Annotated in this window: 96 protein-coding genes and 5 tRNA genes (1 of these 101 cut by a window edge); 36 read left to right on the forward strand and 65 right to left on the reverse strand. The window is 71.8% G+C overall.

Annotated features, from left to right (window positions below; all coding sequences use genetic code 11):
• The first annotated feature begins 144 nt into the window (after positions 1 to 144).
• Entirely contained in the window at positions 145 to 1,983 is a 1,839-nt protein-coding gene (locus ACH4G3_RS39130; RefSeq protein WP_397628935.1) for an HSP90 family protein, read from the forward strand.
• A complete protein-coding gene (locus tag ACH4G3_RS39135) occupies positions 1,980 to 4,961 on the forward strand; it encodes a tetratricopeptide repeat protein (RefSeq protein WP_397628936.1) in 2,982 nt (993 codons plus the stop codon). Before ACH4G3_RS39130 ends, ACH4G3_RS39135 begins: the two co-directional genes overlap by 4 nt.
• Positions 4,962 to 4,987: 26 nt before the next feature.
• Here ACH4G3_RS39135 and ACH4G3_RS39140 read toward each other — a convergent pair whose 3' ends face one another.
• On the reverse strand, positions 4,988 to 6,763 hold the full coding sequence (locus ACH4G3_RS39140) for a DAK2 domain-containing protein (protein ID WP_397628937.1): 1,776 nt from the start codon (positions 6,761 to 6,763) through the stop codon (positions 4,988 to 4,990).
• Between the two features lie 248 nt (positions 6,764 to 7,011).
• Between ACH4G3_RS39140 and rpmB the strand changes: the two genes are divergently transcribed.
• Positions 7,012 to 7,197, forward strand: a complete 186-nt coding sequence (rpmB, locus tag ACH4G3_RS39145) for a 50S ribosomal protein L28 (protein ID WP_003993230.1) — start codon at positions 7,012 to 7,014, stop codon at positions 7,195 to 7,197.
• A 96-nt stretch (positions 7,198 to 7,293) separates the two neighbouring features.
• On the opposite strand, the gene thiD is transcribed toward rpmB, so the two are convergent.
• Together thiD and ACH4G3_RS39155 are read right to left on the reverse strand one after the other, a co-directional pair.
• Positions 7,294 to 8,085, reverse strand: coding sequence for a bifunctional hydroxymethylpyrimidine kinase/phosphomethylpyrimidine kinase (gene thiD / locus ACH4G3_RS39150; protein WP_397628938.1), 792 nt, complete (start codon positions 8,083 to 8,085; stop codon positions 7,294 to 7,296).
• Positions 8,082 to 9,047: a thiamine-phosphate kinase gene (locus tag ACH4G3_RS39155; protein WP_397628939.1), complete on the reverse strand. Its 966-nt coding sequence runs from the start codon at positions 9,045 to 9,047 to the stop codon at positions 8,082 to 8,084. The genes thiD and ACH4G3_RS39155 overlap by 4 nt, the downstream gene beginning before the upstream one ends.
• A gap of 206 nt (positions 9,048 to 9,253) precedes the next feature.
• Between ACH4G3_RS39155 and ACH4G3_RS39160 the strand changes: the two genes are divergently transcribed.
• Both ACH4G3_RS39160 and ACH4G3_RS39165 read left to right on the forward strand, forming a co-directional pair.
• Complete coding sequence (locus ACH4G3_RS39160; protein WP_003997603.1) at positions 9,254 to 9,487, forward strand: Lrp/AsnC family transcriptional regulator; 234 nt, start codon at positions 9,254 to 9,256, stop codon at positions 9,485 to 9,487.
• 20 nt (positions 9,488 to 9,507) lie between these two features.
• The gene (locus tag ACH4G3_RS39165; RefSeq protein ID WP_397628940.1) at positions 9,508 to 10,026 is read left to right on the forward strand and encodes a DUF3515 domain-containing protein; all 519 of its coding nucleotides are present in this window, start codon (positions 9,508 to 9,510) and stop codon (positions 10,024 to 10,026) included.
• A gap of 27 nt (positions 10,027 to 10,053) precedes the next feature.
• On the opposite strand, the gene ACH4G3_RS39170 is transcribed toward ACH4G3_RS39165, so the two are convergent.
• From ACH4G3_RS39170 to ACH4G3_RS39180, 3 genes are read right to left on the reverse strand one after another with little or no spacing between them, the layout of a single operon-like run.
• Positions 10,054 to 11,211 carry a D-alanine--D-alanine ligase family protein gene (locus ACH4G3_RS39170; protein ID WP_397628941.1) on the reverse strand — a complete coding sequence of 386 codons (1,158 nt, stop codon included), beginning with the start codon at positions 11,209 to 11,211 and terminating at the stop codon, positions 10,054 to 10,056.
• A 59-nt stretch (positions 11,212 to 11,270) separates the two neighbouring features.
• Positions 11,271 to 12,281, reverse strand: a complete 1,011-nt coding sequence (locus ACH4G3_RS39175) for an NAD(P)H-dependent glycerol-3-phosphate dehydrogenase (RefSeq protein ID WP_397628942.1) — start codon at positions 12,279 to 12,281, stop codon at positions 11,271 to 11,273.
• Entirely contained in the window at positions 12,278 to 13,114 is an 837-nt protein-coding gene (locus ACH4G3_RS39180) for a lysophospholipid acyltransferase family protein (RefSeq protein WP_397628943.1), read from the reverse strand. Before ACH4G3_RS39180 ends, ACH4G3_RS39175 begins: the two co-directional genes overlap by 4 nt.
• A gap of 158 nt (positions 13,115 to 13,272) precedes the next feature.
• Here ACH4G3_RS39180 and cofC point away from each other — a divergent pair, with 158 nt between their 5' ends.
• Together cofC and ACH4G3_RS39190 are read left to right on the forward strand one after the other, a co-directional pair.
• Positions 13,273 to 13,911, forward strand: coding sequence for a 2-phospho-L-lactate guanylyltransferase (cofC, locus tag ACH4G3_RS39185; RefSeq protein ID WP_397628944.1), 639 nt, complete (start codon positions 13,273 to 13,275; stop codon positions 13,909 to 13,911).
• 9 nt (positions 13,912 to 13,920) lie between these two features.
• Entirely contained in the window at positions 13,921 to 14,124 is a 204-nt protein-coding gene (locus ACH4G3_RS39190; RefSeq protein ID WP_397628945.1) for a hypothetical protein, read from the forward strand.
• A gap of 79 nt (positions 14,125 to 14,203) precedes the next feature.
• Here ACH4G3_RS39190 and ACH4G3_RS39195 read toward each other — a convergent pair whose 3' ends face one another.
• The 4 genes from ACH4G3_RS39195 to leuC form a co-directional block, all read right to left on the reverse strand.
• Complete coding sequence (locus ACH4G3_RS39195) at positions 14,204 to 14,842, reverse strand: HU family DNA-binding protein (protein ID WP_020270055.1); 639 nt, start codon at positions 14,840 to 14,842, stop codon at positions 14,204 to 14,206.
• 136 nt (positions 14,843 to 14,978) lie between these two features.
• Positions 14,979 to 15,209, reverse strand: coding sequence for an SCO5555 family protein (locus ACH4G3_RS39200; protein ID WP_020270054.1), 231 nt, complete (start codon positions 15,207 to 15,209; stop codon positions 14,979 to 14,981).
• A 276-nt stretch (positions 15,210 to 15,485) separates the two neighbouring features.
• Positions 15,486 to 16,079: a 3-isopropylmalate dehydratase small subunit gene (gene leuD, locus ACH4G3_RS39205; RefSeq protein WP_354745470.1), complete on the reverse strand. Its 594-nt coding sequence runs from the start codon at positions 16,077 to 16,079 to the stop codon at positions 15,486 to 15,488.
• A 5-nt stretch (positions 16,080 to 16,084) separates the two neighbouring features.
• Positions 16,085 to 17,515 (reverse strand): 3-isopropylmalate dehydratase large subunit, encoded by a 1,431-nt coding sequence (gene leuC, locus ACH4G3_RS39210; RefSeq protein WP_397628946.1) that lies wholly within the window; start codon positions 17,513 to 17,515, stop codon positions 16,085 to 16,087.
• 197 nt (positions 17,516 to 17,712) lie between these two features.
• Here leuC and ndgR point away from each other — a divergent pair, with 197 nt between their 5' ends.
• A complete protein-coding gene (ndgR, locus tag ACH4G3_RS39215) occupies positions 17,713 to 18,429 on the forward strand; it encodes an IclR family transcriptional regulator NdgR (RefSeq protein WP_010044585.1) in 717 nt (238 codons plus the stop codon).
• A gap of 177 nt (positions 18,430 to 18,606) precedes the next feature.
• Here the strand turns inward: ndgR and ACH4G3_RS39220 are convergent.
• The 9 genes from ACH4G3_RS39220 to ACH4G3_RS39260 form a co-directional block, all read right to left on the reverse strand.
• Positions 18,607 to 18,679: transfer RNA gene (locus ACH4G3_RS39220), tRNA-Glu, on the reverse strand.
• Between the two features lie 28 nt (positions 18,680 to 18,707).
• Positions 18,708 to 18,779 (reverse strand) — tRNA-Gln (locus tag ACH4G3_RS39225).
• 20 nt (positions 18,780 to 18,799) lie between these two features.
• Positions 18,800 to 18,872, reverse strand: a tRNA-Glu gene (locus ACH4G3_RS39230).
• Between the two features lie 40 nt (positions 18,873 to 18,912).
• Positions 18,913 to 18,985: transfer RNA gene (locus tag ACH4G3_RS39235), tRNA-Glu, on the reverse strand.
• Positions 18,986 to 19,026: 41 nt separating this feature from the next.
• A tRNA-Gln gene (locus ACH4G3_RS39240) sits at positions 19,027 to 19,098 on the reverse strand.
• Between the two features lie 91 nt (positions 19,099 to 19,189).
• Positions 19,190 to 19,921, reverse strand: coding sequence for an HAD family hydrolase (locus ACH4G3_RS39245; protein WP_397628947.1), 732 nt, complete (start codon positions 19,919 to 19,921; stop codon positions 19,190 to 19,192).
• A gap of 124 nt (positions 19,922 to 20,045) precedes the next feature.
• Positions 20,046 to 21,530 carry a glutamate--tRNA ligase gene (gltX, locus tag ACH4G3_RS39250; protein WP_397628948.1) on the reverse strand — a complete coding sequence of 495 codons (1,485 nt, stop codon included), beginning with the start codon at positions 21,528 to 21,530 and terminating at the stop codon, positions 20,046 to 20,048.
• Positions 21,523 to 22,299, reverse strand: a complete 777-nt coding sequence (locus ACH4G3_RS39255) for a fumarylacetoacetate hydrolase family protein (RefSeq protein WP_397628949.1) — start codon at positions 22,297 to 22,299, stop codon at positions 21,523 to 21,525. Before ACH4G3_RS39255 ends, gltX begins: the two co-directional genes overlap by 8 nt.
• Positions 22,300 to 22,472: 173 nt before the next feature.
• The gene (locus tag ACH4G3_RS39260) at positions 22,473 to 22,664 is read right to left on the reverse strand and encodes a hypothetical protein (protein WP_020270047.1); all 192 of its coding nucleotides are present in this window, start codon (positions 22,662 to 22,664) and stop codon (positions 22,473 to 22,475) included.
• A gap of 600 nt (positions 22,665 to 23,264) precedes the next feature.
• On the opposite strand from ACH4G3_RS39260, the gene ACH4G3_RS39265 reads away from it, so the two are divergent.
• From ACH4G3_RS39265 to ACH4G3_RS39300, 8 genes are all read left to right on the forward strand, one after another.
• Complete coding sequence (locus tag ACH4G3_RS39265; RefSeq protein WP_397628950.1) at positions 23,265 to 27,113, forward strand: sensor histidine kinase; 3,849 nt, start codon at positions 23,265 to 23,267, stop codon at positions 27,111 to 27,113.
• A 9-nt stretch (positions 27,114 to 27,122) separates the two neighbouring features.
• Entirely contained in the window at positions 27,123 to 27,536 is a 414-nt protein-coding gene (locus tag ACH4G3_RS39270; RefSeq protein ID WP_020271453.1) for a roadblock/LC7 domain-containing protein, read from the forward strand.
• A 111-nt stretch (positions 27,537 to 27,647) separates the two neighbouring features.
• Positions 27,648 to 28,043 carry a DUF742 domain-containing protein gene (locus tag ACH4G3_RS39275; RefSeq protein ID WP_053668780.1) on the forward strand — a complete coding sequence of 132 codons (396 nt, stop codon included), beginning with the start codon at positions 27,648 to 27,650 and terminating at the stop codon, positions 28,041 to 28,043.
• The gene (locus tag ACH4G3_RS39280; protein ID WP_020271455.1) at positions 28,024 to 28,599 is read left to right on the forward strand and encodes a GTP-binding protein; all 576 of its coding nucleotides are present in this window, start codon (positions 28,024 to 28,026) and stop codon (positions 28,597 to 28,599) included. Before ACH4G3_RS39275 ends, ACH4G3_RS39280 begins: the two co-directional genes overlap by 20 nt.
• A 377-nt stretch (positions 28,600 to 28,976) precedes the next feature.
• The gene (locus tag ACH4G3_RS39285; RefSeq protein ID WP_397628951.1) at positions 28,977 to 32,324 is read left to right on the forward strand and encodes a sensor histidine kinase; all 3,348 of its coding nucleotides are present in this window, start codon (positions 28,977 to 28,979) and stop codon (positions 32,322 to 32,324) included.
• Positions 32,325 to 32,334: 10 nt separating this feature from the next.
• Entirely contained in the window at positions 32,335 to 32,748 is a 414-nt protein-coding gene (locus tag ACH4G3_RS39290; protein WP_004983065.1) for a roadblock/LC7 domain-containing protein, read from the forward strand.
• 94 nt (positions 32,749 to 32,842) lie between these two features.
• Complete coding sequence (locus ACH4G3_RS39295) at positions 32,843 to 33,421, forward strand: DUF742 domain-containing protein (RefSeq protein ID WP_020271458.1); 579 nt, start codon at positions 32,843 to 32,845, stop codon at positions 33,419 to 33,421.
• Positions 33,402 to 33,983, forward strand: coding sequence for a GTP-binding protein (locus tag ACH4G3_RS39300; RefSeq protein ID WP_014675207.1), 582 nt, complete (start codon positions 33,402 to 33,404; stop codon positions 33,981 to 33,983). Before ACH4G3_RS39295 ends, ACH4G3_RS39300 begins: the two co-directional genes overlap by 20 nt.
• Before the next feature lie 152 nt (positions 33,984 to 34,135).
• Here ACH4G3_RS39300 and ACH4G3_RS39305 read toward each other — a convergent pair whose 3' ends face one another.
• The 4 genes from ACH4G3_RS39305 to ACH4G3_RS39320 form a co-directional block, all read right to left on the reverse strand.
• Positions 34,136 to 34,330, reverse strand: a complete 195-nt coding sequence (locus tag ACH4G3_RS39305; RefSeq protein ID WP_397628952.1) for an acyl-CoA carboxylase epsilon subunit — start codon at positions 34,328 to 34,330, stop codon at positions 34,136 to 34,138.
• Positions 34,331 to 34,365: 35 nt separating this feature from the next.
• Positions 34,366 to 35,949 (reverse strand): acyl-CoA carboxylase subunit beta, encoded by a 1,584-nt coding sequence (locus ACH4G3_RS39310; RefSeq protein ID WP_020271461.1) that lies wholly within the window; start codon positions 35,947 to 35,949, stop codon positions 34,366 to 34,368.
• Positions 35,950 to 36,103: 154 nt separating this feature from the next.
• Positions 36,104 to 38,494, reverse strand: coding sequence for a polysaccharide lyase 8 family protein (locus tag ACH4G3_RS39315; RefSeq protein ID WP_397628953.1), 2,391 nt, complete (start codon positions 38,492 to 38,494; stop codon positions 36,104 to 36,106).
• A gap of 95 nt (positions 38,495 to 38,589) precedes the next feature.
• The gene (locus ACH4G3_RS39320; protein ID WP_397628954.1) at positions 38,590 to 39,441 is read right to left on the reverse strand and encodes an SDR family NAD(P)-dependent oxidoreductase; all 852 of its coding nucleotides are present in this window, start codon (positions 39,439 to 39,441) and stop codon (positions 38,590 to 38,592) included.
• A 364-nt stretch (positions 39,442 to 39,805) separates the two neighbouring features.
• Between ACH4G3_RS39320 and hpnR the strand changes: the two genes are divergently transcribed.
• Positions 39,806 to 41,305, forward strand: a complete 1,500-nt coding sequence (gene hpnR / locus ACH4G3_RS39325; protein ID WP_397629065.1) for a hopanoid C-3 methylase HpnR — start codon at positions 39,806 to 39,808, stop codon at positions 41,303 to 41,305.
• Between the two features lie 15 nt (positions 41,306 to 41,320).
• Positions 41,321 to 42,205 carry a DMT family transporter gene (locus ACH4G3_RS39330; RefSeq protein ID WP_397628955.1) on the forward strand — a complete coding sequence of 295 codons (885 nt, stop codon included), beginning with the start codon at positions 41,321 to 41,323 and terminating at the stop codon, positions 42,203 to 42,205.
• A 52-nt stretch (positions 42,206 to 42,257) separates the two neighbouring features.
• Here the strand turns inward: ACH4G3_RS39330 and ACH4G3_RS39335 are convergent, their stop codons facing one another.
• Positions 42,258 to 43,547, reverse strand: coding sequence for a glycosyltransferase (locus tag ACH4G3_RS39335; RefSeq protein WP_397628956.1), 1,290 nt, complete (start codon positions 43,545 to 43,547; stop codon positions 42,258 to 42,260).
• A 138-nt stretch (positions 43,548 to 43,685) separates the two neighbouring features.
• Between ACH4G3_RS39335 and ACH4G3_RS39340 the strand changes: the two genes are divergently transcribed.
• Positions 43,686 to 44,285 (forward strand): YceI family protein, encoded by a 600-nt coding sequence (locus ACH4G3_RS39340; RefSeq protein WP_307177667.1) that lies wholly within the window; start codon positions 43,686 to 43,688, stop codon positions 44,283 to 44,285.
• Between the two features lie 135 nt (positions 44,286 to 44,420).
• Positions 44,421 to 45,206 carry a S1 family peptidase gene (locus ACH4G3_RS39345; protein ID WP_397628957.1) on the forward strand — a complete coding sequence of 262 codons (786 nt, stop codon included), beginning with the start codon at positions 44,421 to 44,423 and terminating at the stop codon, positions 45,204 to 45,206.
• A 60-nt stretch (positions 45,207 to 45,266) separates the two neighbouring features.
• On the opposite strand, the gene ACH4G3_RS39350 is transcribed toward ACH4G3_RS39345, so the two are convergent.
• The gene (locus tag ACH4G3_RS39350) at positions 45,267 to 45,839 is read right to left on the reverse strand and encodes a YdeI/OmpD-associated family protein (RefSeq protein ID WP_397628958.1); all 573 of its coding nucleotides are present in this window, start codon (positions 45,837 to 45,839) and stop codon (positions 45,267 to 45,269) included.
• Positions 45,840 to 45,878: 39 nt separating this feature from the next.
• Positions 45,879 to 46,427 carry a TetR/AcrR family transcriptional regulator gene (locus ACH4G3_RS39355; RefSeq protein ID WP_397629066.1) on the reverse strand — a complete coding sequence of 183 codons (549 nt, stop codon included), beginning with the start codon at positions 46,425 to 46,427 and terminating at the stop codon, positions 45,879 to 45,881.
• Between the two features lie 127 nt (positions 46,428 to 46,554).
• Between ACH4G3_RS39355 and ACH4G3_RS39360 the strand changes: the two genes are divergently transcribed.
• Entirely contained in the window at positions 46,555 to 47,502 is a 948-nt protein-coding gene (locus ACH4G3_RS39360) for a DMT family transporter (protein WP_397629067.1), read from the forward strand.
• A 155-nt stretch (positions 47,503 to 47,657) separates the two neighbouring features.
• The gene (locus tag ACH4G3_RS39365) at positions 47,658 to 48,830 is read left to right on the forward strand and encodes a Cmx/CmrA family chloramphenicol efflux MFS transporter (protein ID WP_397628959.1); all 1,173 of its coding nucleotides are present in this window, start codon (positions 47,658 to 47,660) and stop codon (positions 48,828 to 48,830) included.
• A gap of 585 nt (positions 48,831 to 49,415) precedes the next feature.
• On the opposite strand, the gene ACH4G3_RS39370 is transcribed toward ACH4G3_RS39365, so the two are convergent.
• The 7 genes from ACH4G3_RS39370 to ureA form a co-directional block, all read right to left on the reverse strand.
• Positions 49,416 to 50,759: a hypothetical protein gene (locus ACH4G3_RS39370; protein WP_397628960.1), complete on the reverse strand. Its 1,344-nt coding sequence runs from the start codon at positions 50,757 to 50,759 to the stop codon at positions 49,416 to 49,418.
• Positions 50,760 to 50,912: 153 nt separating this feature from the next.
• Entirely contained in the window at positions 50,913 to 52,517 is a 1,605-nt protein-coding gene (cimA, locus tag ACH4G3_RS39375; protein ID WP_397628961.1) for a citramalate synthase, read from the reverse strand.
• A gap of 301 nt (positions 52,518 to 52,818) precedes the next feature.
• Positions 52,819 to 54,066, reverse strand: a complete 1,248-nt coding sequence (locus ACH4G3_RS39380; RefSeq protein ID WP_397628962.1) for a TolB family protein — start codon at positions 54,064 to 54,066, stop codon at positions 52,819 to 52,821.
• A 127-nt stretch (positions 54,067 to 54,193) separates the two neighbouring features.
• Positions 54,194 to 54,799: a TetR/AcrR family transcriptional regulator gene (locus ACH4G3_RS39385; protein WP_397628963.1), complete on the reverse strand. Its 606-nt coding sequence runs from the start codon at positions 54,797 to 54,799 to the stop codon at positions 54,194 to 54,196.
• Positions 54,800 to 54,814: 15 nt separating this feature from the next.
• The gene (locus tag ACH4G3_RS39390) at positions 54,815 to 55,852 is read right to left on the reverse strand and encodes an agmatine deiminase family protein (RefSeq protein ID WP_397628964.1); all 1,038 of its coding nucleotides are present in this window, start codon (positions 55,850 to 55,852) and stop codon (positions 54,815 to 54,817) included.
• Between the two features lie 8 nt (positions 55,853 to 55,860).
• Positions 55,861 to 57,573, reverse strand: coding sequence for an urease subunit alpha (locus ACH4G3_RS39395; RefSeq protein ID WP_397628965.1), 1,713 nt, complete (start codon positions 57,571 to 57,573; stop codon positions 55,861 to 55,863).
• Positions 57,570 to 58,274: an urease subunit gamma gene (ureA, locus tag ACH4G3_RS39400; RefSeq protein ID WP_397628966.1), complete on the reverse strand. Its 705-nt coding sequence runs from the start codon at positions 58,272 to 58,274 to the stop codon at positions 57,570 to 57,572. The genes ACH4G3_RS39395 and ureA overlap by 4 nt, the downstream gene beginning before the upstream one ends.
• Positions 58,275 to 58,389: 115 nt before the next feature.
• Here ureA and ACH4G3_RS39405 point away from each other — a divergent pair, with 115 nt between their 5' ends.
• On the forward strand, positions 58,390 to 59,841 hold the full coding sequence (locus tag ACH4G3_RS39405) for a cytosine permease (protein ID WP_397628967.1): 1,452 nt from the start codon (positions 58,390 to 58,392) through the stop codon (positions 59,839 to 59,841).
• A 36-nt stretch (positions 59,842 to 59,877) separates the two neighbouring features.
• Here the strand turns inward: ACH4G3_RS39405 and ACH4G3_RS39410 are convergent, their stop codons facing one another.
• On the reverse strand, positions 59,878 to 60,966 hold the full coding sequence (locus ACH4G3_RS39410; protein ID WP_397628968.1) for a branched-chain amino acid aminotransferase: 1,089 nt from the start codon (positions 60,964 to 60,966) through the stop codon (positions 59,878 to 59,880).
• Between the two features lie 241 nt (positions 60,967 to 61,207).
• Positions 61,208 to 62,251, reverse strand: a complete 1,044-nt coding sequence (locus tag ACH4G3_RS39415) for a 3-isopropylmalate dehydrogenase (RefSeq protein WP_059421987.1) — start codon at positions 62,249 to 62,251, stop codon at positions 61,208 to 61,210.
• A 155-nt stretch (positions 62,252 to 62,406) separates the two neighbouring features.
• Between ACH4G3_RS39415 and ACH4G3_RS39420 the strand changes: the two genes are divergently transcribed.
• Positions 62,407 to 63,975, forward strand: a complete 1,569-nt coding sequence (locus tag ACH4G3_RS39420) for a purple acid phosphatase family protein (protein ID WP_397628969.1) — start codon at positions 62,407 to 62,409, stop codon at positions 63,973 to 63,975.
• Between the two features lie 72 nt (positions 63,976 to 64,047).
• Here ACH4G3_RS39420 and ACH4G3_RS39425 read toward each other — a convergent pair whose 3' ends face one another.
• The 4 genes from ACH4G3_RS39425 to ACH4G3_RS39440 all read right to left on the reverse strand — a co-directional run bounded on the left by ACH4G3_RS39425 (position 64,048) and on the right by ACH4G3_RS39440 (position 67,687).
• The gene (locus ACH4G3_RS39425; protein WP_020271485.1) at positions 64,048 to 64,179 is read right to left on the reverse strand and encodes a hypothetical protein; all 132 of its coding nucleotides are present in this window, start codon (positions 64,177 to 64,179) and stop codon (positions 64,048 to 64,050) included.
• Positions 64,180 to 64,425: 246 nt separating this feature from the next.
• Positions 64,426 to 64,968, reverse strand: a complete 543-nt coding sequence (locus tag ACH4G3_RS39430; protein WP_397628970.1) for a GNAT family N-acetyltransferase — start codon at positions 64,966 to 64,968, stop codon at positions 64,426 to 64,428.
• A 72-nt stretch (positions 64,969 to 65,040) separates the two neighbouring features.
• The gene (gene pruA / locus ACH4G3_RS39435; protein WP_397628971.1) at positions 65,041 to 66,672 is read right to left on the reverse strand and encodes an L-glutamate gamma-semialdehyde dehydrogenase; all 1,632 of its coding nucleotides are present in this window, start codon (positions 66,670 to 66,672) and stop codon (positions 65,041 to 65,043) included.
• Positions 66,673 to 66,760: 88 nt separating this feature from the next.
• On the reverse strand, positions 66,761 to 67,687 hold the full coding sequence (locus ACH4G3_RS39440) for a proline dehydrogenase family protein (RefSeq protein ID WP_397628972.1): 927 nt from the start codon (positions 67,685 to 67,687) through the stop codon (positions 66,761 to 66,763).
• Positions 67,688 to 67,877: 190 nt separating this feature from the next.
• On the opposite strand from ACH4G3_RS39440, the gene ACH4G3_RS39445 reads away from it, so the two are divergent.
• The 5 genes from ACH4G3_RS39445 (at position 67,878) to ACH4G3_RS39465 (ending at position 74,357) form a co-directional block, all read left to right on the forward strand.
• Positions 67,878 to 69,263 carry a helix-turn-helix domain-containing protein gene (locus tag ACH4G3_RS39445; RefSeq protein WP_397628973.1) on the forward strand — a complete coding sequence of 462 codons (1,386 nt, stop codon included), beginning with the start codon at positions 67,878 to 67,880 and terminating at the stop codon, positions 69,261 to 69,263.
• A 169-nt stretch (positions 69,264 to 69,432) separates the two neighbouring features.
• On the forward strand, positions 69,433 to 70,926 hold the full coding sequence (locus ACH4G3_RS39450) for an ABC transporter substrate-binding protein (RefSeq protein ID WP_397628974.1): 1,494 nt from the start codon (positions 69,433 to 69,435) through the stop codon (positions 70,924 to 70,926).
• A complete protein-coding gene (locus tag ACH4G3_RS39455; protein WP_397628975.1) occupies positions 70,923 to 72,692 on the forward strand; it encodes an ABC transporter permease subunit in 1,770 nt (589 codons plus the stop codon). The genes ACH4G3_RS39450 and ACH4G3_RS39455 overlap by 4 nt, the downstream gene beginning before the upstream one ends.
• Positions 72,682 to 73,647: an ABC transporter ATP-binding protein gene (locus ACH4G3_RS39460; protein ID WP_397628976.1), complete on the forward strand. Its 966-nt coding sequence runs from the start codon at positions 72,682 to 72,684 to the stop codon at positions 73,645 to 73,647. The genes ACH4G3_RS39455 and ACH4G3_RS39460 overlap by 11 nt, the downstream gene beginning before the upstream one ends.
• Positions 73,644 to 74,357 carry an ATP-binding cassette domain-containing protein gene (locus ACH4G3_RS39465; RefSeq protein ID WP_397628977.1) on the forward strand — a complete coding sequence of 238 codons (714 nt, stop codon included), beginning with the start codon at positions 73,644 to 73,646 and terminating at the stop codon, positions 74,355 to 74,357. The genes ACH4G3_RS39460 and ACH4G3_RS39465 overlap by 4 nt, the downstream gene beginning before the upstream one ends.
• Here ACH4G3_RS39465 and ACH4G3_RS39470 read toward each other — a convergent pair.
• Positions 74,311 to 74,895, reverse strand: coding sequence for a TetR/AcrR family transcriptional regulator (locus tag ACH4G3_RS39470; RefSeq protein WP_397628978.1), 585 nt, complete (start codon positions 74,893 to 74,895; stop codon positions 74,311 to 74,313). The genes ACH4G3_RS39465 and ACH4G3_RS39470 overlap by 47 nt on opposite strands.
• A gap of 87 nt (positions 74,896 to 74,982) precedes the next feature.
• Between ACH4G3_RS39470 and ACH4G3_RS39475 the strand changes: the two genes are divergently transcribed.
• Positions 74,983 to 76,524 (forward strand): MFS transporter, encoded by a 1,542-nt coding sequence (locus tag ACH4G3_RS39475; RefSeq protein WP_397628979.1) that lies wholly within the window; start codon positions 74,983 to 74,985, stop codon positions 76,522 to 76,524.
• A 55-nt stretch (positions 76,525 to 76,579) separates the two neighbouring features.
• Here the strand turns inward: ACH4G3_RS39475 and serA are convergent, their stop codons facing one another.
• The 6 genes from serA to ACH4G3_RS39505 form a co-directional block, all read right to left on the reverse strand.
• A complete protein-coding gene (gene serA, locus ACH4G3_RS39480; RefSeq protein ID WP_086565230.1) occupies positions 76,580 to 78,169 on the reverse strand; it encodes a phosphoglycerate dehydrogenase in 1,590 nt (529 codons plus the stop codon).
• A gap of 268 nt (positions 78,170 to 78,437) precedes the next feature.
• Positions 78,438 to 79,436 carry a ketol-acid reductoisomerase gene (ilvC, locus tag ACH4G3_RS39485; protein ID WP_397628980.1) on the reverse strand — a complete coding sequence of 333 codons (999 nt, stop codon included), beginning with the start codon at positions 79,434 to 79,436 and terminating at the stop codon, positions 78,438 to 78,440.
• 121 nt (positions 79,437 to 79,557) lie between these two features.
• Positions 79,558 to 80,082 carry an acetolactate synthase small subunit gene (ilvN, locus tag ACH4G3_RS39490; RefSeq protein ID WP_010048631.1) on the reverse strand — a complete coding sequence of 175 codons (525 nt, stop codon included), beginning with the start codon at positions 80,080 to 80,082 and terminating at the stop codon, positions 79,558 to 79,560.
• 21 nt (positions 80,083 to 80,103) lie between these two features.
• Positions 80,104 to 81,951 carry an acetolactate synthase large subunit gene (locus ACH4G3_RS39495; protein WP_397628981.1) on the reverse strand — a complete coding sequence of 616 codons (1,848 nt, stop codon included), beginning with the start codon at positions 81,949 to 81,951 and terminating at the stop codon, positions 80,104 to 80,106.
• Positions 81,952 to 82,181: 230 nt separating this feature from the next.
• Positions 82,182 to 85,205 (reverse strand): putative bifunctional diguanylate cyclase/phosphodiesterase, encoded by a 3,024-nt coding sequence (locus ACH4G3_RS39500; RefSeq protein ID WP_397628982.1) that lies wholly within the window; start codon positions 85,203 to 85,205, stop codon positions 82,182 to 82,184.
• 424 nt (positions 85,206 to 85,629) lie between these two features.
• The gene (locus tag ACH4G3_RS39505) at positions 85,630 to 86,580 is read right to left on the reverse strand and encodes a 2-hydroxyacid dehydrogenase (RefSeq protein ID WP_397628983.1); all 951 of its coding nucleotides are present in this window, start codon (positions 86,578 to 86,580) and stop codon (positions 85,630 to 85,632) included.
• A 77-nt stretch (positions 86,581 to 86,657) separates the two neighbouring features.
• Here ACH4G3_RS39505 and ACH4G3_RS39510 point away from each other — a divergent pair, with 77 nt between their 5' ends.
• Both ACH4G3_RS39510 and ACH4G3_RS39515 read left to right on the forward strand, forming a co-directional pair.
• Positions 86,658 to 87,656 (forward strand): aldo/keto reductase, encoded by a 999-nt coding sequence (locus tag ACH4G3_RS39510; protein WP_397628984.1) that lies wholly within the window; start codon positions 86,658 to 86,660, stop codon positions 87,654 to 87,656.
• Positions 87,657 to 87,778: 122 nt separating this feature from the next.
• On the forward strand, positions 87,779 to 88,951 hold the full coding sequence (locus ACH4G3_RS39515; protein WP_397628985.1) for a PQQ-dependent sugar dehydrogenase: 1,173 nt from the start codon (positions 87,779 to 87,781) through the stop codon (positions 88,949 to 88,951).
• 31 nt (positions 88,952 to 88,982) lie between these two features.
• On the opposite strand, the gene ACH4G3_RS39520 is transcribed toward ACH4G3_RS39515, so the two are convergent.
• From ACH4G3_RS39520 to ACH4G3_RS39550, 7 genes are all read right to left on the reverse strand, one after another.
• On the reverse strand, positions 88,983 to 89,198 hold the full coding sequence (locus ACH4G3_RS39520) for a DUF6191 domain-containing protein (RefSeq protein WP_397628986.1): 216 nt from the start codon (positions 89,196 to 89,198) through the stop codon (positions 88,983 to 88,985).
• A gap of 49 nt (positions 89,199 to 89,247) precedes the next feature.
• On the reverse strand, positions 89,248 to 92,382 hold the full coding sequence (locus ACH4G3_RS39525; protein ID WP_397629068.1) for a helix-turn-helix transcriptional regulator: 3,135 nt from the start codon (positions 92,380 to 92,382) through the stop codon (positions 89,248 to 89,250).
• A gap of 134 nt (positions 92,383 to 92,516) precedes the next feature.
• The gene (locus ACH4G3_RS39530) at positions 92,517 to 92,702 is read right to left on the reverse strand and encodes a hypothetical protein (RefSeq protein WP_010041838.1); all 186 of its coding nucleotides are present in this window, start codon (positions 92,700 to 92,702) and stop codon (positions 92,517 to 92,519) included.
• 219 nt (positions 92,703 to 92,921) lie between these two features.
• A complete protein-coding gene (locus ACH4G3_RS39535) occupies positions 92,922 to 93,452 on the reverse strand; it encodes a hypothetical protein (protein ID WP_397628987.1) in 531 nt (176 codons plus the stop codon).
• Between the two features lie 35 nt (positions 93,453 to 93,487).
• Positions 93,488 to 94,063 (reverse strand): GNAT family N-acetyltransferase, encoded by a 576-nt coding sequence (locus tag ACH4G3_RS39540; RefSeq protein WP_397628988.1) that lies wholly within the window; start codon positions 94,061 to 94,063, stop codon positions 93,488 to 93,490.
• A complete protein-coding gene (locus ACH4G3_RS39545) occupies positions 94,041 to 96,287 on the reverse strand; it encodes an MMPL family transporter (protein ID WP_397628989.1) in 2,247 nt (748 codons plus the stop codon). The genes ACH4G3_RS39540 and ACH4G3_RS39545 overlap by 23 nt, the downstream gene beginning before the upstream one ends.
• Before the next feature lie 157 nt (positions 96,288 to 96,444).
• Positions 96,445 to 96,792 carry a hypothetical protein gene (locus ACH4G3_RS39550; RefSeq protein WP_397628990.1) on the reverse strand — a complete coding sequence of 116 codons (348 nt, stop codon included), beginning with the start codon at positions 96,790 to 96,792 and terminating at the stop codon, positions 96,445 to 96,447.
• Positions 96,793 to 96,982: 190 nt separating this feature from the next.
• Between ACH4G3_RS39550 and ACH4G3_RS39555 the strand changes: the two genes are divergently transcribed.
• The gene (locus ACH4G3_RS39555; protein WP_397628991.1) at positions 96,983 to 97,792 is read left to right on the forward strand and encodes a methyltransferase domain-containing protein; all 810 of its coding nucleotides are present in this window, start codon (positions 96,983 to 96,985) and stop codon (positions 97,790 to 97,792) included.
• A 70-nt stretch (positions 97,793 to 97,862) separates the two neighbouring features.
• Here the strand turns inward: ACH4G3_RS39555 and gatB are convergent, their stop codons facing one another.
• From gatB to ACH4G3_RS39605, 10 genes are all read right to left on the reverse strand, one after another.
• Positions 97,863 to 99,377, reverse strand: coding sequence for an Asp-tRNA(Asn)/Glu-tRNA(Gln) amidotransferase subunit GatB (gene gatB, locus ACH4G3_RS39560; protein ID WP_354746472.1), 1,515 nt, complete (start codon positions 99,375 to 99,377; stop codon positions 97,863 to 97,865).
• 15 nt (positions 99,378 to 99,392) lie between these two features.
• Positions 99,393 to 99,632 (reverse strand): hypothetical protein, encoded by a 240-nt coding sequence (locus ACH4G3_RS39565; protein WP_020269524.1) that lies wholly within the window; start codon positions 99,630 to 99,632, stop codon positions 99,393 to 99,395.
• The gene (gene gatA / locus ACH4G3_RS39570) at positions 99,629 to 101,128 is read right to left on the reverse strand and encodes an Asp-tRNA(Asn)/Glu-tRNA(Gln) amidotransferase subunit GatA (protein ID WP_397628992.1); all 1,500 of its coding nucleotides are present in this window, start codon (positions 101,126 to 101,128) and stop codon (positions 99,629 to 99,631) included. Before gatA ends, ACH4G3_RS39565 begins: the two co-directional genes overlap by 4 nt.
• 6 nt (positions 101,129 to 101,134) lie before the next feature.
• Positions 101,135 to 101,431, reverse strand: a complete 297-nt coding sequence (gene gatC, locus ACH4G3_RS39575) for an Asp-tRNA(Asn)/Glu-tRNA(Gln) amidotransferase subunit GatC (RefSeq protein WP_004925108.1) — start codon at positions 101,429 to 101,431, stop codon at positions 101,135 to 101,137.
• Positions 101,432 to 101,645: 214 nt separating this feature from the next.
• A complete protein-coding gene (locus ACH4G3_RS39580; protein ID WP_397628993.1) occupies positions 101,646 to 103,943 on the reverse strand; it encodes a putative bifunctional diguanylate cyclase/phosphodiesterase in 2,298 nt (765 codons plus the stop codon).
• A 257-nt stretch (positions 103,944 to 104,200) separates the two neighbouring features.
• Positions 104,201 to 106,396, reverse strand: coding sequence for an NAD-dependent DNA ligase LigA (ligA, locus tag ACH4G3_RS39585; protein ID WP_397628994.1), 2,196 nt, complete (start codon positions 106,394 to 106,396; stop codon positions 104,201 to 104,203).
• Positions 106,397 to 106,411: 15 nt separating this feature from the next.
• Positions 106,412 to 107,419, reverse strand: coding sequence for a methionine synthase (locus tag ACH4G3_RS39590; protein ID WP_397628995.1), 1,008 nt, complete (start codon positions 107,417 to 107,419; stop codon positions 106,412 to 106,414).
• 29 nt (positions 107,420 to 107,448) lie between these two features.
• Positions 107,449 to 108,147 (reverse strand): SDR family oxidoreductase, encoded by a 699-nt coding sequence (locus tag ACH4G3_RS39595; RefSeq protein ID WP_397628996.1) that lies wholly within the window; start codon positions 108,145 to 108,147, stop codon positions 107,449 to 107,451.
• Between the two features lie 41 nt (positions 108,148 to 108,188).
• Positions 108,189 to 108,728, reverse strand: a complete 540-nt coding sequence (locus ACH4G3_RS39600) for an LOG family protein (RefSeq protein WP_020269531.1) — start codon at positions 108,726 to 108,728, stop codon at positions 108,189 to 108,191.
• Positions 108,725 to 109,528: a class I SAM-dependent methyltransferase gene (locus tag ACH4G3_RS39605; RefSeq protein ID WP_397628997.1), complete on the reverse strand. Its 804-nt coding sequence runs from the start codon at positions 109,526 to 109,528 to the stop codon at positions 108,725 to 108,727. The genes ACH4G3_RS39600 and ACH4G3_RS39605 overlap by 4 nt, the downstream gene beginning before the upstream one ends.
• Positions 109,529 to 109,609: 81 nt before the next feature.
• Between ACH4G3_RS39605 and ACH4G3_RS39610 the strand changes: the two genes are divergently transcribed.
• Together ACH4G3_RS39610 and ACH4G3_RS39615 are read left to right on the forward strand one after the other, a co-directional pair.
• Positions 109,610 to 109,933: a DUF427 domain-containing protein gene (locus tag ACH4G3_RS39610; protein WP_397628998.1), complete on the forward strand. Its 324-nt coding sequence runs from the start codon at positions 109,610 to 109,612 to the stop codon at positions 109,931 to 109,933.
• A gap of 61 nt (positions 109,934 to 109,994) precedes the next feature.
• Positions 109,995 to 110,777, forward strand: coding sequence for an alpha/beta fold hydrolase (locus ACH4G3_RS39615; protein WP_397628999.1), 783 nt, complete (start codon positions 109,995 to 109,997; stop codon positions 110,775 to 110,777).
• Positions 110,778 to 110,834: 57 nt separating this feature from the next.
• On the opposite strand, the gene mnmA is transcribed toward ACH4G3_RS39615, so the two are convergent.
• Positions 110,835 to 111,965 carry a tRNA 2-thiouridine(34) synthase MnmA gene (mnmA, locus tag ACH4G3_RS39620; protein ID WP_397629000.1) on the reverse strand — a complete coding sequence of 377 codons (1,131 nt, stop codon included), beginning with the start codon at positions 111,963 to 111,965 and terminating at the stop codon, positions 110,835 to 110,837.
• Between the two features lie 60 nt (positions 111,966 to 112,025).
• Here mnmA and ACH4G3_RS39625 point away from each other — a divergent pair, with 60 nt between their 5' ends.
• Complete coding sequence (locus tag ACH4G3_RS39625; protein WP_397629001.1) at positions 112,026 to 112,691, forward strand: N-acetylmuramoyl-L-alanine amidase; 666 nt, start codon at positions 112,026 to 112,028, stop codon at positions 112,689 to 112,691.
• Between the two features lie 55 nt (positions 112,692 to 112,746).
• Here ACH4G3_RS39625 and ACH4G3_RS39630 read toward each other — a convergent pair whose 3' ends face one another.
• Positions 112,747 to 113,853, reverse strand: partial view of a cysteine desulfurase family protein gene (locus tag ACH4G3_RS39630; protein WP_397629002.1) — the 3' portion only. It continues 63 nt past the right edge of the window; 1,107 of the gene's 1,170 nt are visible here — the last part of the coding sequence; its start codon lies off the right edge, out of view; the stop codon is at positions 112,747 to 112,749.

The following is a 113,853-nucleotide window of genomic DNA, read 5'->3' on the forward strand; positions in this document are numbered from 1 at the left end:
TCGCCGTATACGTCCCGGAAATCCCTGGTCAGGCGGCTGGTTCGGGCCTTAGGATGACGCGCTCCCGGCCCTCTTTCGCGGTCACCGCCCCACCGGGACCGCCCGACCCCGCGCCGTCGCGAGTCCCCCACCGGCGCCGTGAAGATGGACTCCCAGACCTCACAGGCATCCCAGGCATCCCATTCGCCCCAGTCACCTCATACGTTCCAGGTCGACCTGCGTGGTCTGGTGGACCTGCTCTCCCACCACCTCTACTCCAGTCCGAAGGTGTATCTGCGCGAGCTGCTGCAGAACGCCGTGGACGCCATCACCGCCAGACGCACGGCGGAACCCGACGCTCCGGCCCGGGTTCGGTTGTCCGCGCAGGGCGGCACCCTGCGCGTCGAGGACACCGGGGTCGGGCTCACCGAGGCGGACGTGCACAGCCTGCTCGCCACGATCGGGCGCAGTTCCAAGCGCGCCGAGGGCCTTCAGGAGGCGCGTTCCGACTTCCTCGGGCAGTTCGGCATCGGGCTGCTGGCCTGTTTCGTCGTTGCCGAGCGGATCCGGGTGGTCAGCCGCAGCGCCCGTACGCCCGGGGCGCCGCCCGTGGAGTGGACGGCGTCCGACGACGGTTCGTACACCGTGCGGACGCTGCCGGACGCCGAGCGGCCTGAACCGGGCACCACCGTGCATCTGGTGGCCCGGGCGGGGGCCGCGGAGTGGCTCACGCCCGAGCGGGTCGGCGCGCTGGCGCGGGACTTCGGGTCGCTGCTGCCGTACGACGTCCGGGTGGACGACGAGCCGGTCACCGACCTCCCGGCGCCCTGGGACCGGTCGTATCCGAGCCCGGCCGCCCGCCGCGTCGCCCTCGCCCGGCACTGCCACGACCTGTTCGGCTTCACGCCGCTGGACACGGTCGACCTGTCCGTGCCGCTGGCGGGCATCCGCGGGGTGGCGTACGTGCTGCCGTCGGCGGTCAGCCCGGCCCAGCGCGCGGGTCACCGCGTCCATCTCAAGGGCATGTTGCTGACCGAGCGGGCCGAACAGCTGCTTCCCGACTGGGCGTTCTTCGTGCGCTGCGTGCTCGACACGGACAGCCTGCGGCCGACGGCCTCGCGCGAGGCGCTGTACGAGGACGAGACGCTGGCCGCCGTACGGGAGGCGCTGGGCGAGCGGATCCGGGCCTGGCTGACCGGTCTGGCCGCCGGTGATCCGGAGCGGCTGGCCGCGTTCCTGTCGGTGCACCACCTGGGCGTGAAGTCCCTGGCCCGGCACGACCGGGAGATGCTGCGCACGATGCTGCCGTGGCTGCCCTTCGAGACGACCGACGGGCGGCTGTCGCTGGAGGAGTTCACGCAGCGGCACCCGGTGGTGCACTTCACGCGGACGGTCGAGGAGTACCGGCAGGTCGCGCCGATCGCGTCCGCGCAGGGCATCGGCGTGATCAACGGCGGCTACACGTACGACAGCGAGCTGGTTCAGGCGCTGCCGTCGGTGCGGCCGGGGACCGTGGTGGCCGAGCTGGACGCGGAGACGGTGACCGCGCATCTGGACGCGGTCGACCCGGACGAGGAGCTGGCCCTGTCCGGCTTCCTGGCGGCGGCGCGGGCCCGGCTCGACCCGCTGGGCTGCGATGTGGTGCTGCGGGCCTTCCACCCGCTCTCCGTGCCCGCGCTGCACCTCGACGACCGGGACGCCCGGCACGAACAGGCCCGGGCGGACGCCGAGGCGCAGGCCGACGACCTCTGGGCGGGCATCCTCGGCTCCCTGCGCGGCAGCGCTCCCCGCGCGCGTCTGGTGCTCAACCACCTCAACCCGCTCGTCCGGCGGATCAGTTCGCTGCACGACCCGGAGCTGATCGGCACGGCCACGGAGTCGCTGTACGGGCAGGCGCTGCTGATGGCGCAGCGGCCGCTCAGGCCCGCCGACTCGGCGCTGCTCAACCGGGCGTTCATCGGCCTCCTGGAGTGGGCCACGCACAGCGAGGACGGTCAGGCATGAGCGAGATCACGGACTTCGACGCCCTGCGCCGGGCGATGGCGGAGAACTCCGGGCAGCCGGAGGGTCCGGCCCGCAACGCGCGCGCCGAGGAACTGCTGACCGCCGCCGAGAAGCTGAGCATCCCGCTCGCCGTGATCGAGGCGCTCGGACACCAGCTGAAGGTCTACAACTACAGCTCCGAGAAGGGGAAGATGTTCGTCCCCTTCGCGCGTCTGCTGCGCATGTGGGACGAGCGGCCCGAGGACTTCGACGAGTACGAGACCCACTCGCTGCACTGGGTCTTCAAGTGGGTGTCGTCCGGCATGCTCGACCAGCCGCACATCCCGCTCGCGTCGATCGAGAAGTGGCTCGGCGAGATGGAGCACCGCTACCGGCTCGCCGGGCACTCCGAGCGGGCCGTGCGCAGCTCCGAGCACAGCGTGGCCGCGCATGTCGGGGACCTGGCGCGGGCCGAGCGGGCGTACGCCGCGTGGCTGGCCGCCGACCGGGACGCCATGGCGGACTGTCACGCCTGCGAACTGCACGGGCAGGGCTGGTGGCAGGCGGAGCGGGGCCGGGACGCTCAGGCGCTGGAGCTGTGGCGGCCGGTGCTGGAGGGCGAGTACACGTGCGCCCACGAGCCGCATACGGCCCTCGCCTCCTCCCTGGTGCCACTGCTGCGGCTGGGCCGCCTCGACGAGGCCCGGGCGAACCACCTGCGGGGCTTCCGGCTCGTACGGGCCATGGAGAGCATGCGCGGCGCCTACGCGGAGCACGTGGAGTTCTGCGCGCTGACCGGCAACGAGGCCCGTGGTCTGGAACTGCTCGCGGAGCGGCCGGCGTACTTCACGGACGAGGGGCAGCCGCAGAGCAAGCTGGAGTTCATGAGCGTGGTGGCCCTGCTCATGGACCGCCTGACCGGGCTGGGGCTGGGTGACCGGCAGGTGCCCGGTCCGGCCGGCCGGACGTGGAGCGCCCGGGAACTGGCCACGCACGCGCGTGCGGAGGCCCTCGCCCTGGCGGTCCGCTTCGACGAGCGCAACGGCACGACGTACGTCAGCGAGCGGGCACGCGCGCGGATGGAGCAGCGCCCGCTGGTGGAGCGGCTGCCGCTGGGGGTGCGGTCGGTACGGCCGGTGCCGGTGCCCCCTCCCCCAGTGGTCACGGCCGCCGCGACCGGGCAGCCGGATATGCCCGCCCTGCTGGCCGAGGCGCGCCGGCTGTCGGACAACCTGCGGCCGGGCGCCGTGGAGGCGTGGGCTGCCGTCGCCGAGGCCGCGGAGGGCGTGGAGCTGGACCCGCGCGACCGCGCCGAGATCGCCGACCACGAGGCGATGGGCCGCGGCCCGGAGGGCGCCGCGCTCTTCGAACGGGCCGCGCGGCTGTACGCGGCGGCGGGCGACCCCGGTGAGGCCCTGGCGGCACGCGCGCGTGCGGCGTACGTAGGTGCCCTCGCGGGTGACGTGGACGCGGCGCTCGCGGCCGTGTCCGGGCCCTGTGACGAGATCCTCGCGCTGTACGCCGCCGGCGACACCGGGGTACGGCAGACGGCGTCCGTCCTGATGGCACGGGCCCGGATCCTGCTGCGCCGCGCGCACGAGGCCGGGGAAGGCCCCGCAGAGGGGCGCGACGGCCCGGAGGCGGTTCTCGGCGAGGCCGAAGCCGCTGTCCGGGAAGTCATCGCGCTCGTCGAAGGGCGGACCGGGGAGGACGTGCGGCTGGCCGCGCGGGGCGCCGAGGCGCAGGCCATGCTCGCCGAGCTGGCGGGGCTGGGCGGGGATCTGGAGACGGCCGCGGGGCTGTTCGCGCGGGGCGCGGCGGCGTTCGTCGCGGCGGGGCTGCCGTGGTTCGCGGTGGAGTACGAGGCCCGGCTGGCCTCACTCGCCCACCACCTCGGCGACATGGCGGAGGCGGAACGGGCGCTGCGGGCAGCCCTGGAGCACGGCGGGGCCCATCTGGAGGCGCCCGGACGGGCCCAGCTGCACCTGCAGCTCGCCGAGCTGGTCGGCGGCCGGGGCGAGGCCGCCGAGGCCGCCCGGCACGCCCTGGAGGCCGCGCACTGGGCCGACGAGGCGGGCGAGGGCGCGACGCTGGGCGCCTGGGCGCGGCAGCAGCTCGGCGGGTTCCTGCTGCGGCAGGGACGGTGGGCCGAGGCCGCGGAGGTCCTGGAGTCGGCGCTGCCCGACCTGACCGCCGAGACGCACGGCGACGGGGCGATCGTGCAGACGCAGTGGTGGCTCGGCGACTGCCTGAGCGAACTCGGCGAGCACCGCGCCGCCGCCGAACGGCGTCTCCAGGCCGCCGAGATCGCCCGGCACTGGCCCGAACAGCACGACCACGCGACCCTCGCCCACCTGGCAGGGGAGTCGCTCGGGCAGGCCGGACTGGCCGACGAGGCGGACCGGGCCTACGCACGCGCGGGCGACCTGTGGCGCGAACTCGGCAACGTCCACGGGCTGGTCCGGTCGCTGCGGGCCCGCGCCTGGCTGGCGTTGCGCACGGAGGACGGCCCCGCGGCGGCACGGCTGCTCATGGCGGACGCGGTCCGGCAGTGCGAGGCTGCGCGGGACGAGGCGGCCGACGAGGAGTCCCGGCAGGGGTTCGTCGCCGAACTCGGCCACACCCACCGCCAGTTCGGCGACCTGCTGGCCCGGGCCGCCGAGGGCGACGGGGAGGGTTCGGTCCCGGCCGTGTTCGAGGAGGCGCTGTCCCGGCTGCTGCGGTCGGCCGAGGTGTTCGCCTCCCTCGGGGACGGAGCCCTGCACAGCCGTACCGGCGCCGAACTCACCGCGGGGTGGCTGGAGATCGAGCTGGGCCGCCTCACCGACGCGAGGGCACGCGCGCGTGCGGTGCTGGCGGCGTACGACGGCTACGGCGGCACGGAATCCGGCGGCACGATCCCCGAGGGGATGAACGACGACGATGACGGCGAGGCGGTGCGGGCCCGGCGGGCAGAGGCCGAGCACATGCTCCGCGTCGCCACGGCGGACCCGGACTGAATCACCCGGCACCCGCCCTGTTCGGCCTACTCGACGCCGATGAGCAGCACGGCCCCCTGCCGCCCGCCCCGGTACACGACCGTGTCGACGGCGAGGTACCCCTCGCGGACCCGGCCCTCCAGGTGCTCGGCGATGGTGTCGGGAGCCTCGTCGCCGAGCACCAGGGTGACCATCTCGCCCCCCGCCGCGAGCATGCGGTCCAGGACGGTCCGGGCGGTGGCCGTGACGTCCGAGCCGATCACGGCCACGTCGCCGTCGATCAGGCCGAGGACGTCGCCGGCCTGGCAGATGCCGGCCATCGTCCAGGCCTGGCGCTCGGCGACGGTGACCTCGGCGTAGCGGGTCGCGCCGGCCGCCGAGGTCATCGACACCACGTCCTCGTCGAAACGGCGCTCCGGCTCGTGCACGGCCAGTGCCGCGATGCCCTGGACCGCCGAGCGGGTCGGGATGAGGGCCACGCGGATGCCCTCGGTACGGGCCTGCTCGGCCGCCGCGGCCGCGGTGTGGCGCAGCTCGGCGTCATTGGGCAGCAGCACGACCTCGCGCGCGTGGGCCCGCCGTACGGCCTGCACGAGCTCGCCGCTCGCGGGCGGCTCCCCGGGGCGTGCGAGCACGGTGGTCGCGCCTGCCTCGGCGTACAGCCCGGCCAGGCCCTCGCCGGGCACCACGGCCACGACGGCCCGCTGGGCGCGCTCGCGGGGAGGCCGCTCGGCGCCGGTGGTGTGCACGTCGCCGGCGCCGAAGTGCGTGATGCGGATCCGGTGGGGCCGCCCGGCCTCGATACCGGCCTCGACGGCGGCGCCCGCGTCGTCGACATGAACGTGGACGTTCCACAGCCCGTCGCCGCCGACCACGACGAGCGAGTCCCCGAGCGCGTCGAGCCGCTCCCGCAACCGCGCCACGGCCGTGTCCTCGGCCTCCAGGAGGTAGATCACCTCGAAGGCGGGGCCGTCCTGGCCGACCGCTGCGGCGGGGTCGGCGCACTCGCCGTGCGGGCTTCCGGCGGCCGGGGCGAGGCCTCCGCCGGCTGCCGCGCGCGCAGGCGCCCCCACAGGGCCCTGGTCGCCCTCATAAGCCCCATCGCCCTGACGTGCCTCGCCCGCCCGCGACGCACTCGCCCTCACCGTCGCCGCCCCGTCCCGCGGCCTCTCCCCCGTGAACGTCTCCACCAGCGCCCCGAGCACCGCCACCAGCCCTCGCCCACCGGCGTCGACCACCCCGGCGCGCTCCAGGACGGGCAGCTGGCCGGGGGTGGCGGCCAGGGCCGCGCGCGCTCCCTCGTAGGCCGCCCTGGCCACCCTCCCGCAATCGCCCTCGGCAGTGCAGGCTGCGTCGGCAGCGGCAGCGGCGACGGTGAGGACCGTGCCCTCGACGGGGTGGGCCACGGCCTGCCGGGCGGAGTCGGCCGCGTGCCGCAGGGCCAGCCGCAGGCCCTGGCCGTCGGCGTGCCCGGTCTCCTGGTCGGCCAGCACCTGGGACATGCCGCGCAGCAGCTGGGCGAGGATCGTCCCGGAGTTCCCACGGGCACCGATGAGCGCCCCGTGCGCCATCGCCCGGGCGGCGTCGGCCAGCGTCGGCCCCGCGGGGCCCGACCTCGCCGCATGCCCCGCGAACACGGCCTCGACCGCCGCGACGGCGGACTCCACGGTCAGATACAGATTCGTGCCGGTGTCCCCGTCCGCCACGGGATAGACGTTGATCGCGTCGATCTCCTCACGCGCCCGTCCCAGCGTCTCGAGTGCGAGACCGCACCAGGTGCGCACCGCGAGAGCATCGAAGAATGTCTGCGGCACCTGCGCCACCGCGCCTCCCTGAGCTGCTGGACGTGGCACGCAGCGTAGACCCCGGGGCCGTGTCCACCGGAAGTGGGCCGGGAGAGGGAGGCGGCCGACCATGGTAGTTTCATTGCACGGGCGCAGTCGTTGTATGCTGCTCCGGTTGCCCGATCCAAATCGGGCCATTCCCCTGGCAGCGCCACTCAGATCCTCTCATCCGGATCCCGGCATGCCGGGATCAACCGTAAGTGCATCTGAAGTCTTTGGAGTGACCCGTGGCTGCCAACTGCGACGTCTGCGGCAAGGGGCCGGGCTTCGGCAACAACATCTCGCACTCGCACCGCCGTACGTCCCGCCGCTGGAACCCGAACATCCAGCGTGTGCGTACCGTGGTGGGCGGGACGCCGAAGCGCGTGAACGCTTGCACCTCGTGCATCAAGGCCGGCAAGGTCTCGCGCTGACGCTCAGCTAGCGCGCGGCCACTGCTGGTTCGCTTACAGAGCCGGTCCACCTCAGGTGGACCGGCTCTTTGGCGTGTCCTGACGCTGTCATGACGCTCAGGACCCGGCCCGGAACCGCCAGCCATGATCCACCGGGCCGATCCCCCCGCCGAGCGCGAACCCGGCCGCGATCGCCCCGGTGACGTACTCCTTGGCCGCCGCCACTGCCTCCGGCACCGAGTGCCCCTTCGCGAGCTGTGACGCGATCGCGGAGGCGAGGGTGCAGCCCGTGCCGTGGGTGTGCCGGTTGTCGTGCCTCGGCGCCCGCAGCCAGTGCTCCTCGGAGCCGTCCGTGAGCAGGTCCACCGCGTCCCCGGACAGATGACCGCCCTTGATCAGCACCCACCGCGGCCCGTACCCGAGCACGGCCGCCGCGGCCCGCCGCAGCTGCTCCTCCGACTCGACACGGACACCCGTCAGCTGGGCCACCTCGTCGAGGTTCGGGGTGGCGACCGTGGCCACCGGCAGCAGCTTCGTACGGACGGAGTCCAGTGCGGACGCGGCGAGCAGGGGGTCGCCGTGCTTGGAGACGCCCACCGGGTCGACGACCGCCGGGGCGTCCGTGCCCGCGAGCAACTCGGCCACGGCCTCCACGAGTTCGGCGGCGGCCAGCATCCCGGTCTTGACCGCCTGGACGCCGATGTCGTCGACGACACTGCGGTACTGGGCCCGCACCGCCTCCACCGGCAGTTCCCAAGCCCCCTGCACGCCGAGGGAGTTCTGCGCGGTCACCGCCGTGAGGACGCTCATGCCGTGCACGCCGAGCGCGAGCATCGTCTTCAGGTCGGCCTGGATGCCGGCGCCGCCGCCGGAGTCGGAGCCCGCCACCGTGAGGACGTTGGGAATCATGACTCCAGGTCCCCGAAGTGGTCCCAGCCGCCCTTGCTGGTCCACGGCGCCCCGTCGACGGTCACCTGGGGCAGCGCCGAGGGGTTGAGGACCTCGCCGATGACCTTCCAGCGGGCGGGCAGTTTCACGTCGGGCGGGAAGGTCGCCACGATCGCGTGGTCCTCTCCCCCGGTCAGCACCCACTGCATCGGGTCGACGCCGACGGCCTGCCCGATGTCGTTCATCTGGGTCGGGATGTCGATCGCCCCGGAGCGGATGTCGATCCGCACCTTGCTGGCCTCGGCGATGTGCCCCAGGTCGGCGATCAGCCCGTCGCTCACGTCGCACATCGCGGTCGCCCCGAGCCCGGCGGCCGCCGGACCCGCGTGGTACGGCGGCTCGGGCCGCCGGTGCGCTTCCACGAACGCCCGCGGCGAACGGAACCCGCGCGACAGCACCGCGTACCCGGCCGCCGACCAGCCCAGCCAGCCGGTCACCGCGACGAGGTCGCCGGGCTGCGCGCCCGCCCGGGTCACCGGCTCCTGGTTGCGCAGATCGCCGAGCGCGGTGATCGACACCATGATCGAGTCGCCGCGTACGACGTCACCGCCGACCACGGCGGCACCGGCCACCTGGCATTCGTCGCGCAGGCCGTCCATCAGCTCGCTCGCCCACGTCACCGGCAGCTCGGCCGGGACGACCAGACCGAGCAGCAGCGCGGTCGGTACGGCGCCCATGGCGGCGATGTCGGCGAGGTTCTGCGCCGCCGCCTTGCGGCCGACGTCGTAGGCCGTCGACCAGTCCCGGCGGAAGTGCCGGCCCTCGACCAGGATGTCCGTGCTGGCCACGACCCTGCGGTCGGGCGCGGCCACCACGGCGGCGTCGTCGCCGGGGCCGACCCGGACCGCCGGGGTGGTGGTCAGACGGGAGGTGAGCTCCCTGATGAGCCCGAACTCACCGAGCTCACCAACAGTGCCCTTCATTGCCCTTTCTCCCCTTCTGTCCCTGTCCGTGCCCGGTCGCGAGGCCTCTCGGTCCTCGCTACCGTCGAAGTGACCGTCACGTTCTGCCGGACCTGCACCCCGGCGCGCAAGACCCGGTCCCCGCGGGTCTCCCCGCGGCGAGCGGCGACGCGATACCGTGGCGTTCCTTTTCCCCACATGATCCTCGTGGCCGCCCTGGAGGTTCCGTGGTACAGGCGTACATCCTGATCCAGACGGAGGTCGGCAAGGCGTCGACCGTCGCCGAGACGATCAGCAAGATTCCTGGGGTCATCCAGGCCGAGGACGTCACAGGACCGTACGACGTCATCGTGCGGGCCCAGGCCGACACCGTCGACGACCTCGGCCGCATGGTGGTCGCCAAGGTCCAGCAAGTGGACGGCATCACCCGTACCCTGACCTGCCCGGTCGTCCATCTGTAGCCCCCGTCTACCCTGTGCCGGTGAACTCTTTCCGTCACCGGCACCGTTCTGTGTTCCGTGTTTTCTTCCGCCTGCCCGCTCTCGCGCTGTTGATCACTGCCGCGGGCTGCTCCTCGGCAGACGACAGCGCGTCGGCGGCGGTTCCCAGTCCGGACGCGAAGGTCACGGAACTGTGCCGGAACCTGGACAAGGTACTGCCCGCGAAGGTGGACGGAGAGCGGCGCGAGGATCCCGAGCCCGCGTCGGCACTGACGGCGGGCTGGGGCAGCCCGGCGATCATACTTCGCTGCGGTGTGCCGCAGCCGCCCGAGATGGTCGATCCGAAGGTGGCGGAGGGCCGGGATCCGGATGCGGTCGCCGGGGGTGTGAACGGGGTCGACTGGCTGATGGAGAAGCAGGACGACGGGGGGTACCGGTTCACCACCGCCAACCGGGAGGCGTATGTCGAGGTCGGGGTGCCGGAAGGGGTGGACAGCTCCGGTGTCCTGATCGATCTGGCCTCGGCCGTGAAGAAGGCGATCCCCGAGGGGATCGCCTGAGCGCCGTGCTGTGAATGACGTCCTGAGCTAGCGAAGGCCCGTGGAACGGCGCAGTGCCGCCTGCACCAGACGGTCCACCAGCTCCGGGTAGCTCACCCCGCTCGCCTCCCACATCTTCGGATACATCGAGATGGGCGTGAAGCCGGGCATCGTGTTGATCTCGTTGATCACGAACTCGCCGTCCTCGGTGAGGAAGAAGTCCGCGCGGACCAGGCCCTCGCAGGACGTCGCCTCGAAGGCGTCGACCGCCAAGCGCTGCACCTGAGCCGTCTCCTCCGGCGTCAGGGGCGCCGGCACGATCCCCGGCGTCGAGTCGATGTACTTGGCCTCGAAGTCGTAGTACGCGTGGTCCTCCGGCGAGGGGATCTCCGCGGGGGCGGAGGCCCGGGGGCCGTCCTCGAACTCCAGGACGCCGCACTCGATCTCGCGGCCGCGCAGCGCGGCCTCCACGAGGATCTTCGGGTCGTGCCGCTGGGCCTCGGCGATCGCCTCGTCGAGACCGGAGAGGTCGTCGACCTTGGTGATGCCGATCGACGAACCGGCGCGCGCGGGCTTCACGAACAGCGGCCAGCCGTGCTCGCCGGCGAAGTCGACGATCTTCTTGCGGGCCGCCGGCTCGTCCTGCTGCCACTCACGGGGCCTGATCACCAGGTACGGGCCCACCTTCAGCCCGAACGAGGTGAACACCCGCTTCATGTACTCCTTGTCCTGGCCCACCGCCGAGGCGAGCACACCCGAACCGACGTACGGGACGCCGGAGAGCTCCAGGAGGCCCTGGAGGGTGCCGTCCTCGCCGTAGGGGCCGTGCAGCACCGGGAAGACCACGTCGACCTCGCCGAGCGCCTTGGGGACCGATCCCGGCTCGCTGTAGACGACTTCGCGGTTGGCCGGGTCGACCGGGAGGATCACTCCGCCCCCGTCGGACTCGGCGAGCAGGTCGACGCTCGGCTGGCGCCGGTCGACGATCGCCATCCGCTCCGGTTCGTCCGCCGTGAGCGCCCAACGTCCGTCCTGGGTGATGCCGATCGGCAGGACGTCGTACTTCGTCCGGTCGATCGCCTTGAGGACGGCGCCGGCGGTGACCACGGAGATCCCGTGTTCGGAGCTGCGCCCGCCGAACACGACGGCCACACGCGGCTTGCGAGGCGGCTGCTCGGGGCTCTGGGGGAGGTTCTCGGTGCTCATATCGCGTTGAGAGTACCCGTTGGTAAGGCCGGGATACAGCGCCCGCGAAGCCGCGTCGCTCAGCGTCGTTCCGGCTTCGCGCTGCGCGACATCAGCTCCTTGAGGGCCACCACCGGAGGCTTGCCCTCGTGCACGATGCCGACGACCGTCTCCGTGATGGGCATGTCGACGCCGTGCCGGCGGGCCAGATCCAGCACCGATTCGCAGGACTTGACGCCCTCGGCGGTCTGCTTGGTGACCGCGATGGTCTCCTGGAGCGTCATGCCCTTGCCGAGGTTGGTGCCGAAGGTGTGGTTGCGGGACAGCGGCGAGGAGCAGGTGGCCACCAGGTCGCCCAGGCCCGCGAGTCCGGAGAAGGTCAGCGGGTCGGCGCCGAGCGCGATGCCGAGCCGGGTGGTCTCCGCGAGACCGCGCGTGATGAGCGAGCCCTTGGCGTTGTCGCCGAGCCCCATGCCGTCCGCGATGCCGACGGCCAGGCCGATGACGTTCTTCACCGCGCCGCCGAGTTCGCAGCCGACGACGTCAGTGTTGGTGTACGGGCGGAAGTACGGCGTGTGGCAGGCGGCCTGGAGCCGCTGGGCGACGGCCTCGTCGGTGCAGGCGACCACGGCTGCGGCCGGCATCCGCGCGGCGATCTCGCGGGCCAGGTTGGGCCCGGTGACCACGGCGATGCGGTCCGGGCCGACCTTGGCGACGTCGTCGATGACCTCGCTCATGCGCATCGCGGAGCCGAGTTCGACGCCCTTCATCAGGGACACGAGGACCGTGCCGGGGGCGAGCAGCGGCGCCCAGTCGGCGAGGTTGCCCCGCAGGGTCTGCGAGGGGACCGAGAGGACCGTGAAGTCGGCGTCCGCGGCGGCTTCCGCGGGATCCGTGGTGGCCCGGACGTTCTCCGGGAGTTCGACGCCCGGGAAGTAGTCGGGATTGGTGCGGGTGGAGTTGATCGCCTCCACGACCTCCGGGCGGCGCGCCCACAGGGTGACCTCGCACCCGGCGTCGGCGAGCACCATGCCGAAGGCCGTGCCCCACGAACCGGCGCTCAGGACCGCCGCCTTGACCGGCTTGCTCACTTGCCCAGCCCCTCTTCCTGTGCCGACTGTGCCGTCTGTGCCGTTTGCGCCGACTGCATCGGCGACGCCGTCTGCTGCCCGCTCCGCTGTGTCTCCGTCTGCGCCTGGGTGCGGCGCCGCTGTTCGATCCGCTCCCGGCGCGGGTCGTAGGGCGTCTCGGGCGCCTTCTCGCCGCGGATCTCCTCCAGCTGGCGGGTGATGGCGGCCATGATGACCTCGGTGGCCTCCTTCAGGAGCTCCGCGGTCATCTCGCGGTCGTAGAACCGCGTGAGGTCCACCGGCGGTCCGGCGAGCACGCGGTGCGTCTTGCGCGGCAGGAGGTGCGGCCTCTTCGCGTACGGCGGCAGCAACTCGTTGCAGCCCCACTGGGCTACGGGGATCACCGGGCACTTGGTCTGGAGGGCGACGCGTGCGGCCCCGGTCTTGCCGGTCATGGGCCAGCCCGCCGGGTCGCGGGTGAGGGTGCCCTCGGGATAGAAGGCGACGCATTCCCCACGGTCCACGGCGTCGATCGCGGCCCGGAAGGCGCTCAGCGCGTCCGTGCTCTCGCGGTAGACGGGGATCTGCCCGGTACCGCGCATCGCGGCGCCGACGAATCCCTTCTTGAAAAGCCCGCTCTTCGCGAGGAATCGCGGGACGCGCCCGGTGTTGTACTGAAAGTGCGCGTAAGCGAAGGGGTCGATGTGCGAATTGTGATTCACCGCGGTGATAAATCCACCCTCGGCCGGAATGTGCTCCATTCCGCGCCAGTCCCGCCTGAGCAGAACCACCAGCGGCGGTTTGCAGATCACCGCAGCGAAGCGGTACCAGAAGCCGATTCTGCGGCGGGGCACGCGGACACCTTCCTCTAGGGCCTGAAGCGGGGGCCACGGGGGGCCGCACAAGTGTCGCCCCAGGCCGCCGGTCTGTCGAGAACACCGTACGCCCCGACACGCCGGGCACCGGCGGCCCCGGGTGACAATGACCGCGACAAGAGAGGGACGGAACATCTGTGCAGTGGACCTTGGTCGTACCCCTGAAGCCCCTGGCCCAGGCCAAGAGCAGGCTCGCGGACACCGCGGACGACGGGCTGCGGCCGGATTTGGCGCTGGCCTTCGCCCAGGACACGGTGGCGGCCGCGCTGGCCTGCCCTGCGGTGCGTGATGTGGCAGTCGTCACGGACGACGCCCGGGCGGGCCGTGAGCTGGCCGCACTGGGCGCGGAGATCATCCCCGACGAGCCGGGAAGCGGCCTCAACGCCGCCCTCGCACACGGGGCGGGGGCCGTCCGGTCCGCACGTCCCGGAAGTTGTGTGGCGGCGCTGAACGCCGACCTGCCGGCACTGCGCCCACCGGAATTGGCCCGGGTACTAGACGCCGCCGCTGAATTCCCGCGCGCTTTTCTCCCGGACGCGGCCGAAATCGGTACGACCCTGCTGGCCGCCGCCCCCGGCCGGCCATTGTTCCCGGCATTCGGTATCGATTCCCGCGCCCGGCACCGCGCGTCCGGGGCCGTGGAACTGTCCGTCGCCGCCGTGGATTCCGTACGCCAGGACGTGGACACCGGCGACGACCTGCGCACCGCGCTGGCCCTGGGGGTCGGCCCTCATACGGCCGCTGCCGCCGCGCGGTTGCTGATACCCGGGCAGTAAGCTGCGGCCATGCAGGCGACCGCGTACACGTACGACCCCGAAAGCCGCAGCGGGCAGGTGCTCCTGGACGACGGCACCCCGGTGCCCTTCGACACGGCGGCGTTCGACGCCGGCGGTCTGAGGCTGCTGCGCCCGGGGCAGCGGGTGCGGATCGAGGTGGAGGGCGCGAAGGAGGACTTGCGGATCACTCTGGTGACCCTCCAGACCCTCTGAACCCTCTGACCACTCCTGAACACACCGCGGGCCGGACTCCGTACGGAGTCCGGCCCGGCGCATGAGTGCCCCAGCGCCCCTACTTCTTGCGGGCGGTGGTCTTCTTCGCGGTGGTCTTGCGCGCCGTCGACTTCTTGGCGGGCGCCTTCTTGGCGGTCGCCTTCTTCGCCGGCGCCTTCTTGGCGGTGGTCTTCTTCGCGGCGGTGGTCTTGGCCGTCGTGGTCTTCTTGGCCGGGGCCTTCTTCGCCGTGGTCTTCTTGGCCGCCGCCGTCTTGGTGGTGGCCTTCTTCGCCGTCGTCTTCTTGGCCGTGGTCTTCTTCGCGGCCGCCGTCTTGGCCGTCGCCTTCTTCGCGGCGGCCTTCTTGACCGTCGCGCCGGCGCCGCCGGTCAGGCTGCCCTTGGGAGCCTTCTTGACGGAGACCTCGCCGCCACGCGGCAGCTTCTTCGAGCCGCTGACCAGGTCCTTGAAACCCTGGCCCGCGCGGAAGCGCGGAACGGAGGTCTTCTTGACCCGAACCCGCTCGCCCGTCTGGGGGTTACGGGCGTAGCGGGCCGGACGGTCGACCTTCTCGAAGGAACCGAAGCCGGTGACGGAGACCCTCTCACCAGCGACGACCGCGCGGACGATGGCGTCCAGTACATGGTCGACAGCGTCGGCGGCCTGCTGTCGGCCGCCCATCTTGTCGGCAATCGCTTCTACGAGCTGCGCCTTGTTCACGTCTTCCCCTTCGGAGACATCGCCAGAACGAAAGTGTTCAAGCTTTTTCGCACGTTAGGCAGATATATACCGCAAATCAAACACGAAACGGGCTTATCACCCTTGTGCCGCAACGAACTCGGCGGTGCCGTCCGGTTCAGCGTTCCTCGTCGGGGAGACGTCCCTCGTCGAGGTCCGCGGTGAACCGATCCAGCCGCCTTGCCGCGTCGGCGAGATCGTGCTTGGCCGCGGCCGTAATGACCAGCAGCTTCCGGGTCAGCGCCATCCGTACGCCCTCCGGGACTTGCAGTGCGCGCACTCTTGCGTGCGCTTCCTTGAGTTGGCCCGCGACTGCCGTATAGAGCTCGAGTTGGCCGTCGTGTTCCATGCACAGATTGTGCCATCTGGGGCGAGTTGTCGCCTGCGCAGGGGACAACTGCCGCCTCAAACGGCCTTCCGGGCGCACACGGAGGTCACGGCTGTACAACTCGCGTACCCCAACAACCACCGGCATAACGTGGGAAGTTGGTGGCCGGCTCGGGGCGGGCAGGGCCGTTCGGGTGCAGAAACAGCTGTACCCCCGATCGGGCTGATCAGGGGTACAGAGGGGGTGTTGTGGTGGCCGAAAGTCGCCTTGTTCAGGGGCGGCGGATCGTGCTCCGGATCAGACCGGGAGCGTCCGCGGCTTGAACGACGGGCGCTTCGCCTCGTACGCGGCGATGTCCGCCTCGTTCTGGAGGGTGATCGAGATGTCGTCGAGGCCGTTCAGCAGCCGCCAGCGGGCGTTCTCGTCCAGCTCGAAGGAGGCGGTGACGCCCTCGGCGCGGACCTCGCGGGCGACCAGGTCGACGGTGATCTCGGCCTGCGGGTCCTTCTCGGTGAGCTCCCACAGCGCGTCCACGATCTTCTGCTCCAGAACAACCGTGAGCAGGCCGTTCTTGAGCGAGTTGCCGCGGAAGATGTCGGCGAAGCGGGAGGAGATCACGGCCTTGAAGCCGTAGTTCTGCAGGGCCCAGACGGCGTGCTCACGGGAGGAGCCGGTGCCGAAGTCGGGGCCGGCGACCAGGACGGTCGCGCCCTGCCGCTCGGGCTGGTTGAGCACGAACGACGCGTCCTTGCGCCAGGCCTCGAACAGCCCGTCCTCGAACCCGTCCCGCGTGACCTTCTTGAGCCAGTGGGCGGGGATGATCTGGTCGGTGTCGACGTTACTGCGGCGCAGCGGGACGGCCCGGCCGGTGTGGGTGGTGAAGGCTTCCATGATTCTCAGACTCCAGCGGGCGTACGGGTGTCGGCGGCGGACAGGTCGGCCGGGGAGGCCAGGTGGCCGAGCACGGCCGTAGCGGCCGCGACCTGCGGCGACACCAGGTGCGTCCGACCGCCCTTGCCCTGCCGGCCCTCGAAGTTGCGGTTGGAGGTGGACGCGGAGCGCTCACCCGGGGCCAGCTGGTCGGGGTTCATGCCCAGACACATCGAGCAGCCCGCGTGCCGCCACTCGGCGCCGGCCTCCTTGAAGACGACGTCCAGGCCCTCGGAGACGGCCTGGAGACCGACCCGCGCGGAGCCCGGGACGACCAGCATCCGTACGCCGTCGGCGACTTTGCGGCCCTTGAGCAGCTCGGCCGCGGCGCGCAGGTCCTCGATGCGGCCGTTGGTGCAGGAGCCTACGAAGACGGTGTCCACCTTGATGGAGCGCAGCGGCTGACCGGCCTCCAACCCCATGTATTCCAGGGCCTTTTCGGCGGCGTAGCGCTCCGATGCGTCTTCGTACGAAGCAGGGTCGGGGACCGATGCCGAAAGCGGTGCGCCCTGGCCGGGGTTGGTGCCCCAGGTGACGAACGGCGACAGTTCGGCGGCCTCGATGACGACCTCGGCGTCGAACTCGGCGTCCTCGTCCGTCCTCAGCGTCTTCCAGTACTCGACGGCGGCGTCCCAGTCCGCGCCCTCGGGGGCGTGCGGGCGGCCCTCGAGGTACGCGAAGGTGGTCTCGTCCGGGGCGATCATGCCCGCGCGGGCGCCGGCCTCGATCGACATGTTGCAGATGGTCATGCGCGCTTCCATCGAGAGCTTCTCGATGGCCTCGCCGCGGTACTCCAGGACGTAGCCCTGGCCGCCGCCGGTGCCGATCCGGGCGATGATCGCCAGGATCAGGTCCTTGGCGGTGACGCCCTCGGGCAGTTCGCCGTTGACCGTGATCGCCATGGTCTTCGGGCGGGACATCGGCAGCGTCTGGGTGGCCAGCACGTGCTCCACCTGGGAGGTGCCGATGCCGAACGCCAGCGCGCCGAAGGCGCCGTGCGTGGAGGTGTGGGAGTCACCGCAGACGACGGTGGTGCCCGGCTGGGTCAGGCCCAGCTGCGGGCCGACGACGTGCACGACGCCCTGCTCGACGTCGCCCAGCGGGTGCAGCCGGACGCCGAAGTCGGCGGCGTTCTTGCGCAGCGTCTCCAGCTGGATCCGGGAGACCGGGTCCGCGATCGGCTTGTCGATGTCGAGGGTGGGGGTGTTGTGGTCCTCGGTCGCGATGGTGAGGTCGAGGCGCCGGACCTTGCGGCCGCTCTTGCGCAGCCCGTCGAAGGCCTGCGGGCTGGTCACCTCGTGCAGCAGGTGCAGATCGATGAAGAGAAGGTCGGGCTCGCCCTCCGCGCGCCGGACGACATGGTCGTCCCAGACTTTCTCCGCGAGTGTCCTACCCATCGCTGTTCCCTCCGGCCGACGACGATCCGCCGGCCCAACTAGAGATCTTGAGGAGGCGGGCCCGCGCCCCTGCGTTTCCGGGCAACCGCCGCCAGGCCCGTACGTCACGGGCCGCTGTGACTTCGTGTCTTCCAGAGTGGCGGGTTCCACGAGAATTTGAACTTGCGTTTCACAGAGTGAGACGCGAGTATCGTTTCATGGACAACAGTAGCGGCGTCGGCGTTCTGGACAAGGCGGCCCTCGTCCTGAGCGCTCTGGAGTCCGGTCCGGCCACCCTCGCGGGCCTGGTCGGCGCCACCGGACTGGCACGACCCACGGCCCACCGCCTGGCCGTGGCGCTGGAACACCACCGCATGGTGGCGCGCGACATGCAGGGCCGTTTCATTCTCGGCCCTCGCCTGGCAGAACTGGCCGCGGCCGCGGGTGAGGACCGTCTCCTCGCCACCGCGGGCCCGGTGCTCACCCACCTCCGTGACGTCACGGGCGAGAGCGCGCAGCTCTACCGCCGCCAGGGCGACATGCGCATCTGTGTGGCGGCGGCGGAGCGGCTGTCCGGACTGCGGGACACCGTCCCCGTCGGTTCGACGCTCACGATGAAGGCCGGCTCGTCGGCGCAGATCCTGCTGGCCTGGGAGGAGCCGGAGCGGCTGCACCGCGGCCTCCAGGGCGCGCGCTTCACGGCGACGGCCCTGTCGGGCGTACGGCGGCGGGGCTGGGCCCAGTCGATCGGTGAACGCGAGCCGGGGGTGGCGTCCGTCTCCGCGCCGGTGCGGGGCCCTTCCAACCGTGTGGTCGCCGCGGTGTCGGTGTCCGGGCCTATCGAGCGGCTGACGCGGCACCCGGGCCGGATGCACGCGCAGGCTGTGATCGATGCGGCAGGGCGCCTCTCCGAGGCGTTGCGACGTACTGGCTGATCGTTACGGGGAGAGTCGGCCTCAACGCCGCGGCAGGCTTTCCCCGACCAGGCGCCATGACAGCTTGCGGTTTCGTGTCGGGTGCCGACCGTCAGTGGTTGATCGCGCAGTTCCCCGCGCCCCTTCAGGGGCGTACACAGAAGGCCCCTCACCGAGGTGAGGGGCCTTCGTTGTGTGTACCCCCGACCGGATTCGAACCGGCGCTACCGCCTTGAGAGGGCGGCGTGCTAGGCCGCTACACAACGGGGGCGTGGATCCTGCGTTTCCGCAGGTCCGAGCTGGTCTACCTGGACTCGAACCAAGACTAACTGAACCAGAATCAGTCGTGCTGCCAATTACACCATAGACCAATGTGGTTTAGACCAGTCAGTACCCCCGACCGGATTCGAACCGGCGCTACCGCCTTGAGAGGGCGGCGTGCTAGGCCGCTACACAACGGGGGCCCTAGCGATCCCGGGATGATCATCGATCTTCCGGAACCAGTACCCCCGACCGGATTCGAACCGGCGCTACTGCCTTGAGAGGGCAGCGTGCTAGGCCGCTACACAACGGGGGCTTGCGGATGCGGAATCCGCGGGCGCAGATAAGCTCTGCGAGCTGGCCTACCTGGACTCGAACCAAGACTAACTGAACCAGAATCAGTCGTGCTGCCAATTACACCATAGGCCACTGGAACGCAAGCCCCTCGGGGGGATTTTGTTCTAGCTGTGCGCCTGGGGTTCCTGCCTTCCGGCCCGCTCCCCGCGGCGCAGGAAGAACATTACCTGAAGGTGGACGGGGCTCCAAAACGACTATCCGTGCCGAGCACAGAGGGAAGTTCGGCGAGGGAGGCGATGCGGTGCGGCCCGACGGGCGGCTCGATCGTGGCGTACGCACCCCCGCGGTCGATCCACACCGACAGCAGCCCGGCGTCGGCGGCACCCCGTCCGTCGATCTCCGGGTGGTCGCCGACGTAGGCGACCTGGTGCGGCGGCAGGGCGAGGGCCTCGCAGGCCGCGAGGAACGCCCCGGCCTCGGGCTTGGAGACGCCGAGCTCGGCCGCGCACAGGATGCTCTCGAAGCGGTCGTGGACGCCGAGGACGCGCAGCTTGCGGTCCTGGACGTGGATGCTGGAGTTGGACAGCACGGCGTGCCGGTGGCTGGCGGCGAGAGCGTCGAGGACGGGCAGGACGTCCGGGAAGAGGGCCCAGGCCGCCTCGTAGCGGGCGCGGTACCGCTTGAACCACGCGTCGGCCTCGGCATCGGTGAGGTCCTGGCCGAGGAACACCCGTACGCGGTCGCGCCGCTGTTCCTCGAAGGTGGCCTCGCCGGCCGCGAAGCGCGCCCATTGCAGGTCCGTGATCTCCCGCCAGCGGGCGATGGCCTGCTCGACGGTTTCGTAGTCGCCGAGCAGGCTCTCGGCCGTGAGGTGGGCGCGCATGCCGAGGCGGTCGGCGGTGGTGTAGTCGAAGAGGGTGTCGTCGACGTCCCAGACCACGGCGTGGATGCTCATGGTCGGACCGTACCCAGTGCCGGGTGCTCTCAGCCCGGGGCCGGCTGCGGGCCCTCGTCCCCCGCGTGGACGGTGAGGGCGGCGCCCGAACCGGACGCCGCCCTCACCGTTTCGGTGTCGCGCGTTACGCGGCCAGCTTCGCCAGCGCCGCGTCGATGCGGGCCAGGGTCTTCTCCTTGCCCAGGACCTCCAGCGACTCGAACAGCGGCAGGCCGACCGTGCGGCCGGTGACGGCGACGCGGACCGGGGCCTGGGCCTTGCCGAGCTTGAGGCCGTGGGCCTCGCCGGCGGCCAGGACGGCCTCCTTCAGCGACTCGGCGGAGGTCCAGTCGGCCGCTTCCAGCTTCTCGCGGGCCGTGCGCAGCAGGGCGTCCGAGCCCTCCTTCATGGCCTTGTTCCAGGAGGCCTCGTCCTCCACCGGCTCCGGCAGGAAGAGGAAGTCGACGTTGTCGGTGATCTCGGAGAGCACCTTGAGGCGGGTCTGGGCGTGCGGGGCGATGGCCTGCCACTTGGCCTCGTCGAAGGCCTCCGGGGCCCAGGGGGCGAACGGCGCCTGGAGCCACGGGCGGCAGCGCTCGGTGAAGTCCTTCACGTCCAGCATGCGGATGTGGTCGCCGTTGATGGCCTCGCACTTCTTCAGGTCGAAGCGGGCCGGGTTGGGGTTCACGTCGGAGATCTCGAACGCCGCGGTCATCTCGTCGATCGTGAAGACGTCCTGGTCGGCCGAGAGGGACCAGCCGAGCAGCGAGAGGTAGTTGAGCAGGCCCTCGGGGAGGAAGCCGCGCTCGCGGTAGAGGTTGAGCGAGGACTGCGGGTCGCGCTTGGAGAGCTTCTTGTTGCCCTCGCCCATGACGTACGGCAGGTGGCCGAAGGCAGGGATCTGCTTGGCGATGCCCAGCTCGATCAGCGCCTTGTACAGGGCGATCTGGCGCGGGGTGGAGGAGAGCAGGTCCTCGCCGCGCAGGACGTGGGTGATCTCCATCAGGGCGTCGTCGACCGGGTTGACCAGCGTGTAGAGCGGGGCGCCGTTGGCGCGCACGATGCCGTAGTCAGGGACGTTCTCCGGGGTGAAGGTCAGCTCGCCGCGGACCAGGTCCGTGAAGGTGATCGTCTCGTCGGGCATCCGGAAGCGGACGATCGGCTCGCGGCCCTGGGCCTGGTACTCCTCGACCTGGGCGGCGGTCAGCTCACGGCAGTGGCCGTCGTAGCCGGAGGGCTTGCCGGCGGCGCGGGCGGCCTCGCGGCGGGTGTCCAGCTCCTCCTGGGAGCAGTAGCAGCGGTAGGCGTGGCCGGCGTCCAGGAGCTTGGCCGCGACGTCCTTGTACAGGTCCATGCGCTGCGACTGGCGGTACGGCGCGTGCGGGCCGCCGACCTCCGGGCCCTCGTCCCAGTCGAAGCCCAGCCAGCGCATCGAGTCGAGCAGCTGGGTGTACGACTCCTCGGAGTCGCGGGCCGCGTCGGTGTCCTCGATGCGGAAGACCAGGGTGCCCTGGTGGTGCTTGGCGAACGCCCAGTTGAACAGGGCGGTGCGCACCAGGCCCACGTGGGGGTTACCGGTGGGCGAGGGGCAGAAACGGACGCGTACTGGAGTGCCGGGTGCGCTAGCCACGCTTGACAACCTTGTTGGTGAGAGTGCCGATGCCTTCGATGGTGACGGCGACCTCGTCGCCGACGTTCAGGGGGCCGACCCCAGCCGGGGTGCCCGTGAGGATCACGTCGCCGGGGAGCAGCGTCATGGCCTCGGAGATGTTGACGATCAGGTCCTCGATGGAGTGGATCATCTCGCTGGTGCGGCCCAGCTGGCGCTGCTGGCCGTTGACCGTGAGCTGGATGGTGAGGTCGCTCGCGTCCAGGTCCGTCTCCACCCAGGGGCCGAGCGGGCAGGAGGTGTCGAAGCCCTTGGCCCGGGCCCACTGCTTCTCGCGCTTCTGGACGTCGCGGGCGGTGATGTCGTTGGCGCAGGTGTAGCCGAAGATCACGTCCTTGACGCGCTCGCGCGGGACCTCGCGGCACATCCGGCCGATCACCACGGCCAGCTCGGCCTCGTGGTGCACCTCCGCGGAGAAGGAGGGGTACTGGATCTCGTCGCCGGGGCCGATCACCGAGGTCGACGGCTTGAAGAAGGCGAAGGGGGCCTGCGGGACCTCGTTGCCCAGTTCCTTCGCGTGCTCGGCGTAGTTGCGGCCGAAGGCCACGACCTTGTTGGGGAGCACCGGCGGCAGCAGCCTGACCTTGCCGACCGGCACCTTCGTGCCGGAGAGCTCGAAGTCCGCGAACGGGATGCCCTTGATGATGTCCAGGACGAGCTCGTCCTGCTTCTCGCCCTCGATGGCGCCGAAGGCGACGTTCCCGTCGATGGAGAATCTGGCGATGCGCACGGGATGCTTGGCCCCTTGACTGAAGCGGCTGGAGTCTGACGCTCCAGGCTAACGCGGGGAAGGGTCCGCGCCGCGCGCATTACGAAGGGGCGCCGCCGTCGCCGGGGGCGCCCCTCGATGTTCTTGTCCCGCCACCGTGAGCATCCGGCGGCCGGTGCGCGTACTACCCGGTGTCACTCCGCGGCAGCGGCGGCCGCGACGGGGACCTCGGTGAGGATGGTGCGCTTGGGGTTGGCAGTCTGGGTGGGGAGTTCGACGCGGTGCTCCGGCTGTTCCGGCGTCTGCAGTTCGTCGGCGTCGTCCAGGTGCGCCAGCGTCGTGCGTCGCGGGTTGGCGATCTTGTGGAACATCGTCGTCGTCTTCACTGTTTACTTGACCCTGTTCTGTGACGGGCGCCGGGAGAGTGCGGAGGACCCTCGCGCAGGCGCGGGTTGTCGGTTTTGCCATCTCTGTAAAGCGTCAGGCTAAACATGGGATTCCCGGCGCGATCGCGGGGAGACCATGATCAGCATGTGAGTTTTCTCACGACTCAGGGGGCAAATCAGTCAATTCGGGCTTGTGTTTCACCCCAACGAAACGGACATTGACCCACTGAAGCGCTCATTCCGCTGCTGATCATGGCGACTGGGACACCCGTCGCGGCACGGCGACTCGCGGGCATACGCCCGAAATGGGTGAACTCACTTTCTACGTCTGGTGATTCGGCACTCACGTGGTGTCACCTATGTCACGGCCTGGCCTACGAGCCTTGTTGGAGATCCTGTGCTGTGCTGGAATGCCACGGACCGCCGCAGGATCGAGCCGGCGCACAGGGGGCGCACAGACGCGCCGAGTGGCGGCCAGAAGGGGGAGCCAGCGCCGGTCACTCGACCACCACGGGGGCGTACTCAGGGCGTCCCCAGAACGCCGACACCGTGTCCCGCCGTTCACGCGATGGGGCGCCTGGTCCAGAGGTTGCGACGCTAGTGCAGGGACGTTTCAAGAGGGATGGCAGCGCTTCGGCGGAGCCGGAGCCGCACGGCGGGACTGGCCCCATAAAGGGCAGCCCCTCGCCCCAGCACGCCCAGAACCAGGGCCCGGCCGGTGACGGAGGGGAGCGCCCCGGGCGCCCCGGCGCGTCGGCCCCCACGGGGCCCGCGAGCCCGGCTCCGGCGCTGAAGCCGCCGACGGGTCCGGCAGGCCCCGGTTCGCGAATAGCCCTGCGCAACTGGCGCATCTCCACCCGTCTGGTGTCGCTGCTCGCGCTCCCGGTGGTCGCGGCCACCTCGCTGGGCGCGCTGCGTATCAACCAGTCCATGGACGACATCCAGCAGCTCGACAACATGAAGCTGCTGACGGACATGACCAAGCAGGCCACCGAGCTGTCCGCCGCGCTCCAGGAGGAGCGCGACCAGTCGGCCGGCCCGCTCGCGCACGGCGGCAAGGCGACCGACTTCACGGTCAAGGGTCTTCGCGAGAAGACCGACCGGGCGATGAAGAACTTCCTCGACAGCTCCGAGGAGATCGACGGCGCCAGCAAGGACGGCAACCTCAAGGGCGTCCGCGAGTACCTCGTCCAGCTCGCCGGCGAGCTCGGCGACCTGGAGCAGATCCGCAAGGGCGCCTACGCCTCCGAGGGCAACTCCACGCAGACGATCGAGGCGTACCACCGTCTGATCGAGAACCTGATCGACCTCTCCCAGGACATGGCCGAGGCGACCAGCAACCCGGACATGATCCAGCGCACCCGCGCCCTGGCGGCGTTCTCCTCCGCCAAGGAGTACTCCTCGATCCAGCGCGCGGCCCTCGCGGCGGCGCTGCCCGCGAGCAACACCACGACCGGCAAGCTCTCGCCGAACGACCGGCTCTACGCCGAGTCGGCCCTGGAGAGCCAGAACTCCGAGATCCGCAGCTTCAAGAGCATCTATGGCGAGGACTCCGCCGCCGAGCTGCTCAAGCCCATCGAGGACGGCGGCAACTCCACGATCAAGGCCACCGACACCTACGCGGGTCGTGCCCTGGTCTCCGCGAGCGGACTCGCGCAGCAGGACAAGCGGTCCTACCGCGACTGGCTGGACGACAGCTCCACCAAGATCCAGCAGATGAAGAACATCGAGCACACGCTGCTCGAGGAGATGGAACAGAAGGCCCGGGAGCTGCGCAGCGCCACCGAGCGCGACGCGATCATCTCCGGTGCGCTGATCCTCATCGTGCTCGGTGTGTCGCTGGTCGGCGCCTTCGTCGTGGCCCGCTCCATGATCCGCTCGCTGCGCCGCCTGGAGGAGACCGCGACCAAGGTCGCCTCCGACCGTCTGCCCGAGCTGGTCAAGCAGCTGTCCGAGTCCGACCCGCAGGACGTCGACACGTCCGTGGAGTCGGTCGGTGTGCACTCCCGGGACGAGATCGGCCGGGTGGCCGCGGCCTTCGACGACGTGCACCGCGAGGCGGTCCGCCTCGCCGCCGAGCAGGCCCTGCTGCGGGGCAACGTCAACGCGATGTTCACCAACCTCTCGCGCCGCTCCCAGGGTCTGATCCAGCGCCAGCTGTCGCTGATCTCCGAGCTGGAGTCCCGCGAGGCCGACCCGGACCAGCTGTCCTCGCTGTTCAAGCTCGACCACCTCGCCACCCGCATGCGCCGTAACGGTGAGAACCTCCTCGTTCTCGCCGGTGAAGAGCCCGGCCGCCGCTGGACCCGTCCGGTCCCGCTGGTCGACGTGCTCCGCGCCGCCGCGTCCGAGGTGGAGCAGTACGAGCGCATCGAGCTGGCCGCCGTGCCGACCACCGAGGTGGCCGGCCGGGTCGTCAACGACCTCGTGCACCTGCTCGCCGAGCTGCTGGAGAACGCGACCTCGTTCTCCTCGCCGCAGACCAAGGTCAAGGTCACCGGTCACGCCCTGCCAGACGGCCGGGTGCTGATCGAGATCCACGACACCGGTATCGGGCTGTCGCCGGAGGACCTCGCCGCGATCAACGAGCGGCTCGCCTCTCCCCCGACGGTGGACGTCTCCGTCTCCCGCCGCATGGGTCTGTTCGTGGTCGGTCGGCTGTCGCAACGGCACGGCATCCGCATCCAGCTGCGCCCGTCCGACTCCGGTGGTACGACCGCGCTGGTCATGCTGCCCGTCGATGTCGCCCAGGGCGGCAAGAAGCCCCAGCCCAAGCAGCCCGGCCAGCCGCCCGTCGGCGGTGGCGGTCCGGCCGCCGCGCAGGCCGCCGCCGGTGCGGCCGCGGCCCGGCGTGCCGCCGGTGCCGGCCAGGCGGGCGGAGGCGCCCTCGGGGCCGGCGGGTCCGGTGGCGGTGGCTTCGGCGGCGGTGCGTCGTCCGGCGGTGGCCGGCTCGGTGCCGGCCAGGGTCCGCGCGCCGCGCTGCCCGGGCGGGACGCGGACGGTGGCCGTCCGGGTGGCGGGCGTGGGCCGCAGGGTCCCGACAAGGCCCCGTCGCTGTTCGAGCAGAGTGGTCCCCCGGCGCCCCCGCAGGGCCGTCCGGCTCCCGCCGGTGCCGGTTACGGGCAGGCGCCCGGTGCCCCGCAGGGTCTCCAGGCCGCGGGTACGAACGGGCCGCAGGGCCAGGACGGCTACGGCAGTGGCCGGGGTTCGCAGCGCCCGGGCAACTCCGAGCAGGGCCAGGGCCGACGGCCCCAGCTGCCGCCGCGCGGCGGTCCCCGGGCCGAGCTTCCCGGCGGCGGCGACTCGCAGCCCCGCGTGCCGAGCTGGAGCGACGAGAACGCCCAGCCGCCGGTGCCGCGTGCCTCGCTGGACACCCCCCGCGGGCACGAGGAGCCGGATGTCTCCCGGACCTCTCAGATGCCGCGGTTCGACGACCGGCAGGGCCCGGGCTCGACGGCGGAGATCCCCGCCGTCCCGCGCGACGACCGGCAGGGCCCCGGCTCTCCGGCCGACTTCGGTACGCGTGGCCCCCAGCACTCGGACCGGTTCGGCCTTCCCGGCGCTGACAGCTCGCAGGACTCGGGCCAGTTCGTCCGCCCGGACGTCTTCGGCGCCCCGGGCGGCCGCCGCGACCCGTCGTCCACGACGGGCCAGTACCCGGCTCCGCAGTCCTACGACAACGGCCAGGGCGGCCAGTACGACAGCGGCTCGACCGGCCAGTACCCGGCGCCCCGCCAGGACAACGGCTCGACCGGCCAGTACCCCGCGCCGCAGTCCTACGACAACGGCTCGACGGGTCAGTACCCGGCGCCCCGCCAGGACAACGGCTCCGGCCGGCCCACCCTCCCCGGTCCGGCCACCCCGGCCGACCCCGCGGGCACGGGCCGGTTCGAGCGGCCTCAGGTCAACGGCACCGGGGGCGGGGCCGACTTCGGCGCCCCGCGTCCGCCCGCCCCGCAGGCCCGGCCCGCGCGGCAGGAGCCCGAGGCGCTGCCGCCGGCGACCGGTCCGGGCGACGGGCGTACGCCGCTGTACGACACGCTCGAGACCAACTGGTTCCACGGCCAGCAGGAGCAGCAGCCGGCGCAGAACAACGGCTCGGCTCCGGCCCCGCAGCAGCCGCAGGAGAACGGTGGTCCCCAGCGGTCCGCCTCCTCCGGCTGGCGCAGCTCGCCGAACGACGACCTCGTCCGCCAGGCCGAGCGCGTCCGCCAGCCCGCCGCCGGCGGTGTCACCACCTCCGGCCTGCCGCGCCGGGTGCCCCGGGCGAACCTCGTTCCGGGCACGGCACAGCAGCAGCCCCAGCAGAGCGGTCCGCAGATCTCGCGTGCCCCCGATGACGTACGCGGTCGGCTGACCAATCTCCGCCGCGGTATTGCACAGGGTCGTCAGGCCGGGTCCACCCAGACCGGCAGCTTCCCTCGGCCCTCTCACCAGCAGGAGCGTTAGTTGAGTCCGATGAGCCAGGCGGCACAGAATCTCAACTGGTTGATCACCAACTTCGTGGACAACACCCCAGGGGTGTCCCACACCGTCGTCGTGTCCGCCGACGGTCTCCTCCTGGCGATGTCCGAGGGCTTCCCGCGCGACCGCGCGGACCAGCTCGCGGCCGTCGCCTCCGGCCTGACGTCCCTGACGGCAGGCGCCTCCCGGATCTTCGAGGGCGGCGACGTGGCACAGACGGTCGTGGAGATGGAGCGGGGATTCGTCTTCCTCATGTCCGTCTCGGACGGCTCGTCCCTGGCCGTCCTCGCTCACCCCGAATGCGACATCGGCCTCGTCGGCTACGAGATGGCGCTCCTGGTCGACCGCGCGGGCGCGGTCCTCACCCCTGACCTGCGAGCCGAGCTCCAAGGCAGTCTGCTCCATTGATAGGCCCCGGCACCACCCGTCTCACCACATCACCGTCCGGCTGCCACACACCCCACACAGGCCTCGTCAGACGGCTCGACTGACCGACTTGCTGTCCCGCCCGGAGGACCCATGACCCCGCCCCCCGCCTCTCATGATCCGTACGCGGAGCCGTACGAGGACGAGGGCGACCAGCCGCTGGTCCGGCCGTATGCCATGACCGGCGGCCGGACCCGGCCGCGTTACCAGTTGGCCATCGAGGCGCTGATCAGTACGACCGCCGATCCCGCGGCGCTCATGGGACTGCTCCCTGAGCACCAGCGCATCTGCCACCTGTGCCGAGAGGTGAAGTCGGTCGCCGAGGTCTCGGCGCTGCTCAACATGCCGCTCGGTGTGGCCCGGATCCTGGTCGCGGACCTCGCCGAGGCCGGTCTCGTCGCGATCCACCAGCCGGGCGGCGACGACGCCACCGGCGCGCCGGACGTGACACTGCTCGAAAGGGTGCTCAGTGGACTTCGCAAGCTCTGACGCGGGTCGTTCGACCACCTCCGCGAAGATCGTGGTGGCGGGTGGCTTCGGCGTGGGCAAGACCACGTTCGTCGGGGCCGTCTCGGAGATCAACCCGCTGCGCACCGAGGCCGTGATGACCTCCGCCAGCGCGGGGATCGACGACCTCACCCACACCGGGGACAAGACCACCACCACGGTGGCCATGGACTTCGGCCGTATCACCCTGGACCAGGACCTGATCCTGTACCTCTTCGGTACACCGGGCCAGGACCGCTTCTGGTTCATGTGGGACGACCTGGTGCGCGGCGCCATCGGCGCGGTGGTGCTCGTGGACACCCGGCGCCTCGCCGACTGCTTCCCGGCCGTCGACTACTTCGAGAACAGCGGCCTGCCCTTCGTCATCGCCCTCAACGGCTTCGACGGCCAGCAGCCCTACACCCCCGATGAAGTGCGGGAAGCCCTCCAGATCGGCCCCGACACCCCCATCATCACGACGGACGCCCGGCACCGGGCCGACGCGAAGAGTGCACTGATCACGCTGGTCGAGCACGCTCTGATGGCACGGCTGAGGTAGCACGCAATTCAGAAGCGCCATACGGCAGTTGTCGTAGATGTACCGGAGCCGACTGTGTCCTTTGACACGGTCGGCCAAGGTGTTCATAACGTTTCGGCAGAGGAATCTGGTGGTACGGCCACGCGTCGCGCACATCCGGTCTCGCTGCGCGCACAATCGCCCCGCCTTTTGGCGGGGCTCGTTCTTTATGACCGTTTTATCTGGGGCTTACATCCCTCGGAATCCCCACCCCGGACTGTTTGGAAGAGCGCAGGTCGTCGTGCTGGAATGCCTGAACTGCCCAATAGTCAATGGCGTACACGTCAGTCGATGGCGTACCGGGCTCTGAGAAACTGCGGCACAACGTTGGTGCCGACCGCCGAGAGGTTGTTGGTCGAGTGAGGCGAAGCAAGAACAGTCCCGAGCCGTCGGCCCGGGGCAACTTCACCCCGCCGCCGCGCACAGCGGCGCCCGCCCCCGTGCCCGGTTCGGAGCCGACGGCCGCGCCCGCCCAGAGCGGCGGCCGTCTCTCCCCGCGCAACTGGCGCGTGGCGACCAGGCTCAACGCGATCCTGCTCATACCCGTGCTGGTCGGCCTCGTCATGGGCGGCTTCCAGGTGAAGAGCTCGATCGACACCTGGCAGGAGGCCGAGGACGCGGAGAACACCGCGCGTCTGGTGCGGGCCTCCCTGCTGTACGCCAATGCCCTCTACAACGAGCGCGACACCTCCGCGGCGCCCCTGCTGAAGGGCAGCGCCCAGAACGCCCAGGACAAGGCGACCGTCGCCCAGGTCCGCAAGGCCACCGACGAGGCGGCCGACGCCTTCGACGCCGCGGCCCAGAGCATGCCGGCCAAGCCCGGCCTGGAACGCCGTCTGAAGCTGTTCCGCGAGGCGGAGCCGAAGCTCCAGACCCTGCGCCAGGTCGCCTACACCTCCAAGCTCAAGGGCGTGCAGACCGAGGAGGGCTACGTCGAGGTCGCCCACCCGCTGACGGAGTTCGCCAACGAGCTGGGCCTCGGCACCGGCAACATCACCAGCTACGGCCGGACCGTCTACGCCATCGAGCTCACCAAGGCGGCCCTGTCGCTGCAGCGCTCCATCGGCATGCACATCCTGACGAAGCCGGGCCCGGACGAAGGCAACCTCGCCAGCCAGCGCATCGCCCTGTCCTCGTACGCCTACCTCGAGCGCATCGCCGTGCAGGAGTACGTCGGCGGTGGCACCGAGGAGGACGCGGCCAAGCTCAAGGCCGCCGAGGCGAAGATGAGGACCGACGGTGCCGCCATGGCCCGGGAGGCCAAGGCCAAGAACCCGGACTACGTCCCCCCGCCGTCCAACCCGACGACCATGGTCTCGGCTGTCGCGACGCTCCAGACCACGGACCCGAGCGCCCGTGCCGCCCTCGCCGAGAAGGGCATCACCGCCGAGAACTGGTGGGCGGTCAACACGCTCCGGTTCAACGCGTACGAGAAGATCGAGACGGACATGGCCGACAAGGCCGTGAGCGAAGCCTCCGACATCGCCGACGGCGCCCAGCGCGACGCCTACATCACCGGTGCCGCCGTCGTGGTCGCCCTGCTCCTGGCCTTCATCCTGGCCGGCGCGGTGGCCCGCCAGATGAGCCGCTCGATGCGCCAGCTGCGCAACGCCGCCTTCGGCATCGCCGAGCAGCGCCTGCCGATGCTGGTCGACCAGCTCTCGCGCACCGACCCCGGACGCGTCGACACCCGCGTGCAGGCCATCCCGATCACCACCACGGACGAGATCGGCGAGGTCGCCCGCGCCTTCGACCAGGTCCACCGCGAGGCCGTCCGGCTCGCCGCCGAGCAGGCCCTGCTGCGGGGCAACATCAACGCGATCTTCACCAACCTCTCGCGCCGCAACCAGTCGCTGATCGAGGGCCAGCTGACCCTGATCACCGACCTGGAGAACAACGAGGCCGACCCGGACCAGCTGGAGAACCTCTTCAAGCTGGACCACCTGGCGACCCGTATGCGCCGCAACGGCGAGAACCTCCTCGTCCTCGCCGGCGAGGAGCCCGGCCGCCGCTGGGACCAGCCGGTCCCGCTGGTCGACGTGCTGCGCGCCGCCTCCTCCGAGGTGGAGCAGTACGAGCGCATCGAGCTGTCCGGCGTCCCCGAGGCCGAGATCCACGGCCGGGCCGTGACCGACCTCGTGCACCTGCTCGCCGAGCTCCTGGAGAACGCCACGACGTTCTCCTCCCCGCAGACCAAGGTCCGCGTGACCGCGACCCGTCTCCCCGACGGCCGCGTCATGATCGAGATCCACGACAAGGGCATCGGCCTGACCGCCGAGGACTTCGCGGACATCAACCACAAGCTGGCCAACCCGCCGACCGTGGACGCCGCGATCTCGCAGCGCATGGGCCTGTTCGTGGTCGGCCGGCTGTCCGACCGGCACGGCATCCGGGTCCAGCTGCGCCCCTCGGGCGAGCAGGCCGGCACGACCTCGCTGGTCATGCTGCCCGACGCGATCACCCACGGTGGTGGCGGCGAGCAGCACGTGGACCGCGACGAGTTCACCGTCTCGCAGATCATCCCCGAGCAGAACTTCGGCGGCGGCGAGAACTTCAACCAGCAGCCCATGCGCACGGCGGCGGAGCTCGGCTTCGACGACAGCCGCTACTCCGACGTCCCCGACGACATACGCGAGCTGGACCCCGTCGGCCGCTCCCTGATGCGCGAGGAGCGCCGGGCGGCCCTGGAGGCCCAGTCGACCCAGCAGCCCGAGCTCCCCGGCCGCCAGAGCAACCAGGAGCACACCGAGGCCGCTGGATACGCCGACGAGTACAACGGACAGCAGGGCTACGACACCGGCCAGGCCTACGACACGGGCCAGACCGGCTACCCGGAGCAGCAGCCGTCCGCGTACGACCGTCAGGCGCCGTACGAGGACCAGCAGGCGTCGTACCAGGAGCAGCAGCGGTCGTACCAGGAGCAGCGGCAGACGGCGTACGAGGAGCCTCAGCGGGCCGCGTACGACGAGCAGTACTACGCGCCGAACGGCGGTCTGCCGCAGAACGACACCTTCTCGCCGAACGGCGGCTACCCGGACCCCTCCTCCTATGCGGAGCCGGCCCAGGAGGAGCACTCGGGGCCGGGCGCGGGCGGACCCGGCAGCTTCCCCGCCTTCGAGCAGCGGCGCCACCAGGACGACTGGCCGCAGCAGGACGGTTACCAGAACGGCTACCCGAGCCAGTACCCTTCTCAGGCCCAGGAAACGGAATCTGCGCAGGCCGCTGACGCGAGTGAGCAGGACCGCGTAGGCTTCGACCGTCCGGGACCGGCCCACTCCGCCGCACCCTCGCTGACCGACGCCGGGCTTCCCCGCCGCGGGTCCGCCGCGAGCGGTGCGAACGGCGCGGGCGGCGCCAGGCACGCGAGCCAGGAGCCTCCGGCCTCGGCCTCCACCCCGGAGAGCAACGGCGACAGCGACTGGCGCTCGGCGAACGACGAGCGGTGGCAGCAGGCCTCGCAGCTCCGGAAGCCCAAGGCGGGCGGGGTCACCTCCTCCGGCCTGCCGAGGCGGGTGCCCAAGGCCAACCTGATCGAGGGTTCCGCCGAGAGCACTCCCCAGGGGGGCCCACAGGTCTCCCGTGCCCCGGAGGACGTCCGGGGCAGGCTGAGCAACCTGCGTCGCGGCGTACAGCGCGGACGCAACGCAGGCAGTGAAACGAACGGCCAGGGCTTCGGTCCTGACAGCACCTACAACCAGGAGCGTTAGTGTGAGCCCGATGAGCCAGGCGGCACAGAACCTGAACTGGTTGATCACCAACTTCGTGGACAACACCCCGGGGGTGTCCCACACGGTGGTGGTCTCCGCCGACGGACTCCTTCTGGCGATGTCCGAAGGCTTCCCCCGCGACCGCGCCGACCAGCTCGCGGCCGTCGCCTCCGGTCTGACGTCTCTGACGGCAGGAGCCTCCCGGATCTTCGAGGGCGGAAGCGTCAATCAGACGGTTGTGGAGATGGAGCGGGGATTCCTCTTCATCATGTCCATCTCCGACGGCTCGTCGCTCGCGGTTCTCGCACATCCGGAGGCGGACATCGGCCTCATCGGATACGAGATGGCGCTGCTGGTTGACCGAGCCGGTACGGTCCTGACACCGGACCTTCGTGCGGAGCTCCAGGGGAGCCTGCTCAACTAACAGACGGACGGTGCGTTTTGGCGTCCCGTGGCCGTAAGGTTTCGGGACGCGGCTCCACAGCGTTGGGTGCCCGGCACAGTCGGAGGAGGAGAAAGTGGCAACACCCCCAGGCGGTTCGTCTTCGGGCAACTGGTCGTATGGCCCTGCCCAGGGCCAGGGCGACGGTGGGCAGAACCCGAACCGTTACAACTTCCCCTCCGCACCGAGCCACCGGCAGCCGTACGCGCCACAGGGCCCCGGCCCGTCGCCGTACGACCAGCCGCCCGCCCCGCGCATCCAGCCCGTGCAGCCGCAGCGCCGCAACCCGGAGCCGGCGCCCGCAGGGGCGTCGAACAACCCGTTGGTGCGTCCGTACGCCATGACCGGTGGCCGGACCCGCCCGCGTTACCAGCTCGCCATCGAGGCGCTGGTGCACACCACTGCGCAGCCGCACCAGATGCAGGGCCAGTTGCCCGAGCATCAGCGGATCTGCAACCTCTGCCGGGAAATCAAGTCGGTCGCCGAGATCTCGGCGCTCCTCACGATCCCTCTCGGCGTGGCCAGGATCCTCGTCGCCGACTTGGCGGAGGCGGGACTGGTCGCCATCCATCAGCCCGGCGGCGACGAGAACGCCGGCGGCCAGCCAGACGTGACACTGCTCGAAAGGGTGCTCAGTGGACTTCGCAAGCTCTAGCGGCGGTCCTTCCCGCTCCACCACCTCGGCGAAGATCGTGGTGGCGGGTGGCTTCGGCGTGGGCAAGACCACGTTCGTCGGGGCCGTCTCGGAGATCAACCCGCTGCGTACCGAGGCCGTCATGACGTCAGCTTCGGCCGGCATCGACGACCTCACCCACACCGGGGACAAGACCACCACCACGGTGGCCATGGACTTCGGCCGTATCACCCTGGACCAGGACCTGATCCTGTACCTCTTCGGTACGCCGGGCCAGGACCGCTTCTGGTTCATGTGGGACGACCTGGTGCGCGGCGCCATCGGCGCGATCGTGCTGGTCGACACGAGGCGGCTCGCCGACTGCTTCCCGGCCGTCGACTACTTCGAGAACAGCGGCCTGCCGTTCGTCATCGCGCTGAACGGCTTCGACGGCCAGCAGCCGTACACGCCCGACGAGGTCCGGGAAGCCCTCCAGATCGGCCCTGACACCCCGATCATCACGACCGACGCCCGCCACCGGGCGGACGCGAAGTCGGCGCTGATCACGCTGGTGGAGCACGCCCTGATGGCGCGCCTTCGGTAGTTCTCTCGCTGTGGGACAGCCCCTGGCGGCCTTCGGGCTGCCGGGGGCTGTCGCGTTGCCGGGTGCGGGTGGTGTGTGGTTGTCCGCGCAGTTCCCCGCGCCCCGAAAAGAGAAGGCCCCTCCGTGTGGAGGGGCCTTCTCGGGTTCTGTTGTCAGCGCCAGCTGTGCGGGGCGCGGAAGCCGGGCTCGCGCTCCAGGCGGCGCCAGCCGGCCTTCACGCGGCCGCGGTGCGTCGGGGTCGGGTCGGTGGGGCGGGCGGCGGCGCGGGCCAGGATGATCGCCGTGATGGCGGCGACTTCCTCGGGCTCGGCGTGGCCCTTCTCGACGCGGATGTCAGGGGTGTCCATGGGTGTCAGTCTCCGTGAGAGAGATGTCCGCCGTGTTACTGCGGAGGGTTGCCGTGCTTGCGGGAGGGCAGATCGGCGTGCTTGGTCTGGAGCATCGCGAGGGACTTGATCAGCACCTCGCGGGTTTCCGCGGGGTCGATGACGTCGTCGACCAGGCCGCGCTCGGCCGCGTAGTAGGGGTGCATCAGCTCGGACTTGTACTCCTTGACCATGCGGGCCCGCATGGCCTCGGGGTCCTCGGCGTCGGCGATCTGGCGGCGGAAGATGACGTTGGCCGCACCTTCCGCGCCCATGACGGCGATCTCGTTGGTCGGCCAGGCGTAGGTGAGGTCGGCGCCGATGGACTGGCTGTCCATGACGATGTACGCACCTCCGTAGGCCTTGCGCAGGATCAGCGAGATCCTCGGCACGGTCGCGTTGCAGTAGGCGTAGAGGAGCTTCGCGCCGTGGCGGATGATGCCACCGTGCTCCTGGTCGACGCCCGGGAGGAAGCCGGGGACGTCCAGAAGAGTGATGATCGGGATGTTGAAGGCATCGCACATCTGGACGAAGCGAGCCGCCTTCTCGGAGGCCTCGATGTCCAGGACACCGGCGAGCACCTGCGGCTGGTTGGCGATGATGCCGACGACCTGGCCGTCCATCCGGCCCAGCGCGCAGATGATGTTGCGGGCCCAGCGCTCGTGGACCTCCAGGTAGTCGCCGTCGTCGACGATCTCCTCGATGACCTTGGTCATGTCGTAGGGCCGGTTGCCGTCCGCCGGGACCAGGTCCAGGAGGACGTCCGAGCGGCGGTCGGCCGCGTCCGAGGACTCGGTGCGGGGCGGGTTCTCGCGGTTGTTCTGCGGGAGGAGGGACAGCAGGTAGCGGACCTCGGCGATGCAGGTCTCTTCGTCGTCGTAGGCGAAGTGGCAGACGCCGGAGGTCTCGGCGTGCACGTCCGCGCCGCCCAGGCCGTTCTGCGTGATCTCCTCGCCGGTGACCGCCTTGACGACGTCCGGGCCGGTGATGAACATCTGCGAGGTGTCACGGACCATGAACACGAAGTCCGTCAGGGCCGGGCTGTAGGCCGCGCCGCCCGCGCACGGACCGAGCATCACCGAGATCTGCGGGATGACCCCACTCGCCTTGGTGTTGCGCTGGAAGATGCCGCCGTAGCCCGCGAGCGCCGAGACGCCCTCCTGGATGCGGGCGCCCGCGCCGTCGTTCAGCGACACCAGCGGCGCACCGGCCGCGATGGCCATGTCCATGATCTTGTGGATCTTCGTGGCGTGGGCCTCGCCCAGCGCCCCGCCGAAGATACGGAAGTCATGGGCGTAGACGAAGACCGTCCGGCCCTCCACCGTGCCCCAGCCGGTGATCACACCGTCGGTGTACGGCTTCTTGGCCTCCAGGCCGAAGCCGGTGGCCCGGTGCCGGCGCAGCTGCTCGACCTCGCGGAAGGAATCCGGGTCGAGGAGGAGTTCGATGCGCTCCCGCGCGGTCAGCTTGCCCTTGGCGTGCTGCGCCTCGGTCGCCTTCTCGCTCGGTCCGGCCACCGCCTGCGCACGGATCTCGTGCAGTTCGGCCACGCGTCCACGCGCGTCGGTCGGCTCACCCGGCGCCTCATCCAAAACGGTCATGTAGCGACCTTACGAAGCCAACCAAGGATTGCGGGCCGTCGACTCCTCACAGTCTCCGGCGTGTTTTCCTGGTACCCCTGAACAGAACCATGGCGGGGTGCAGCCCTTCTGACTGCTCAGGGGCCATGTGGCTTGTAGGGGTCGAACAAAGCCGTCAGCCGAGAGCCAGCTCACAGACGTGGGTGGCGCATGCCTTCCCCGGGGTGACGCGCAGGCGCAGCCGGCGGCCTGTGGAGAGTACTTCGACCGTTTCGTCCGCGTGGGTGACCCGGCGGACGGGGAGGTCCCAGGTGATCTCCAGCGGTTCGCCCGTGCGGGGCGGTTCACTCAGGCAGAGGGTAGCGGTACGGCCCCGGCGGACGGTCAGCACGCTCGCGCCGGCGGACGCGGTGAGCGGGCCCGCCGTACCGGCCTGCCAGAAGTTCGCGGCCGTGAGGCCGAGGGAGGGCACGCCGACCGCCTGGCGGCCCGCGTCGTTGGCGAGGACCGACATCCAGCGGCGGTCGGCGGCGCGGCGCGCGACCGCGCGGCGGGACGCGCCGGGCATGAGGACGTAGGCGTACGTGGCGTCCTGCGGGTCGGTGCCGTGGTCGAGCCAGAGGGTCTGCCAGCGGCGGGTGCGCCGCTGCGACGCGCCGCCGGTGTTGATGTCGGACCAGGCGCCGGTGCGGTCCTCGCGCAGCGCCTTGGGCTCCCGGCCGAGCAGTACCCAGCCGCCGTGGTCCTCCAGGTGGGCCCAGTTCGGGCCCTTGACGAAGCGTTGGGTGCCGGACTCGCCGAGGTTGCGGTTGTCGACGATCGTCTCCACCGGGACGCCGTCGGCGCAGCTGATCCCGGCGCCCAGGCAGATCACCCCGTCCGCGACGCAGAACCAGGACTTGCGGGCCTCAAGGGTGGAGCCGAGGCCCTTGAGGTGCTGGCCGAGCGCGGCGTACTCGCCGTCCGTGGTGCCGCCGACCCAGCGCGCGTCCGGGCGGGCCGTGCCCCACTCGCCGCCTTCCCGGTCGGCGAGGCGCTTGGTGGAGACGGTGGTGCCGGGCAGGCGGTACCAGTCCACGGTGGGCCAGAACCAGTCCGTGTACTGGTCGCTCGCGCCGGCCCACCAGGAGACCATCCCGGCGCCGGTGTGCCAGCCGCGTGGGTTCTCGCCGTTGCCGCACTCGTAGTGCGCGATGCGGTCGCTGGCCATGGCGATGTTCACGGTGAAGCCGGGGCCGCGGTGGACGGCGCGGTCCATGGCGGCGAAGAGGCGGTGGCCGGTGGGTTCGGGGGCGGCCGGGACGGGCGAGGCGGCGATCGCGTGCAGCCGGGCCAGTTCGGCGACGCCGAACTGGCGTGCCGTCAGGATCGGGGTGACGGTGTCCCGCTCGATCCAGCCCTTGATACGGGAGTGCCAGCGGTCGCGTTCCGCCGGGCTCGCGCCGGCCGCGAGGAGCGCGATGGCCGCGATGAGCTGCTGGCCGTGGAAGTGGTCGCTGCGCATGACCTCGCGGTCGGCGGCGGCGAGGAGACCGCGGCTGATGGCCCGGCCGTTGACGCTGTCCATGACGAGTCCGTCGTGGATGAGCGGTGCGTAGGCGTGCTCGACGCTGTCGAGGACGATCTGCCGGCCCGGGTCGGTGACCTCCCAGTCGGATCCGGCGAGCAGGGCGAAGAGGCGGCCGAGGCCGTCGAGCATGACCTGGCCGTACGTGCCCGAGTAGGCCACCCAGGTGTGCTGGACGAAGGAGCCGTCGGCGTAGAGGCCGTCGCCCCGGGTGACGTACGGGAAGACCGGGGAGAGCGCGTCGCGGGCGAGGGCGATTTTGTCCGGGTCGCGGCCGAGGATGCCGCGCAGGGCGACGGAGCGGCACAGATCGACCCGGTTGGCGCCGGTGGAGGTGCCGGAGTAGTCGCCGAGGGCCGACTCGGGCACGAAGTGGTCGACGGCGGCGCAGGCGGCCTGGATCCGGGCGTCGCCGAGCCGGTCGTAGAGGGCGGCCGTGATGTCCATGAGCAGGCGCGGGCTGCCGATCTGCCATTCCCACCAGTTGCCGTAGCGGGTGGTGTCGGGGTTGTAGACCGTGGCGGAGAGGTGGTCGAGGCCGCGCAGGATGCCGGTGAGGAGGTCCGGGTCGGCGGTCGAGCCGGTGCCCTGCTGGACGTGGGCCCGGGTCATGGTCCACAGGCGGCTGTAGCTCTTGGTGATGCCGGCCGGCGGGTCGAAGGGGTGGCCGGGCCAGAGGGAGTCCGCTGCCGGGGTCATGGCGGAGTGCAGGGCGCGGGCGAGTTCGCCGGTCTCGGCGAGGCGGGAGGCGTACGGCTGCGCGGCCGGGTCGTAGCCGGTGCCGAGTGCGATGCCCAGCCAGCGGCGGCGGAGGGTGTCGTACGGGTCGGTACCGACGTCGGCCTCGGGGTCCTGAGCCTCGGCGCCGCGGGGCCCGGGCGTCGCGCCACCGGTCGCCGCCAGGGCCGCGGCCGCGAGCAGCAGGGCGCGGCGCCCGGGGCGGGGCGGGGCGGCGGCCTCGGCCGTGAGTCGGGAGAAGACGCGACGCTGGGGAGTCATGCCCCATGCCCTACCACGGGGAGGCGGTCACCTGAACGGAGGATCCGGCCGGAGTGACCCGAACGGCGCTGTGGCGCCCCGGGTGTGAGGCCGGGTCAGCCGAAGCGGTCGAGCAGGCGTGCGAACACCCTCGGGGCCAGGGCGCGCAGGCGGTCCGGGAGGGCCGTCCAGGCGGGGATGTAGACCAGGTCGCGCTCCTCGCGTACGGCCTCCCAGACGGCGCCGGCGACGCAGCCGGGCGAGATCTTCCGCGGGTGGGAGCGGTCGTAGGGCCTGCCGCGGCGGGCGAAGAAGGCCGTGTCGACGGGGCCGGCCACCACGAGGGTCACGCCCACGCCCGTGCCGCGCAGTTCCTGGCGCAGCGCGCTGGAGAAGGCGGCCAGGGCGGCCTTGGCCGCGGAGTACACGGCTTCCTCGCGTACGCCCACGCTGCCCGCGATCGAGCCGATCAGCACCACCCGGCCCCGCCCGGCCGCGATCATGGTGGGCAGGACCTCGCGCACGAGGTGGAGCGTGGCGTTGAGGTCCAGGGCCAGCACCCGGTCGATGTCGGTGTGCGGCATGGCGGCGAACGGGCCCGCCCAGCCGATGCCCGCCCCGGCGACCAGGACGTCGACCCGGCCGGTGGTGTGCAGCGCGGACCGGGCCAGCAGGCGCGGGCCGTCCGGGGCGGCGAGGTCGGCGGGCAGCACGACGGCCGAGGTGCCGGACGCCGTCTGCTCCAGGCGGTTGCGGTCACGGCCGCTGAGGAGAAGCTGCCAGCCGTCCATGGCGAATCGCCGTGCCGTGGCCGCACCGATGCCCGAGGAGGCCCCGGTGACGAGGGCCACGCGCCGGTCCAGCCGCCGGGGCGGCCCGTGCTCGCGCCCCGGGGAGGGGGCCGCGGGACGGCGTGGGGCGGCGCCCGCCGGTGGGTCGTGGGCCGAGCCGGAGCCGGTGAGTGTCATCGGTCGGTCTCCCTGCGCTGTCCGTCCGCCGTGGTCTCGGCTGTCTCGGTGCGGCTTCCCGGGAACGGAACGCCGCCTGTCTCCATGTCGGTCCCTGGAAACGGAACCTTGTCTTCCAGGACACCGCCACCGTGGGGTCCCGCGCCAGTGCTGAGGCCGTTCCGGCGGGCCGGCTCACCCGGTCCGTGTGCACCGTGCCGTGGGCGGTCTGCGGGCCCGGCTTCCGCGGCACGGGATGCGACAGGACCACCCCTGCGTGCCGCCAGGTGCCGCCAGGCGGCGGTATGGGCGGCGCACCGACGGGCCGCGGAGGGTTACGTAGGGGGCACCCGTGTCCGGTACGGCTCCCCGCGGCGAGGTGACCATGCGTGTGCTGCTCGTCCATCCCAGCGCCCTGATGTACTCCGAGATCTTCCTGCGGCTGGAACCCCTGGGCCTGGAACGGGTGGCGGGCGCGGCCCGCGAGGCCGGTCACGAGGTGCGGGTCGTGGACCTTCAGGTGCTGAGCCGCAGGACGCTGCGCGACGAGGTCCGGTCCTTCCGGCCGGAGGCGCTCGGCATCTCGCTGAACTACCTGGCGAACATCCCGGAGGCGATCGAACTGGCCGCCGAGGTGAAGCGGGCGGTGCCGGGCTGCTTCGTGTTCCTGGGCGGGCACAGCGTCTCGTTCGTCGCCGAGGACGTGCTGGAGCAGGCCGAGGGGGCGGTGGACGCGGTGGTGCGCGGCGAGGGCGAACCCGCGATCGCGCCGCTGCTGGAGGCGGTCCGCGACGGGGGCGTGGCGGACGTGCCCGGCATCGTCACGACCGCCGGCCGGGGTCCCGCGCCGCTGATGCTGCACGGCATCGACACGCCGCTGCCCGCGCGCGACCTGATGCGCGCCCGCCGGCGGTACTTCATCGGCGAGCTGGACCCGTGCGCCTCCATCGAGTTCACGCGCGGCTGTCCGTGGGACTGCTCGTTCTGCTCGGCGTGGACGTTCTACGGCCGCAGCTATCGCAAGGCCTCGCCCGAGGCGGCGGCCGACGACCTGGCGAACATCCGGGAGCCGAACGTCTTCATCGTCGACGACGTGGCCTTCATCCGGCCCGAGCACGGGGACGCCATCGCCGCGGAGGTGGAGCGGCGCCGCATCCGCAAGCGCTACTACCTGGAGACCCGCAGCGACGTCCTGCTGCGCCACCCCGAGGTCTTCGAGCGGTGGGCCCGGCTGGGTCTGCAGTACATGTTCCTGGGGATGGAGGCCATCGACGCGGAGGGCCTGGACCTGTACCGCAAGCGGGTCAGCCCCGACGAGAACTTCCGGGCTCTGGAGACGGCCCGGCGCCTCGGCATCAACGTCGCCATCAACCTGATCGTGGATCCGTCCTGGGACGAGGAACGCTTCCGGGTGGTACGGGAGTTCGCGCTGGCGGTGCCGGAGATCGTGCACTTCACGGTGATGACGCCGTATCCGGGTACGGAGATCTGGCACACCGAGTCGCGGCGCCTCACGACCCGGGACTACCGCCTCTTCGACATCCAGCACGCGGTCGTGCCCACCACGCTCCCGCTGGAGCGCTTCTACGAGGAACTGGTGCGCACCCAGGCCGTCATCAACCGCAAGCACCTGGGCCTGCGCAACGCGGTGGGCGCGGCCCAGGTGCTGGCGCGGAACCTGCTGCACGGCCAGACGAACTTCGCCCGCATGCTGTGGAAGTTCAACCAGGTCTACAACCCGCGCCGGCAGTTCGCCGACCACGGCCGCCCGGTGCGCTACGAACTGCCCCTGCCGCGGCACCTCGACGTCGGCGACCGGCAGGCGCTGTACATCCACACGCGGGGTTCGACGCAGGGTGCGCCGTCCCGGCGGACGACCGACTAGCTCCCCGCGCCCGGCATGCCGATCGCGGTCCTGGCCTCCCTCGCCGCCGGTGTCTGCTTCGCCGTGGCCGGGGTGCTCCAGCAGTGGGCCGCGGGCGGCCGCCCGGACGCGGAGGCGCTGTCACCGCGCCTGCTGGCCCATCTGGCGCGTGACCGGGTGTGGCTGGGCGGCATCGCACTGGCCGTGCTCGCCTACGGCTTCCAGTCGCTGGCGCTGGCGTACGGGCCGCTCAGTCTGGTGCAGCCGCTCATCGTCGCCGAACTGCTCTTCGCCGTACCGCTGTCGGCGCGGCTGCACCGGATGCGGCTGGGCGGTCGCGAGTGGTTCGGCACGCTCGCGGTGGCGGCCGGGCTGGCGCTGGCCCTGGTCTCCGCCCGGCCGCACGGCGGCAGCCCGGAGGCGGCGGATCTGCTGTCCTGGCTGCTGGTGCTGGGCGCGACGGCCGCGCTGGTGTGCTGCGCGCTGGCGACGGCCCGGCTGCTGTCCGGCCCCTGGCGGGCCTCGGCGACGGCCCTGGCGGCCGGGGCGGTGATGGGCACCCAGTCCGTCCTCCTCGCGGCGACGGTGAACCGCCTGCGCCACGGCCTGGTCACCGCGCTCACGGCCTGGCAGACCTACGCCCTGATCCTCGCCAGCGTCGGCGGCCTGCTCCTCATCCAGAGCGCCTTCCAGCAGGGGCCGCTCGCGGCGAGCATGACGGTCCTGGACGCGACGGAGCCCGTGGTCGCCGTGACGGTGGGCACGGTGGTCTTCGGCGAGACGATCCGCGCGGGGTGGCCGGTGTCGGTCGTGACGGTGACGGGGCTGGTGCTGGTGGGGGCGGGGATCGCGAGCCTGGACTCGTCGCCGGTGATCGCGGCGTTGCGGGGACGGGGCCGGGAGGCCGGGGAGAGGCCGTGAGGTGTGGCGGGGTGGGCGCAGCGGCACTTCGCTCCGCCGGGCTGCCGGTTGCTCACGCCGCCTGCGTGTTCCCGCCCCGTCGGGGCCCTGCGCGTGGCGACCAGGCGGGAAGGAGGTCCTCCGTCAGGACGCGGTCCCAGGTCGGGTGAGTGTCGCGGGCCGTGATGATCGCGTGCCGGCGTACCGCCGAGAGCAGGCGGGGCCGGTCGAGGAGCGTCCCGAGGGCGTCCGCCCACTCCCCCGGGTCGTCGTGGCGTACGACGATGCCGTCCCGGCCCGGTGCGGTCAGCCAGTGTGTGGTGCGCGCGCCCTCGGGCAGCACGACCGCCAGGCCGCTCGCCATCGCCTCGGCGACGACGTTGCCGCAGGTCTCCGTGCGGGAGGGGAACGCGAAGACGTCACAGCCGGCGTACACCCGGGCCAGCTGTTCCTGCGGGAGCGGGCCGAGGAGGCTGACGTCGGCACCGAGGGCGCGCCGGACGGGCCCGGCCTCCGCGCCTGAGCCGGCCAGGACGAGGTGCACGGCCCGGCCGCACTCACGCAGCAGCCGCACGCTCTCGGTCAGCAGCGGCACGCCCTTGGTCGCGTCCAGCCGTCCCGCGAACAGCACCAGCGGACGGTCGGCCGGGACGCCGTACTCGCGGCCGAGCCGGGCGCGAGCGCCGGGGTCGGGGCGGAAGCGCCGGTGGTCGATGCCGCGGCGCAGCAGGGCGACCCGGTGCGGCCCGAGGACGCGGGCGAGTTCGGCCCGCTCGGCGGGGGTCGGCACCAGCACGAGTTCGCAGGAGTCGAGGAGCCGGTCCCGCCGCCGTCGAAGCCGGCTCTCGGCCAGGTGCGCGAGGAACTCGCCCGGCGCCGGGTGGTCGCCGGGCAGCCAACGGCCGGCCAGGTAGCGGGCGTAGACCGCGGCCAGTAGCGGGACGTCGGTGTGCACGGAGGCGAGCAGCCGGGGTGCCGGGCCGGTTCTGCGGGCGAGGCGGACTGCGGTGGTGGCGTAGGCGAAGCAGTGGGTGAGATGCCAGACGTCGTGACGCGGCAGCAGGGCCGCGAGCCGGGGGTGGTACGGGGCGAGATCGGTGACGTCCTCCGCCCCGTCGGCCGAGGTCAGGGCGGCCGTGCCGAGCACCGGGCGGAGCGTGACGATGCGCACGCGCGGCGAGAGGACGTCGACCCGGTCGCGCTCGCCGAGGAAGTAGACGGTCAGGTCGAGGCCGGACCGGGCGCCGTCGGGCAGTCGCTCCGGGAGGCGGGCGGCGCTCTCCGCAAAACGCTCCCAGCACTTCACCTGGCCGCCCGACGTGCGGGTCTGCAGCAGCTCGACCAGGACCGCGACCGAGGTCATGATCACTGGGTACCACTCGCGCCGCGGGCCCAATCGCGACACGCCCGCCAATTATGTTGAACGTTGAACGGAATAGGTCTACGGTGGGTCGTGTTACATAGTTCAACGTTCAACATTCAGCGCAGGAGGCGTACCCCCATGAGCATCTTCAGCCGCAAGGACACCGAGACCGCCACGACCGACGCCGTGCGCCCGGAGCTGGCCGCCCTGACCGGTGACTACACGATCGACCCCGCGCACTCGACGATCGGCTTCGTCGCCCGGCACGCCATGGTCACCAACGTCAAGGGCAGCTTCCAGGACTTCACGGGCACCCTCCACCTCGACGGCACCGACCCCTCCCGGTCCACGGCCTCCCTGGACGTCGTGATGGACAGCATCGAGACGGGCAACGCCGACCGCGACGGCCACCTCAAGAGTTCGGACTTCTTCAAGGCGGACGAGTTCCCGGCCATGACGTTCCGCTCCACGAAGGCGGAGGCCCTCGGCGGTGACGACTACCGCATCACCGGCGACCTGACGATCCTCGGCACGACCCGCCCCCTCACCATCGACCTCGAGTTCAACGGCGCCGCGAAGGACCCCTTCGGCAACGAGCGCGTCGGCTTCGAGGGCAAGGCGGAGATCCTGCGCTCCGAGTGGGGTCTGACCTGGAACGCCGCCCTGGAGACCGGCGGTGTCCTGGTCTCCGACAAGATCAAGCTCAACTTCGACATCTCGGCGATCAGGAACGCGTGAGCCCCCTTCGGCCGGCCCGGTGACATACCGCCGGGCCGGTTCTGGCCGAATCAGGCCTTCCCTGGATGTCATGCACTCGTCAATCTGATGCTTCGGTTGCACCTCCCCAGTCAACCCCCCACGGAAGGCATCACGTTGAAGAGACTTCTCACGGCCCTCAAGAGATGCGCGGTTCTCGGGGCCGCCGCCCTCGCGATCGCCAGCCTCCAGCCCGTCACCGCCGCGCAGGCCGCCCCGTCGCCCGTCGTCGGCGGGACGCGAGCCGCGCAGGGCGAGTTCCCGTTCATGGTCCGGCTCTCCATGGGCTGCGGAGGCGCGCTCTACACCCAGCAGATCGTGCTCACGGCCGCGCACTGCGTGGGCGCTTCCGGCAACAACACCGGCATCACCGCCACCGCGGGGGTCGTCGACCTCCAGTCCACCAGCGGCCGGGTCCAGGTCCGCTCGACCAAGGTGCTCCGCGCCCCCGGCTACAACGGCACCGGCAAGGACTGGGCGCTCATCAAGCTCGCCCAGCCCATCAACCTGCCGACCCTGAAGATCGCCACCACCGCGCAGTACAACACCGGTGACTTCACCGTCGCCGGCTGGGGCGCGAACCGTGAGGGCGGCTCCCAGCAGCGCTACCTGCTCAAGGCGACCGTGCCGTTCGTCGGCGACGCCGCCTGCAAGGCCTACGGCGGCCTCTACAGCGGCCTCGTCGCGAACGAGGAGATCTGCGCCGGCTTCGACGCGGGCGGTGTCGACACCTGCCAGGGCGACTCCGGCGGCCCCATGTTCCGCAAGGACAACGCCGGCGCCTGGATCCAGGTCGGCATCGTCAGCTGGGGTGAGGGCTGCGCCCGGCCCGAGGCCCCCGGCGTCTACACGGAGGTCTCGACGTTCGCCTCCGCCATCGCCTCGGCGGCGTCGACCCTCTGACCCGCCCCCACGACAGCCTGCAGGGCCCGGCGCCGTACGGTGCCGGGCCCTGCCCGTGTCCTACCGGGCCTCCCGGCCGGCCTCCAGCTTCGCGACCGCCGCCGCCACCTGCGCCGCCCGGCTGCGCGGCGTCCGGGCGCGGAGCACGCCGAGCATCGCCAGGTACCGGTCCGTCCGCCCGAGCGCCTCGAAGGCCGCCGCGGCCCGCGGGCTCCGCTCCAGTGCCGCCGCCAGGTCCTCCGGGACCTCGGCCTCCTGCTGGGACGCGTACGCCGCCTCCCACCGTCCGTCCGCCCGTGCGGCCGCCACCTCCGCGAGGCCGCCGGGCCGCATCCGTCCGGCGGCGGTCAGCTCCTCGACCCGGCGGACGTTGACCATGGACCAGAGGCTGCCGGGGCGCCGCGGGGTGATCCGCTGCAGGTAGTACGACTCGTCGAGTCCCTTGCGCTGCCCGGTGATCCAGCCGTGGCACAGCGCCACGTCGTTGACGTCGGCGGCGCTGACGGACGGGATGCCCGAGCCCTTCTTGGCGACCCTGACCCAGAGGCCGGGATGCGGGGCGGGGTGTGCCGCCAGCCAGGAGTCCAGGTCGGCGGCGGCTGCGAAGGAGAGGGCGTCTTGGGAGGCGGTCATGGCACCACCGTAGGGAGCGAGTAGGACGGATCCTGTCCGCTACGCGAGGAGCGCGCGGGCCTGTTCGCGGGCCTGGGCGATGGCGTCCGGGAAGATGCCCAGGCCGTGCGCGACGAGTGCCCCCTCGTGCAGCAGCATCAGCGCCCGGGCCAGGGCGTCGGCCCTCTGCGGGGCGATGTCCGAGGCGAGGCGGGCGAAGAGGGCGAGCATCCACTGCTTCTGGCCGGTGATGACCGGGTGGGCCGGGTGGGCGGGGTCGCTGATCTCCGCGTGGGCGTTGACCATGCTGCACCCCTTGGGGCTGAGCTCCGCCGCCCATTCCCGCGAGGCGTCGAAGACCGCCAGGACCTGCTCCCGGGGCTCGGGCGGGGCCGCGTCGAGGCGTTCGGCGAGGAAGGCCCGCCAGCGCTCGTCGCGGGCCGCGAGGTACTCCACGACGACCTGCTCCTTGGAGCCGAACCGGTCGTAGAGGGTCTTCTTCGTCACCCCGGCCTCGGCGGCGATGAGATCGACTCCGACGGCGTGGATGCCGCGCTCGTAGAACAGCCGGGCGGCCGCCTCCAGGACGCGACGGGCGGCGGGCGTCATCGTGATCCGGCGCGGATTCCCGGCGGTGGAGGCGGTGGTGGAGGTGGTATCCATGGCACCCGAGTATACCGACCTGTATAGTGAGCGGGGAACGGCTATACCGATCTGTCTACTGGTTGTGATGTTCGTGAACATCCTGCTCTCCCTCGCCTTCGTCCTCTGCTGGAGCTCGGGGTTCATCGGGGCCAAGCTCGGTGCGGGCAACGCGTCCGCGATCACGGTCCTGATGTGGCGGTTCCTGCCGCTGGCCGTCCTCCTCGTCGCGGTCGCCGCCCTCACGCGCACGGCCTGGCGGGGGCTCACCGCCCGGGACGTGACCCGGCAGGCCGTCATCGGCGTGCTGTCGCAGAGCGGCTATCTGCTCAGCGTCTACTACGCCATCCAGCTCGGCGTCTCCAGCGGCACGACGGCCCTGATCGACGGGGTCCAGCCCCTCGTCACCGGAGCCCTCGCGGGACCGCTGCTGGGGCAGTACGTCTCGGGCCGGCAGTGGATCGGCCTGGGGCTGGGGCTGGGCGGCGTCCTGGTGGTCACTCTGGCCGACGCCGCGGCCGGGACCGGCGTCGCCTGGTGGGCGTACGCCGTCCCGCTGCTCGGCATGCTGTCCCTGGTCGCGGCCACGTTCCTGGAGAGCCGGTCCCGCTCGCGGGTCGCTCCCTCGGTGTCGCTGACCGTCCACTGCGCCACCAGCGCCGTCCTCTTCTCCGGGCTGGCGCTGAGCACCGGGGCCGCCGAGCCGCCCGCCGAGGGCGGGTTCTGGGTGGCCGTCGCCTGGCTCGTGGGGCTGTCCACGTTCGGCGGGTACGGGCTGTACTGGCTCATCCTGAAGCGCTCCGGGGTGACGAAGGTGAACACGCTGATGTTCCTCATGGCCCCGGTCACGGCCGTCTGGGGCGCGCTGATGTTCGGTGAGCCGTTCGGCGTGCAGACCGCTCTCGGCCTGGCCGTGTGCCTCGCGGCCGTGGTCGTCGTCCACCGGGGAGGCGGCCGGAAGGACCGGAAGGACACTGCTGTGACCGCCGCCCGGGGCGAGCCGGAGGAAAACCGGTGGACCCGGGCCCCCGGGCCCGCCTAACGTCGCCCCCGTGTCCAGCCCCGAAGCGTCCAGAGTGCGGCCACCGGCTCTCCGGTGGCTGTTCGTGATGCCGGGCCGCTGAGCCCGCTCGCTCCGCTGCCGGAAGCCGTCCGACCTGTCGTGTCCGACGTCGACTTCCGGGTGCGGAGTTTTTCATGCCGTTCGCTCTTCTTCTGCTGGGCCTTGCCGTGTTCGCGCAGGGAACGTCCGAGTTCATGCTGTCCGGTCTGGTGCCGGACATCGCGCGGGATCTGGGGGTGTCCGTTCCGGCGGCGGGGGCGCTGACCTCCGCCTTCGCGGTGGGGATGGTCGTGGGGGCGCCGCTGGTGGCGGGGCTCGCGCGGCGCTGGCCGCGGCGGGGTGCGCTGCTGGCGTTCCTCGTGGTGTTTCTGGCCGTCCATGTCGCCGGTGCTCTCACCGGCAGTTTCGAGGTGCTGCTCGCCACGCGGGTCGTGGGCGCGCTCGCCAACGCCGGGTTCCTCGCCGTCGCCCTCGTGGCCGCCGTGGACATGGTCCCGGCGGACGCCAAGGGGCGGGCCACGTCCATGATGCTGGGCGGGGTGACGCTGGCGTGCGTGGCCGGGGTGCCCGCCGGGGCCGTGCTGGGCGGGCTGTGGGGCTGGCGTGCGGCGTTCTGGGCCGTGGCGCTGGTGTCGCTGCCCGCGCTGGTGGCGGTGGCTAGGTCGGTGCCGGGCGGCTCGGCGGAGGGCTCGCCGCCCGCGCTGGGCCGTGAACTGCGGTCGCTGCGCAGCCCCCGGCTGGTCATCACGCTGGCGCTGGGGGCCCTCGTGAACGGTGCGACGTTCTGCACCTTCACGTATCTCGCGCCGCTGGTCACCGAGGTGACGGGGCTGGGCAGCGCCTGGGTCCCCGGGGTGCTCGCGCTGTTCGGGGCCGGGTCGTTCGCCGGGGTGAGCGCAGCGGGCCGGTTCGCCGACCGGCACCCCGTCCCGGTCCTGGCCGGCGGGGGCGCGGCGGTGGGCCTGGGCTGGTGCCTCCTGGCGCTCGGGGCCGGGCACCCGGTCCTGGCCCTCGCGCTCGTGTTCGCCCAGGGGGCACTGTCCTTCGGCGTCGGCTCCACGCTGATCTCCCAGGTCCTGTACGCGGCACCGGGCGCCCCCACGCTGGCCGGTGGTTTCGCCACGGCCGCGTTCAACGTGGGTGCCGCGCTGGGCCCTTGGGCCGGTGGCGTGGCGATCGGCGCGGGGTTCGGGTACCGGTCGCCGGTGTGGGTCAGCGCGGGCCTGGTCGCACTGGCGGGCGTAACGGCCGGGGCCGTGTGGCGGCGGCGGGAGCGGCTGCTGGGGCGGGAAGCCTCCGAGCGCTGACCTCCGCCGCAGACGCCGTTTCCGGGCCCGGGCCCGGAAACGGCCTGGGCGCTGAACCCCGGCCTGGGGGTGCCGGGGGCCTACGAGGGTCGAGGCCGGCGGCGGCCAGGCCGGGGCCTGGCGGCAGCGGCAGCGGCAGCGGCAGCGGCAGCGGCAGCGGCAGCGGCAGCGGCAGCGGCAGCGGCAGCGGCAGCGGCAGCCTAGGCCGGGCAGCAGCCGGGCGCTGAACCCCGGCTCAGGCGCCAGGTCCTGGGCGCGGAAGCGACCGGGCGCTGAGACCCGACTCGGCCGCCATGGTGGAGGCGCCAACCAGGCTCGGGCCCGCCCGCGGCCAAGTCGGGCCTGGCGGCAGTAGGAGCGGGTCCTGAGCCCGGCAGCGGACAAGCACCGACCCTCAGCTCAGACGCCAGGCCCTGGGCGCCAGGAGCGCCGGGCGTGAGAACCGGCCGGAAATGCCGGGGGCTGAGCGTCGCGGAGAGGGTCCGGCGTGGTGGGACGGCACTCGGCCTGTTCTCGTAAGGAACGGTCCGTTCGCGCAGGGAACGTCAGCTGTGGGTCTCCGGGCGAGGGCGGGAGCCTGTCGCGTCAGAATCCGCCTCCGAAGTCGCCTCCCCCGCCGAAGTCGCCTCCGCCGAAGCCTCCGTCACCGAAGCCGCCCCCGAAGTCGCCCGAGTCGAAGTCCGCGCCGGAGACATCGCCGCCGCTGAAGTCGCCGTAGCCGGAGCCGTAGTCGGCCGCATAGGCGGGGGCGGCCATCATGCTGCCGAGCATGGTGCCGATGAGGAGGCCGGGCAGGAGGCCGCCGCCGAAGTAGCCGCCGGCCCAGGGGCCGTACGCCGGGCCGGCCTCCCAGTACGGGCGGCGGCCGAGTTCGGTGTCGACCTCGCGGATCACCGGGTCCCGGCCCTCGGCCAGCCGCGTGCGGTCGGCCGCGCAGACGGGGACGTCGCGGGTGGCACCGCCCGGGGGCGTCCAGCTCGCGTCGGCGACCGAGGGGCCGTGGCGCGGGTCGAAGAAGCAGGGCGGGCGGCGCTCCGGCAGCGGGGCGCCCTCGCGCCGGGCCGCGAGGCGCGCCAGGGAGAACCGGCCGTCCTCCACGGCCTGGGTGACGGCCCGCACGTCCTCCGGCTTGGTCGCGGCGGCCATCAGGGACTTCGCCTGTTCGTAGGCGTCCAGGGCGTGTTCGTAGTCGGCGCGCATCGCGTCGTCGGCGCCGGGTTCGCCGGGGTGGAAGTCGAGGCGGTCGAGTTCCTCGCCGAAGGCGGTGATGTCCTCGTCGACCACCACGCGCAGCTTCTCCAGCGCGGCCCGCTGCTCCTCCTCGTGGCGGCGGCGGTTGCGGCGGACCAGCGCGTAGGCGCCCGCGCCACCGGCCGCGACCAGCGCGCCGAACGTGACCAGGCCGCCGACCGGCACGTCGGTGCCCGAGCCGTCGCTCCAGCTGCTGGGCGCCGAGCCGCCCACGTTGCGCAGGGCGTCGTCGACGAAGTCGTTCAGCTGGGCCTTGGCATCGCCCGCGTCCCGGACGGCCGTGACCAGGTTGGACACCGCCTGGCTGCTCATCACCGAGCTGTCCGCACGGGCGTCGAACCGGTCTCCGAGGCGGATGCCGTACAGGCCGGTGATGCCGGTCTCGGTGCGGAGGTTGCGGAAGAGGTCCTGCGTGGGGACGTCGGCCGGGAGGACCGCCACGAAGACGGGCTTGTCCGCGTCCTTGATCTTGTCGGCGAGCGCCTCGGCGTCCGACGCGGCCAGCTGCCCGCGAGCGGCCGGATCGACGTACACCGGGTTCTCGCGCAGTTCCGCGGCGACCTTCGAGAGGTCGGTGGCCGCCTGCGCACCGGGCGCACCGGCCATCAGCGCCGCCAGGACGGCGACGACCGACACGATCAGCAGACGTACGACGGTACGCACCAGCGCGGCCTTCATATGTTCGAAGCTACCCGAATCGGACAGAAAGGGATATCGGCCGCAGTGCGGATTTCGGGACGCCCCTGACGACGACGGCGACGACGACGGCCACGGCGACGGCGCGGAAAGCGCCGTCACCACCGCCCACCAGGGGGTATACGCGAAGTTCCGCTACTCGGCCGGGCTCACTCCGGCCCGCAGCAGCCCGTACGTGTACGCGTCCTCCAGGGCCTGCCAGCTCGCGGCGATGACGTTGTCGGCCACGCCCACCGTCGCCCACTCGCCCGTGCCGTCGGACGTGGAGATCAGCACGCGGGTCGTCGAGTTGGTGCCGTGCTTGCCCTCCAGGATGCGGACCTTGTAGTCCACCAGCTCCAGCTTGGCGAGCTGCGGGTAGATCTTCTCCAGGCCCACGCGCAGGGCCCGGTCCAGCGCGTTGACCGGGCCGTTGCCCTCGGCCGTGGCGACGATGCGCTCGCCCTTGGCCCAGAGCTTGACCGTGGCCTCGTTGGCGTGGGAGCCGTCGGGCCGGTCCTCGACGATGGCGCGCCAGGACTCGACCTCGAAGTAGCGCAGCGGCTTGCCCTGGACCTCGGTGCGCAGGAGGATCTCGAAGCTCGCGTCGGCCGCCTCGTACGTGTAGCCCCTGAGTTCACGTTCCTTCACCCGCTCGACCACCCGGCCGACCAGCTCGCGGTCGCCGCCGAGGTCGATGCCGAGTTCCTTGCCCTTGAGCTCGATGGAGGCGCGGCCGGCCATGTCGGAGACCAGCATCCGCATGGTGTTGCCGACCTGCTCGGGGTCGATGTGCTGGTACAGGTCCGGGTCGACCTTGATGGCCGAGGCGTGCAGGCCGGCCTTGTGCGCGAAGGCCGAGAGGCCTACGTAGGGCTGGTGCGTGGAGGGCGTGAGGTTGACGACCTCGGCGATCGCGTGCGAGATGCGCGTCATCTCGCGCAGCCGGCCCTCGGGCAGGACCCGCTTGCCGTACTTGAGCTCCAGGGCCGCCACGACCGGGAAGAGGTTGGCGTTGCCGACGCGTTCGCCGTAGCCGTTGGCCGTGCACTGGACGTGGGTCGCGCCCGCGTCGACGGCGGCCAGCGTGTTCGCCACAGCGCAGCCCGTGTCGTCCTGGGCGTGGATGCCGAGGCGGGCGCCCGTGTCGGCCAGGACCGTGCCGACGACCGCCTGGATCTGCGCCGGGAGCATGCCGCCGTTGGTGTCGCAGAGGACCACCACGTCCGCGCCGGCCTCCGAGGCCGTGCGGACGACCGACTTCGCGTACTCGGGGTTCGCGCGGTAGCCGTCGAAGAAGTGCTCGCAGTCGACGAAGACCCGGCGGCCCTGTTCCTTCAGGAAGGACACGGTGTCGCGGACCATCGCCAGGTTCTCGTCGAGCGTGGTGCGCAGGGCGAGTTCGACATGACGGTCGTGCGACTTGGCGACCAGCGTGATGACCTGCGCGCCGGATTCCAGGAGCGCCCTGACCTGCGGGTCCTCGGCGGCGGTGGCACCGGCGCGGCGGGTGGAGCCGAACGCGACCAGCTGGGCGTGCCGGAAGTCGATCTCCTGCTGGGCGCGGGCGAAGAACTCGGTGTCCCGGGGGTTCGCGCCCGGCCAGCCGCCCTCGATGAAGCCCACGCCGAAGTCGTCCAGGTGCCGAGCGATGGCCAGCTTGTCCGCGACGGTGAGGTTGATGCCCTCCCGCTGGGCGCCGTCACGAAGGGTGGTGTCGAAGACGTGGAAGGAATCGTCGAGCTCGCTGGTAGCGGTCATGGTGTCAAGGCTCCTGAGGATTGGATCTCGGTCGTACCGGAATGACCGGCTCCACCGCCCTCACATACTCCCGCGTGCTCTCGCCTCCGGCTGTGGGTGGGCCAGAAATGCGAAAAACCTCTCGCGGGTGCGAGAGGTCTGCGCGCGGGTCGAGGACGACGGTGTCCGCCCGTACCTGGTCGTACGTGGCGGTCACTGCGGACCGGCGCGCCTGCTGCCAATAATCATGGCGAACGAGAGCACGGGGGCAGTCTGGCACAACCCCCGTGCCGGGATCACGGTTGTCTCAGGATGCGGTCGGTCACTTCAGGTGACGGACGTAGACGTGCGAGGTGTCGTACGTGTCGCCCGGGACGAGGTCGGGTGCGGAGCTGCTGAAAGCGACCCGGCGGCCGTGCCGGTCGATCACCGGGGCGGACACGCCCTGGTCGTTCGGCCCGCCCTGGGCGTCCGGGCTGGCGAGGACCGTGCGCCCGGTGCGCAGGTCGCGGACGTAGGCGCGGGTGGTGTGGTTCGTGTCGCCCGGGTCGGCCGAGACGAAGGCCAGATACCGGTTGTCGGCGCTGAGCCGCGGATTCGCCGTGAACGCGGCCGGGTCGGCGGCGTCGATCCGGCGCAGCTCGCCCGTCTTGAGGTCGCGGATGAAGACGTTGTGTCCCTTGTTGGTGTCGCCCGGCGTGAGCCGCGAGTCGAGCGAGCTGAACAGGGCGTACCGCCCGTCGGCGCTGACCTGCGGGAACTCGGTCTGTCCGGTGGACTCCACGCCGTCCGGCGCCCGGTCGGCGTGGAACAGCTCGCCGCTCGGCACGTCACGGACGTAGGCGTCGCTCCAGTCGCCCGGGGCCGGGTGCGGGACGAAGAACTGGTAGCCGACGCGCTTGCCGTCGGCGCTGATGGACGGGTTGGTGGCGGCGGTCTTCCGGTCACCGGCGGCGGGCACCTGGCTGACGCGGACGGCCTCGCCGGTGGTGCGGTCGACCCGGTAGACGCGTCCCCAGCCGTCGTCGGACTGCGTGAGGTCCGAGCGCTGGGCGATGAAGGCGACGTAGCGGCCGTCGGCGCTGAGGGCGGGCCGCCGGCCGGAGTCGTAGCCCGTGTCGACGGTGTCCTCGATGCGCTGGAGCGCGCCGGACTTCAGGTCCTTGACCCAGATGTGGCTGCGGCCGTCGCCGGTGCCGGTGGCGCCGAACGCCAGGTAGCGGCCGTTGCCGCTGAGGGCGACGTCGTCGACCGGGCCGGCGTCCGCACCGGTACTGGCCAGCCGGGTCGTGCCTGTCTTCAGGTCGCGTACGAAGGCGTCGGCGGCGCCGTCGGTGTCACCGGCGACGAGGTTGTCGGCGCTGGAGACGAAGGCCAGACGGCGGCCGTCGGCGCTCAGGCTCGGCCCGCCGGAGCCGCCGTTGCCCTCGGTGTTGTCCGGGGCGACGCTCGCCTTCTCGGTCCGCGGCACGGCCGGAGCGGCGGTCGCGGGCAGCGCGGCGAGGCCGCCGAGTGTGACGGCCAGAGCCACGCCGAGCGCGCCGGACGTGACCCTTGTGGTGCTGCTCATGTGCTGTTCCCCCTGTGTTCCCCGTTGACGCTTCTCCCCCGGCCCCGCGCCGAGGGCTCCCCCAGAGCCAACAGCACCGCGAGCCACAGGGTCAATCCGTCGTTTTGAGTACAACCCGGGCAGGCGTTCAGGCGTCCGCGAGGAGGCTGTCGGCGAGGAACTCCTGTACGTGCCGGAGGACTTGGGACCGGTCGGTGCCGCGCAGGCCGATCGCCACGTGGATGGCGAAGCCGTCCAGGAGCGCGCGCAGGCGGGTGGCGAACCGGTCCGGGTCGACGCTGCGGAACTCGCCCCGCGAGATGCCCTCGGCGAGCAGCGCCACCAGGTCGCGGTGCCAGACGCCCTCGATGGCGGCCTGCCGGTCGCGGGCGTCGGAGTCGACGGCGGCGCTCTGCGAGCGGTTCCAGACCTCGAGCCACAGCGTCCAGTGCGGGTCGCGGTGGCCGTCGGGGACGTACAGGTCGACGTAGGCGTCGAGGCGTTCGCGGGCGGTGGCGGCTCGGGCCAGCAGGCGTCCGCGCTCGGCGCCCAGCCGGCCCTCGCTCCACTCCAGGGTGCGCAGCAGCAGCTCGTCCTTGGAGCCGAAGTAGTAGAGCAGGTGACCGCTGCTCATGCCGACCTCGCGGCCGAGCGCCGCCATGGTGAGCTTCTCCAGGCCGCGCTCGGCGATCATCTCCATGGCGGCGGCGAGCACGTCGTCGCGGGGCGGGGCCTGCCTGCGCCCACCGGCCATCTGCTCTCCCGGGTGTCAGATCCTCGGCTGTTGCTGGGTGATGCAGTGGATGCCTCCACCGCCGGCAAAGATCGTACGGGCGTCCACCAGTGTCACGGTCCGCTGCGGGAACAGGCGGCGGAAGATGCCGGCGGCGAGTTCGTCGCGCGGGTCGTCGAAACCGCACAGCACCACGCCGCCGTTGCAGAGGTAGTGGTTGATGTAGGAGTAGTCGGCCCAGTGGCCGTCGGCCTCCAGGACGGTGGGGGCGGGCACCTCGACGACCTCCAGGCGGCGGCCGCGCGCGTCCGTCTGCGACCTCAGCAGACCGGCGATCTCCTTCGTCACCTCGTGGTCGGGGTGCGCCGGGTCCGGCTGCGCATGGGCGACGACGACGCCGGGGCGGGCGAAGGCCGCGACGATGTCGACGTGTCCCAGGGTGCCGAAGCCGTGCGGGGGGTAGTCGCCGGTCAGGCCGCGCGGCAGCCAGATCGCCTTGCGGGTGCCGAGCTGGGCGTGGATCTCGGCCTCGACCTCCTCCCGGGTCCAGCCGGGGTTGCGTTCGGGCCCCAGTTGCACGGTCTCGGTCAGCAGGACCGTCCCCTCGCCGTCCACATGGATCGCCCCGCCCTCGTTGACGAGGTGCGAGGCGTACGTCCGTGCCCCCGCGAGGTCCGCGACGTGCGCGGCGATCTTCGCGTCGTGCTCCCAGCGGGCCCAGCTCTGGGCGCCCCAGCCGTTGAAGGTCCAGTCGACGGCGGCCAGTCGGCCGCGCCCGTCGGTCAGGAAGGTCGGGCCGATGTCGCGCATCCAGGCGTCGTCGAGGTCGCGTTCGACCGTGTCGATCCCCTCGCCCAGCAGGGTGCGGGCCTGCTCCGACCGGCCGGGGCCGCACACCACCGTCACCGGCTCGAACCGGCGGATCGCGCGGGCCACCGAGGCCCAGGCGGTCCGGGCGGCGGCCAGGTCCTCCGGGTCGTCGAAGGTCGGGTTCGGGTCGGGCCAGGCCATCCAGGTGCGCTCGTGCGGGGCCCATTCGGCGGGCATGCGGAAGCCGTCGGCGGCTGCGGACATGGTGAACCTCAGAGGAAGTAGAGACGGTTGAGGGAGACGGACTCGGCCGGTGCGGAGCGCAACGGCTCGCCGTCGAGAGTGACGAGGCCGGTGCGCTGGTCGACGTCGACGGCCCCGGTACGGGAGTTGAGGCGCAGGTCGGCCGGGCCGATACCGCGCGTGCCGCGTACGGCGACCCTGCGGCGGCGGGTGGGCATGGTGTCGCGCCCTTGGTCCAGGGCGGCCCGCGCGACGAACGCCACCGAGATGTCGGCCGGGGTCGCCCCGTGCGCCCCGAACTGCGGTCCCAGCAGCAGGGGTTCGCAGGTGTCCGTCGCCGCGTTCGGGTCGCCGGTCACGCCGTACGCCGGGAAGCCGGCCTTCAGCACGAGCTGCGGCTTGGCCCCGAAGTACTCCGGCCGCCACAGCACGATGTCGGCGAGCTTGCCGACCTCCAGGGATCCCACCTCGTGCGCGAGTCCGTGTGCGATGGCCGGGTTGACGGTCAGCTTGGCGATGTAGCGCAGGACGCGTTCGTTGTCGTGGCCGGCTTCCGGGGCGCCGGACTCGGCCTTCATCTTCCCGGCCATGGCGAAGGTACGGCGGACCGTCTCGCCCGCGCGCCCCATGCCCTGCGCGTCCGAGGAGGTGATGCCGATGGCGCCCAGGTCGTGCAGGACGTCCTCGGCGCCCATGGTTCCGGCGCGGATGCGGTCGCGGGCCATGACGGCGTCGCCGGGCAGGTCGGGCTTGAGGTCGTGGACGGAGACGATCATGCCGTAGTGCTCGGCGACGGCGTCCCGCCCGAAGGGCAGGGTCGGGTTGGTGGAGGAGCCGATGACGTTCGGCACGCCCGCCATCTTCAGGACGTTGGGGACGTGTCCGCCGCCGCAGCCCTCGATGTGGAAGGCGTGGATGGTCCGGCCCTCCAGCACCCGCAGGGTGTCCTCCACGGACAGGCACTCGTTCAACCCGTCGCTGTGCAGGGCGACTTGGACGTCGTGCTCCTCGGCGACGCGCAGCGCGGTGTCCAGGGCACGCGTGTGCGCGCCCATGTCCTCGTGCACCTTGAAGCCGCAGGCACCGCCCTCGGCGAGGGCCTCGACCAGCGGCGCCGCGTGGGACGACGAACCCCGGCCCAGGAAACCGATGTTGACGGGCCAGGCGTCGAACGCGTTGAACGCGTGCCGCAGCGCCCAGGGCGAGTTGACGCCGACGCCCCACACGGGACCGAACTCCTGCCCGATGACCGTGGTCACGCCGGAGGCGAGCGAGGCCTCCATGATGCGCGGCGACAGCAGGTGGACGTGGGTGTCGACGGCTCCCGCGGTGGCGATGAGCCCCTCGCCGGACACGATCGACGTCCCGGTGCCGACGACGACGTCGACCCCGTCGAGGGTGTCCGGGTTCCCGGCCCGCCCGATCGAGCAGATCCGTCCCTCGCGGATGCCGATCGACACCTTCCGGATGCCCTGCACGGCGTCGATCACCACGACGTTGCTGATGACGACGTCACAGGTGTCCCGGACGGCGGCGGCCTTGAGGTGCAGCCCGTCGCGGGCGGTCTTGCCGAACCCGGCGAGGAACTCGTCGCCGTACCGCTGGGCGTCGGACTCGACGCGGACGACCAGGCCGGAGTCGCCGAGGCGGATGCGGTCGCCGGCGCGGGGACCGTGGGTGGCGGCGTACTCGTGGGGAGTGAGGCGGCGGGCCTGTGCGGGGTGGCCTCCTGGGCGGCTCATCGCTCGGCCTCCTGATCAGATGCCTGCGATACGCCGAGGTATCCGCAGGCGGCGGCCCGCCGCAGCGCCTCCTCCTTCGCGCCCGGCGCGTCCAGCGGCCCGTCGACGAGTCCGGCGAACCCGATCGCGATCCGCTCGCCCCCGACCGGCACCAGCCCCACCTCGACGCTCTCCCCCGGCCCGAACCGCACGGAGGACCCGGCGGGCACGGCCAGGCGCATGCCGTAGGCCCGTCCGCGGTCGAAGGCGAGCCGCGGGTTGGCTTCGAAGAAGTGGAAGTGGGAGGTGACGGAGACCGGCACGGTCGCGGTGTTGGTGACCGTCAGCCCTGCGACCGCCTCGGGTTCGGCGTGCTCGGAACCCGGCAGCAGGGCGCCCGGGGCCCGGTCGCCGAGGCCCCCGCCGATCGGATCGCTGACGACCGCGAGCCGCGAGCCGTCGTCGAAGACCGCCTCGACGTGCACCTCGGTCACGACGTCGGCGACACCGGGCAGCACGTCGTCGGGCCCGAGGACGGACCGGGCGGCCTCGACGGCCTCCGCGAGCCGCCTGCCGTCCCGGGCGGCCTCGCACACCGTGTCGGCGATGAGCGCGGTCGCCTCGGGGACGTTGAGCCTCAGTCCCCTGGCCCTGCGGGCGCGGGCGAGCTCGGCGGCGCCGAAGAGCAGCAGCCGGTCGCGTTCGGTCGGGGTCAGCCGCATGTCACTCCCTCCATTTAGAGCATCACTCTAATCATGAAATTCCCTTTGCCGGAAGGTTGACGGCGAGCCTTCCCGCCCATCACATTGAACGTCGCTCTAACCGAGGGAGACAGGCATGCCGATCGAACAGCGCGGAGTCGACACCATCCCCGAGGAGGAACGCACCAGCGGGCCGCGGGACCTCGTCTCGATCCTGCTCGGCTCCAACCTCTGCCTGGGCGTGATCGTCTTCGGCTGGCTGCCGCCGTCCTTCGGCCTGGACTGGTGGTCGTCGGTCAGCGCGGTACTGGCGGGCACGGTGGTGGGAGTGGTGCTCACGGCTCCCCTCGCCCTGGTCTCGCTGCGCACCGGCACCAACCTGTCGACCTCCTCCGGCGCCCAGTTCGGGGTCCGCGGACGGCTGGTCGGCTCCGTGGTCGGACTGCTGCTGGCCCTCGGCTACACCGCGCTGACGGTGTGGATCGGCGGTGACGTGATGGTGGGCGTGCTGGGCCGGCTGGCCGGGCTGCCGCAGGGCGGGGTGTCGTACGGGATCGTCTACGGGCTGCTCGCCGCGGCCACCGTCGCGGGCGCGGTGTACGGCTACCGGGTGCTGCTCGCCATGTCCCGGATCCTCGCCTTCGGCATGACGGCCCTGCTGGCGCTCGGCGTGATCGCCTACGCGCCCGGCTTCACCACCGCCGCACTGCCGGAGACCGGCGGCTACCTGCTGGGCGGGTTCTGGCCGACCTGGCTGCTCGCGGCCGTGGCCGCCGGACTGTCGGGGCCGATCGCCTTCATCACCCTCCTCGGCGACTACACCCGCTACATCTCCCCGGCCCGCCACTCCTCGCGCCGGGTGCTGCACGCGACGTGGCTGGGGCTGATGCTGGGCCTGCTGGTGCCGCAGCTCTTCGGCACCTTCACCGCCTACGCGGCCCGGGCCGCCCTCGACTACGCGGGGCCGCTGGTCGACGCGGCCCCCACCTGGTACCTCGTTCCGCTGCTGCTCGCGGCCTCCGCCGGCTCGGTCGGCAACGCGGGTCTGATGCTGTACTCGATGGGCCTCGACCTGGACGCGATCCTGCCGCGCGCCTCCCGGGCCAGGGCCACGTACACGGTCGCCATGCTCGCCACGGCCTGTGTCTTCGCCGGGCACTACTACTCGACCGCGCAGAACGCGATGACGTCCTTCGTCCTGCTGCTGACGGCCATCGGCACGCCCTGGGCGGTCATCAGCCTCATCGGCTTCGCCCGCTGCGGCGGGGTGTACGACGCGGACGCCCTCCAGGTCTTCAACCGCCGCGCACGGGGCGGCGTCTACTGGTACCGCGCCGGCTGGAACATCCCGGCGACCCTGTCCTGGGCGGCCGGCGCGGTCGTCGGCGTCCTGGCGGTGTCCCTGCCGTCGTACCAGGGCCCGCTGCTGGCCCTGACCGGCGGGGTGGACGTGAGTTTCCTGCTGTCGGGGCTGGTGGGCGGGGTGGCGTATGCACTGTCGGCCCCGGGTTCCGGTGCTACGGAGTCCGGGGCCGAGGAAGCGACCCCTGCTTCTTGTCCGACTGAATCGGGTGGCGGGTGGGCATAGGCCCCGGGGGTCCGGGGGCGGAGCCCCCGGTGGCACTCAGCCCAGCTGGTGCATCCAGCCGTGCTTGTCCTCCGCCGTACCACGCTGGATGTCGAGCAGGGCCTGGCGGAGCCGCAGCGTGACCTCGCCCGGCTCTCCCCCGCTCTGCCGCCACTCCGCCCCCGCGCGCTTCACCGTACCGACCGGCGTGATCACCGCGGCCGTACCGCAGGCGAACACCTCCGTGAGCGACCCGTTCTCCGAGTCCCGCTGCCACTGGTCGACCGAGACCCGGCCCTCCTCGGCCTCGTACCCGAGGTCACGGGCGACGGCGAGCAGGGAGTCCCGCGTGACACCTTCCAGGATCGAACCCGTGAGGGACGGCGTGACGATCTTGTCGCCGTACACGAAGTACAGGTTCATGCCGCCCAGCTCCTCGACCCACTTGTGCTCGACCGCGTCGAGGTAGCAGACCTGGTCACAGCCCTTGGCCGCGGCCTCGGCCTGCGCGAGCAGGGACGCCGCGTAGTTGCCGCCGGTCTTCGCGTCGCCCATGCCGCCGGGGACGGCACGGACGCGGTCCTCGGAGACCCAGATGGACACCGGCTTGACGCCGCCCGGGAAGTACGCGCCGGCCGGGGAGGCGATCACCAGGAACAGGTACTCGTTCGCGGGCTTCACACCCAGCCCGACCTCGGTCGCGATCATGAACGGGCGCAGGTAGAGGGACTCCTCCCCGCCGTGCGCCGGCACCCACGCCTTGTCCTGCTTCACCAGCGCGTCGCACGCCTCGATGAACGTCTCGACCGGCAGCTCGGGCATCGCCAGCCGGCGCGCGGAGCTCTGGAAGCGCTCGGCGTTCTTCTCCGGACGGAACGTGGCGACCGAGCCGTCGGGGCGGCGGTAGGCCTTCAGCCCCTCGAAGATCTCCTGCGCGTAGTGCAGGACCGTGGTGGCGGGGTCGAGGGAGATCGGCGCGTACGGCACGAGCTGGCCGTCGTGCCAGCCGCGGCCCTCCGTCCACTTGATCGTCACCATGTGGTCGGTGAAGTGGCGGCCGAACCCGGGGTTGGCCAGGATCGCCTCCCGTTCTGCGGCGGAGAGCGGGTTGGCGGACGGCTTGAGCTCGATCGTGGGCGTCGTCATGGGTTGAAGTCCTTCACCGGTTGTAGTGACGGGCCGCGCTCGGTACAGCTCTGATGGTGACCAGTGCTAGGACGTCCGAGCATTCCCTCGTTCCGCGGCCTCGCGTTCGATTATCGCCCGGAGGCGACGGAGGACGGAACGGGGTGAATGCGGCCCGGTGGTCGATGGTGACACCCGGCGGGGAACATGCGGAAGCCGCCGGGTGCGGATGCGACCCGGCGGCTTGGTGGAGCGCGGCGGGTCAGCCGGCTACTCGTACGGCGAGCGCGTCGCCGATCTCCGAGGTGGAGCGGGCGGGCTTGCCGGTGCGCTCCGACAGGTCGGCGGAGACCGCCTCGTCGATCCGGGCGGCCTCGGCCTCGTAGCCGAGGTGGCGCAGGAGCAGGGCGACGGACAGCACGGTGGCGGTCGGGTCGGCCTTGCCCTGGCCGGCGATGTCCGGGGCCGAGCCGTGCACGGGCTCGAACATCGAGGGGAACTCTCCGGACGGGTTGATGTTGCCGGAGGCCGCCACGCCGATGCCGCCGGAGACGGCCGCTGCGAGGTCGGTGATGATGTCACCGAAGAGGTTGTCGGTGACGATCACGTCGAAGCGCTCGGGCTGGGTGACCAGGTAGATCGTCGCCGCGTCGACGTGCATGTACTCGGTGGTGACCTCGGGGAACTCCTCGGCCACCTTGTTGAAGATGTTGGTCCACAGGTGACCCGCGAAGGTCAGCACGTTGTTCTTGTGGATCAGCGCCAGCTTCTTGCGCGGGCGGGCCTGGGCACGGGCGAAGGCGTCACGGACCACGCGCTCGACACCGAAGGCCGTGTTCACGGACACCTCGGTGGCGACCTCGTGCTCGGTGCCCTTGCGGATCGTGCCGCCGTTGCCGGTGTACGGGCCCTCGGTGCCCTCGCGGACCACGACGAAGTCGATCTGCGGCTCGCCGGCCAGCGGGGTCGCGACGCCGGGGAGCAGCTTCGACGGACGCAGGTTGACGTGGTGGTCGAAGGCGAAGCGGAGCTTCAGCAGGAAGCCGCGCTCCAGGACGCCGGACGGCACGCCGGGGTCGCCGATCGCGCCGAGCAGGATGGCGTCGTGCTTCTTCAGGGCGTCGAGGTCGGCGTCGGTGAGGGTCTCACCGGTGGCGTGGTAGCGCTTGGCGCCGAAGTCGTACTCCTTGGTCTCCAGCTTCACATCCTGCGGAAGGACGGCGGAGAGGACCTTCAGGCCTTCGGCCACGACTTCCTGGCCGATGCCGTCACCGGGAATCACTGCGAGATTGATGCTGCGAGACATGCGGGCACCCTACTCCTCGTCCCATGGAATGACACAGGGTGTCCGTGATGCGGACAGCCGAGACGGCACCCGCCCGGGGGAACGCACTCCGCCGACGGCTTGCGTTCACCCGTATGTGGGGCGGATGTTGGCGTTCGCTGGGAAATTGACCCGACATGGAGATCCCCCACTTCGGCATCCCGCCCGAGCTCGCACGCCGGATGAGCATGGCGGAACAGCACGAGTACCTGCGCACCCGGCTGTCGCGGCGCCGCACGCTGGTGACGGCGGGCGCGGTCGCGGGCGGTCTGCTGACCGGCTGCTCCGGCTCCGGGCCGACGGGCGGTACGGCGACCAGGAGCCCGTCGCCGAGCACGTCGAAGGCGCCGGGCTCCTACATCACCCCCTTCGGCCGCCATCTCGCCTTCGGCGCCGATCCGAAGACACAGATGCGGATCTCCTGGCAGGTGCCGCTGGCGGTGAAGAAGCCGTACGTCCGGGTGGGCCCGCGCCCCGACGACCTCGGCCGCAAGATCGAGGCGGAGCTGCGCGACCTGCACACCCCGGAGCTGAAGGGCGTACGGCCGGCGGTCGAGCAGTACTACCTCCACGCGGCGCTGGACGGCCTGCGCCCGGACACGACGTACTACTACGGCGTCGGCCATGAGGGCTTCGACCCGGCGTCCCCGCACCACCGGTCGACCGTCGCGTCGTTCCGCACGGCGCCCGCGAGCCCGCCGGAGCGGTTCGTGTTCACCGCGTTCGGCGACCAGGGCGTCGGCGAGGAGGCGGCCCTCAACGACCGTCTGCTGCTGCGCCGGAGCCCCGCCTTCCACCTCCACGCCGGCGACATCTGCTACGCCGACCCGACCGGCAAGGGCAAGGAGTCGGACGTCTTCGACGCCGGGCAGTGGGACCGGTTCCTGAAGCAGACCGAGCCGGTGGCCAGGTCGGTGCCGTGGATGGTGACGACCGGCAACCACGACATGGAGGCCTGGTACTCGCCGGACGGCTACGGCGGTCAACTCGCCCGTTTCTCCCTGCCGGACAGCGGCTTCGACGCGCGCACGGCACCGGGGGTGTACGCCTTCACGTACGGCAACGTCGGCGTGGTCGCGCTGGACGCGAACGACGTGTCGTACGAGATCCCCGCCAACTTCGGCTACACGGAGGGGCGGCAGACGAAGTGGCTGGACCGGAAGCTCGCCGAACTGCGGTCCGACACCTCGGTCGACTTCGTCGTCGTCTTCTTCCACCACTGCGCGTACTCGACGTCCACGCACGCCTCCGACGGCGGGGTGCGCGCCGAGTGGCTGCCGCTGTTCGCCAAGCACCAGGTGGACCTGGTGATCAACGGGCACAACCACGTCTACGAACGGACCGACGCCATCCGCAACGGCGAGGTGGGCAGGCCGGTGCCGGTGGGCGGGACCACGGATCCACGACGGGACGGGATCGTGTACGTCACGGCGGGTGGCGGCGGCAAGGAGCTGTACGGCTTCCCCGACGGCGTGAAGGAGAGCTACGAGGGGAACACCGCCGACCATGAGTCGGTCGGCACGTTCCGGTGGACGAAGTCCCGGGACACCAAGGCGGAGTCGGTGCGGTGGTCGCGGGTGCGCTACCGCGGCTTCTCGTTCCTCTCGGTGGAGGCCGTGAGCGGCGCCGCGCCGAGGCTGAAGGTGTCGGCGCTGGCGTCGAGCGGTGAGCGGATCGACCATTTCGAGGTGCGGCGCGGGGCGTGAGCCCCGCACCGCGCCTCGTCGGGTGCGGCTCCCGGACCAGGGGTGTTGCGGCTCAGTGGCCGGCGGGTCCGCTCAGTGACCGGTGTTTCCGCCGTTGTCCCTGCGGTCGAGGGCGCGCTGGAGCGCTGCGGCGGCGTTCTTGCGGTCTGACTCGCTCGTGCGGGAGACGTGACGGACTCGGCGGCGGACGGTCGTCTCGGCCATGGGAAATCGACTCCTTCGACAGCATGGAGCGCAGAGAGAGATACGAGACGCCGGATGGGGCGGGGAGCGGTGCCGCAGGGGTTGCCTGCGCGGGGCCCGGCTCACGACCGCCATTCGCTTGGTCGAGCGAGACGTTCGGCTCCTACAAAACTAAGGGAGTCCGGAGCGTCTGTCTCCACAATTACTCGGACTTCCTACTATCTGAGACGGTGGACTGCGTCACACCGCGCTGACCTGCGGTGATCCCTAGAGCACATCTCCGTCGCGCCAGTCGAAGAGCAGCTCGTGCGCGGGGTCGAGCGGGCCGGCGAGGGCGGGCCGGACATAGGTGCTGTCCTCCTCGTCCGGCAGGCGGACGACGCCGTCCTGCGGGCTGAGGGCGTGCACCTGGCCGCGCCACAGCCGCCAGCCGCGGGAGGTGTAGAGCCGTGCGCCGGCGTCGCTGGCGGAGAGGGCGCCGAGGTCGTAGGCGCGGTCGACGACACGTTCCAGCTCGGACATGACCTGCCCGCCGAGGCCGGTGCGGCGGGCGTCGGCGCGTACGGCGACGTTCTCGACGTACCCGGCGCGCAGCCACCGGCCGCGGTGCCGCACCCGGCGCATCACGACCGCCCCGTGCGCGGCGAGCCCCGAGCCGTCGTACACGAGCGCGTGCATGCCGCCGAGGCCGTGGTCCCAGTCCTCGTCGCCGAAGTCGCCGTCGAAGGCGGCGTCCAGCAGGGCCCGTACGGCGTCGAGGTCCGCGGGGCCGAGGTCGGCGGTGTGGGCGGTGCGCACTCGGGTGGTCATCGGCCCAGTCTTCCCGCGGACATGCCGACGGGCCAGGTCATTTCGTGACCCGGCCCGTCGGTGCGGCGGGGCTCAGCCCATGTGCGGGTAGGTGTAGTCGGTCGGCGGGACCAGCGTCTCCTTGATGGCGCGGGTCAGGGTCCAGCGCATCAGGTTCTGCGGGGCGCCGGCCTTGTCGTTGGTGCCGGAGGCACGGCCGCCGCCGAAGGGCTGCTGGCCGACGACGGCGCCGGTCGACTTGTCGTTGATGTAGAAGTTGCCGGCCGCGTAGCGGAGCTTGTCCGCCGTGTAGGCCGCCGCCGCGCGGTCGTTCGCGATGACCGAGCCGGTCAGGGCGTAGTCGGAGACGGACTCCATCTGCGTCAGCATCTCGTCGTACTTGTCGTCCTCGTAGACGTGCACGGCGATGACCGGGCCAAAGTACTCGGTGCGGAAGACCTCGTTCTCCGGGTCGGTGCACTCGATGACGGTCGGGCGGACGAAGTACCCCTCGGAGTCGTCGTAGGTGCCGCCCGCGACGATCGTGCAGGAGGGGTCCTCCTTGGCACGGTCGATCGCGGCCTTGTTCTTGGCGAAGGCCCGCTCGTCGATGACGGCGCCGATGAAGTTCGACAGGTCGGTGACGTCACCCATCCTGATGCCGTCGACCTCGGCCGCCCACTCCTCCTTGAAGCCGGAGTTCCAGATCGAGGCGGGGACGTACGCCCGGGACGTGGCGCTGCACTTCTGGCCCTGGTACTCGAAGGCACCGCGGGTGAGCGCCGTCTTCAGGATGGCCGGGTCGGCCGAGGGGTGGGCGACGAGGAAGTCCTTGCCGCCGGTCTCGCCGACCAGGCGCGGGTAGGTGCGGTACTTCTCGATGTTGCTGCCGACCGTCTTCCACAGGTACTGGAAGGTCTTGGTCGAGCCGGTGAAGTGGATGCCGGCGAGGTCCCGGTGCTCCAGGGCGGCCTTGGAGACCTCGATGCCGTCACCGGTGACGAGGTTGATGACGCCCTTGGGCAGGCCGGCCTCCTCCAGGAGCTGCATGAGCAGCACGGCGGCGTGGGTCTGCGTCGGGGACGGCTTCCAGACGACGACATTGCCCATCAGGGCCGGGGCCGTCGGCAGGTTGCCCGCGATCGCCGTGAAGTTGAAGGGCGTGATCGCGTAGACGAAGCCCTCCAGCGGGCGGTGGTCCAGACGGTTCCACACACCCGGGGAGTTGGCCGGGGGCTGCTCGGCAAGGAGCTTGCGGGCGTAGGAGACGTTGAACCGCCAGAAGTCGATCAGCTCGCAGGGCGTGTCGATCTCGGCCTGCTGGGCGGTCTTGGACTGGCCGAGCATGGTGGAGGCGGCGAGCGTCTCGCGCCAGGGGCCGGACAGCAGCTCGGCGGCGCGCAGGATGATCGCCGCGCGGTCGTCGAAGGACATGGCACGCCAGGCGGGCGCGGCGGCCAGGGCCGCGTCGATGGCGTCCTGGGCGTCCGCCTGCGTGGCGTTGCGGTACGTGCCGAGCACGGCCTGGTGGTTGTGCGGCTGGACGACCTTGAAGGCCTCACCGCCGCCCATCCGCTTCTCGCCGCCGATGGTGCAGGGCAGGTCGACGGGGTTGTCGGCCAGCTCCTTCAGCCGGGCCTCCAGCCGGGCACGCTCGGGCGAGCCGGGGGCATAGCCGTGCACCGGCTCGTTGACGGGGGTGGGGACCTGGGTCACAGCGTCCATGTTTTCCGTAACTCCTTACTGAGCGGTGTTTCGGTCTCAGCCCTTGACGAGCCTCAGTCCTTGGTGGGCTCTCAGCCCTGTCGGGCTCTCAGCCCTTCGTCAGCATCGAGCGGGCGAAGAAGCGCAGGTTGGCCGGCTTCTCCGCGAGTCGGCGCATGAAGTAGCCGTACCAGTCGGTGCCGTAGGCCGTGTACACGCGCATCCGGTGGCCCTCAGCGGCCAGTCGCAGGTGCTCCTCGGTGCGGATGCCGTAGAGCATCTGGAACTCGTACTCGTCGAGCTTTCGCCCGGCGCGGTGGGCGAGCTCCTGGCCGATGGCGATCAGGCGCGGGTCGTGGGACCCGATCATCGGGTACCCCTCCCCCTCCATCAACGTCCTGAGGGTCTGGACGTATGCCCGGTCGATCTCGTGTTTGTCCAGATACGCGACCGAGCCCGGCTCCTTGTACGCGCCCTTGACCAGGCGCACCCGGCTGCCGTTCGCGGCGAGGCGGCGGGCGTCGGCCTCGGTGCGGAAGAGGTAGGCCTGGATGACGCACCCGGTCTGCGGGAAGTCCTTCCGCAGCTCGTCGTGGATGGCGAACATCGAGTCGAGGGTGGTGTGGTCCTCGGCGTCCAGGGTGACCGTGGTGCCGATCTCGGCGGCGGCCTCGACGACCGGGCGGACGTTGGCGAGGGCCAGTTCGTGGCCGCCGTCCAGCGCCTGCCCGAACATCGACAGCTTCACGGACATCTCGGCGCGGGTGCCGAGCTCCAGCGGCTTCAGGCGGTCGATCAGCTCCAGGTAGGCGTCCCGCGCGGCGGCGGCCTGGGCGGGGTTGGTGATGTCCTCGCCGACGACGTCCATGGTCAGCTCCAGGCCCTGCCCCGTGAGCTCCCGGATGACCGGCACGACGTCGTCGACGTCCTCGCCCGCGATGAATCGGTCGACGACCTGTTTGGTCACCGGGGCCGCCGAAACCAGGCGTCGCATCCGGTCGCTGCGCGACGCGGCGAGAATCACGGGACCCAGCACGGGGCACCTCCAGAGCACAACCAACGGATGGCCGGACCCCGGGCGGATGACGCTTCGGGTACGGCGCGGAGAACCACCGTGAAACCTAAGGATCCCCCCGATCGTCGGCCATCGACAGCTGTCACGCATCCGTGCCGCAGATCTCAGACAGATGTATGAAGGGTCCCCTGGAGTGCGGGACAATGCCCGGATGACGTCGGAACACAGGGGTGACTACGAGGAGCTGGTCGACGAGATCTCCGAGCTGCTCGGGGCGCCCGCGACGCTGGAGAACCGGGACTTCGAGCTGATCGCCTTCGGCGCGTACGACAGTGAGGGTGACCTCGATCCGTCGGCCCTGGACCCGGTGCGCACCCGCTCGATCCTGACCCGCCGCTCGACGGCGGCCGTCCGGGCGTGGTTCGAGGGCTTCGGCATCACGCGTGCGACCGGCCCGGTCCGTATCCCGCCGACGCCGGAAGCCGGGGTGTACCGGGGCCGGATCTGCCTGCCCGTCCGGCACCGGGGCGTGGTCCACGGCTACATCTGGCTGCTGGACGACGACCCCGGCCCGAGCGAACGCCAGCTCTCGGCCGCCATGCAGGTCACGACCAGGATCGGGGCGCTGCTCGCGGACGAGGCCCAGCACGGCGCCGACCTCAGCCGGGAACTGCGGGCCGTCCTCACGGCCGACCGCGACTGGCAGCGCGACATGGCCATCGCGGAACTCCGCACCGCCCTCGGCCCCCGCGCCGACGGTCTCCACGCGGTGCTCTGTGTCGCCCCCTGGCCCACGGCCGACCCCGACGACGCCCCTTCGGTCCGCACGATGCCGGGCGCGACAGCCCTGTGCACCGTGCCGTGGGGAGCCTCGTCCCAGTGCGTGGCCGTCCTGATCCGCCTGCGCTCGGCGGACGTACTGACCCCGGCGACGACAGCGGCGGCCCGCCTGCTGGAGCGGGCGGGCGGTCCGACGGGGCCTGACGCGCGGGGGGCGGCGACGAGCCCGGCACGAGGAACGTCCACGGGCGCGCGAGGCGGACCGGGCGCCGGCACCGCTTCAGCCGGACCGGCCGGCAGCGCCTCGCGCGGAGCGACCGGCACCTCGGGCGCCCCGGCCGGCGGCGCCCCGCGTGGAGCGGGCACCGGCTCCCGCTCCCCCGCCGCCGGTCTCGCGACGCCCCGCTCCGGTCTCGCCGAGCTGGGGACCGCCTGGTGGGAGGCATCGGCGGCGGCGCGGGCCGCGTTGGCCGAACCCCGGCTGGGGCCCGTCGCCGAGTGGGCGTCGATCGGGCCGTTCCGGCTGCTCACCGCCCTGCCGCCGGAGGTGGCCCACGACCCCGCGGTGCACGCCCTGCTCTTCCCCGTCCACCGGGAGCTGGCCCGTACCGCCGAGGTCTACCTCGACTGCGCCGGCCAGGCCGCCCGGGCCGCCGCCGAGCTGGGCATCCACCGCCAGACCCTGTACTACCGCCTCTCCCGGATCGAGAAGCTCACGGGTCTGGACCTGGACGACGGCGAGGACCGCCTGCTCCTGCACATGGCCCTGAAGGGGGCCCGGCTCGCACACGGTCAGGACAGCGGGCCGTCCGGGTGACTCCCGTCGCCTGCACGGGCGGTCGGGTTCCGCTCCGTGCCCTGACAGCCGGGCGGCGGGGCGGCCCGGCAGCCGGGTAGGGCAGCCGGGACCGCTTCTGAAAACGATTGTCATCATGCTACGGTCGTGGCGCTTTCAATCATTTACCAGGCCTTGACCGAGGTGTCCCGTGCGCGTCCCCGCCCGTCTCGTCCCCCTCACTGCCCTCAGCGCGGCTTCCGCCCTGCTCACCGGCTGCTTCTCCGGTGGGCAGTCGGCCACCGACGACACCGGGGCAGGGGGCAAGCGGATTCGCGTCGCGATGATGCAGCCACCGCGCTCGGGGCTGTCCCCGCTGTCGGACGACGCCTTCAAGCTGTCGCGCTGGTCCACGGCGGAGACCCTGGTGAAACTGGACGCGGACGGTGACGCCGAGCCGGCGCTGGCCACCGGATGGTCCCAGTCCGGCCGGAACTGGACCTTCACCCTGCGCGACGGCGTCACCTTCCACGACGGGACGAAGCTCACCGCCGAGACCGTCGTCACCTCCCTCACCAAGGCCGCCGCCGCCTCCCCCAAGCCCCGCATCCTCGACGGCGTCGACCTGACCGCGAAGGCCGACGGCGACAAGGTCACTGTCACCACCGCCACCGAGGACCCCCTGGTTCCGCAGCGGCTGAGCTCCCCGCAGCTGTCGATCCTGGCCGCCAAGGCCTACCGGGGGAAGACCGTCAGCCCTGTCGGCGCGGGCACCGGCCCCTTCGAGCTGACCAAGGTCAACGGCACCTCCTCCGCCGCTCTCGACCGCTACGACGGCTACTGGGGGAAGAAGGCCAAGGCCCCCGGCATCGACGTGCGGTTCGTGCCGGACGGCACCGCCCGTGCCGCGGCCCTGCGCAGCGGCGAGGCCGACATCGTCGAGGCGGTACCGGTGTCGCAGGCGGCGGTGCTGGACCAGGACCTGATCACCGAGGTGCCCATGCCGCGCACCAACACCCTGTACCTCAACACCGGCAAGGGCCCCTTCAAGGACGCCGCGCTGCGGGCGGCGGCACGCGAGGCGATCGACGCCGAGTCGATCGTGAAGGGCGTGTACGAGGGGCGCGCCGACGTCGCCGAGGGGCTGCTCGGCCCCGCCCTGCCCTGGGCGGCCGAGCTGCGGAAGCCGGTGAAGCGGGTGAAGGCCGGCGACCCGGTCGGCAGGACGATCACCATCGGCACCTTCACCGACCGCGCCGAACTGCCCGAGGTCGCCGCCGCGCTGCAACAGCAGCTCCAGAAGGCCGGGTTCAAGGTGAAGCTCGACGTCCGTGAGTACGCCAACATCGAATCCGACGCGCTGGCGGGCGCGTTCGACGCGTTCATCCTCTCCCGCGCCACCGTCCTCGACTCCGGTGACCCGGCCGCCTACCTCTACAGCGACTTCGCCTCCGACGGCTCCTTCAACATCCCCCAGCTCGCCGACCCGGCCGTGGACAAGGCCCTGAAGAAGGCCGGCGAGACGCCGACCGGCGACGCCCGGCGCAAGGCGGTCGTCGCCGCCGAGGCCGCCGTGCTCGGCACGGACGCGGCCGTGCCCATGCTGCACGAGCGCGTGATCCAGGGCGACGCCGCCGGCGTGACCGGCGCTGCCCACGACCCGCGCGAGCGGGAACTGGTCACGGCGGACACCTACGTCAAGTGAAGGCCCGTATCCGGCGGTTGGCCGGCGCCGCCGCGCTGACCCGCCTCCTCTGCCTGATCGCCGTCCTGGCCGCCGTCGGCCTGCTGCCCTGGCTCTCCGGCCGGGACCCGGCCCTGGCCGTGCTGCGGGCCCGCTCCGCCGAGCAGGACCCGACCGAGGAGGCGCTGGACTCCGTGCGGCGGGACCTCGGTCTGGACGCCGGGCCCCTTTCCCTGCTGGGCGGCTGGGCCTCGGACCTGCTGCGCGGCGACCTCGGCACGTCCTGGGTGTCGGGCACCGAGGTCCTGCCCTCCGTCATCTCCGGGCTCCAGGTGTCGCTGGCGCTGATGGGTGCCTCGCTCGTGGTGGCCCTGCTGCTGGCGTGCGCGCTGGTCGCGCCGGTGCTGGTGCGGGGACGGGCCTCGGCCGGGGCGTGGGCGGCGATGCTGGCCGCCGTGCCCGAGTTCCTGCTGGCCACGGTCGCGCTGCTGGTGTTCGGGGTGTGGCTGGGATGGCTGCCGACGTCGGGCTGGATGGGGCCGCAGAACATGGTCCTGCCCGCCGTGGCCCTCGGCGTCCCCGGTGGCGGGCTGCTCGGCCGTCTGGTCGCGGACGCGCTGCCCGCCGTGCTCGACGAGCGGTGGGTGGAGCTGTGGCGGGGCGCCGGGGTGAGCCGGGCGCGGATCGCGGGGGCGGCGCTGCGCCGCGTCCTGCCGCCGCTGGTCCCGCAGTTCGGGATGGTCGCCGTGGGGCTCACCGGCGGCGCGGTCGCCGTGGAGACGGTCTTCGCGGTGCCGGGCATCGGCCGCACCGCGCTCGGCGCGGCCAAGTCGCAGGACCTGCCGCTGCTCCAGGGCGCGGTGCTCGCGCTGCTCGCGCTCGGCCTGGTCACGGGCGCGCTGGCGGCGCTCGCCCGGCGGCGGCTGCTGGGCCCGGCCCTGCGGGACGCCTCGCTGGCGCTGCCCCCGGCACGGCCGGTGCGCGCCCATCCCGCGGTCCCGTTGTCGCTGTTCACCGTCCTCGCCGTGACCATCGGCTGGGGTCTGCTGCGCGATCCGTACGCCGTCAACACCATGGCCCGGCTGGCCGCGCCCTCCTGGGCGCACCCGCTCGGCACCGACGGCCTCGGCCGTGACGTGCTCGCGCGCCTCGGCCACGGCGCCGCCTCCACGGTCGGCACGGCGGCGGCCGTCTGCCTGTTGAGCCTGCTGGTCGCGCTCGCCCTGGGTTTCCTGCCCCGGATCGCGGAGGGCGCGGCGGACATCGCCAACGCCCTGCCTCCGGTGATCGTCGGCATCCTGGTCGCGGCGGCCGTCGGCCCGGGCACCGGCGGCGCGGCCCTCGCGGTCGCGCTGATCTCCTGGCCGGCCCTGTCCGCGCACGCGGCGGCGCTGGTGCAGGAGGTGCGCGCGTCGGCGTTCCTGACCGCCCAACGGGCCATCGGGGCGAGCCCGTTCTGGATCCTCACCCGGCACGTCCTGCCGTCGGTGGCCGGCCCGGTCGCCCGTCACGCCCTGCTGCGCCTGCCGGGCATCGCCCTGGCCCTGGCCTCGCTGGGCTTCCTGGGCCTGGGCGCCCAGCCGCCCGCCCCCGAGTGGGGTCTGCTGCTCGACGAGTCCCGCGCCTATGTGGAGCGCGCCCCGTGGGCGGCCCTCGCCCCGGCGGTGGCGCTGGCCCTGCTGGCGGGCCTCGCGGTGTCGGGCGCGGCACTCACCCAGGGCCGGAGGGTACGGCGAGCCACCCCGACTCCGGTCACGATGACGAAGGAGGCCCCCGTTGGAGTCTGAGGCACTGCTGTCGGTGCGCGAGTTGCGGATCGCCTTCGACGGGGTCGAGGCCGTGCGCGGCCTGTCCTTCGACGTCCGGCCTCGCGAAGTGCTGGCGATCGTCGGCGAGTCGGGAGCGGGCAAGTCCCTCACGGCCCGCGCGCTCCTCGGCATGCTGCCGCGCGGCGCGACGACGAGCGGGACGATCAGCCCGGACCTGTCGGCCCACCGGGGCCGGCGGATCTCCCTCGTCCCGCAGGACGCCCTGTCCGCCCTGTCCCCCGTGCACCGGGTGGGCGACCAACTCGCCGCCGCCGTACGGTCGGTGGCCGGGGTCTCACGCACCGAGGCCCGGGCCAGGGCGGTCGCGGCCCTGGACCGTGTCGGCATCCCGGACGCGGCACGCAAGGCGCGGGCGTATCCGCACGAGTACTCCGGCGGCATGCGGCAGCGCGCGGTGATCGCCATGGCCACGATCAACGAACCGGACGTCGTGGTCGCCGACGAACCCACCACCGCCCTCGACGAGGAGCGCCGCGACCGGGTGCTGCGGCTGCTCGCCGAGCAGCGGGAGGCGGTCGGCGCCGCGCTCGTCCTGGTCACGCACGACATGGACGCCGTACGCGGGCACGCCGACCGGGTGCTGGTGATGTACGCCGGGCGCCTCACCGAACTCGGCCCGGCGGACGAGGTGTTGGCCCGTCCCCGGGCACCGTACACGGCCGGCCTGCTGGCGTCCCTCCCGCAGCACGCGACGGGCCGCCGTCTCCCGGCCCTGCGCGGCACCCCGCCCGCCCCGGGCACGCTCCCGCCGGGCTGCGCCTTCGCCCCGCGCTGCCCGCTCGCCGCGGACGCCTGCCACACGGCGGACCCGGAGCCCCGGCCGGTGTCCGGACGCCTGGTCGCGTGCCACCGCTGGGAGGAACTGCCCCACCCGGCCACCGAGTTGTTCCTGAAGGAGGGGCAGCCCGCATGACCGATCCCCTGCTCGACGTCCGCGACCTGGTCGTCCGCTACGGCCAGGTCACCGCCGTGGACGGCGTCTCCTTCACCCTGGCCGCCGGCGAGACCCTCGCCCTGAACGGCCCGTCCGGCTGCGGCAAGTCCTCCACGGCCCTGGCGGTACTCCAGCTGCACCGCCCGGCGGCCGGTGAAGTCCGTTTCGAGGGACGGGAGTTGACGTCCCTCACCGAACGCGAACTGCGCCCGCTGCGTCCCCGGATGCAGCCGGTCTTCCAGGACCCGTACGGCTCGCTGAGCCCCCGCCACCGCATCCGCGACGCCATCGCCGAACCGCTGAAGATCCAGGGTCGCTGGCATCCCGCCGACGGCCCGGCCCGGGTCGCCGAACTCCTCGACCGGGTCGGACTCGACCCCGCGTACGGCGACCGCCGGCCGCACGAACTCTCCGGAGGGCAGTGCCAGCGCGCCGGCATCGCCCGCGCCCTGGCCTCCGAACCGCGGCTGCTGGTGCTCGACGAGCCGGTGTCCTCACTCGACCCGTCGGTACGCGCGGGCGTACTGAACCTGCTCGCCGGCCTCCAGGACGACCTGGGCCTCGGCTACCTGTTCATCTGCCACGACCGGGCGGTCGTCCGGCACGTGGCGGACCGGGTGGTCGAGATGCGGGAGGGGCGCGTCACGTCCGGGCAGCCGCCTCGATCACCCGGCGCAGGCCTTCGGTGAGCGCGTCGGCGTCGACCGCACGCTCGGGGTCGAAGTTCCACTGTGCGATGAGGCCCGTCATCAGGGTCGTGTAGAACCTGCCGAGCGTGTCGAGGGTCTCGTCCGGGACGTCCTCTTCACGAACCCCCGTGAATAGCGCGACCAGGGCACGCTCGGCATCCCGCTGCTGCTGCGCCAGGTGCTCGCGCACCACGGGCAACTGATCCCCCATGGCCACGATCTCCATGCTGAGGCGCCACATCGAACCGGGCTCTCGCATGGTCCCGATGATGTTGGACCACACCTCCTGGAACCGCTCCAGCGAGCCGGGCTCAGCCGTGCTCCCCCCGGGCTTCTCGCCGTCGAAGGCATCGGAGAGCTCACCGACCAGCGCCAGGTACGCCTCTGCGAGCAGCGCGTCCTTCGAGCCGTAGTGGTAGCCGATCGACGCCAGGTTCGTCCCCGACTCCTTGACGATGTCGCGCGCGGTCGTGCGCAGGAAGCCCTTCGCCAGCAGGCAGCGCTTCGCGCCTTCCAGCAGATCCTCACGGTGTCCCATGGCTCGTCACCCTACTCCGGCATCCAGACGTGCGTCTTAAACAAGCGTACTAGACAAGCGTTTAATACGCCCGTACAGTCCTGCTCCATGACGACGAACCCCAACCCGCCGGCCCGCGCCGGCCGCCGCGAATGGACGGCGCTCGGCGTGCTGATGCTGCCGTTGCTGCTGGTCTCGATGGACGTGTCCGTCCTCTACTTCGCGATCCCCGCGATCAGCGCCGACCTGGAACCGAGCGCCACCCAGCAGCTGTGGATCTTCGACATCTACGGCTTCGTGCTGGCCGGCCTGCTGATGACGATGGGCTCGCTGGGCGACCGCATCGGCCGCCGCAGGCTTCTGCTGTTCGGCGCCGCCGCCTTCGGCGCGGCCTCCCTGGTCGCGGCCTACGCGGACAGCGCCGAGACCCTGATCGCCGCCCGCGCGGTCCTCGGCATCGGCGGCGCGACGCTGATGCCGTCGACGATGGCGCTGGTGCGCACGATGTTCACCGACCCCGCCCAGCGCACCAAGGCGATCGGAATCTGGTCGGGTGTGATGACGGCCGGCATCGCGCTCGGCTCGGTGATGAGCGGTGTGCTCGTCGAGCACTTCTGGTGGGGCTCGGTCTTCCTGGTCAACCTGCCCGCGATGGTGCTGCTGCTGGTCCTGGGGCCCGTCCTGCTGCCCGAGTCGAGGAGCCCGGGCCGGGGCCGCTTCGACTGGCTGAGCGTTCCCCTGTCGATGGCGGCGGTGCTCCCCGTGATCTACGGCCTGAAGGAGCTCGCGTCGCAGGGCTGGAACGTTCGGTACGTCCTGTCGGTGACGGTCGGCCTGCTCTTCGCCGCACTGTTCGTCCACCGCCAGCGCACGGCGGTCTCCCCACTGATCTCACCGGCACTGTTCCGCAGCCGCGGCTTCACCCCGGCCGTCGTCCTCAACCTCGTCGCCGCGTTCGGCATGATGGGCTCGGCCTACTTCACGACCCAGTACATCCAGTCGGTCCTGGACAAGAGCCCTCTCGAAGCAGCCCTGTGGAGCCTGCTGCCGTCGGTGCCCATCGGACTGGCGGCCCCGGTCAGCGCCCAACTCGTGCAGCGCGGCGTGCCCCGCGCGTACGTCGTCGGCGGAGGCTTCGCGGTCACCGCGGCGGGCTATGTACTGCTGGCCCTGACCGGCACGGAATCCCTCTGGCTGCTGCTGGCCGCGTGTGCCGTCCTGGCCTGCGGTGTCGTCGCCGTCATGTCCCAGGTGGCCGACCTGGCCCTGAGCGCCGCCCCGGTGGAGAAGGCGGGCGCGGCCTCGTCGCTGCTGGAGACCGGCACGGAGTTCGGCGGCGCGCTGAGCATGGCGTTCCTCGGCTCCATCGGTACGGCCGTCTACCGCCACGAGATGCCGGCCTCGGCGCCCGCTGTGGCCCGCGAGACACTGGGCGGCGCCCTGGCCGTCGCCGACCGGCTTCCGGGGCGCGCGGGAGACGCCCTGGCGACGGCGGCACGCGACGCCTTCACCAGCGGGATGCACGCGGCGGCGGTCACGAGCGCCGTGCTGCTGGTCGGGGTGGCCGTGGCGGCGACGGTGACACTGCGGCGGGTCCGGGTACGCCAAAACGCCGGACGAGCTGACCGACTCAGCCCGTCCGGCGTGTGAAGACGAACCCGTTCGGGGGCGAACAGGGCCCGGGGGCGTCAGCCCCCGGGAGGCATCAGACCAGGTTCACCGAACGCGCCGAGGTCGCACCGATCTCGGCCGCCACTTCGGCCAGCACACCGGAGGTCACCGTGTCGTCCACGGTCAGCACCGCCAGCGCCTCGCCGCCGGCCACGGCCCGCGACACCTGCATACCGGCGATGTTAATGCCCGCCTCACCGAGGATGCGGCCCACCGTGCCGACGACACCCGGCCGGTCCTCGTACTTCAGGACGACCATGTGCTCGGCGAGCGCGAGGTCGACGTCGTACTCGCCGACGGCGACGATCTTCTGGAGGTGCTTGGGGCCGGCGAGCGTGCCGGAGACCGACACCTCCTCGCCGTCGGCGAGGGTGCCGCGCACCGTGACGACGTTGCGGTGCTCGGTCGCCTCCGAGCTGGTGGTCAGCCGCACCTCGACGCCGCGCTCCTGGGCGAACAGCGGGGCGTTGACGTACGACACCGTCTCGTCGACGACGTCCTCGAAGACACCCTTGAGGGCGGACAGCTCCAGCACCTTCACGTCGTGCTGGGTGATCTCGCCGTACACCTCGACGTCGAGGCGGACCGCGACCTCACCGGCGAGCGCGGTGAAGATCCGGCCCAGGCGCTCGGCGAGCGGCAGGCCCGGCTTGACGTCCTCGGCGATGACGCCGCCCTGGACGTTCACCGCGTCCGGCACGAGCTCACCGGCGAGCGCGAGGCGCACCGAGCGGGCGACGGCGATACCGGCCTTCTCCTGCGCCTCGTCGGTGGAGGCACCGAGGTGCGGGGTGGCGACGACCTGGTCGAACTCGAAGAGCGGCGAGTCGGTGCACGGCTCCTTGGCATACACGTCGAGGCCGGCACCGGCGACCCGGCCCTCCTTGAGGGCGGAGTACAGCGCCTCCTCGTCGACGATCCCGCCGCGCGCGGCGTTGACGATGCGCACGCTCGGCTTGACCTTGCGCAGCGCCTCGTCGCCGATCAGACCGAGCGTCTCGGGGGTCTTCGGCAGGTGGACGGTGATGAAGTCGGAGACCTCGAGCAGCTCGTCCAGCGACAGCACCTTGACGCCCATCTGCGCGGCCCGGGCCGGCTGCACGTAGGGGTCGTAGGCGACGACCTTCATGCCGAAGGCGGACATGCGCTGGGCGACGAGCGCGCCGATGCGGCCGAGGCCGACGACGCCGAGGGTCTTCTCGGCCAGCTCGACACCCGTGTACTTGCTGCGCTTCCACTCGCCGTTCTTCAGCGCGGCGTTGGCCTGCGGGATGTTGCGGGCGGTGGCGAGGAGGAGACCGCAGGCCAGCTCGGCGGCGGTCACGATGTTCGAGGTGGGGGCGTTGACGACCATCACGCCGGCCTTGGTGGCGGCGGAGACGTCCACGTTGTCCAGGCCGACGCCGGCTCGCGCGACGACCTTGAGCTTCTTCGCGGCGGCGATCGCCTCGGCGTCGACCTTGGTGGCCGAACGGATCAGGATCGCGTCCACGTCGGCGATGGCGGGGAGCAGTTCGGCTCGGTCCCCGCCGTTGCAGTGCCGGATCTCGAAATCCGGGCCCAGCGCGTCGACGGTGGCAGGCGACAGCTCTTCAGCGATGAGTACGACTGGTTTCGAGCTCACGTGAGTCCTCACAAGTCCAATGCTGCGGACGGCCGTCCCGACGGCCGCAGGCGGTGGAGGGGGCTAGCCGCGTGGAAGACGCACGACGCTGTGGGCCTGACGCGTATGTAGTGCAGCAGTCTAGTGGCGCCGAGGGCGTCGTCTTACGCCGCTGCGGAAGGATCACCCGTCCGTGGCCGGACGGGATGGACAACGCCGTACCACCGACGTTACCCCGGGTCAGCCGAAAGGGCCGGAGCCTGTCGCTCCGGCCCCCCGGCCGTGAGGCTTACGCCTCCTCGTCGACCCAGCTCATGAGCTTGCGCAGCTCCTTGCCGGTGGTCTCCAGGAGGTGCTCGGAGTCCTGCTTCTTGTACTCGTTGTACTTCTTCAGACCGCCGTGGTACTCGTCCATCCACTGCTGCGCGAAGGAGCCGTCCTGGATCTCGGCGAGGACCTTCTTCATCTCGGCCTTGGTGGCGTCGGTGATGATGCGCGGGCCGGTGACGTAGTCGCCCCACTCGGCGGTCTCGGAGATCGACCAGCGCATCTTCTCCAGGCCGCCCTCGTACATGAGGTCCACGATCAGCTTCAGCTCGTGCAGGCACTCGAAGTACGCGATCTCCGGCTGGTAGCCGGCCTCGGTCAGCGTCTCGAAGCCCGCCTTCACCAGCGCGGCCGTACCACCGCAGAGGACGGCCTGCTCACCGAACAGGTCGGTCTCGGTCTCCTCGGTGAAGGTCGTCTTGATGACGCCGGCGCGGGTGCCGCCGATGCCCTTGGCGTACGACAGGGCCAGCGCGAAGGCGCTACCGGTGGCGTCCTGCTCGACGGCGGCGATGCAGGGAACGCCGCGGCCCTCCTCGTACTGGCGGCGGACCAGGTGGCCCGGGCCCTTCGGGGCGACCATGCAGACGTCCACGCCGGCCGGGGGCTTGATGAAGCCGTAGCGGATGTTCAGGCCGTGGCCGAAGAACAGCGCGTCGCCGTCGTTCAGGTTGGGGGCGATGTGCTCCTCGTAGACCTGGGCCTGGATCGGGTCCGGGACGAGGATCATGATGACGTCGGCCTCGGCGGCGGCCTCCGACGGCGTCACCACGCGCAGGCCCTGCTCCTCGGCCTTGGCCTTGGACTTGGAGCCCTCGTGCAGACCGACGCGGACGTCGACACCCGAGTCACGGAGCGACAGCGCGTGGGCGTGGCCCTGGCTGCCGTACCCGATGACCGCGACCTTGCGGCCCTGGATGATGGACAGGTCGGCGTCGGCGTCGTAGAACAGCTCGGCCACTTTGGGTTCTCTCCTCGGGAGTGCAGGTGTTGCGTCCCACCGTATGACGGGGGGCGGAAGGGAAGTCTGAGGGTCTCGGAATACGGGCGGCCGGCGGCGCGCCGACCGCCCGTTTCAGGTCTTAGGCCGACCGGTCCAGGGCGCGCAGCGACCGGTCCGTGATGGAACGGGCACCACGGCCGATCGCGATCGTGCCGGACTGGACGAGCTCCTTGATGCCGTACGGCTCCAGCATCTTGAGCATGGCGGACAGCTTCTCGCCGGATCCAGTGGCCTCGATGGTGACGGCCTCCGGGGAGACGTCGACGGTCTTGGCACGGAACAGCTGGACGATCTCGACGATCTGGGAGCGCGTCTCGTTGTCGGCGCGCACCTTCACCAGGACGAGTTCGCGCTGCACCGCCTGCGACGGCTCCAGCTCGACGATCTTCAGCACGTTGACGAGCTTGTTGAGCTGCTTGGTCACCTGCTCCAGCGGCAGGTCCTCCACCCCCACGACGATGGTGATCCGGGAGATGTCGGGGTGCTCGGTGACGCCGACGGCGAGCGAGTCGATGTTGAAGCCGCGGCGGGAGAACAGCGCGGCGATCCGGGCGAGGATGCCGGGGGTGTTCTCCACCAGGACGGAGAGCGTGTGCTTGGACATGATCTCTTCGGTCTCTCTCGCTCAGTCGTCTTCGTTGTCGCCGAAGTCGGGGCGGACGTCCCGGGCGGCCATGATCTCGTCGTTGGAGGTGCCGGCGGCGACCATCGGCCAGACCATCGCGTCCTCGTGGACGATGAAGTCGACGACGACCGGGCGGTCGTTGATCGAGTTCGCCTCCTCGATGACCTTGTCGAGGTCGTCCGGGGACTCGCAGCGGATGGCGTAGCAGCCCATGGCCTCCGACAGCTTCACGAAGTCGGGGACGCGGGTGCCGCGGGCCTCGGGGTTGACGTCGTCCGGGCCGGAGTGCAGCACCGTGTTGGAGTACCGCTGGTTGTAGAAGAGGGTCTGCCACTGGCGGACCATCCCGAGGGCGCCGTTGTTGATGACGGCGACCTTGATCGGGATGTTGTTCAGGGCGCAGGTGGTGAGCTCCTGGTTGGTCATCTGGAAGCAGCCGTCGCCGTCGATGGCCCAGACGGCCCGCTCGGGTGCGCCGGCCTTGGCGCCCATGGCGGCCGGGACGGCGTAGCCCATCGTCCCGGCGCCGCCGGAGTTCAGCCAGGTGCCCGGCTTGTCGTACTTGATGAAGTGGGCGGCCCACATCTGGTGCTGGCCGACGCCCGCCGCGAAGATCGTGCCCTCGGGCGCGAGCTGCCCGATGCGCTCGATGACCTGCTGCGGGGAGAGCGAGCCGTCGCCGGGCTGGTCGTAGCCGAGCGGGTAGGTCTCGCGCCAGCGGTTCAGGTCGTTCCACCACATGCTGTAGTCGCCCTGGTGGCCCTCGCTGTGCTCCTTCTGCACGGCCTGGATCAGGTCGGCGATGACCTCGCGGGCGTCGCCGACGATCGGCACGTCGGCGGCGCGGTTCTTGCCGATCTCGGCCGGGTCGATGTCCGCGTGGACGATCTTGGCGAAGGGCGCGAAGCTGTCCAGCTTGCCGGTGACGCGGTCGTCGAAGCGGGCGCCGAGCGCGACGATCAGGTCGGCCTTCTGCAGGGCGGTGACGGCGGCCACGGAGCCGTGCATGCCGGGCATGCCGAGGTGCTGCGGGTGGTCGTCGGGGAACGCGCCGAGCGCCATCAGGGTGGTGGTGACGGGCGCGCCGGTGAGCTCGGCGAGGACCTTCAGCTCGGCGGTGGCCTTGGCCTTGAGCACGCCGCCGCCGACGTACAGCACGGGCCGGCGGGCCTGGGTGATCAGCTTGGCGGCCTCGCGGATCTGCTTGGCGTGCGGCTTGGTGACGGGCCGGTAGCCGGGCAGGTCCATGGTGGGCGGCCAGGAGAACGTGGTCTTCGCCTGCAGGGCGTCCTTGGCGATGTCGACCAGGACCGGGCCGGGGCGGCCGGTGGAGGCGATGTGGAACGCCTGCGCGATGACCCGCGGGATGTCCTCGGCCTTGGTGACGAGGAAGTTGTGCTTGGTGATCGGCATGGTGATGCCGACGATGTCCGCCTCCTGGAAGGCGTCCGTGCCGATCGCCTTGGACGCCACCTGGCCGGTGATCGCGACCATCGGCACGGAGTCCATGTGCGCGTCGGCGATCGGGGTGACCAGGTTGGTGGCGCCGGGTCCGGACGTCGCCATGCAGACGCCGACCTTGCCGGTGGCCTGCGCGTAGCCCTCGGCCGCGTGACCGGCGCCCTGCTCGTGGCGGACCAGGACGTGGCGCACCCTGGTGGAGTCCATCAGCGGGTCGTAGGCCGGGAGGATCGCACCGCCGGGAATGCCGAATACCGTGTCGGCGCCGACCTCCTCGAGGGAGCGGATGAGGGACTGCGCGCCCGTCACCTGCTCGGGGGCGGAGTGCTGTCCTCCGGATCGGGGCCGGGGCTGCGGGTGATGGGCCCCGGTGGCCTGCTCGGTCATCGGCATTCTCTTCTCAGATGCTGAGGGTTTTTGCGAGGTTCGTGCGGTTTTCGACTGCTGCACGGACAGTGCCTGTGCAACAAAAAACCCCTCGTGCCATAAGGCAAGCGAGGGGAGCGCGCCGGGTGGGGTCGCTGAGCGGTCGAAGCTCAGCGTCAGCCGACGCGCTTTCCAAGTACGAGAATTCGGGTGCGCATGGCACAGACCCTCCCCCCGGCACGCACCCACTGTCAAGTGGGTGGGACGGGAGTCTCATTATGTGAGCGGAGGACCGTGCCGCCTCCGATGACGGCGGACACACCCGAGCTGTACACCCGCGAGGCACCGCCCGCGAAAGCCGGTTCGGCCGGTTCGTGCGGCACCGGATAATGGCCGGAAGCGAGCGCCCGGCGCAGCCGGTACTCGTCGAGCGGCCCGGAGAAGGCCATGCCCTGCCCGTGGGTGCAGCCCATCGCGCGCAGGGCGACGACCTGCTCGGGCAGATCCACCCCCTCGGCCACGGACTGCAGCCCGAGGTCGCCGGCGATGCGCAGCAGCCCACAGGTGATTTTGTACAGGCGGGCCGACTCGACGACGCCCTCGACCAGACCGCGGTCGAGCTTCAGCACGTCGACGGGCAGCCGCCTGAGCACTGTGATCGCCCCGTAGCCACTGCCGAACCCGTCCAGGGCGATCCGGACCCCGACCCGCCTGAGGGCGCCCAGACGCCGCTCCAGCTCGTCCAGGCCGGCCCTGGGGTCGGCGTCGGACAGCTCGATGATCAGCGACCCGGACGGCAGCCCGTGCCGCGTGAGCAGCGCCTCGATCGAACCGAGCGGCATCGACCGGTCCAGCAGCCGGCGGGCGGTCATCCGGACGACCACCGGCGCGGACAGCCCGGTCCCGTGCCGCTCGGCGGCCTGCTCGACGGCCTCCTCGATCATCCAGCGGCCCAGCTCGGCGGTCTTGTCGCTGTCCTCGGCCACCCGCAGGAACTCCGCCGGGGTGAACAGCACCCCCTGCGAGGAGCGCCAGCGCGCCTGCGCGGACACCGACGTGATCCGGCCGTCCTCCAGGGACACCACCGGCTGGTGCAGCAGGGTGAACTCGCCGTCGTGCAGCGCGGCCCGCAGGCGCGTGGCCAGCTCCGCCTTCCGTACGACGTCCTGCTGCATCTGCGGCTTGTACAGCTCGACGCGGCCCTTGCCGCCCGCCTTGGCTCGGTGCATCGCGAGGTCGGCGTTGCGCAGCAGATCGCCCGCGCCGAGGCCGGCCTCCGCGAAGGCCACGCCGATGGAGGCGTTGACACGGACATCGTGGCCGTCGATGACGTACGGCTGGGACAGCGTCGTCCTGAGCCGGTCGGCGAGCTCCAGTATGTGCCGTTCCCGTGCGGCCCTGTCACGGGTGTTGTCCCCGACGATCAAGGCCGCGAACTCGTCACCCCCCAGCCGGGAGGCGGTGTCGCCCTGCCGGACGGAGTCCTGGAGACGGCGGGCGGCCTGGACGAGCAGCTCGTCCCCGGCCTGGTGCCCGATGGTGTCGTTGACGGCCTTGAAGCCGTCGAGATCGATGAACAGCACGGCCGTGTTCCGCAGGGCCACGCCCCGGTCGGAGGCGCGGCGGCCCGACAGGGCGTGCTGGACGCGCTTGGTGAACAGGGCCCGGTTGGGCAGGTCCGTGAGCGGGTCATGCTCGGCGTTGTGCTGCAACTGGGCCTGGAGCCGGACCCTTTCGGTGACGTCCCTGCTGTTGAAGATGAGGCCGCCGTGATGCCGGTTGACGGTCGACTCGACGTTCAGCCAGCCTCCGTCACCCGAGCGGAATCGGCACTCGATGCGCGTAGTGGGTTCCCCGACCGGGTCGGCGGCGAGGAAACGCCGCACCTCGTGCACGACGCAGCCCAGGTCCTCGGGGTGGATGAGGTTGGCCAGTTCCGTGCCCACCAGCTCCTCCGCAGGGCGGCCGTACACACCCGCGGCGGCCGGGGAGACGTACCTCAGGACGCCGCTGGGTGCGGCGATCATGATGACGTCGCTGGAGCCCTGCACCAGGGAGCGGAAGTGGTTCTCCTTCTGGGCCAGTTCCTGGGTGAGGGTGATGTTGTCGAGCAGCATGATGCCCTGGCGCACCACCAGCGCCAGCACGACCGTGCCGCCGGTGAGCAGGACCACGCGGTCGACGCTGCGGCCGTTGAGCACGTTGTAGAGGATCCCCAGGGTGCACACGGCCGCCGCGAGATACGGCGTGAGGGCGGCGAGCGAGCCGGCGATGGGCCGGGCCGCGGCCGGATACCGGCCGAGCTCGCCTCCGGGCAGGGACACATGGTGGTGCGGGCCGCTGCGCTGCCCGGGCACGTGCTCGTGCACCACGCGCGTGTGCCCTGCCGTGCCCTGCCGGTCCGGGCCGTGCCGGTCGGTGTCCGGCGTGCGGGGCCCGGCCCACGGGGCGTAGGCCAGGAGCAGCGAGCCGGCGAACCAGCCCGCGTCGAGCAGCTGGCCGGAGTGGTAGTCGTAGTGCATCAGGGGTGAGGTGAACAGGGCGTCGCACATCACGGTCAGCGCGAGCGCGCCGATCGCGGTGTTGACGGCGGAGCGGTTCACCGAGGACCGCCTGAAGTGCAGCGCGAGCACCATGCTCACCAGCGCGATGTCGAGCAGCGGGTACGCCAGCGACAGCGCGGTGTGCGCCACGCTCGGCCCTTCGGACTTCGCGGCCTGGGCGAGGGCGAGGCTCCAGGCCAGGGTGAGCAGCGAGCCGCCGATCAGCCAGGCGTCCAGGCCGAGGCAGACCCAGCCGGCCTTGGTGACCGGCCGCTTGGCGAGCACGAGCAGCCCGACGATCGCGGGCGGGGCGAAGCAGAGGAAGAACAGGTCGGCGTAGCTGGGACTGGGCACGGGCTGTCCGAGGACGACCTCGTACCACCCCCAGACCAGGTTGCCCAGGGCCGCCATGGCCGAGGAGAGGCCGAACAGCAGCCAGGCGGGTCGAAAGCGGGTGTGGCGGCTGCGGGCGTAGAGGAAGCACGACACGGCGGCGGTGGCCGCCGCGGCGCTCAGTCCGAAGTCGCCCATGATCAGGGCCAGTTCGCCCGAACCCCAGCCGAGCGCGGAACCGACGGCGTATCCCGCGCAGACCAGGGCGAGGACGAGCTGGAGGGCCGGGCCCGGCCGGGGGCCGGGGGCCGGCGTGCGGGGCAGGAGCGCCCCGGGGGACGGAGGCTGTGCCCGCAGCGCTCCGTCGAGCGTGGGCGCGGGGGTCGGCGGCGCGCTCACCGGACCCTCCCGGTCCGCACCGCTCCCGGGTCCCGCGGGCCCCGGGGCGCCGGCTGGGCATGCCTTCTGCGGCTGCCGGGCCTGCGGCGGTGATCGCTGTGGTCGGTGTGGTGGTCGCTGTGGTGGGTGTGGTGCCCGCCGTGATCGGCGTGGTGACCGCGTCTGCCCGCGGCCGTCCGCCAGGGTCGCCGCCGGCAGCCCCGCCCCGTCGGATCGCTCGTCCATAGGCCGTGCATCGCCTGTCGCCCCCCTCACAGTCCGAAGTGTCCATCCCCGGCGCCGAACGGTCCGCGGCGCTGCCCCTGTCGGGACGATACACCAGTCTCGTCACTCAGGGACATAGGTTCTCTACTCTCCGTGACGATCAATAGATATATGAGTACCCACCGCGCCCGAAGGATTGCGGACGGTACTCGAGTTCGGATCAGCCGGCGGATGCACCCGTCGTAAGGATCACGTTGCGCAGCGGCTCCCGGTTCACATAACGGTTCAACTGGTCCACCAGGAGCCGCTTGGCGCGCGGCAGGAACGCGGAGGTGGGACCGCCGACGTGCGGGCTGATGAGTACCCCCGGCGCACGCCACAGGGGATGTTCGCGCGGCAGGGGCTCGGGGTCGGTGACGTCGAGGGCGGCGGTGATGCGGCCGCCCTCCAGCTCGGCGAGCAGCGCCTTGGTGTCGACGACGGGGCCGCGGGCGACGTTGACGAGGAGGGCTCCGTCCTTCATGCGGGACAGGAAGTCGGCCCCGGCCAGGCCACGCGTGCTTTCCGTGAGCGGCGTGGACAGGATGACGATGTCCGCTTCCGGGAGCAGCGCGGGGAGTTCGGTGAGCGGATGCACCGGCCCGCGCGCCGTGGTGCGCTTGGAGCGCGCGACGCGCGCCACCCGCGCCACCTCGAACGGAACGAGCCGGTCCTCGATGGCCTCGCCGATCGATCCGTATCCGACGATGAGGACGTTCTTGTCGGCGAGCGCGGGCCGGAACCCGGCGAGCCACTCCCCGCGGTCCTGCGCGCGGACGAAGTCGGGGACACCGCGCAGTGAGGCCAGGATCAGCGCGAGGGTGAGCTCTCCGGTGCTGGCCTCGTGCACTCCGCGCGCGTTGCACAGCCGCACACCCGGACGCAGGTGCCGCAGCCCCGGCTGCACGTGGTCGATCCCGGCCGAGAGGGTCTGCACGACCTGTACGTGGCTCATCTCCGGCATCGGACGCACGCACAGCGGGCTGGGCTTCATGTAGGGGACGACGTAGAAGACGCAGTCCGCCGGGTCCGCGGGGAAGTCCTCCTCGCCGTTCCAGAAGCGGTAGGCGGGGCCTTCGGGGAGTCCCTCGATCTCGTCCGGCGGGATGGGCAGCCACACGTCAGCAGTCATGCTCAGGAGGCTATGTCAGGAGGCTGCGACGCCAGAGGTTAGGTTGGGGTGGCCGGAACAGGGAGGGTCACGACCAGGTGGAGCGCAGGACGATCGGCGCGGCGGCGCTCGCGGTGGGGGCCGTCGGACTCGGGTGCATGCCGATGAGCTGGGCGTACAGCGCGTCGCGGCAGCGTGGGGACGAGTCGCTCAGGGCGGTGCACCGGGCGCTCGACCTGGGTTCGTCCCTGCTGGACACGGCCGACATGTACGGCCCCTTCACCAACGAACTGCTGGTGGGGCGGGCGTTGAAGGAGCGGCGGCCGGACGCGTTCGTGTCGACGAAGGTCGGTCTGCTCGTGGGTGACCAGCACATCGTCGCCAACGGCCGCCCCGGGTATGTGAAACGGGCCTGCGACGCGTCGCTGCGGCGCCTCCAGACGGACGTCATAGACCTCTACCAGCTGCACCGGGCCGACCCGGAAGTGCCCGTCGAGGAGACGTGGGGCGCGATGGCGGAGCTCGTCCGGGCCGGGAAGGTAAGGGCGTTGGGCCTGTGCGCGGTGGGCGCGCGGGCCGGCCGCCGCTCCGGGGCCCGGCTGCACGACGCGACGATCCGGCAGCTGGAGCGGGTGCAGCAGGTGTTCCCCGTGAGTGCCGTGGAGGCCGAGCTGTCGGTGTGGTCGCCGGAGGCACTGGAGACGCTGCTGCCGTGGTGCGAGACGCGGGGCATAGGGTTCCTGGCGGCGATGCCGCTCGGCAACGGCTTCCTGACCGGCCGGCTGCGGCCCGGCGCGGGCTTCGAGGCGGACGACCTCCGGGCCCGCCACCCCCGCTTCACGGCCGAGATGATGGCCGCGAACCAGCCGATCGTCGCGGGCCTGCGCCGGGTGGCCCGCCGCCACGGCGAGCACGTCACCGCCGCCCAGGTCGCCCTCGCCTGGGTCCTCGCCCAGGGCCGGCACGTGGTCCCGATCCCCGGCACGAAGCAGGAGCGCTGGGTCACGGAGAACGCCGCCGCTGCGGCCCTGCGCCTGACGACCGAGGATCTGCGCGAGGTGGCGGAACTGCCGCCGGCCCAGGGGTCCTGGGACTGAGCCCCCGCGCAAGGGCTCGTTTCGGGCAAACCCCGTGTTCGCGGTCCCGGGTTCCGTGATCGGGAACTTGGGAGGCGCCTGCGGTGTATGACAGGGAGAAGACCTGCCCCGTCGAAGGGACCATGATCGTGCAACGTCGAGCCGTGCCGACCGTGTTGGCCGCCGCCGCGCTCCTGCTGACGGCCGGCTGTTCCTCCGACGGCGGAGGATCATCCGGAGCGGACGGGAGCGCCTCCCCGAGCCGCAGCGCACCGGGGTCTTCCGCACCCGCGGGGCAGGCCGCGGAGGAGACACCGCCCGCCAAGGGCTCGGTGAAGGTCGTGCGTACCGTCGCCGAGGGCCTGGACTCCCCCTGGGGCCTCGCCCCGCTGCCCGGCGGCGGCCTGCTCGTCTCCTCCCGGGACGACGGGACGATCGTCCGGGTCGACGAGAAGACCGGCAAGAAGACCGAGCTGGGCGAGGTGCCGGGCGTATCGGCCGCCGGCGAGGGCGGCCTGCTCGGCATCGCCCTGTCCCCCGAGTACGCCTCGGACCACATGGTCTACGCGTACTTCACCTCGGCCTCCGACAACCGCATCGTCCGCATGCTCTACGACGAGAAGAAGCCCTCCGGCGAGCAGCTCGGCGCCCCCGACACGGTCTTCAGGGGCATCCCCAAGGGCTTCGTCCACAACGGCGGCCGGATCGAGTTCGGCCCGGACAAGATGCTGTACGTCGGCACGGGTGAGAGCGGTGACACGGGCCTGTCCCAGGACAAGGACTCCGTGGGCGGCAAGATTCTGCGGCTGACCCCGGAGGGCGAGCCCGCGCCGGGCAACCCGTTCGGGAACTCGCCGGTGTACTCGTACGGCCACCGCAATGTGCAGGGCCTGGCCTGGGACGCCAAGCAGCGGCTGTTCGCCTCGGAGTTCGGCCAGGACACCTGGGACGAGCTCAACGCGATCAAGCCCGGCGACAACTACGGCTGGCCGGAGGCCGAGGGCAAATCCGGCGACTCCGGGTTCCACAACCCGGTCGACCAGTGGACCACGGCCGAGGCCTCGCCCAGCGGCATCGCCTACGCCGAGGGTTCGGTCTGGATGGCGGGCCTGCGCGGCAAGCGGCTGTGGCGCATCCCGCTGAACGGCACCACGGCCTCGGCCGAACCTCAGGCGTTCCTGGAGGAGGAGTACGGCCGGCTGCGCACGGTGGTCCCGGCGGGCGGTGACCGGCTGTGGCTGGTGACCAGCAACACGGACGGCCGGGGCAGTCCGAAGGACGGGGACGACCGGATCCTGGAACTGCGGGTGACATAGCCCGGGGCCGGGCTTCGGGGTCGGGCCTGGCTCAGTCCTCGGAGCCTTCCGAGTTTTCGGCGTTTCCGGAGTTCTCGTCCTCCGGCTCGTGCGGCGGGCGTACGACGACCTTCCCGGACGACAGGTCTATCGGCCCGCGTCCGGGATCGGCGTCCCCGGTGTCCTGACGGGTCAGCTCCAGGCGGTTCTGTTCGTCACGGGTGTGCTTGCGGCCAGGTGAGAACAGTTCCTCGAACATGTTGAACACGGAGCCTCCCAGGGCCGCGACTCCCCCGACGTCCTTTACAGCGTATGCCTCAGCCTGCCGGGCCGGGCATGACGGATTCGGCCGGGAACAGCCCCAGCCGGTGGGCCACCGCCGCCGCCTCGCCGCGGCCGGAGACCCCGAGCTTCGCCAGGATGTTGGAGACGTGGACGCTCGCGGTCTTCGGGGAGATGAACAGCGCCTCCGCTATCCGGCGATTGGTGTGACCGGCGGCGACCAGGCGCAGCACGTCCCGTTCCCTGCTGGTCAGGCCGAGGGCCTCGGCGGGGTCCGCGGGAGCGGGGGCCGGTTCCGCGGCGGGCGTCAGCGGGAGTCGGGCGCGCTGGGCGAGCGCGGTGGCGGCGTCGGCGAGCGGCCGGGCCCCCAGGTGGCGGGCTGCGGCATGGGCGAGGCGGAGCAGTTCCGTGGCGCGGTCGCGCTCGTCGGCCTCGCCGCCGTCCGTCAGCAGCGACTCGGCCAGGCGGTACCGGACGCGGGCGAGGTCGTAGGGGCGCTCCAGGGTTTCGAAGGCGGTCACCACCTCCGACCAGGTGTCCGGGGCGCTCCGGCTTCCGGCGCCGTGGAATTCGGCGCGGTGGCTGTCGGCGCGGCGGAGTTCGGCGCGGCTAAGTTCGGCGCGGACCCACTTCTCGTGGGCGAGCCAGACAGGGGCGTTCGTGGTGAGGCGTTTGGCGGCCTCGAAGATGCTCTCCAGGGTCTCCTCACGGCCGTCCCGCGCGGCCGGCAGTGCCCGGGCGTCGGCCTCAGCCGTGGCGGCTTCGAGCAGCAGGGGCCAGGCGTAGCGCTGGGTGCCGGGCGGGAAACCTGACTCCAGGGCCCGGGCCAGTTCGGCGCGGGCGTCGGCCAGGCGGCCCTCGGCGACGGCGACCTGGAGGGTGAGGCAGGCGATCGGGAGGTCGTGCTGCGGCATCGGGTCGTGCGGGCCGTAGGAGGCGCGGCTCTCGGCGAGGTGCCGAGCCGCCTCGGGCACCCGGCCGCGGGCGAGCGCGAGGAACGCCAGGCTGTTGGCGCCCGAGCCGTACGGCGCGGCCGTCTGCCCGCGCCGCTGGGCGTTGACGGCCGCCTCGGCCGCCTCGTCCCAGCGGCCGAGGGAGATGAGCGACTCGGCGAGGTTGCCCCAGACCCAGCCCTCGGCCTCCCGCAGGCCCATCCTGCCGGTGAGGCGCAGGCCCTCGTGCAGGACGTCCACGGACTCCTCGGAGCGCCCGATGCCCTCCAGGGCGGAGGGCAGGTTCACATGGCTGCGGCCCACGACCACCGCGAGCCCACGGGCCTCGACCTCGTCCTTGACCTGGTACATGTGGGCCAGCCCGGCCTCGATCTGCCCGGCGTCGATCATGAGTGCGCCGAAGGTGAGCCGGGCATTGCACTCGATGTCGTCAGCGCCCACCATGCGCGCGTACTCCACCGCACGCTCCGCGGCCGTCAGGGCCTCCGGGCCCGGCTGGCGGAGCATCGACCAGTGGGCGACCGTGGCGAGCACCTCGGCGTGCACCTCGGACGGCGGCAGCCCGCGGACCAGGTCCTGCGCGGTGGCGATCTCCTTCCAGCCGTCGCCGCGGGCGAGCCGCTGCACCAGCCGGGAGCGCTGGATCCAGAACCAGGCGGCGCGTTGGGGGTCCCTGCTCGAACGCAGTTGAGAGCTTGAGGGAGAGTCGTCCTCCTCGGACAGCTGGCGCAGCGCCCGCTTGGTGATCTTCAGGGCGCTCTCGCGCTCCCCGCAGAGCCGTCCGGCCACGGCCGCCTCGGCCAGCAGGTCGAGGTGGCTCAGCGCGGTGGCCTCCGGACCGCCGCAGGCCGGATAGACCTCGGCGTAGTCGACGGGGCGCAGGGTCCGGCGTACGGCTTCGGGGACGCTGTCCCACAGTTCCATCGCCCGTTCCAGCAGCCGCAGTTGCTCGGCGTAGGCGTGGCGGTGGCGGGCCTCGACGGCGGCGTCGAGCACGGCGGGCAGGGCCTTGGCCGCGTCATGGGCGTGGTACCAGTAACTGGCCAGGCGTGTCGCGTGCTGGTCGGCCGGGACGAGGGTCGGGTCGGCCTCCAGGGCTTCGGCGTAGCGGCGGTTGAGGCGGGAGCGCTCGCCGGGGAGCAGGTCGTCGCTGACGGCCTCGCGGACCAGGGAGTGGCGGAAGCGGTAGCCGTCGCCGCCGGGCGCGGGGGTGAGGATGCTGGCGTTCACGGCGGCCCGCAGCGCCTCGATGAGATCGTCCTCGGCGAGCCGGGCGACGGCGGCCAGCAGCCGGTACTCGACGGTGGAGCCGCCCTCGGCGACGATCCGGGCGACCTGCTGGGCGGTCTCGGGCAGCCCTTCCACCCGGACGAGCAGCAGGTCGCGCAGGGAGTCGGTCAGGCCCGTGCGGCAGCCCTCGTGGGCGGCGACGGCGAGTTCCTCGACGAAGAAGGCGTTGCCGTCGGAGCGTTCGAAGATCGCGTCGATCTGGTCCGGGTCGGGTTCCTGGGCGAGGATGCCGGCGACCTGGCGGCACACCTCCTCGCGGTTGAAGCGGGCGAGTTCGATGCGGCGGATGGTGCGGAGCCGGTCGAGTTCGGCGAGCAGGGGCCTGAGCGGGTGGCGGCGGTGGATGTCGTCGGAGCGGTAGGTGGCGAGGACGACGAGGCGGCCGGTGCGCAGGGTGCGGAAGAGGTAGGACAGCAGGTGCCGGGTGGAGGCGTCGGCCCAGTGCAGGTCCTCCAGGGCGAGGACGACGGTGTGTTCAGCGGTGACGCGCTCCAGCAGGCGTGCGGTGAGTTCGAAGAGGCGGGCCATGCCGTCCTCGTCGTGCCGGGCCGCCTCGCGGGCTGCGGGCGTGCCGATCTCGGGGAGCAGCCGGGCCAGCTCCTCCTCCTGCCCGGCGGCCGCGGCGGCGAGTTGCCCGGGCAGCTCGCGGCGCAGGGCGCGCAGGGCGGTGGAGAACGGCGCGAACGGCAGCCCGTCGGCGCCGATCTCGACGCAGCCGCCGAGCGCGACGACCGCGCCCCGTCCGCGGGCCGCGGCGGCGAACTCCTCGACGAGGCGGGTCTTGCCGACTCCGGCCTCGCCGCCGATGAGCAACGCCTGGGGGTCGCCCGCGGCGGCACCGGCGAGCACCTCGTCGAGCAAGCCCAACTCGGCCGCCCGGCCGACGAACACGGGGCTGACGGACCTGGTCTCCACGGACCTGAGCATCGCATGCGGGTCCGACAGCGCGGCACCGGTTCGGCCACGACGGGCCACGGGACCGGCCGTCGCCCCCGCCCGGACGACCACGGAACCGGCCGCTGTGCGGGCGATCGCGGAGGCGGCCGGTCCCACGCCCGTGTTCACGCGGCCCGGGCGGACCGTGGCCGGCGGAAGCGGCGGCTATGGCTCTCGTGCTCGGCGGAGCCTTCCGCGGCTTCGCGGCGGGCGGCGCGGCGGGCCCGGGCGGCCTCGCGGACCTGGCGCTCGTGGTCGGCGCGGCGGATGAGGTCGGCGGCGCGCAGCTGCTGGAACTCGTACTCGTACATGGCGTGTCCTTGGTGAGAGTCGGGTGCGTGGGCTTCGCTTTCTGCGATGCCTCCACCTTCGTCTCCCAGGCGGGGCCGCCACATCGGGAGAGTTCCGCATCTTCGGGGGGCGGGCGGGGCCTTAGATGCGGCTGAGGGGCCTCAGACACGGCTGAGGGGCCTCAGGGCCTCCGTAAGGTGCTCACGGATGCCCTAAGACCCCTCAGGACCTGCGGTGACTCAGCCCGCCGACGGCAGTCCGAGCAGGATGCCGGTGTACTTGAGGACGGCCAGGAACAGGCCGATCACGCCGAGCGCGACACCCGCCCAGGCGACCGACTTGATCCAGGGGGCCTGGATCCTGCCGGGGGTGCCGAAGGCCGGCCGGGCCAGCACGAAGACGCCGGCGATCAGCGCCGTCACCGCGAACAGGCCGCCCCACAGGGCGGTGGTCTGCCAGGCGTCGCCGTAGACCGCCTGGATCTGCTTGGCCACGCCCGCGTTCTGCGCGGTCTCCAGCTGACCGACGAGGTTCTGCCGTGCGGCAGCCACCGTGCCGATCCAGCTGCCGGTGAGCGAGACGACGCCCAGCGCGGCGGAGACCACGGCGGCAGCGCCCTGGCCGACGCCGGTGGCACCCTCCTCCTTGGTCTCGGCGGCATCGGCCGGGACCTCGGTCCGGGTCACCTCGTCGGACTTGGTGGTGTCCACCGCCTTCTCGTCGGTCGTGGCCTCGGTGGCCTCGGTCTCGTCCACTGCGTTCGTTGCCATGTGTCGCACCGTAGGGTCGCTGTCTGAGAAGTCTCTTAATGATCGTCCTGAGCGGCACGCGCGCGTGCGGCGCGCCACTCGGGCGCCAGCACCGACCAGACTTCGAGATCGTGCCGTACGCCACCATAGGGGTGCGCCTCGCGCCGCACACCGTCGCGGGTCATGCCGAGGCGCCGGGCCACGTTCAGGCTCGGCTGATTGCCCGAGGCGGCGATCCACTCGATCCGGTGAATGCCGCGCTCTTCGACCGCCCAGTCGATCAGGACGCGCATCGCCCGGGTGACCAGTCCGCGCCCGGTCCCTGCGGGCTCCAGCCAGCAGCCGACCTCGCAGTTGCCGCTCGCGGCGTCGAAGTTCAGGAACAGCACGCCGCCCACGAGCTTGCCGTTCAGCCACAGTCCGTGCAGCGAGCGGGTGTCGGCGGCGCGCATGTCGGCGTACCGCTGGAGCATGGCCCGCGCGGACTCCACGTCCGTCTCCTGCGACCCGAAGCTGATGAACCGCCCGATGAAGTCCCTGCCCCGCTCCAGGTGCGCGAAGAACTCCTCCGCGTGCCAGGGCTCCAGGGGGCGCAGTTCGGCGCCGTCGTCACCCAGGGATATCGCGTACATCCCGCTGCCGCTCCTCCTCCGCCAGGACGTCCGCCACCTCGGCGTCCGTCGCGGCGGCCAGCCTCTCATGCGCGGCACGGCATTCGGGCGGTTCGATGCTGATGCGCGGCATGCGCTTGTCGAGCCAGCGGGGCAGCCACCAGTTGGCGCCGCCGAGCAGGTGCATCAGGGCGGGGACGAGGAGCGTGCGCAGGACGAAGGCGTCCAGGGCGACGGCGGCGGCCAGGGCGATGCCGAACATGGCGATCACGCGGTCGCCGCTGAGCACGAAGGCGAGGAAGACGGAGATCATGATGACGGCCGCCGAGTTGATCACCCGGCTGGTCTCGGCGAGGCCGACCCGCACGGCACGCCGGTTGTCGCCGGTCTCCAGCCATTCCTCGTACATCCGGCTCACCAGGAACACCTGGTAGTCCATGGACAGGCCGAAGAGCACCGACACCATGATCACGGGCAGGAAGGGCTCGATGGGCCCCGCGCTGCCGAGGCCGAGCAGTTCGCTGCCCCAGCCCCACTGGAACATCGCGACGACCACCCCGAAGGCGGAGGCCACGGCGGCGACGTTCATCACGGCGGCCTTCAGCGGGATGCCGATCGACCGGAAGGCCAGCAGGAGCAGCAGACAGCCCAGGCCGATCACGACCCCGACGAAGAGGGGCAGCTTGGCGACGATGATGTCGGCGAAGTCGTCGTAGCCGGCCGTCATGCCGCCGACCTGCGTGTCGAGCGAGGTACCGGCCTCGGCCCGGGGCAGCACCTCCTCGCGCAGCCGGTCGACGAGGTCGCTGGTCTGCTTCGACTGGGGGGAGGACTCCGGTACGACGGTCAGGTAGGCGGTGTGCCCGCCGGAGTCGAACGTCACCGGCGTCACCGAGGCGACGCCCTCGGTGGTCTGGAGCGTGCTGTCGAGGTTGTCCAGGGCGAGCTTGTCCTCGGCCCCGTCGACCTCCGTGACGAGGGTGAGCGGGCCGTTGACACCGGGGCCGAAGCCGTCGGCCAGGAGGTCGTAGGCCTGGCGGGTGGTGGAGGTCTTCGGGTCGTTGCCCTGGTCGGAGGTGCCCAGGTGCAGGGAGAACGTGGGCAGCGCGAGGACGGCCATGACCACCAGCGCGACCACGCCGAGCACCTTGGGGTGGCGCTCCACGAACGCCGACCAGCGGGCGGCGAAGCCCGTGGGCAGTTCGGGTTCGGGCCCGTGCTCCGCCAGGCGGCGGCGCTCGCGGCGGCTGAGCGCCCGCATGCCGATGAGGGACAGCAGGGCGGGCAGCAGCGTCACGGAGGCCGCGACGGTGAGGATCACGGTCAGGCTGGCGGCGATGGCGACGCCGTTGAGGAAGCTCAGCCGCAGGATCAGCATGCCCAGCAGGGCGATGCAAACGGTGGCACCCGCGAAGACGACCGCCCGTCCCGTGGTCGCGACGGCGTTGGTGGCCGCCTCGGTGACGGACAGCCCGCGTTTCAGCCCGCGCCGGTGTCTCGTCACGATGAACAGCGCGTAGTCGATGCCGACGCCGAGCCCGATCAGCATGCCGAGCATGGGGGCGAAGTCGGCGACGGTCATGACGTGCCCGAGCAGCACAATCCCGGCGTAGGCGGTGCCGACGCCGACCAGGGCGGTGGCGATGGGCAGCAGTGAGGCGGCCAGCGAACCGAAGGCGAGGAACAGCACGACCGCGGCGACGACCACCCCGACGACCTCGGCGAGGTGCCCGCCGGAGGACTCGGTGAGCGCGACGGCGCTGCCGCCCAGCTCCACCTGGAGCCCGTCGGTCTCCGCGCTCTTCGCGGTGTCGACGACGGCCTGCGCCTCGGACCGGCTGACGTCCTGCGCCTGGTCGTCGAAGGTGACCGTGGCGTAGGCCGTACGGCCGTCCTCGCTGACGCGTCCCGCGCCCGGCCCGTCGTAGGGGCTGGTCACGGAGGCCACGCCGGGCAGGTTCTCGACGCGTTCCAGGGCGCGGGTCATCGTCTGCTCGACGTCGGCGGCGCGGACGCTGCCGGACGTGGTGTGCCAGACGACGGTGTCGCTGTCACCGCCGAGCCGCGGGAAGCCCTCGTGCAGCAGCTCGGTGGCGCGGCCCGACTCGGTGCCGGGGACCTGGTAGTCGTTCGAGTACGCGGAGCCGGCGACGGCGGCGCCCGCGGCCACCCCCGCGAAGGCGAGGAGCCACAGCAGAACGGTGACCAGACGGCGTCGGACACACCAGCGTGCGAGGGCTGCCACGAAACGTGCTCCCAGGGTGACTTTTTTGGATCTTTGACCGGGAGCAGTCGTCCATGAACTGAACAGCCCGCAAAGAACGCATGAGCAATGCGGAATCACTCTTACAGGCGCACGAGATCATTTGTCGGTTTCGTGGGCTTATTCACAGCGGGCGGGATCAGTCGAACTGGTCCCCCAGCGCCATCACCATCACGCCGGCGATCAGCAGCCACAGGGCCCGCCGGGTGCGTCCGCGAGCGCCCAGGAGGGCGGCGCCCGCGCAGACGGCCGCGCCGCCGGCGTACGCCGCCGGGACGAGTGCCGGTGCGGAGCGGGTGAGGCGGAGCAGTGCCGCGGACAGCCCTGCCAGGGTCAGCGCGGCGCCCGTACCCGCCGCCGTCCAGCGGGCCCGCCGCGCGCCCTCCGCCGGATCGTCGTCGTCCGGCTCGTCGTCCAGTTCCTCGTCGGTGGCTGCCTCCGGGTCCGTTATCTCAGGATCGGTGTCGGAATCAGCGCGTCCACTCATGGCCGAGACGGTAGCGCGTCGGGCGGGGAAACCGGATGCGGGGCCGACGGGCCGGCTGCTAGCGTCCGCGGGTCCGAGGAACGCCCGCGGCACCTCGCCGCCCGGCCGAAGCAGGTGCATTGTTTGACGGTCCGACCGAGCTCCGACGCATCCCCCTTCTTCCTCAAGGACTCAAGGAGCCCGTTCACCGATGCCGGACATCACTTCCCGGACCTCGAACGACCCCCTCACTGACCGCGTCAGCCACCCCCGCTACCCGCGCAGCAACCGCTACGACGCCCGCTGGACCGTCGAGAACCAGATGGGCCCGCACGCGCTGTGGCTGCTGGAGTGGCTGGCCCCGGCGCTGGGCCTGGAGCAGTTGCGCCCCGGCTCGCGCGTGCTCGACCTGGGCTGCGGCCGCGCCATGACATCCGTCTTCCTCGCGAAGGAGTACGACGTCCAGGTCGTCGCCGCCGACCTGTGGATCAAGCCCGACGAGAACGCCGCGCGGATCGCCGAGGCAGGCGTGGCCGATCGCGTCCTGCCCATGTTCGCCGAGGCGCACGACCTGCCGTTCGGCGAGGGCAGCTTCGACGCGATCGTCTCCGTCGACGCCTACCAGTACTTCGGCACCAACGACCTGTATCTGCCCACCCTGACCCGGCTGCTGAAGCCCGGCGGGCGGATCGGCATCGTCGTACCGGCGCTGCGCGAGGAGATCGACGGCGTCGAGCCGCCGGAGCACCTGAAGGAGTACTGGCAGAAGGACCCGGGCTTCTGGGCGTTCCACTCCCCCGCCTGGTGGCGGCGGCAGTGGACGCGCACCGAGGCCGTGGAGGTCGAGACGGCCGAGTGGCTGGAGGACGGCTGGCGCGACTGGCTCCTGTGGAGCGAGGTGTGCGCCGAGGAGAGCCCGAGCGAGTTCATGGCGGACATGGCTCGCTGGTCGGTGGAGCTGATGCACGCCGACGTGGAGCACGCCCTCGGTTTCGCACGCGTCGTGGGGCGCCGCCTCTGATGTGACACACCTGGGCGGATGCATCGGTCGGTCCCGATGCATCCGCCCAGGGCAGTGCGAAACTCCGGGCTCAGCCCTCGCTGACGCCCAGCTTCTGAAGGATCAGCTCCTTGACGCGGGCCGCGTCGGCCTGGCCCCGGGTCGCCTTCATGACCGCGCCGACCAGCGCACCGGCCGCCGCCACCTTGCCGCCGCGGATCTTGTCCGCGATGGCCGGGTTGCCGGCGATGGCCTCGTCGACGGCTGCGGTGAGCGCGCCCTCGTCGGAGACGACCTTCAGACCGCGCTTGTCGACGACCTCGTCCGGGGTGCCTTCGCCCGCGAGGACGCCTTCGATGACCTGACGGGCCAGCTTGTCGTTCAGGTCACCCTTCGCGACCAGCTCCGTGACCCGGGCGACCTGCTGCGGCGTGATCGCCAGCTCGTCGAGCGCCGTGCCCGACTCGTTGGCGCTGCGGGCCAGCTCGCCCATCCACCACTTGCGGGCGGAGGCGGCGTCGGCCCCGGCCTCGATGGTGGCGACGATGGGCTCCAGCGCACCGGCGTTGAGGATCGCCTGCATGTCGGTGGCCGAGACGCCCCACTCCTCGCGGAGCCGGTTGCGGCGGACCAGCGGCAGCTCGGGCAGCGCGGCCCGCAGCTCCTCGACCCACTCGCGGGACGGGGCCACCGGGACCAGGTCGGGCTCCGGGAAGTACCGGTAGTCCTCGGCCTCCTCCTTCACCCGGCCCGAGGTCGTCGACCCCGTGTCCTCGTGGAAGTGCCGGGTCTCCTGGATGATCGTCCCGCCGCTGCTCAGCACGGCCGCGTGCCGCTGGATCTCGAAGCGGGCCGCGCGCTCCACGGACCGCAGCGAGTTGACGTTCTTCGTCTCCGAACGCGTGCCGAACTTCTCGGTGCCGTTCGGGCGCAGCGACAGGTTCACGTCGCAGCGCATCTGGCCCATCTCCATACGGGCCTCGGAGACGCCGAGCGCCTTGATGACCTCGCGCAGCTCACGGACGTAGGCCTTCGCCACCTCGGGAGCGCGCTCGCCCGCTCCCTCGATCGGCTTGGTGACGATCTCGATGAGCGGGATGCCGGCGCGGTTGTAGTCCAGGAGCGAGTGCGAGGCGCCGTGGATACGGCCCGTCGCACCGCCCACGTGCGTGGACTTGCCGGTGTCCTCCTCCATGTGGGCGCGCTCGATCTCCACGCGGAAGGTCTCGCCGTCCTCCAGCTGCACGTCGAGGTAGCCGTTGAAGGCGATCGGCTCGTCGTACTGGGAGGTCTGGAAGTTCTTCGGCATGTCCGGATAGAAGTAGTTCTTCCGGGCGAAGCGGCACCATTCGGCGATCTCGCAGTTCAGCGCGAGGCCGATCTTGATCGCGGACTCGACGCCGGTCGCGTTGACGACCGGGAGCGCGCCGGGCAGGCCGAGGCACACGGGACAGGTCTGCGCGTTGGCGTCCTGGCCGAGGGCGGTCGAGCAACCGCAGAACATCTTGGTCTTGGTGCCGAGTTCGACATGGACCTCGAGGCCCATGACGGGGTCGTACGACGCGAGTGCTTCCTCGTACGACACCAGGTCGGTCGTGGTGGTCACGGTGAAACTTCCCTCTCAGCCCAGCAGGACGTCGTCGTCGCCCAGCCGCTTCAGCTCGCGGTACAGGATCGCGAGGCCGGTGACGATGGCGACGGCGGACACGGTGGCGTCGATCAGGACCAGGGTGTCCTTGTCGGCGCGGGCCTTCTTCAGCCGCTTGGCGACGCCGATCGCGCCGAACGCGGTCCCGGCCATGGACAGGTACGTGCCGGACCTGGACTTCTTGAAGCCCTTGGCCTTGGTCAGTGCACTCACAGCGACGGAGCCTCCTCGATCAGCGGGTGGCCCCACTTTTCCACGAAGGCGGCCTCGACGGCGGCGCCGACCTTGTAAAGACGGTCGTCCTTCATGACCGGGGCGATGATCTGCAGTCCGACCGGGAGGTTGTCCTCCGGGGCGAGACCGCACGGCAGCGACATGGCCGCGTTGCCCGCCAGGTTGGTCGGGATGGTGCACAGGTCGGCGAGGTACATCGCCATCGGGTCGTCGGCGCGCTCGCCGATCGGGAAGGCGGTCGTCGGGGTCGTCGGGGAGACGATCACGTCGACCTGCTCGAACGCCTTGTCGAAGTCCTGCTTGATGAGCGTGCGGACCTTCTGGGCGCTGCCGTAGTACGCGTCGTAGTAGCCGCTCGACAGGGCGTACGTGCCGAGCATGATGCGGCGCTTGACCTCGGGGCCGAAGCCGGCCTCGCGGGTCAGGGAGGTGACCTCCTCGGCCGAGTGCGTGCCGTCGTCGCCGGTCCTCAGGCCGTAGCGCAGGCCGTCGAAGCGGGCGAGGTTGGAGGAGCACTCGGACGGCGCGATCAGGTAGTACGCCGACAGCGCCAGGTCGAAGGACGGGCAGTCCAGCTCGACGATCTCGGCGCCCAGTTCCTTCAGCAGCGCGACGGACTCGTCGAACCGCTGGATGACACCGGCCTGGTAGCCCTCGCCGCGGAACTGCTTGACCACGCCGACACGCATGCCCTCGACGCTGCCGTTGCGGGCGGCCTCGACGACCGGCGGGACCGGGGCGTCGATCGAGGTGGAGTCCATCGGGTCGTGGCCGGCGATCACCTCGTGCAGCAGGGCCGCGTCCAGGACCGTGCGGGCGCAGGGGCCGCCCTGGTCGAGGGAGGAGGAGAAGGCGACCATGCCGTACCGCGACACCCCGCCGTACGTCGGCTTCACGCCGACCGTGCCGGTGACGGCGGCGGGCTGGCGGATGGAGCCGCCGGTGTCGGTGCCGATGGCGAGGGGCGCCTGGTAGGAGGCGAGCGCTGCGGACGAGCCGCCGCCGGAGCCGCCGGGGATCTTGGTCAGGTCCCAGGGGTTGCCGGTCGGCCCGTAGGCGCTGTTCTCGGTGGAGGAGCCCATGGCGAACTCGTCCATGTTGGTCTTGCCGAGGATGACCACGTCAGCGGCCTTGAGCCGCTTCGTGACGGTCGCGTCGTACGGCGGGATCCAGCCTTCGAGGATCTTCGAACCGACGGTGGTCGGGATCCCCTCGGTGGTGAAGATGTCCTTGAGCGCCAGGGGAACGCCGGCCAGCGGACCGAGCTTCTCCCCCTTGGCACGCTTCTCGTCGACCGCACGGGCCTGCGCGAGCGCGCCCTCGCGGTCGACGTGCAGGAAGGCGTGCACCTTCTCGTCGACGGCCTCGATCCGGGCGAGGTGGGCCTCGGTGACCTCGACGGCCGTGAGCTCGCCGGAGGCGATCTTGGCGGCGGTCTCGGCGGCCGTGAGCTTGATGATGGGGCTGTCCGTCATGGCGGTTTACTCCTCCCCCAGGATCTGCGGCACCTTGAAACGCTGCTGCTCCTGGGCCGGGGCTCCGGAGAGCGCCTGCTCGGGGGTGAGCGAGGGACGGACCTCGTCCGGACGCATGACGTTCGTCAGCGGGAGCGGGTGCGAGGTCGGCGGTACGTCTTGGTCGGCGACCTCGCTGACGCGGGCCACCGCGCCGATGATGTCGTCCAGCTGTCCCGCGAAGTGGTCGAGCTCTTCGGGCTTCAGCTCCAGACGCGCCAGCCGGGCGAGGTGGGCGACCTCCTCGCGCGTGATGCCAGGCATGCAGCGATCCTCTGGGGTGAGTGTCGTGTGGTTCGGGCCTAGGGCCTGGCGTCACCTTCCCGTCGTCCGCCCGGAGGGCAGGCGGGAATGTGGCGCCAGGCCCTAATCCTATGGGGCGGGCAGGTGTGACCGTGAAACGGTTTGCCCGGCCCCGGCGGCCCGGCCCCGCCGGAGTCGTTCAGGACCGGCGACCGAACCGGGTCCGGCCGGGCGCTCAGGCGATGCGGCCCGAGTCGTCCGCCGTGGCCGCCGGGAGGGCGGCCCGGGGGCGCTGCCAGCCGCGGGAGCCGCGGGCGCGGAGCCAGGCCGTGGTCTCCTCGGGGGGCATCGCGGCGGCGACCAGCCAGCCCTGGACGGCATCGCAGCCGAGGTCGCGCAGGCGCTCCCAGGTCTCGTCGTCCTCGACGCCCTCGGCGACGACGAGCAGGCCGAGGGAGTGCGCGAGGTCGACCGTGCAGCGCACGATCTCCGCGTCCTCGGTGTCGACGGCGAGCCGGGCGACGAACGAGCGGTCGATCTTCAGCTCGCTGACCGGGAGCTTGCGCAGGTGCACCAGCGAGGAATAGCCCGTGCCGAAGTCGTCCAGGGACATCTTCACGCCGTGGCCGGTCAGCCCGTTGAGGGTGTCGGCGGCGCGCTGCGGGTCCTCCAGGAGGACGTGTTCCGTTATCTCCAGTTGGAGCGCTCCCGCCGGGACGCCGTGCCGGGCCAGCCGGGCGGCGACCGAGCCGGCGAAGCCGGGGGTGTGCACGTCACGCGGGGAGACGTTGACCGCGACCGGGACGAACAGTCCCTGTGCCCGCCACCGCGCGACCTGGCCGAGCGCGGTCTCCAGGACGTACTCGGTGAGGTGGGGCATCAGGCCGGAGGACTCGGCGATCGCTATGAACTCGTCCGGCGGCACCTTGCCCCGCTCGGGGTGCACCCAGCGGACCAGGGCCTCCAGGCCCGCGACCTGTCCGTCGAAGCGGACCTTGGGCTGGTAGTGCAGCTCGACCTCGTGGGCGTCCAGCGCCCTGCGGAGGTCTCCCAGCAGACCGAGCCGGTCCGGGGTGTTCGAGTCGCGCTTGGACTCGTAGACCTCCACGCCCGTACGGTCCCGCTTCGCCTGGTACATCGCCACGTCCGCCCGCCGCAGCAGCCCCTCGGCGTCCAGCGCGTGGTCGGGGAAGACGGCGACCCCGGCGCTGGCCTCCAGGACGAGGGTGAGGCCGTCGAGGTCGAGGGGTGAGCTGAGCGCGGCGACCAGGTTGCGGGCGACCCGGGTCGCGGACGTCGTGGAGTCGGCGACCGGCAGTAAGACGGCGAACTCGTCCCCGCCGAGCCGCGCGGCCTCCGCCCCGCGCGGCAGCGCCACCCGCAGCCGGTCGGCGATCTGGAGGAGCAGCCGGTCACCGGCCAGATGACCGAGCGTGTCGTTGACGGACCGGAAACGGTCGAGGTCGATCAGCATGAGGGCGGCGCGCGCGTCGATCCGCTCGGCGTCGTCGAGTGCGGTCCAGATGCGCTCCAGCAGCCACTGCCGGTTGGGCAGCCCGGTCAGCGGGTCGCGCAGCTGCTCCTCGGCGCGGGCCCGGGCTATCCAGAGGGTGGAGTCCAGGGCGATGAGGGGGATGGAGAACAGCGGCAGCAGGATCGGCTTGGCCATGGCCACCACGCAGACCAGCGGCGCGATCCCCAGCAGCGCGATGGCGACCAGGCCCTGTCTGACCAGGGCCGTGCGGGCGACGGTGGGCAGGCCGGGGCGCGGGGCGTGCAGGTACCAGAGCAGGACGCGGGTGACCGCCAGGTAGGAGACGGCGACCAGGACGACCTCGGGCGCCGTGTAGAGCGTCCAGCTGTCCGGATCGGAGGGGGACTCGACGGACGGTACGGACCCGAAGAGGCCCAGCACCAGTGCGCCGGCGCCGATGCCGAGGAGGTCGACCGCCCCGTGCAGGATGCCCTGGCGCCAGCGGTTGCGGCGGGCCACGCCGACCAGCACGACGACCGTGAGGCTGACCATGCCGGCCGGCAGCCAGCCGTACAGCAGCAGCACGGCGAGCGTGAGGGCGGCGCCCGAGCCGGTGCCGCCCCACCAGCGGGAGCGGCCCAGCATGACGAGGTGGCCGACGATGATGCCGGTCAGCACGGCCAGCGCCCAGCCGGCCGTGCCGGACGGGAAGAGCGCGTGGCCGCCGGTGAAGGCGCGGTAGAAGCCGGCGCCCAGGACGAACCCGGCCGCCGCGACGACCGCCGCGGGCAGCGCGGGCCAGGACAGGTGCCGTTCGGGGTCCGCGTCCGCGCCGGTCAGTCCGGAGGTGTGCTCGGTGACCGGCTGTGCGGCACCGCGGCCGTCCGCCGCGGCGCGCCCCCCGGGGGTGCGCCCGTCCGCGGTGTACTGTCCGACGGCGCGCACTTGTGCGCCCGGACGCCCCGCCGGCCGGCCCGTCCCACGGACTGCACGCCAGACGACCGCCATGCGGCGCAGGCGCAGCCGTGAGCCCGGCACGGCGCTCTCGGTCGGTTCCATTCCCGTCCCTCTCACAGCCGGCGGTGCCCACGCCCCGCGGCCCGGTGCCCGACAATCCCTGGGCGGCCCGCGTTGGAAAAAACTTCCTCGTGCTCCGCGAGCACGAAGATGCCCCGACCGCAGCTGGGCACGGCAGGCGCACATCTCAACAGTAGGCCGCAGAAGGCTTCCACGGGCAGCGGTCGCCGACGGTTGCCCGAATGCGCCCCGGCCACCCGTATGCATCTGGTATGCGCCGATCGGGTGGCCTTCAACCGCTACTCCTCGGCCGAAAGAGCGACTTCGGCCGCCGCGTCCGGTCCTTGTTCCAGCAGGACCCCGAAACCCTCCTCGTTCAGGACCGGGACCTTCAGCTGCATCGCCTTGTCGTATTTCGATCCAGGACTGTCACCCACAACGACGAATGACGTCTTCTTCGAAACCGAGCCGGTCACCTTCGCTCCGCGGCTCTGCAGCGCCTCCTTGGCGCCGTCCCGCGTGAAGTGTTCGAGGGTGCCCGTGACGACGACCGTGAGCCCTTCGAGCGGGCGCGGTCCCTGGTCCTCGCCGGTGCTCTCCTCCTCCATGCGGACGCCGGCGGCCTTCCACTTTCGGATGATCTCGCGGTGCCAGTCCTCGGCGAACCACTGCTTGAGGGAGGCGGCGATGGTCGGGCCGACGCCCTCGGTGACCGCCAGCTCCTCCTCCGTGGCCTGGTCGATGCGCTCGATCGAGCGGAACTCGCGGGCCAGTGCCTCGGCGGCGACCGGTCCGACGTGACGGATCGACAGGCTGGTGATGATCCGGGCGAGGGGACGCTGCTTGGCCGCCGCGATGTTCTCCAGCATGGCGAGCGCGTTCTTGCGGGGCTTGCCCTCCTGGTTGGCGAAGATCGTGGCGACCTTCTCCTCGCCGGTCTTCGGGTCGCGCTTGGGCAGGCCGCTGTCCGGGTCGAGGACGTACGCCTTGATGGGCAGCAGCTGGTCGACGGAGAGGTCGAACAGGTCGCCCTCGTCCACCAGCGGCGGGTCCTCGGGCTCCAGCGGCTTGGTGAGGGCGGCGGCGGCGACGTAGCCGAAGTGCTCGATGTCCAGCGCCTTGCGGCCCGCGAGGTAGAACAGGCGCTCGCGCAACTGGGCCGGGCAGGTGCGGGCGTTCGGGCAGCGCAGGTCGACGTCGCCCTCCTTCATCGGCCTGAGCGCCGTACCGCACTCGGGGCACTCGCTCGGCATCACGAACTCACGCTCGCTGCCGTCGCGCAGGTCGGCGACCGGTCCGAGGATCTCCGGGATGACGTCACCGGCCTTGCGCAGCACCACCGTGTCACCGATGAGGACACCCTTGGCCTTGACCACGTCCTGGTTGTGCAGCGTGGCGAACTCGACCTCGGAGCCCGCGACCGTGACCGGCTCGACCTGGGCGTACGGCGTGACCCGGCCCGTGCGGCCCACGCCGACGCGGATGTTGACGAGCTTGGTGTTGACCTCCTCCGGCGCGTACTTGTACGCGATCGCCCAGCGGGGGGCGCGCGAGGTGGAACCGAGGCGGCCCTGGAGCGGGATCTCGTCGAGCTTGACGACCACGCCGTCGATCTCGTGCTCCACGGAGTGGCGGTTCTCGCCGAAGTACGCGATGAACTCCCGTACGCCGTCGAGGCCGTCGACCACCTTGTTGTGCCGGGAGGTGGGCAGGCCCCAGGTCTTGAGCAGGTCGTAGGCCTGGGAGAGGCGGGTCAGGCCGGTGAAGCCCTCCAGGGCGCCGATGCCGTGGACCACCATGTGCAGGGGTCGGGTGGCGGTGACGCGGGGGTCCTTCTGGCGCAGGGAACCGGCCGCCGCGTTGCGCGGGTTGGCGAAGGGCTTGTCACCTGCCTCGACCAGACGGGCGTTGAGCTCCTGGAACTTCTCCATCGGGAAGTAGACCTCGCCGCGGATCTCCACGAGGTCGGGGACGGAGTCGCCCTTGAGGCGCTCCGGGATCTCCGCGATCGTCCGGACGTTCGGTGTGATGTCCTCGCCGGTGCGGCCGTCGCCGCGGGTCGCCGCGCGGGTGAGACGGCCGTGCTCGTAGGTGAGGTTCACGGCGAGGCCGTCGACCTTCAGCTCGCACAGGAAGTGGTAGTCCTGCTCGCCCAGTTCCCTCGCGATGCGTTCCGACCAGGCGGCCATCTCCTCGTCGTTGAACGTGTTGTCGAGGGAGAGCATGCGCTGGCGGTGCTCGACGGCCGTGAACTCCGTCTCGTAGGACCCGGCGACCTTCTGCGTCGGCGAGTCCGGGGTGCGCAGCTCCGGGAACTCCTCCTCCAGGGCCTCCAGGAAACGCAGCAGCTCGTCGAACTCCGCGTCGCTGACGACGGGAGCGTCCTTCACGTAGTAGCGGAAGCGGTGCTCCTCGATCTGCTCCGCGAGGCGCGCGTGCTTCTCCCGTGCCTCGGCGGGCACCGTCGTCGTCTCCGCTTGCTTGTCGCCGGCCACCGTGTCGTCCTCCCGTTACTCTGGGTTGTCCGCGAGGGATCTCGCCGCCCGGGCGCAGTGCGCGAGAGCCGTGCGCGCGTACCCCGGGGAGGCCCCCGCGAGTCCGCACGCCGGAGTGACCGTGACCGCCTCCGCGAGAAGCCCCGGTGACAGCCCCAGCCTGCGCCACAGCGTCCTGACACCCATGACGCTACCGGCAGGGTCTGACAATGGGCCCTCCGCGGACGGGACGACACCGGTGAAGAGCCGGGTACCGCCCTCCACCGCCTCCCCGATCACGTCCTCGTCACGCTCGGTGAGCAGGGAGAAGTCGAAGGAGACGGCCGCGGCGCCCGCCCGGCGAAGCAGGGCGAACGGGACGTCGGGGGCGCAAGAGTGGACGACGACCGGCCCGTCGGTGTGCACCCCGACCAGGTCGCGCAGCGTCTGCTCGACGGTCTGCCGGTCGGCGGCCCGGTGGGTGCGGTAGCCGCTGGCGGTCTTCACCTGGCCGCGCAGGACGGCGGTGAGGGACGGCTCGTCGAGCTGGAGGACGAGCTGCGCGCCGGGGATCCGCCGCTGCACCTCGGCGAGGTGCTGCCGGATGCCTTCGGCGAGGGAGGCGGCGAGGTCGCGGCAGGCGCCGGGGTCGGAGAGGGCGGCCTCGCCGTTGCGCAGCTCCAGATGGGCAGCGAGCGTCCAGGGCCCCACGACCTGTACCTTCAGCGGCCCCGCGTACCCCTGCGTGAATTCCTCCAGCGCGTCGAGGTCCTCGCCGAGCCAGGAGCGGGCCCGTTTGGTGTCCCGCCCCGGGCGGTCGCCGAGCCGCCAGCCGCTGGGCTCCACGCGCGCGTACAGCTCGACGAGCAGGCCGGCGGTCCGCCCGATCATGTCCGCGCCGGGTCCGCGGGCGGGCAGTTCGGGCAGGAAGGGGAAGTCCTCGAAGGTTCCGGTGACCGTTTTGACGGCTTCCCGGGCGTCGCCCCCGGGCATGGAGCCGACACCGGTGGCGGCACCGAACCTGAACTGGCTGTTTTCGCTCACCGCAGCAGCCTACGCAGCGGCCCGGCCGGTCAGTTCCCCGGTCGGACCGTCAGGTCGTTGACCTCGGCGTCCCTCGGCAGGTCCAGGGCCATCAGGATCGTCGTCGCGACCGACTCGGGGTCGATCCACTTCGACGCGTCGTACTCCTTGCCCTCCTGCTGGTGGACCTTGGCCTGCATGGGGCTGGCCGTGCGGCCGGGGTAGACCGAGGTGACGCGGACGCCGCCCGCGTGCTCCTCGTGGCGCAGGGAGTCGGCGAGGGCCTTCAGACCGTGCTTGGAGGCGGCGTACGCGGACCAGCCGGCGTGGGCGTTGAGGCCGGCGCCGGAGTTGACGAAGACCACGTGGCCCCGGGCGGCGCGCAGCTGGGGCAGGAAGTGGCGGGTCAGCTCGGCCGGGGCGACGAGGTTGACGTTGAGCTGGTGGCGCCAGGTCTTCGGGGTGAGCTCGCCGACCGGGCCGAGGTCGACGACCCCCGCGATGTGCAGCAGCGAGTCCACGCGGTCGGGCAGCGACTGGTGGGAGAAGGCCCAGGAGAGCCTGTCCGGGTCGGCGAGGTCACCGACCAGGGTCCTCGCCCCGGGGAACTCGGCCGCCAGCTCCTTCGCGCGGCCCGCGTCGCGCGCGTGCAGCACGAGGTCGTCCCCGCGCGCGTGCAGACGGCGGGCCACGGCCGCGCCGATGCCGGAACCGGCTCCGGTGATCACATGAGTAGCCATGCCCGCCATGCTCGCATCAGGCGGGGGTCACGCAGGGCAGCGGCCCGGGTTCACGCCACGCCCCGGCTCTCCTCCAGGTACGCCAGCGCGCCCACCGGCTCCTCCGCGAAGAACACCAGGTCGGTGAGCGGGCGGGGCAGGAAGCCCTCGTCCTCCATGCGGCGGAACTGCTCCTTCAGGCCGTCGTAGAAGCCCGCGGTGTTGAGCAGGACCACGGGCTTGTCCGTGTGGCCGTGCTTCTTCAGTTCCAGGATCTCCGTCGCCTCGTCGAGCGTGCCGGTGCCGCCAACCATGATCACCACGGCGTCGGCCTTCTCCAGGAGCAGCTTCTTGCGCTCGGCGAGATCGCGGGCGACGACCATCTCGTCGACGCCCGGGCGGGCCTTGGCGGAGAGGAACTGCACGGAGACGCCGACGAGCCGGCCGCCCGCCTCCTGCACGCCGTCGGCGACCACCTTCATGAGGCCGACGTCGGAGCCGCCCCACACGAGGGTGTGGCCGCCCTTGCCCAGCAGTTTGGCGAACTCCCGCGCGGGAGTGGTGTAGCGCTCGTCGAGGTCGGCGGCGGAGAGGAAGACACAGATGTTCATGAGCCCACCGTACGGGCCCGGTCCGCCGTCGCGGTGATCCGCATTTTGGACTGCCGGTGCGGGAGTTGTTCCCAGTCGTCCATGAACCGGGCGTCCAGGCCGTACCGGGCGGCGAGTGCCGTCAGCGTCGCCGTCCGGTAGTAGAAGTCCTCGTGCAGCACCTGGTGCTCCTCGCCCTCGGTGCGGTCGAACGTGAAGTCGAAGAACCCGCCGGGCGCGAGGATCCGGCCGACGTGGGCGAAGCACTCCTCGATGACGTGCAGGGGCGAGTGCGAGAAGACGCTGTGCGCGTGGACGATGTCGAAGTGCGCGTCGGGCAGGAAGGCGAAGGTGAGGTCGTCGGCGAGCGCCAGGTAGGGCAGTTTGGACTGGAGGCCCTCGGCCACGAGGGTGTCCTGGGCGGCGAGCAGGATGTGCGGCGAGATGTCGATGCCGTAGTAGTGCCCGGTGTCGAGGTGGTCGATGAAGAGGCGCCCGGCCCGCAGGTTGCCGCAGCCGATCTCCAGCATGCGGTGGTGCGGCTGGAGGCCGTGTCCCACCAGGTAGTCGAACTGGAGGCGCCCGATCCGCGTCCACGCCTCGCGCGAGGGGTTGTGCCCCACCGCCGCCTCCGCGCTGCGCGCCGCGTCGGAGGCCATGACGGCGCGGTAGTACGCGATGTGGTCGCGGTACCGCAGCCGCAGCCAGGTGTCCCGCACCGCGCGCCGGGCGTGCGCGGGCACGCGCTCCGGGTGGCGCAGGGCGTACCGGATCTGGTGGACCAGGGCGCTGCGGTTTCGGGCCCGTTCCGTGGCTCGCATGGGTGGCCTCCTGCGGCTGGGGAAGAACTCCGCTTCAGCGTGCGCTGTATCCGGGGAGTCGGCTACCCAAGGAGGGCGATCGTGACCACCGGGCATCGCATCACCGTCGAGAAGAGTGACCGTCCCGTGCGCGTGGCGCACGCCGGGCAGGTCCTGGCCGAGAGCGACCGGCCCCTGGTCCTGCGCGAGACGGGCTGTCCCGACCGCTACTACATCCCGGCCGAGGACGTCCGCCTCGACCTGCTGACCCCGTCCGGCACGCGCACGTACTGCCCGTTCAAGGGCACCGCGTCCTATTGGTCCCTGCCGGACGCCGCGGACCTCGTCTGGGCGTATCCGGAGCCCAAGGCGGACGTCGCGGAGATCAAGGACCACCTGTGCTTCTACGAAGTGGAAGTGTTGTGATCGGCTGACGCACGGCCCGCCTCACCGATGAACACCGTGCCGTGCGGCAGTCTGCACTGACATGGACAAGAGGATCCTTTCGCGCGACGGCACCCGCATCGCCTACGAGAGCACCGGCCGGGGACCCGCCGTCGTCCTGGTGAGCGGTGCGATGTCGACGGGCGGCACCCTGGCGCCGCTCGCCGTGTCGCTCTCGGAGCGTTTCCAGGCCGTCGTGTACGACCGCCGGGGCCGCGGTGCCAGCGGGGACACGGCGCCGTACGCCGTGGAGCGCGAGGTCGAGGACCTGGCGGCGGTGATCGAGGCGGTGGGCGGCGAGGCGTTCCTGTACGGCATCTCGTCGGGCGGGGCGCTGGTGCTGGAGGCGGCGGCGAGCGGTCTGCCGGTGCGGCGGGTCGCGGTGTACGAGACGCCGTTCGCGATGTCGGAGGAGGGCGCCGAGGAACGCGCGGAGTACACCCGGCGGCTGACTCAGGCGCTCGGCGAGGGGCGGCGCGGGGACGCGGTCGAGCTGTTCCTGCGGCTGACCGGTCTGGCCGAGAGCGTGATCCAGAACGCGCGCCAGTCCCCCATGTGGGCGGGCATGGAGGCGCTCGCCCCGAGTCTCGCCCACGACGACGCCGTCATGCGCGACGGGCGGGTCCCCCGGGACCGGCTGGCGTCGGTCGGCGTTCCCGTCCTGGCCGTCGCGGGCGACGCGAGCCCCGGCTGGCTGCGCGAGGCGGCCCGGGCGATCGCGGACTCCGTCCCCGACGGGTCGTACCGCACGCTCCAGGGCCAGACGCACATGGTGGAGCCGAATGTGATGGCGCCGGTGCTGGTGGAGTTCTTCTCGCGGGGGTGAGAGGGACGAAGGGCACGCGCGCGTGGAGCATGCCCCCGCCCCCGAAGGTCCGCAGCGTCAGGCCACGCCCGCCGTCGCCCGCCTGGTCGACGCGATCGTCGCCGAGCCCACCACGCGTGTGCCGTCGTACAGGACGATCGCCTGGCCGGGGGCGACGCCGCGGACCGGCTCGGCGAAGGACACCTCCAGGTGCCCGTCGACCAGCTCGGCGGTGACCTCGGTCTCGCCGCCGTGGGCGCGGAGCTGGGCCGTGTAGGTGCCCGGGCCGGCGGGGGCGACGCCGCACCAGCGCGGCTTGATCGCGGTCAAGGCGCTGACGTCCAGTGCGTCGGCCGGGCCGACCGTGACCGTGTTCGTGACCGGGGAGATGTCGAGGACGTAGCGGGGCTTGCCGTCGGGGGCCGGGGTGCCGATGCGCAGGCCCTTGCGCTGGCCGATGGTGAAGCCGTACGCGCCCTCGTGCGTGCCGAGCCGGTTGCCGGACTCGTCGACGATGTCGCCCTCGGAGCGGCCGAGCCGGTTCGCGAGGAAGCCCTGGGTGTCGCCGTCGGCGATGAAGCAGATGTCGTGCGAGTCGGGCTTCTTGGCCACCGCCAGGCCCCTGCGCTCGGCCTCGGCGCGGATCTCGTCCTTGGTGGTGACCGTGTCGCCGAGCGGGAACATCGCGTGGGCGAGCTGCTTGTCGTCCAGGACGCCGAGGACGTAGCTCTGGTCCTTGGCCATGTCGGAGGCGCGGTGCAGCTCGCGGGTGCCGTCCTCGTGGACGATCACCTTGGCGTAGTGGCCCGTGCAGACCGCGTCGAAGCCCAGCGCGAGCGCCTTGTCCAGCAGCGCCGCGAACTTGATCTTCTCGTTGCAGCGCAGGCAGGGGTTGGGGGTGCGGCCGGCCTCGTACTCGGCGACGAAGTCCTCGACGACGTCCTCACGGAAGCGGTCGGCGAGGTCCCACACGTAGAAGGGGATGCCGATGACGTCCGCGGCGCGGCGGGCGTCGCGCGAGTCCTCGATGGTGCAGCAGCCCCGCGCGCCCGTGCGGAAGGACTGGGGGTTGGCGGAGAGCGCGAGGTGGACGCCGGTCACGTCGTGGCCCGCCTCGGCCGCGCGGGCGGCGGCGACGGCGGAATCGACTCCGCCGGACATGGCGGCCAGGACGCGGAGGGGACGGGAGCGCTGCGGGGTGTGAGTCATAACGCTTCCAGGGTAAGGGGGCGCGGGAACCAGGGCCGCCGGGTATCCGTTGGCGATCACATGGGGGCGAGACGAGCATCCAAGGACACGGACCGGCGCATCGGGCGGCGGGCCCTGATCGTCGGCGGGGTGGCGGCCGCCGCGGGTTCCGCGGTGCTGGCCCGGGACGAGCTGGGCCGGCTGTGGTGGCGCGTGCCGGGCGTGGAGAAGCCGCGCAAGGAGGGCGAGGTCGACTACGCGGGCGCGCGCTGGGTGGCCGCGTCGGACGCGAACTGGCGCCGTGCGGACCGACCCGACGACTACGGCATAGACATGGTGGTCATCCATGTCACCCAGGGCAGCTTCGACAGCGCGGTGAAGGCGTTCCAGGACCCGGCGCACAGGGCGGCCTCGCACTACATCGTCCGCAAGGACGGGCACATCGCCCAGATGATCCGCGAGCTGGACGTGGCCTACCACGCGGGCAACCGCGACTACAACGAGCGCAGTGTCGGCATCGAGCACGCGGGCTTCGTGGACCGGCCGCAGGACTTCACGGACGAGATGTACGAGGCCTCGGCCCGGCTCACGGCCCGGATCTGCGCGCGGTACGACATCCCCGTCGACCGCGAGCACATCATCGGCCATGTGGAGGTCCCGGGCACGGACCACACGGACCCGGGGCCGCACTGGGACTGGGACAGGTACATGCGGCTGGTGCGTGAGGCGCGTACGTCCCCGGCCTGACCGGTCGAGGAGGCGGAGGCGGCAGAGACGGCGGAGACGGCGGAGACGGCGGGGACTACGTGAGCCCCGCCGCCCGTGCCCGTTCCACCGCCGGTCCGATGGCCTTCGCCAGGGCCTCGACGTCGGCCTCCGTGGAGGTGTGGCCGAGGGAGAAGCGGAGGGTGCCGCGGGCCAGGTCCGGGTCGGTGCCGGTGGCGAGGAGGACGTGGCTGGGCTGGGCGACGCCGGCGGTGCAGGCGGAGCCGGTGGAGCACTCGATGCCCTGGGCGTCGAGCAGGAGCAGCAGGGAGTCGCCCTCGCAGCCGGGGAACGTGAAGTGCGCGTTGGCCGGGAGGCGCCCCTCCGGGTCCGGGTCGCCGCCGAGGATCGCGTCCGGCACGGCCTCACGGACGGCGGCGACGAGGGCGTCCCGCAGGGCGCCGATCTCGCGGGCGAACCACTCGCGCTGCTCGGCGGCCAGCCGCCCGGCGACCGCGAAGGAGGCGATGGCGGGCACGTCGAGCGTGCCGGAGCGGACGTGGCGCTCCTGTCCGCCGCCGTGCAGGACGGGTACGGGGGTGTGTTCACGGCCGAGGATGAGCGCGCCGATGCCGTACGGCCCGCCGATCTTGTGGCCCGACACCGTCATCGCGGCGAGGCCGGAGGCGGCGAAGTCCACGGGGGTCTGACCGAAGGCCTGGACGGCGTCCGAGTGCAGCGGGACACCGAACTCGGCGGCCGCCTCGGCGAGTTCGCGGATCGGCAGGATCGTCCCGATCTCGTTGTTGGCCCACATGACGGTGGCGAGGGCCACGTCGTCGGGGTTGCGGGCGATCGCCTCGCGCAGGGCGTCCGGGTGGACACGGCCGTGGATGTCGACCGGCAGGTACTCGATGGTGGCGCCCTCGTGTTCGCCGAGCCAGTGCACGGCGTCGAGGACCGCGTGGTGCTCGACGGGGCTGGCGAGGACGCGGGTGCGGGCCGGGTCGGCGTCACGGCGTGACCAGTAAAGGCCCTTGACGGCGAGGTTGTCGGCCTCCGTGCCGCCCGAGGTGAAGACGACCTCGCTGGGGCGGGCGCCGAGGGCTTCGGCGAGGGTCTCGCGGGCCTCCTCGACGGTGCGGCGGGCCTGCCGGCCGGATGCGTGGAGGGAGGACGCGTTGCCGGTGGCACCCAGGAGGGC

It is taken from the genome of Streptomyces afghaniensis, assembly GCF_044327915.1.
Taxonomy (GTDB): domain Bacteria; phylum Actinomycetota; class Actinomycetes; order Streptomycetales; family Streptomycetaceae; genus Streptomyces; species Streptomyces afghaniensis.

Excerpts from the sequence above, each read along its gene's own strand:
- ACH4G3_RS39130 (WP_397628935.1), top strand. The coding sequence starts at position 145 with ATGGACTCCCAGACCTCACAGGCATCCCAGGCATCCCATTCGCCCCAG.
- ACH4G3_RS39135 (WP_397628936.1), top strand. The coding sequence starts at position 1,980 with ATGAGCGAGATCACGGACTTCGACGCCCTGCGCCGGGCGATGGCGGAG.
- thiD (WP_397628938.1), bottom strand. The coding sequence starts at position 8,085 with ATGATTCCCAACGTCCTCACGGTGGCGGGCTCCGACTCCGGCGGCGGC.
- ACH4G3_RS39155 (WP_397628939.1), bottom strand. The coding sequence starts at position 9,047 with ATGAAGGGCACTGTTGGTGAGCTCGGTGAGTTCGGGCTCATCAGGGAG.
- ACH4G3_RS39170 (WP_397628941.1), bottom strand. The coding sequence starts at position 11,211 with ATGAGCACCGAGAACCTCCCCCAGAGCCCCGAGCAGCCGCCTCGCAAG.
- ACH4G3_RS39190 (WP_397628945.1), top strand. The coding sequence starts at position 13,921 with ATGCAGGCGACCGCGTACACGTACGACCCCGAAAGCCGCAGCGGGCAG.
- ACH4G3_RS39200 (WP_020270054.1), bottom strand. The coding sequence starts at position 15,209 with ATGGAACACGACGGCCAACTCGAGCTCTATACGGCAGTCGCGGGCCAA.
- leuD (WP_354745470.1), bottom strand. The coding sequence starts at position 16,079 with ATGGAAGCCTTCACCACCCACACCGGCCGGGCCGTCCCGCTGCGCCGC.
- leuC (WP_397628946.1), bottom strand. The coding sequence starts at position 17,515 with ATGGGTAGGACACTCGCGGAGAAAGTCTGGGACGACCATGTCGTCCGG.
- ndgR (WP_010044585.1), top strand. The coding sequence starts at position 17,713 with ATGGACAACAGTAGCGGCGTCGGCGTTCTGGACAAGGCGGCCCTCGTC.
- ACH4G3_RS39245 (WP_397628947.1), bottom strand. The coding sequence starts at position 19,921 with ATGAGCATCCACGCCGTGGTCTGGGACGTCGACGACACCCTCTTCGAC.
- ACH4G3_RS39270 (WP_020271453.1), top strand. The coding sequence starts at position 27,123 with ATGAGCCAGGCGGCACAGAATCTCAACTGGTTGATCACCAACTTCGTG.
- ACH4G3_RS39275 (WP_053668780.1), top strand. The coding sequence starts at position 27,648 with ATGACCCCGCCCCCCGCCTCTCATGATCCGTACGCGGAGCCGTACGAG.
- ACH4G3_RS39290 (WP_004983065.1), top strand. The coding sequence starts at position 32,335 with ATGAGCCAGGCGGCACAGAACCTGAACTGGTTGATCACCAACTTCGTG.
- ACH4G3_RS39305 (WP_397628952.1), bottom strand. The coding sequence starts at position 34,330 with ATGGACACCCCTGACATCCGCGTCGAGAAGGGCCACGCCGAGCCCGAG.
- ACH4G3_RS39310 (WP_020271461.1), bottom strand. The coding sequence starts at position 35,949 with ATGACCGTTTTGGATGAGGCGCCGGGTGAGCCGACCGACGCGCGTGGA.
- ACH4G3_RS39315 (WP_397628953.1), bottom strand. The coding sequence starts at position 38,494 with ATGACTCCCCAGCGTCGCGTCTTCTCCCGACTCACGGCCGAGGCCGCC.
- ACH4G3_RS39320 (WP_397628954.1), bottom strand. The coding sequence starts at position 39,441 with ATGACACTCACCGGCTCCGGCTCGGCCCACGACCCACCGGCGGGCGCC.
- hpnR (WP_397629065.1), top strand. The coding sequence starts at position 39,806 with ATGCGTGTGCTGCTCGTCCATCCCAGCGCCCTGATGTACTCCGAGATC.
- ACH4G3_RS39330 (WP_397628955.1), top strand. The coding sequence starts at position 41,321 with ATGCCGATCGCGGTCCTGGCCTCCCTCGCCGCCGGTGTCTGCTTCGCC.
- ACH4G3_RS39335 (WP_397628956.1), bottom strand. The coding sequence starts at position 43,547 with ATGACCTCGGTCGCGGTCCTGGTCGAGCTGCTGCAGACCCGCACGTCG.
- ACH4G3_RS39340 (WP_307177667.1), top strand. The coding sequence starts at position 43,686 with ATGAGCATCTTCAGCCGCAAGGACACCGAGACCGCCACGACCGACGCC.
- ACH4G3_RS39350 (WP_397628958.1), bottom strand. The coding sequence starts at position 45,839 with ATGACCGCCTCCCAAGACGCCCTCTCCTTCGCAGCCGCCGCCGACCTG.
- ACH4G3_RS39355 (WP_397629066.1), bottom strand. The coding sequence starts at position 46,427 with ATGACGCCCGCCGCCCGTCGCGTCCTGGAGGCGGCCGCCCGGCTGTTC.
- ACH4G3_RS39365 (WP_397628959.1), top strand. The coding sequence starts at position 47,658 with ATGCCGTTCGCTCTTCTTCTGCTGGGCCTTGCCGTGTTCGCGCAGGGA.
- ACH4G3_RS39370 (WP_397628960.1), bottom strand. The coding sequence starts at position 50,759 with ATGAAGGCCGCGCTGGTGCGTACCGTCGTACGTCTGCTGATCGTGTCG.
- cimA (WP_397628961.1), bottom strand. The coding sequence starts at position 52,517 with ATGACCGCTACCAGCGAGCTCGACGATTCCTTCCACGTCTTCGACACC.
- ACH4G3_RS39380 (WP_397628962.1), bottom strand. The coding sequence starts at position 54,066 with ATGAGCAGCACCACAAGGGTCACGTCCGGCGCGCTCGGCGTGGCTCTG.
- ACH4G3_RS39385 (WP_397628963.1), bottom strand. The coding sequence starts at position 54,799 with ATGGCCGGTGGGCGCAGGCAGGCCCCGCCCCGCGACGACGTGCTCGCC.
- ACH4G3_RS39390 (WP_397628964.1), bottom strand. The coding sequence starts at position 55,852 with ATGTCCGCAGCCGCCGACGGCTTCCGCATGCCCGCCGAATGGGCCCCG.
- ACH4G3_RS39395 (WP_397628965.1), bottom strand. The coding sequence starts at position 57,573 with ATGAGCCGCCCAGGAGGCCACCCCGCACAGGCCCGCCGCCTCACTCCC.
- ureA (WP_397628966.1), bottom strand. The coding sequence starts at position 58,274 with ATGCGGCTGACCCCGACCGAACGCGACCGGCTGCTGCTCTTCGGCGCC.
- ACH4G3_RS39405 (WP_397628967.1), top strand. The coding sequence starts at position 58,390 with ATGCCGATCGAACAGCGCGGAGTCGACACCATCCCCGAGGAGGAACGC.
- ACH4G3_RS39410 (WP_397628968.1), bottom strand. The coding sequence starts at position 60,966 with ATGACGACGCCCACGATCGAGCTCAAGCCGTCCGCCAACCCGCTCTCC.
- ACH4G3_RS39415 (WP_059421987.1), bottom strand. The coding sequence starts at position 62,251 with ATGTCTCGCAGCATCAATCTCGCAGTGATTCCCGGTGACGGCATCGGC.
- ACH4G3_RS39420 (WP_397628969.1), top strand. The coding sequence starts at position 62,407 with ATGGAGATCCCCCACTTCGGCATCCCGCCCGAGCTCGCACGCCGGATG.
- ACH4G3_RS39425 (WP_020271485.1), bottom strand. The coding sequence starts at position 64,179 with ATGGCCGAGACGACCGTCCGCCGCCGAGTCCGTCACGTCTCCCGCACG.
- ACH4G3_RS39430 (WP_397628970.1), bottom strand. The coding sequence starts at position 64,968 with ATGACCACCCGAGTGCGCACCGCCCACACCGCCGACCTCGGCCCCGCG.
- pruA (WP_397628971.1), bottom strand. The coding sequence starts at position 66,672 with ATGGACGCTGTGACCCAGGTCCCCACCCCCGTCAACGAGCCGGTGCAC.
- ACH4G3_RS39445 (WP_397628973.1), top strand. The coding sequence starts at position 67,878 with ATGACGTCGGAACACAGGGGTGACTACGAGGAGCTGGTCGACGAGATC.
- ACH4G3_RS39465 (WP_397628977.1), top strand. The coding sequence starts at position 73,644 with ATGACCGATCCCCTGCTCGACGTCCGCGACCTGGTCGTCCGCTACGGC.
- ACH4G3_RS39470 (WP_397628978.1), bottom strand. The coding sequence starts at position 74,895 with ATGGGACACCGTGAGGATCTGCTGGAAGGCGCGAAGCGCTGCCTGCTG.
- ACH4G3_RS39475 (WP_397628979.1), top strand. The coding sequence starts at position 74,983 with ATGACGACGAACCCCAACCCGCCGGCCCGCGCCGGCCGCCGCGAATGG.
- ilvN (WP_010048631.1), bottom strand. The coding sequence starts at position 80,082 with ATGTCCAAGCACACGCTCTCCGTCCTGGTGGAGAACACCCCCGGCATC.
- ACH4G3_RS39495 (WP_397628981.1), bottom strand. The coding sequence starts at position 81,951 with ATGACCGAGCAGGCCACCGGGGCCCATCACCCGCAGCCCCGGCCCCGA.
- ACH4G3_RS39505 (WP_397628983.1), bottom strand. The coding sequence starts at position 86,580 with ATGACTGCTGACGTGTGGCTGCCCATCCCGCCGGACGAGATCGAGGGA.
- ACH4G3_RS39515 (WP_397628985.1), top strand. The coding sequence starts at position 87,779 with ATGATCGTGCAACGTCGAGCCGTGCCGACCGTGTTGGCCGCCGCCGCG.
- ACH4G3_RS39525 (WP_397629068.1), bottom strand. The coding sequence starts at position 92,382 with ATGCTCAGGTCCGTGGAGACCAGGTCCGTCAGCCCCGTGTTCGTCGGC.
- ACH4G3_RS39530 (WP_010041838.1), bottom strand. The coding sequence starts at position 92,702 with ATGTACGAGTACGAGTTCCAGCAGCTGCGCGCCGCCGACCTCATCCGC.
- ACH4G3_RS39535 (WP_397628987.1), bottom strand. The coding sequence starts at position 93,452 with ATGGCAACGAACGCAGTGGACGAGACCGAGGCCACCGAGGCCACGACC.
- ACH4G3_RS39540 (WP_397628988.1), bottom strand. The coding sequence starts at position 94,063 with ATGTACGCGATATCCCTGGGTGACGACGGCGCCGAACTGCGCCCCCTG.
- ACH4G3_RS39550 (WP_397628990.1), bottom strand. The coding sequence starts at position 96,792 with ATGAGTGGACGCGCTGATTCCGACACCGATCCTGAGATAACGGACCCG.
- ACH4G3_RS39555 (WP_397628991.1), top strand. The coding sequence starts at position 96,983 with ATGCCGGACATCACTTCCCGGACCTCGAACGACCCCCTCACTGACCGC.
- gatA (WP_397628992.1), bottom strand. The coding sequence starts at position 101,128 with ATGACGGACAGCCCCATCATCAAGCTCACGGCCGCCGAGACCGCCGCC.
- gatC (WP_004925108.1), bottom strand. The coding sequence starts at position 101,431 with ATGCCTGGCATCACGCGCGAGGAGGTCGCCCACCTCGCCCGGCTGGCG.
- ACH4G3_RS39580 (WP_397628993.1), bottom strand. The coding sequence starts at position 103,943 with ATGGAACCGACCGAGAGCGCCGTGCCGGGCTCACGGCTGCGCCTGCGC.
- ACH4G3_RS39595 (WP_397628996.1), bottom strand. The coding sequence starts at position 108,147 with ATGGCGGGCATGGCTACTCATGTGATCACCGGAGCCGGTTCCGGCATC.
- ACH4G3_RS39600 (WP_020269531.1), bottom strand. The coding sequence starts at position 108,728 with ATGAACATCTGTGTCTTCCTCTCCGCCGCCGACCTCGACGAGCGCTAC.
- ACH4G3_RS39605 (WP_397628997.1), bottom strand. The coding sequence starts at position 109,528 with ATGCGAGCCACGGAACGGGCCCGAAACCGCAGCGCCCTGGTCCACCAG.
- ACH4G3_RS39615 (WP_397628999.1), top strand. The coding sequence starts at position 109,995 with ATGGACAAGAGGATCCTTTCGCGCGACGGCACCCGCATCGCCTACGAG.
- mnmA (WP_397629000.1), bottom strand. The coding sequence starts at position 111,965 with ATGACTCACACCCCGCAGCGCTCCCGTCCCCTCCGCGTCCTGGCCGCC.
- ACH4G3_RS39625 (WP_397629001.1), top strand. The coding sequence starts at position 112,026 with ATGGGGGCGAGACGAGCATCCAAGGACACGGACCGGCGCATCGGGCGG.